This is a genomic window from Amycolatopsis sp. NPDC057786 (assembly GCF_042797905.1).
Taxonomy (GTDB): Bacteria; Actinomycetota; Actinomycetes; order Mycobacteriales; family Pseudonocardiaceae; genus Amycolatopsis.
Window position 1 is genome coordinate 113436 of the sequence record NZ_JBHVKW010000002.1, and the last position, 112281, is coordinate 225716.

The 112281-nt window shown below is 68.7% G+C and carries 107 protein-coding genes and 2 tRNA genes; 45 read left to right on the forward strand and 64 right to left on the reverse strand.

The window, feature by feature from the left end; all coding sequences use genetic code 11:
• Positions 1 to 99: 99 nt before the first annotated feature.
• Entirely contained in the window at positions 100 to 1215 is a 1116-nt protein-coding gene (locus ACFVM3_RS02220; protein WP_378434775.1) for a serine hydrolase domain-containing protein, read from the forward strand.
• A 4-nt stretch (positions 1216 to 1219) separates the two neighbouring features.
• On the opposite strand, the gene ACFVM3_RS02225 is transcribed toward ACFVM3_RS02220, so the two are convergent.
• The 3 genes from ACFVM3_RS02225 to ACFVM3_RS02235 all read right to left on the reverse strand — a co-directional run bounded on the left by ACFVM3_RS02225 (position 1220) and on the right by ACFVM3_RS02235 (position 4224).
• A complete protein-coding gene (locus ACFVM3_RS02225; RefSeq protein ID WP_378434776.1) occupies positions 1220 to 2083 on the reverse strand; it encodes an Fpg/Nei family DNA glycosylase in 864 nt (287 codons plus the stop codon).
• Between the two features lie 32 nt (positions 2084 to 2115).
• A complete protein-coding gene (locus ACFVM3_RS02230; RefSeq protein WP_378434778.1) occupies positions 2116 to 2556 on the reverse strand; it encodes a DUF983 domain-containing protein in 441 nt (146 codons plus the stop codon).
• 105 nt (positions 2557 to 2661) lie between these two features.
• A complete protein-coding gene (locus ACFVM3_RS02235) occupies positions 2662 to 4224 on the reverse strand; it encodes a sigma-70 family RNA polymerase sigma factor (protein ID WP_378434779.1) in 1563 nt (520 codons plus the stop codon).
• Between the two features lie 197 nt (positions 4225 to 4421).
• On the opposite strand from ACFVM3_RS02235, the gene ACFVM3_RS02240 reads away from it, so the two are divergent.
• A tRNA-Gly gene (locus ACFVM3_RS02240) sits at positions 4422 to 4494 on the forward strand.
• A 313-nt stretch (positions 4495 to 4807) separates the two neighbouring features.
• Positions 4808 to 6505, forward strand: a complete 1698-nt coding sequence (locus ACFVM3_RS02245; protein ID WP_378434781.1) for a hypothetical protein — start codon at positions 4808 to 4810, stop codon at positions 6503 to 6505.
• Positions 6506 to 6516: 11 nt separating this feature from the next.
• Here ACFVM3_RS02245 and ACFVM3_RS02250 read toward each other — a convergent pair whose 3' ends face one another.
• From ACFVM3_RS02250 to ACFVM3_RS02270, 5 genes are all read right to left on the reverse strand, one after another.
• Positions 6517 to 6810 (reverse strand): YiaA/YiaB family inner membrane protein, encoded by a 294-nt coding sequence (locus tag ACFVM3_RS02250; protein ID WP_034309553.1) that lies wholly within the window; start codon positions 6808 to 6810, stop codon positions 6517 to 6519.
• Positions 6811 to 6876: 66 nt separating this feature from the next.
• A complete protein-coding gene (locus ACFVM3_RS02255; protein ID WP_378434783.1) occupies positions 6877 to 7278 on the reverse strand; it encodes an Imm7 family immunity protein in 402 nt (133 codons plus the stop codon).
• Positions 7279 to 7288: 10 nt separating this feature from the next.
• Positions 7289 to 7837 carry a DUF2716 domain-containing protein gene (locus tag ACFVM3_RS02260; protein ID WP_378434784.1) on the reverse strand — a complete coding sequence of 183 codons (549 nt, stop codon included), beginning with the start codon at positions 7835 to 7837 and terminating at the stop codon, positions 7289 to 7291.
• Positions 7838 to 8024: 187 nt separating this feature from the next.
• Complete coding sequence (locus tag ACFVM3_RS02265; protein ID WP_378434786.1) at positions 8025 to 8633, reverse strand: hypothetical protein; 609 nt, start codon at positions 8631 to 8633, stop codon at positions 8025 to 8027.
• A 75-nt stretch (positions 8634 to 8708) separates the two neighbouring features.
• Positions 8709 to 9215, reverse strand: coding sequence for a hypothetical protein (locus ACFVM3_RS02270; RefSeq protein ID WP_126732531.1), 507 nt, complete (start codon positions 9213 to 9215; stop codon positions 8709 to 8711).
• A gap of 210 nt (positions 9216 to 9425) precedes the next feature.
• On the opposite strand from ACFVM3_RS02270, the gene ACFVM3_RS02275 reads away from it, so the two are divergent.
• The 6 genes from ACFVM3_RS02275 to ACFVM3_RS02300 all read left to right on the forward strand — a co-directional run bounded on the left by ACFVM3_RS02275 (position 9426) and on the right by ACFVM3_RS02300 (position 17580).
• Positions 9426 to 10535: a hypothetical protein gene (locus ACFVM3_RS02275; RefSeq protein ID WP_378434788.1), complete on the forward strand. Its 1110-nt coding sequence runs from the start codon at positions 9426 to 9428 to the stop codon at positions 10533 to 10535.
• 149 nt (positions 10536 to 10684) lie between these two features.
• Positions 10685 to 11956 carry a flagellar basal body-associated protein FliL gene (locus tag ACFVM3_RS02280; RefSeq protein WP_378434790.1) on the forward strand — a complete coding sequence of 424 codons (1272 nt, stop codon included), beginning with the start codon at positions 10685 to 10687 and terminating at the stop codon, positions 11954 to 11956.
• A 9-nt stretch (positions 11957 to 11965) separates the two neighbouring features.
• The gene (locus tag ACFVM3_RS02285) at positions 11966 to 13303 is read left to right on the forward strand and encodes an rRNA adenine N-6-methyltransferase family protein (RefSeq protein ID WP_378434792.1); all 1338 of its coding nucleotides are present in this window, start codon (positions 11966 to 11968) and stop codon (positions 13301 to 13303) included.
• Entirely contained in the window at positions 13300 to 15222 is a 1923-nt protein-coding gene (locus ACFVM3_RS02290) for a glycosyltransferase family 4 protein (protein WP_378434794.1), read from the forward strand. Before ACFVM3_RS02285 ends, ACFVM3_RS02290 begins: the two co-directional genes overlap by 4 nt.
• The gene (locus tag ACFVM3_RS02295; RefSeq protein WP_378434796.1) at positions 15215 to 15802 is read left to right on the forward strand and encodes a hypothetical protein; all 588 of its coding nucleotides are present in this window, start codon (positions 15215 to 15217) and stop codon (positions 15800 to 15802) included. Before ACFVM3_RS02290 ends, ACFVM3_RS02295 begins: the two co-directional genes overlap by 8 nt.
• Positions 15799 to 17580: a glycosyltransferase gene (locus ACFVM3_RS02300; RefSeq protein WP_378434797.1), complete on the forward strand. Its 1782-nt coding sequence runs from the start codon at positions 15799 to 15801 to the stop codon at positions 17578 to 17580. Before ACFVM3_RS02295 ends, ACFVM3_RS02300 begins: the two co-directional genes overlap by 4 nt.
• 223 nt (positions 17581 to 17803) lie before the next feature.
• Here the strand turns inward: ACFVM3_RS02300 and ACFVM3_RS02305 are convergent, their stop codons facing one another.
• The 6 genes from ACFVM3_RS02305 to ACFVM3_RS02330 all read right to left on the reverse strand — a co-directional run bounded on the left by ACFVM3_RS02305 (position 17804) and on the right by ACFVM3_RS02330 (position 22846).
• Entirely contained in the window at positions 17804 to 18526 is a 723-nt protein-coding gene (locus tag ACFVM3_RS02305) for a Crp/Fnr family transcriptional regulator (protein ID WP_378434799.1), read from the reverse strand.
• Positions 18526 to 18726, reverse strand: coding sequence for a hypothetical protein (locus tag ACFVM3_RS02310; RefSeq protein WP_378434801.1), 201 nt, complete (start codon positions 18724 to 18726; stop codon positions 18526 to 18528). Before ACFVM3_RS02310 ends, ACFVM3_RS02305 begins: the two co-directional genes overlap by 1 nt.
• Before the next feature lie 525 nt (positions 18727 to 19251).
• Entirely contained in the window at positions 19252 to 19920 is a 669-nt protein-coding gene (locus ACFVM3_RS02315) for a response regulator transcription factor (protein WP_257483619.1), read from the reverse strand.
• On the reverse strand, positions 19917 to 21041 hold the full coding sequence (locus tag ACFVM3_RS02320) for a sensor histidine kinase (RefSeq protein ID WP_378434803.1): 1125 nt from the start codon (positions 21039 to 21041) through the stop codon (positions 19917 to 19919). Before ACFVM3_RS02320 ends, ACFVM3_RS02315 begins: the two co-directional genes overlap by 4 nt.
• Before the next feature lie 58 nt (positions 21042 to 21099).
• Entirely contained in the window at positions 21100 to 21948 is an 849-nt protein-coding gene (locus ACFVM3_RS02325; protein WP_378434805.1) for a hypothetical protein, read from the reverse strand.
• A 64-nt stretch (positions 21949 to 22012) separates the two neighbouring features.
• A complete protein-coding gene (locus ACFVM3_RS02330) occupies positions 22013 to 22846 on the reverse strand; it encodes a helix-turn-helix transcriptional regulator (protein ID WP_378434807.1) in 834 nt (277 codons plus the stop codon).
• Between the two features lie 108 nt (positions 22847 to 22954).
• Between ACFVM3_RS02330 and ACFVM3_RS02335 the strand changes: the two genes are divergently transcribed.
• From ACFVM3_RS02335 to ACFVM3_RS02345, 3 genes are read left to right on the forward strand one after another with little or no spacing between them, the layout of a single operon-like run.
• Positions 22955 to 24385 carry an MFS transporter gene (locus ACFVM3_RS02335; RefSeq protein ID WP_378434809.1) on the forward strand — a complete coding sequence of 477 codons (1431 nt, stop codon included), beginning with the start codon at positions 22955 to 22957 and terminating at the stop codon, positions 24383 to 24385.
• Positions 24386 to 24438: 53 nt separating this feature from the next.
• On the forward strand, positions 24439 to 24957 hold the full coding sequence (locus ACFVM3_RS02340; RefSeq protein ID WP_125679217.1) for an RNA polymerase sigma factor: 519 nt from the start codon (positions 24439 to 24441) through the stop codon (positions 24955 to 24957).
• Positions 24950 to 25822, forward strand: a complete 873-nt coding sequence (locus ACFVM3_RS02345; protein ID WP_378434811.1) for a VOC family protein — start codon at positions 24950 to 24952, stop codon at positions 25820 to 25822. The genes ACFVM3_RS02340 and ACFVM3_RS02345 overlap by 8 nt, the downstream gene beginning before the upstream one ends.
• Positions 25823 to 25833: 11 nt before the next feature.
• Here the strand turns inward: ACFVM3_RS02345 and ACFVM3_RS02350 are convergent, their stop codons facing one another.
• From ACFVM3_RS02350 to ACFVM3_RS02360, 3 genes are read right to left on the reverse strand one after another with little or no spacing between them, the layout of a single operon-like run.
• Positions 25834 to 27597, reverse strand: coding sequence for a gamma-glutamyltransferase family protein (locus tag ACFVM3_RS02350; protein WP_378434813.1), 1764 nt, complete (start codon positions 27595 to 27597; stop codon positions 25834 to 25836).
• Between the two features lie 32 nt (positions 27598 to 27629).
• A complete protein-coding gene (locus tag ACFVM3_RS02355) occupies positions 27630 to 28034 on the reverse strand; it encodes a hypothetical protein (protein ID WP_378434976.1) in 405 nt (134 codons plus the stop codon).
• Between the two features lie 12 nt (positions 28035 to 28046).
• Complete coding sequence (locus ACFVM3_RS02360) at positions 28047 to 29240, reverse strand: FAD-dependent monooxygenase (RefSeq protein WP_378434815.1); 1194 nt, start codon at positions 29238 to 29240, stop codon at positions 28047 to 28049.
• Positions 29241 to 29354: 114 nt separating this feature from the next.
• On the opposite strand from ACFVM3_RS02360, the gene ACFVM3_RS02365 reads away from it, so the two are divergent.
• Positions 29355 to 29933 (forward strand): TetR/AcrR family transcriptional regulator, encoded by a 579-nt coding sequence (locus tag ACFVM3_RS02365; RefSeq protein ID WP_378434817.1) that lies wholly within the window; start codon positions 29355 to 29357, stop codon positions 29931 to 29933.
• 66 nt (positions 29934 to 29999) lie between these two features.
• On the opposite strand, the gene ACFVM3_RS02370 is transcribed toward ACFVM3_RS02365, so the two are convergent.
• The gene (locus ACFVM3_RS02370; protein WP_378434819.1) at positions 30000 to 31310 is read right to left on the reverse strand and encodes a UDP-glucose dehydrogenase family protein; all 1311 of its coding nucleotides are present in this window, start codon (positions 31308 to 31310) and stop codon (positions 30000 to 30002) included.
• A 158-nt stretch (positions 31311 to 31468) separates the two neighbouring features.
• Here ACFVM3_RS02370 and ACFVM3_RS02375 point away from each other — a divergent pair, with 158 nt between their 5' ends.
• A complete protein-coding gene (locus ACFVM3_RS02375; protein WP_126732550.1) occupies positions 31469 to 32227 on the forward strand; it encodes an SDR family NAD(P)-dependent oxidoreductase in 759 nt (252 codons plus the stop codon).
• 69 nt (positions 32228 to 32296) lie between these two features.
• On the opposite strand, the gene ACFVM3_RS02380 is transcribed toward ACFVM3_RS02375, so the two are convergent.
• The 3 genes from ACFVM3_RS02380 to ACFVM3_RS02390 form a co-directional block, all read right to left on the reverse strand.
• Entirely contained in the window at positions 32297 to 32971 is a 675-nt protein-coding gene (locus ACFVM3_RS02380) for a class I SAM-dependent methyltransferase (protein WP_378434821.1), read from the reverse strand.
• Positions 32972 to 33094: 123 nt separating this feature from the next.
• Complete coding sequence (locus ACFVM3_RS02385; RefSeq protein WP_378434822.1) at positions 33095 to 33700, reverse strand: PadR family transcriptional regulator; 606 nt, start codon at positions 33698 to 33700, stop codon at positions 33095 to 33097.
• 81 nt (positions 33701 to 33781) lie between these two features.
• On the reverse strand, positions 33782 to 35428 hold the full coding sequence (locus ACFVM3_RS02390; RefSeq protein WP_378434824.1) for a TM0106 family RecB-like putative nuclease: 1647 nt from the start codon (positions 35426 to 35428) through the stop codon (positions 33782 to 33784).
• Between the two features lie 90 nt (positions 35429 to 35518).
• Here ACFVM3_RS02390 and ACFVM3_RS02395 point away from each other — a divergent pair, with 90 nt between their 5' ends.
• Positions 35519 to 35983 carry a DUF6474 family protein gene (locus ACFVM3_RS02395; RefSeq protein WP_125679227.1) on the forward strand — a complete coding sequence of 155 codons (465 nt, stop codon included), beginning with the start codon at positions 35519 to 35521 and terminating at the stop codon, positions 35981 to 35983.
• 52 nt (positions 35984 to 36035) lie between these two features.
• On the opposite strand, the gene ACFVM3_RS02400 is transcribed toward ACFVM3_RS02395, so the two are convergent.
• The 4 genes from ACFVM3_RS02400 to ACFVM3_RS02415 are packed head-to-tail and all read right to left on the reverse strand — an operon-like array spanning position 36036 to position 39594.
• Positions 36036 to 36998: a glycine betaine ABC transporter substrate-binding protein gene (locus ACFVM3_RS02400; RefSeq protein ID WP_126732554.1), complete on the reverse strand. Its 963-nt coding sequence runs from the start codon at positions 36996 to 36998 to the stop codon at positions 36036 to 36038.
• Position 36999: 1 nt separating this feature from the next.
• Positions 37000 to 37779: an ABC transporter permease gene (locus tag ACFVM3_RS02405; RefSeq protein ID WP_378434826.1), complete on the reverse strand. Its 780-nt coding sequence runs from the start codon at positions 37777 to 37779 to the stop codon at positions 37000 to 37002.
• A complete protein-coding gene (locus ACFVM3_RS02410; RefSeq protein WP_378434827.1) occupies positions 37776 to 38960 on the reverse strand; it encodes an ABC transporter ATP-binding protein in 1185 nt (394 codons plus the stop codon). The genes ACFVM3_RS02405 and ACFVM3_RS02410 overlap by 4 nt, the downstream gene beginning before the upstream one ends.
• Positions 38947 to 39594: an ABC transporter permease gene (locus ACFVM3_RS02415; RefSeq protein WP_007030477.1), complete on the reverse strand. Its 648-nt coding sequence runs from the start codon at positions 39592 to 39594 to the stop codon at positions 38947 to 38949. Before ACFVM3_RS02415 ends, ACFVM3_RS02410 begins: the two co-directional genes overlap by 14 nt.
• Positions 39595 to 39884: 290 nt before the next feature.
• Here ACFVM3_RS02415 and ACFVM3_RS02420 point away from each other — a divergent pair, with 290 nt between their 5' ends.
• The 4 genes from ACFVM3_RS02420 to ACFVM3_RS02435 all read left to right on the forward strand — a co-directional run bounded on the left by ACFVM3_RS02420 (position 39885) and on the right by ACFVM3_RS02435 (position 42811).
• Positions 39885 to 40376 carry a hypothetical protein gene (locus tag ACFVM3_RS02420; protein ID WP_378434829.1) on the forward strand — a complete coding sequence of 164 codons (492 nt, stop codon included), beginning with the start codon at positions 39885 to 39887 and terminating at the stop codon, positions 40374 to 40376.
• A gap of 69 nt (positions 40377 to 40445) precedes the next feature.
• Positions 40446 to 41219, forward strand: a complete 774-nt coding sequence (locus ACFVM3_RS02425) for a YcnI family protein (RefSeq protein WP_378434831.1) — start codon at positions 40446 to 40448, stop codon at positions 41217 to 41219.
• Complete coding sequence (locus tag ACFVM3_RS02430; protein WP_378434833.1) at positions 41220 to 41783, forward strand: copper resistance protein CopC; 564 nt, start codon at positions 41220 to 41222, stop codon at positions 41781 to 41783.
• On the forward strand, positions 41780 to 42811 hold the full coding sequence (locus tag ACFVM3_RS02435) for a copper resistance D family protein (RefSeq protein ID WP_378434835.1): 1032 nt from the start codon (positions 41780 to 41782) through the stop codon (positions 42809 to 42811). Before ACFVM3_RS02430 ends, ACFVM3_RS02435 begins: the two co-directional genes overlap by 4 nt.
• A 106-nt stretch (positions 42812 to 42917) precedes the next feature.
• Here the strand turns inward: ACFVM3_RS02435 and ACFVM3_RS02440 are convergent, their stop codons facing one another.
• Positions 42918 to 43484: a dihydrofolate reductase family protein gene (locus tag ACFVM3_RS02440; protein WP_378434837.1), complete on the reverse strand. Its 567-nt coding sequence runs from the start codon at positions 43482 to 43484 to the stop codon at positions 42918 to 42920.
• 278 nt (positions 43485 to 43762) lie between these two features.
• Here ACFVM3_RS02440 and ACFVM3_RS02445 point away from each other — a divergent pair, with 278 nt between their 5' ends.
• Positions 43763 to 45772, forward strand: a complete 2010-nt coding sequence (locus ACFVM3_RS02445) for a tetratricopeptide repeat protein (protein ID WP_378434839.1) — start codon at positions 43763 to 43765, stop codon at positions 45770 to 45772.
• 211 nt (positions 45773 to 45983) lie between these two features.
• On the opposite strand, the gene ACFVM3_RS02450 is transcribed toward ACFVM3_RS02445, so the two are convergent.
• Both ACFVM3_RS02450 and ACFVM3_RS02455 read right to left on the reverse strand, forming a co-directional pair.
• Complete coding sequence (locus tag ACFVM3_RS02450) at positions 45984 to 46922, reverse strand: phosphotransferase family protein (protein WP_378434840.1); 939 nt, start codon at positions 46920 to 46922, stop codon at positions 45984 to 45986.
• Entirely contained in the window at positions 46882 to 48294 is a 1413-nt protein-coding gene (locus ACFVM3_RS02455; RefSeq protein WP_378434842.1) for a helix-turn-helix domain-containing protein, read from the reverse strand. The genes ACFVM3_RS02450 and ACFVM3_RS02455 overlap by 41 nt, the downstream gene beginning before the upstream one ends.
• Positions 48295 to 48613: 319 nt before the next feature.
• Here ACFVM3_RS02455 and ACFVM3_RS02460 point away from each other — a divergent pair, with 319 nt between their 5' ends.
• Positions 48614 to 48988, forward strand: a complete 375-nt coding sequence (locus ACFVM3_RS02460; protein ID WP_016330535.1) for a hypothetical protein — start codon at positions 48614 to 48616, stop codon at positions 48986 to 48988.
• Between the two features lie 13 nt (positions 48989 to 49001).
• Positions 49002 to 49412, forward strand: a complete 411-nt coding sequence (locus ACFVM3_RS02465; protein ID WP_378434844.1) for a hypothetical protein — start codon at positions 49002 to 49004, stop codon at positions 49410 to 49412.
• 311 nt (positions 49413 to 49723) lie between these two features.
• Here ACFVM3_RS02465 and ACFVM3_RS02470 read toward each other — a convergent pair whose 3' ends face one another.
• Together ACFVM3_RS02470 and ACFVM3_RS02475 are read right to left on the reverse strand one after the other, a co-directional pair.
• A complete protein-coding gene (locus ACFVM3_RS02470; protein WP_378434845.1) occupies positions 49724 to 50980 on the reverse strand; it encodes an MFS transporter in 1257 nt (418 codons plus the stop codon).
• A complete protein-coding gene (locus tag ACFVM3_RS02475) occupies positions 50977 to 52296 on the reverse strand; it encodes a GH1 family beta-glucosidase (protein ID WP_378434847.1) in 1320 nt (439 codons plus the stop codon). Before ACFVM3_RS02475 ends, ACFVM3_RS02470 begins: the two co-directional genes overlap by 4 nt.
• A gap of 126 nt (positions 52297 to 52422) precedes the next feature.
• Here ACFVM3_RS02475 and ACFVM3_RS02480 point away from each other — a divergent pair, with 126 nt between their 5' ends.
• The gene (locus tag ACFVM3_RS02480) at positions 52423 to 53067 is read left to right on the forward strand and encodes a TetR/AcrR family transcriptional regulator (RefSeq protein ID WP_063276750.1); all 645 of its coding nucleotides are present in this window, start codon (positions 52423 to 52425) and stop codon (positions 53065 to 53067) included.
• Between the two features lie 579 nt (positions 53068 to 53646).
• On the opposite strand, the gene ACFVM3_RS02485 is transcribed toward ACFVM3_RS02480, so the two are convergent.
• Positions 53647 to 54831, reverse strand: a complete 1185-nt coding sequence (locus ACFVM3_RS02485) for an amino acid deaminase/aldolase (protein ID WP_378434849.1) — start codon at positions 54829 to 54831, stop codon at positions 53647 to 53649.
• 87 nt (positions 54832 to 54918) lie between these two features.
• Here ACFVM3_RS02485 and ACFVM3_RS02490 point away from each other — a divergent pair, with 87 nt between their 5' ends.
• Positions 54919 to 56223, forward strand: a complete 1305-nt coding sequence (locus ACFVM3_RS02490) for a D-arabinono-1,4-lactone oxidase (RefSeq protein WP_378434851.1) — start codon at positions 54919 to 54921, stop codon at positions 56221 to 56223.
• On the opposite strand, the gene ACFVM3_RS02495 is transcribed toward ACFVM3_RS02490, so the two are convergent.
• The 5 genes from ACFVM3_RS02495 to ACFVM3_RS02515 form a co-directional block, all read right to left on the reverse strand.
• Positions 56220 to 57167, reverse strand: coding sequence for a ribose-phosphate diphosphokinase (locus tag ACFVM3_RS02495; RefSeq protein WP_378434853.1), 948 nt, complete (start codon positions 57165 to 57167; stop codon positions 56220 to 56222). The two genes, ACFVM3_RS02490 and ACFVM3_RS02495, sit on opposite strands and share 4 nt — an antisense overlap.
• Before the next feature lie 51 nt (positions 57168 to 57218).
• Positions 57219 to 57869 carry an NAD(P)H-binding protein gene (locus ACFVM3_RS02500; protein ID WP_378434855.1) on the reverse strand — a complete coding sequence of 217 codons (651 nt, stop codon included), beginning with the start codon at positions 57867 to 57869 and terminating at the stop codon, positions 57219 to 57221.
• A gap of 19 nt (positions 57870 to 57888) precedes the next feature.
• Positions 57889 to 58539: a hypothetical protein gene (locus ACFVM3_RS02505; RefSeq protein WP_219146742.1), complete on the reverse strand. Its 651-nt coding sequence runs from the start codon at positions 58537 to 58539 to the stop codon at positions 57889 to 57891.
• A gap of 350 nt (positions 58540 to 58889) precedes the next feature.
• Complete coding sequence (locus tag ACFVM3_RS02510) at positions 58890 to 61157, reverse strand: serine/threonine-protein kinase (protein ID WP_378434857.1); 2268 nt, start codon at positions 61155 to 61157, stop codon at positions 58890 to 58892.
• On the reverse strand, positions 61148 to 63367 hold the full coding sequence (locus ACFVM3_RS02515; RefSeq protein ID WP_378434858.1) for a serine/threonine-protein kinase: 2220 nt from the start codon (positions 63365 to 63367) through the stop codon (positions 61148 to 61150). Before ACFVM3_RS02515 ends, ACFVM3_RS02510 begins: the two co-directional genes overlap by 10 nt.
• 118 nt (positions 63368 to 63485) lie before the next feature.
• On the opposite strand from ACFVM3_RS02515, the gene ACFVM3_RS02520 reads away from it, so the two are divergent.
• Together ACFVM3_RS02520 and ACFVM3_RS02525 are read left to right on the forward strand one after the other, a co-directional pair.
• Positions 63486 to 64556, forward strand: a complete 1071-nt coding sequence (locus tag ACFVM3_RS02520) for an HpcH/HpaI aldolase/citrate lyase family protein (protein WP_378434860.1) — start codon at positions 63486 to 63488, stop codon at positions 64554 to 64556.
• On the forward strand, positions 64553 to 65413 hold the full coding sequence (locus ACFVM3_RS02525; RefSeq protein WP_378434862.1) for an HpcH/HpaI aldolase/citrate lyase family protein: 861 nt from the start codon (positions 64553 to 64555) through the stop codon (positions 65411 to 65413). Before ACFVM3_RS02520 ends, ACFVM3_RS02525 begins: the two co-directional genes overlap by 4 nt.
• 175 nt (positions 65414 to 65588) lie before the next feature.
• Here the strand turns inward: ACFVM3_RS02525 and ACFVM3_RS02530 are convergent, their stop codons facing one another.
• Genes ACFVM3_RS02530 through ACFVM3_RS02565 form a run of 8 tightly spaced genes read right to left on the reverse strand, consistent with a single transcriptional unit; the run spans position 65589 to position 73902 of the window.
• Positions 65589 to 66968 carry an amidase gene (locus tag ACFVM3_RS02530; RefSeq protein ID WP_378434864.1) on the reverse strand — a complete coding sequence of 460 codons (1380 nt, stop codon included), beginning with the start codon at positions 66966 to 66968 and terminating at the stop codon, positions 65589 to 65591.
• 11 nt (positions 66969 to 66979) lie between these two features.
• Positions 66980 to 67738 carry an SDR family NAD(P)-dependent oxidoreductase gene (locus tag ACFVM3_RS02535; protein ID WP_378434865.1) on the reverse strand — a complete coding sequence of 253 codons (759 nt, stop codon included), beginning with the start codon at positions 67736 to 67738 and terminating at the stop codon, positions 66980 to 66982.
• Positions 67735 to 69156: an aldehyde dehydrogenase family protein gene (locus tag ACFVM3_RS02540; protein WP_378434867.1), complete on the reverse strand. Its 1422-nt coding sequence runs from the start codon at positions 69154 to 69156 to the stop codon at positions 67735 to 67737. The genes ACFVM3_RS02535 and ACFVM3_RS02540 overlap by 4 nt, the downstream gene beginning before the upstream one ends.
• Positions 69149 to 69919, reverse strand: a complete 771-nt coding sequence (locus ACFVM3_RS02545; protein ID WP_378434869.1) for an ABC transporter ATP-binding protein — start codon at positions 69917 to 69919, stop codon at positions 69149 to 69151. Before ACFVM3_RS02545 ends, ACFVM3_RS02540 begins: the two co-directional genes overlap by 8 nt.
• Positions 69916 to 70662, reverse strand: a complete 747-nt coding sequence (locus ACFVM3_RS02550) for an ABC transporter ATP-binding protein (protein ID WP_378434871.1) — start codon at positions 70660 to 70662, stop codon at positions 69916 to 69918. The genes ACFVM3_RS02545 and ACFVM3_RS02550 overlap by 4 nt, the downstream gene beginning before the upstream one ends.
• Complete coding sequence (locus ACFVM3_RS02555; protein WP_378434873.1) at positions 70659 to 71471, reverse strand: ABC transporter permease; 813 nt, start codon at positions 71469 to 71471, stop codon at positions 70659 to 70661. The genes ACFVM3_RS02550 and ACFVM3_RS02555 overlap by 4 nt, the downstream gene beginning before the upstream one ends.
• Complete coding sequence (locus tag ACFVM3_RS02560) at positions 71471 to 72415, reverse strand: ABC transporter permease (protein ID WP_378434875.1); 945 nt, start codon at positions 72413 to 72415, stop codon at positions 71471 to 71473. The genes ACFVM3_RS02555 and ACFVM3_RS02560 overlap by 1 nt, the downstream gene beginning before the upstream one ends.
• The gene (locus tag ACFVM3_RS02565; RefSeq protein ID WP_378434877.1) at positions 72412 to 73902 is read right to left on the reverse strand and encodes an ABC transporter substrate-binding protein; all 1491 of its coding nucleotides are present in this window, start codon (positions 73900 to 73902) and stop codon (positions 72412 to 72414) included. The genes ACFVM3_RS02560 and ACFVM3_RS02565 overlap by 4 nt, the downstream gene beginning before the upstream one ends.
• Before the next feature lie 60 nt (positions 73903 to 73962).
• Between ACFVM3_RS02565 and ACFVM3_RS02570 the strand changes: the two genes are divergently transcribed.
• Positions 73963 to 74706: a FadR/GntR family transcriptional regulator gene (locus tag ACFVM3_RS02570; RefSeq protein ID WP_378434879.1), complete on the forward strand. Its 744-nt coding sequence runs from the start codon at positions 73963 to 73965 to the stop codon at positions 74704 to 74706.
• A 30-nt stretch (positions 74707 to 74736) separates the two neighbouring features.
• Positions 74737 to 75783, forward strand: a complete 1047-nt coding sequence (locus tag ACFVM3_RS02575) for a patatin-like phospholipase family protein (RefSeq protein ID WP_378434881.1) — start codon at positions 74737 to 74739, stop codon at positions 75781 to 75783.
• Positions 75784 to 75856: 73 nt separating this feature from the next.
• Here ACFVM3_RS02575 and ACFVM3_RS02580 read toward each other — a convergent pair whose 3' ends face one another.
• The 5 genes from ACFVM3_RS02580 to ACFVM3_RS02600 all read right to left on the reverse strand — a co-directional run bounded on the left by ACFVM3_RS02580 (position 75857) and on the right by ACFVM3_RS02600 (position 82221).
• Entirely contained in the window at positions 75857 to 76459 is a 603-nt protein-coding gene (locus tag ACFVM3_RS02580; protein WP_378434882.1) for a class F sortase, read from the reverse strand.
• Between the two features lie 3 nt (positions 76460 to 76462).
• Entirely contained in the window at positions 76463 to 77131 is a 669-nt protein-coding gene (locus ACFVM3_RS02585; protein ID WP_378434884.1) for a hypothetical protein, read from the reverse strand.
• Between the two features lie 450 nt (positions 77132 to 77581).
• Positions 77582 to 77914 carry a hypothetical protein gene (locus ACFVM3_RS02590; RefSeq protein ID WP_378434885.1) on the reverse strand — a complete coding sequence of 111 codons (333 nt, stop codon included), beginning with the start codon at positions 77912 to 77914 and terminating at the stop codon, positions 77582 to 77584.
• Between the two features lie 9 nt (positions 77915 to 77923).
• Positions 77924 to 78964, reverse strand: coding sequence for a trans-sulfuration enzyme family protein (locus tag ACFVM3_RS02595; RefSeq protein ID WP_378434886.1), 1041 nt, complete (start codon positions 78962 to 78964; stop codon positions 77924 to 77926).
• A gap of 23 nt (positions 78965 to 78987) precedes the next feature.
• Entirely contained in the window at positions 78988 to 82221 is a 3234-nt protein-coding gene (locus ACFVM3_RS02600) for a penicillin acylase family protein (RefSeq protein WP_378434888.1), read from the reverse strand.
• Positions 82222 to 82362: 141 nt separating this feature from the next.
• Here ACFVM3_RS02600 and ACFVM3_RS02605 point away from each other — a divergent pair, with 141 nt between their 5' ends.
• The 3 genes from ACFVM3_RS02605 (at position 82363) to ACFVM3_RS02615 (ending at position 84509) form a co-directional block, all read left to right on the forward strand.
• Positions 82363 to 82737, forward strand: a complete 375-nt coding sequence (locus ACFVM3_RS02605) for an FKBP-type peptidyl-prolyl cis-trans isomerase (protein ID WP_378434890.1) — start codon at positions 82363 to 82365, stop codon at positions 82735 to 82737.
• 114 nt (positions 82738 to 82851) lie between these two features.
• Complete coding sequence (locus tag ACFVM3_RS02610; RefSeq protein WP_378434891.1) at positions 82852 to 83292, forward strand: hypothetical protein; 441 nt, start codon at positions 82852 to 82854, stop codon at positions 83290 to 83292.
• A gap of 128 nt (positions 83293 to 83420) precedes the next feature.
• Positions 83421 to 84509, forward strand: coding sequence for a hypothetical protein (locus tag ACFVM3_RS02615; protein ID WP_378434893.1), 1089 nt, complete (start codon positions 83421 to 83423; stop codon positions 84507 to 84509).
• Here ACFVM3_RS02615 and ACFVM3_RS02620 read toward each other — a convergent pair.
• Both ACFVM3_RS02620 and ACFVM3_RS02625 read right to left on the reverse strand, forming a co-directional pair.
• Entirely contained in the window at positions 84487 to 86379 is a 1893-nt protein-coding gene (locus tag ACFVM3_RS02620) for an AAA family ATPase (RefSeq protein WP_378434895.1), read from the reverse strand. The two genes, ACFVM3_RS02615 and ACFVM3_RS02620, sit on opposite strands and share 23 nt — an antisense overlap.
• 419 nt (positions 86380 to 86798) lie before the next feature.
• Positions 86799 to 86881 (reverse strand) — tRNA-Leu (locus ACFVM3_RS02625).
• A 129-nt stretch (positions 86882 to 87010) separates the two neighbouring features.
• Here ACFVM3_RS02625 and ACFVM3_RS02630 point away from each other — a divergent pair.
• From ACFVM3_RS02630 to pknB, 7 genes are all read left to right on the forward strand, one after another.
• Positions 87011 to 88261: a DUF3662 and FHA domain-containing protein gene (locus ACFVM3_RS02630; protein WP_378434897.1), complete on the forward strand. Its 1251-nt coding sequence runs from the start codon at positions 87011 to 87013 to the stop codon at positions 88259 to 88261.
• Between the two features lie 160 nt (positions 88262 to 88421).
• Positions 88422 to 88889: an FHA domain-containing protein gene (locus ACFVM3_RS02635; protein ID WP_007030429.1), complete on the forward strand. Its 468-nt coding sequence runs from the start codon at positions 88422 to 88424 to the stop codon at positions 88887 to 88889.
• The gene (locus ACFVM3_RS02640; RefSeq protein WP_378434899.1) at positions 88886 to 90280 is read left to right on the forward strand and encodes a protein phosphatase 2C domain-containing protein; all 1395 of its coding nucleotides are present in this window, start codon (positions 88886 to 88888) and stop codon (positions 90278 to 90280) included. The genes ACFVM3_RS02635 and ACFVM3_RS02640 overlap by 4 nt, the downstream gene beginning before the upstream one ends.
• Positions 90280 to 91758, forward strand: a complete 1479-nt coding sequence (locus ACFVM3_RS02645) for an FtsW/RodA/SpoVE family cell cycle protein (RefSeq protein ID WP_378434901.1) — start codon at positions 90280 to 90282, stop codon at positions 91756 to 91758. Before ACFVM3_RS02640 ends, ACFVM3_RS02645 begins: the two co-directional genes overlap by 1 nt.
• Positions 91755 to 93218, forward strand: a complete 1464-nt coding sequence (locus ACFVM3_RS02650) for a peptidoglycan D,D-transpeptidase FtsI family protein (RefSeq protein ID WP_378434903.1) — start codon at positions 91755 to 91757, stop codon at positions 93216 to 93218. Before ACFVM3_RS02645 ends, ACFVM3_RS02650 begins: the two co-directional genes overlap by 4 nt.
• A gap of 3 nt (positions 93219 to 93221) precedes the next feature.
• Positions 93222 to 94517, forward strand: coding sequence for a protein kinase (locus ACFVM3_RS02655; RefSeq protein ID WP_378434904.1), 1296 nt, complete (start codon positions 93222 to 93224; stop codon positions 94515 to 94517).
• Positions 94514 to 96478 (forward strand): Stk1 family PASTA domain-containing Ser/Thr kinase, encoded by a 1965-nt coding sequence (pknB, locus tag ACFVM3_RS02660; protein ID WP_378434978.1) that lies wholly within the window; start codon positions 94514 to 94516, stop codon positions 96476 to 96478. The genes ACFVM3_RS02655 and pknB overlap by 4 nt, the downstream gene beginning before the upstream one ends.
• A 756-nt stretch (positions 96479 to 97234) precedes the next feature.
• Here pknB and ACFVM3_RS02665 read toward each other — a convergent pair.
• The 3 genes from ACFVM3_RS02665 to ACFVM3_RS02675 are packed head-to-tail and all read right to left on the reverse strand — an operon-like array spanning position 97235 to position 99314.
• The gene (locus ACFVM3_RS02665) at positions 97235 to 97879 is read right to left on the reverse strand and encodes a hypothetical protein (protein ID WP_378434906.1); all 645 of its coding nucleotides are present in this window, start codon (positions 97877 to 97879) and stop codon (positions 97235 to 97237) included.
• Positions 97867 to 98673, reverse strand: a complete 807-nt coding sequence (locus ACFVM3_RS02670) for an ATP-binding cassette domain-containing protein (protein ID WP_378434908.1) — start codon at positions 98671 to 98673, stop codon at positions 97867 to 97869. Before ACFVM3_RS02670 ends, ACFVM3_RS02665 begins: the two co-directional genes overlap by 13 nt.
• Complete coding sequence (locus ACFVM3_RS02675; protein ID WP_378434910.1) at positions 98670 to 99314, reverse strand: aminodeoxychorismate/anthranilate synthase component II; 645 nt, start codon at positions 99312 to 99314, stop codon at positions 98670 to 98672. Before ACFVM3_RS02675 ends, ACFVM3_RS02670 begins: the two co-directional genes overlap by 4 nt.
• Before the next feature lie 111 nt (positions 99315 to 99425).
• Between ACFVM3_RS02675 and ACFVM3_RS02680 the strand changes: the two genes are divergently transcribed.
• Positions 99426 to 100745: an FAD-dependent oxidoreductase gene (locus ACFVM3_RS02680; protein ID WP_378434980.1), complete on the forward strand. Its 1320-nt coding sequence runs from the start codon at positions 99426 to 99428 to the stop codon at positions 100743 to 100745.
• 52 nt (positions 100746 to 100797) lie between these two features.
• On the opposite strand, the gene ACFVM3_RS02685 is transcribed toward ACFVM3_RS02680, so the two are convergent.
• Positions 100798 to 101454, reverse strand: coding sequence for a response regulator (locus ACFVM3_RS02685; RefSeq protein WP_378434911.1), 657 nt, complete (start codon positions 101452 to 101454; stop codon positions 100798 to 100800).
• The gene (locus ACFVM3_RS02690; RefSeq protein WP_378434913.1) at positions 101394 to 103169 is read right to left on the reverse strand and encodes a sensor domain-containing protein; all 1776 of its coding nucleotides are present in this window, start codon (positions 103167 to 103169) and stop codon (positions 101394 to 101396) included. The genes ACFVM3_RS02685 and ACFVM3_RS02690 overlap by 61 nt, the downstream gene beginning before the upstream one ends.
• Before the next feature lie 133 nt (positions 103170 to 103302).
• Here ACFVM3_RS02690 and ACFVM3_RS02695 point away from each other — a divergent pair, with 133 nt between their 5' ends.
• From ACFVM3_RS02695 to ACFVM3_RS02705, 3 genes are all read left to right on the forward strand, one after another.
• Positions 103303 to 104031, forward strand: a complete 729-nt coding sequence (locus tag ACFVM3_RS02695; protein ID WP_378434915.1) for an ABC transporter ATP-binding protein — start codon at positions 103303 to 103305, stop codon at positions 104029 to 104031.
• The gene (locus ACFVM3_RS02700; protein WP_378434917.1) at positions 104028 to 104762 is read left to right on the forward strand and encodes an ABC transporter permease; all 735 of its coding nucleotides are present in this window, start codon (positions 104028 to 104030) and stop codon (positions 104760 to 104762) included. Before ACFVM3_RS02695 ends, ACFVM3_RS02700 begins: the two co-directional genes overlap by 4 nt.
• 111 nt (positions 104763 to 104873) lie before the next feature.
• The gene (locus ACFVM3_RS02705; RefSeq protein ID WP_005161845.1) at positions 104874 to 105266 is read left to right on the forward strand and encodes an SCO5389 family protein; all 393 of its coding nucleotides are present in this window, start codon (positions 104874 to 104876) and stop codon (positions 105264 to 105266) included.
• Positions 105267 to 105307: 41 nt separating this feature from the next.
• Here the strand turns inward: ACFVM3_RS02705 and ACFVM3_RS02710 are convergent, their stop codons facing one another.
• The 3 genes from ACFVM3_RS02710 to ACFVM3_RS02720 are packed head-to-tail and all read right to left on the reverse strand — an operon-like array spanning position 105308 to position 107300.
• Positions 105308 to 106309 carry an LLM class flavin-dependent oxidoreductase gene (locus tag ACFVM3_RS02710; protein ID WP_378434982.1) on the reverse strand — a complete coding sequence of 334 codons (1002 nt, stop codon included), beginning with the start codon at positions 106307 to 106309 and terminating at the stop codon, positions 105308 to 105310.
• The gene (locus ACFVM3_RS02715; protein WP_125781595.1) at positions 106282 to 106437 is read right to left on the reverse strand and encodes a hypothetical protein; all 156 of its coding nucleotides are present in this window, start codon (positions 106435 to 106437) and stop codon (positions 106282 to 106284) included. Before ACFVM3_RS02715 ends, ACFVM3_RS02710 begins: the two co-directional genes overlap by 28 nt.
• The gene (locus tag ACFVM3_RS02720; RefSeq protein ID WP_378434984.1) at positions 106437 to 107300 is read right to left on the reverse strand and encodes a class E sortase; all 864 of its coding nucleotides are present in this window, start codon (positions 107298 to 107300) and stop codon (positions 106437 to 106439) included. The genes ACFVM3_RS02715 and ACFVM3_RS02720 overlap by 1 nt, the downstream gene beginning before the upstream one ends.
• A gap of 468 nt (positions 107301 to 107768) precedes the next feature.
• Between ACFVM3_RS02720 and crgA the strand changes: the two genes are divergently transcribed.
• Entirely contained in the window at positions 107769 to 108035 is a 267-nt protein-coding gene (gene crgA / locus ACFVM3_RS02725; RefSeq protein ID WP_034322048.1) for a cell division protein CrgA, read from the forward strand.
• Between the two features lie 118 nt (positions 108036 to 108153).
• Positions 108154 to 108531 carry a PH domain-containing protein gene (locus tag ACFVM3_RS02730; RefSeq protein ID WP_378434986.1) on the forward strand — a complete coding sequence of 126 codons (378 nt, stop codon included), beginning with the start codon at positions 108154 to 108156 and terminating at the stop codon, positions 108529 to 108531.
• 51 nt (positions 108532 to 108582) lie between these two features.
• Here the strand turns inward: ACFVM3_RS02730 and ACFVM3_RS02735 are convergent, their stop codons facing one another.
• Both ACFVM3_RS02735 and ACFVM3_RS02740 read right to left on the reverse strand, forming a co-directional pair.
• Positions 108583 to 109545: a rhomboid family intramembrane serine protease gene (locus ACFVM3_RS02735; RefSeq protein WP_378434919.1), complete on the reverse strand. Its 963-nt coding sequence runs from the start codon at positions 109543 to 109545 to the stop codon at positions 108583 to 108585.
• 43 nt (positions 109546 to 109588) lie between these two features.
• Positions 109589 to 110149, reverse strand: coding sequence for a peptidylprolyl isomerase (locus ACFVM3_RS02740; protein WP_034321953.1), 561 nt, complete (start codon positions 110147 to 110149; stop codon positions 109589 to 109591).
• A gap of 89 nt (positions 110150 to 110238) precedes the next feature.
• On the opposite strand from ACFVM3_RS02740, the gene ACFVM3_RS02745 reads away from it, so the two are divergent.
• Positions 110239 to 110946 (forward strand): hypothetical protein, encoded by a 708-nt coding sequence (locus ACFVM3_RS02745; RefSeq protein WP_378434921.1) that lies wholly within the window; start codon positions 110239 to 110241, stop codon positions 110944 to 110946.
• Positions 110947 to 111013: 67 nt separating this feature from the next.
• Here the strand turns inward: ACFVM3_RS02745 and ACFVM3_RS02750 are convergent, their stop codons facing one another.
• The 3 genes from ACFVM3_RS02750 to ACFVM3_RS02760 form a co-directional block, all read right to left on the reverse strand.
• Positions 111014 to 111226, reverse strand: a complete 213-nt coding sequence (locus ACFVM3_RS02750) for a heavy-metal-associated domain-containing protein (protein WP_378434923.1) — start codon at positions 111224 to 111226, stop codon at positions 111014 to 111016.
• Positions 111223 to 111612 carry a nuclear transport factor 2 family protein gene (locus tag ACFVM3_RS02755; RefSeq protein ID WP_378434925.1) on the reverse strand — a complete coding sequence of 130 codons (390 nt, stop codon included), beginning with the start codon at positions 111610 to 111612 and terminating at the stop codon, positions 111223 to 111225. The genes ACFVM3_RS02750 and ACFVM3_RS02755 overlap by 4 nt, the downstream gene beginning before the upstream one ends.
• 167 nt (positions 111613 to 111779) lie before the next feature.
• The gene (locus ACFVM3_RS02760; protein WP_378434926.1) at positions 111780 to 112232 is read right to left on the reverse strand and encodes a DUF6918 family protein; all 453 of its coding nucleotides are present in this window, start codon (positions 112230 to 112232) and stop codon (positions 111780 to 111782) included.
• Between the last annotated feature and the right edge of the window lie 49 nt (positions 112233 to 112281).

Genomic DNA, 112281 nt, shown 5'->3' on the forward strand with positions numbered 1-112281 from the left:
GGGCCGACCCTACCCAAGACCGGGGCGTCGCCCCCATGGTCACTCCTCGTCGCACCGAGAAGACTGTGCGCAGGCAATCGCTTCCGGGGGAGGAACACAATGCGCGGATCGGGGAAACTCGCGGCGGGGGTGCTGGCGGGGGTACTGCTGGCGAGCGGGACGGCGACCGCGGCCGGGGATCCGGTGCGCGCGGCCGTCGGCGATCTGGTCGGCGAAGGGGGTTTCCCGGGAGCGGTCGTCCAGGTCCGGACCGGTGAGGCGGTCTCGCGCTTCGGCGCCGGATACGCGAACCAGGCCACGCGCGAACCCGCGGGGCCGCAACACCGGTTCCGGATCGCCAGCAACACCAAGGCGTTCGTCGCCACGGTGGTGCTGCAGCTCGCGGGTGAAGGCTCGCTGTCCCTCGACGATCCGGTGGAGCGATGGCTGCCCGGTGTCGTACGCGGACCGGGCTACGAGCCGGAGAAGATCACGCTGCGCATGCTGCTGAACCACACTTCCGGCGTGCACGATCCGCTGGATCCGCATTTCTTCGACCCGTACCTCGTCCAGGGGAACCGGGCGCACGTCATCACGCCGTCGGAGGTGATCCGGCGGTCGCTCGTCGACCGGCCCTCGTTCGCGCCGGGCACCGGCGTGGAGTACTCGAACACCGGATATCTGGTGCTGGGCAAGGTGATCGAGCAGGTCACCCGCGACGACGTCCGCGAGGAGATCCAGCGGCGGATCCTCGGTCCGCTCGGCCTCGGGCGGACGTACTTCCCGCTGTGGTCGCCGTTCCTGCGCGGTCCGCATCTGCACGGATACGACCTGCGCGGCGAGGACATGACGGTGTTCAGCCCGTCGTACGACTGGACCGCGGGTGCGATGGTGTCGACCGTCGACGACGTCGCGACGTTCCACCGCGCGTTGCTGGCGGGACGGCTCTTGGCACCCGCGCAGCAGGCCGAACTCAAGCGGCTCGTGCCGTACAGCGGCTTGGGCGCGTACGGCGCCGGCGTCGAGACACTCAACCTGCCGTGTGACGGCGGTACGAAGACGGTTTGGGGCAACACCGGTGCCGGGCCGGGATTCTACAGCGTTTCGCTGAGCACCGCGGACGGCTCGAAGCAGATCGTGCTGGCGCTGAACGTGTACGACCTCGCCGCGGACGTGCACGGCGGGAAGCGGGTACCGAAGCCGCCGATGCCCGCGGTGATGGCCGCCCTCTGCTGACCGGTCACTTGAGCAGACGCGACATCCGCCGGTCCGCCAAGGGTTTCCCGCCGGTCTGGCAGGTCGGGCAGTACTGGAAGGACTTGTCCGCGAACGAGATCTCGCGGATCGTGTCACCGCAGACCGGACACGGCAACCCGGTGCGCGCATGCACCCGCAACCCGGACCGTTTCTCGCCCTTGAGCCGGGCCGCGGACTGGCCGACCGACCGCGTCACCGCGCTGGTCAGCACTTCGCTGATGGCTTCGAAGAGCCCGTCGAGCGCCCCTTCGGACAGCTTTCCGGTCGTGGCGTAGGGAGAAAGCTTCGCCATGTGCATGATCTCGTCGGAGTAGGCGTTACCGATCCCGGCGATCAGCGACTGATCGGTGAGCGCCGTCTTCAACCGTTCGGTGCGCCCGGCGAACAACTTCTCGAGCCCTGCGCGGTCCAGCGAAAGCGCGTCCGGCCCGAGCCGCGCGATACTCGCGACCTCCTTCTCCGGATCACGCACGATCCAGACCGCCAGGCCCTTCTTCGTCCCGGCCTCCGTGAGATCGAAGCCCGGACCGGCGGCCGCGTCGAGATGGACGCGCAGCGAGATCGGCCCCTTACCGGGTTTGAGCGGTGCCGGCGCCAACGCGTCGGACCAGCGCAGCCAGCCCGCCCGCGCCAGATGGACGACCAGGTGGAGATCACCGGCGACGAGATCCAGATGTTTGCCGAACCGGCCCGCACCGGTGACCTCGCGGCCGTGCAGCTCCGTCCACGGCGGGGTCGCCGTCTTCAGCACGCTGAGGGACGCCACGTCGACACGGAAGACCGTCTTGCCCACCGCGTGTTCACGCAGGTGGTGGGCGAGCGCTTCGACCTCGGGTAACTCGGGCATGACCCCAGTCTCGCGCGTTCAGGCCGCCGCGACTACTCCACCGGGTGCAACGGGCCGTCGAAATCCGGCAGCGAGTGCTTCTGGATGGTCTTCGTGATCTTCGAGACCTCGCCGCGCACGGTGAACATGCCGCGGATGGTGCCCACCCAGCGCTCCGACGGCCTGTCACCTGCCAGGTCGCCCTCGGTTTCGGCGACCACGGTCCAGGGGCGGCGCAGGATCCACCGCAACGGGAAGAACAACGCGATCAGCAGGAGCGCCAGCGGAACCCACGACGGGATTCTCACGTCGGCGGGGGTCCACATGATGAGCACGATCGCGAGCAGCGCCGTCACGGCGATCATCGCGATACCCGGGCCGTAGCTGCCTGCCACATCGTGCTCGAAATCGTCCGCTGTCGCGGGAGCACGCCATTCCATCTGGGCTCGGACCACCCAGTCACGGCCGTCCTCGCCGTGCACCAGCCGGTTCATTCAGTCGCCTCCCGCGCGGCCGCTCGCTCGTCGTGAGCGAACTCCACCGTACCGTGACGGGAGCCGGATTCGCGAGCGTTCGAGGGCGATATGCCCGCTCGGGCGTTATGGGCACGTCGGGTAGTCGACACCCGGTTCCGGATAGTGGGAAGTCGGTTTGACCGGGCTCGGCTCGTCTTCCGACGGATCGCCGGAGGGAGTCCCGGTCTCGCTCTCGGGCGTGCCCGTCTCCGGCGAAGTGGACCCTTCCGGGTCAGTCGTCGACTCCGGCGTGTTCGACGGATCCGTCTCGTCACGAGGAGTCGTCGTGGACGTCGGGCTCAGCGACTCCCCTGGTGGGATGTCGTCCCGTTTCGAGGTGGTCTGGTTCGTACCGGTACCCGGTTCCGGGACCTCGTTCCGCGGCGCGGTCGTCTCTTCCTGCGCCGGATTCCGCTCGTCCGGTGGCGGTACGGCGCCACCGCCGTCACCGGCGGCACCGTTGTCACCGCCGCCGAGGTCGTTCCGCGACGTGCCCACCCCCGGCAGGCTCGGCATGTCGGACACCCCGAGTTCCGCGCCCTGGCCCCGCCCGGTCACGGCGGGCCGATCGCCCTTGCCGTGCATCCGGTCCTCGGCGATCCGCTGCGGTGGAAGCTCCACCTGCTGGCCTTGGGCGGGCGGAGTGACCTGCGCCGGCAGCAACGCCAGCTCCGGCTGACCGCCTCCGGGCAGGCCGACGGTATGCGTCACGTCGGTGCCGAACACGGCCGGACCGGCGACGATCCCGACCGCGCCCGCGGCGGCCGTCGACGCGACCGCCAGGCCGACCTTCACCTTCGACCCGAGCAGAAGCCCCTTGACCGACGCGGCGAGCCCGGACAGCGCCCCGCTCGCGTGGGCACCGGCGGCCGCCGGCACCAGCAAGGCGACGACACCGGCGTGCGCCCGCAGCGAAGAACAGACGTCACGCAGCTCGTCGTGCGTCGCGCGGCAGGACTGGCACGCGATCAGGTGGGTCTTGATCCGGCGCGCCTCGGCCCCGGTGACGCTGCCCGCGGTGAACCCGCCCAGCTTCTCCACGACGGCCCGGCACGAATCCGGCCCGCGGTTCACCGACAGATGCGCTTGGAGGTACGCCGCCCGCAGACCCTGCCGCGCCCGCCGGGCCAGCGCCGCCGTCGCGTTCGCGCTCAACCCGAAATGCGGCGCGACCATCGACGGCTGCTCGCCTTCGACCTCGGTCTGCCACAACACGGAACGCCACCGCTCCGGCAGACTCGTGAACGCCGTCGTGATCAGCGAATGTTCGGCCGTGCGGGCATGCGTGTCCGCACCGGCCCCGGCCCGGAAGGTCAGCTCGTCGTCGCTCACCGGCACGTCACGGCGCGCGCCGTGCCACTCCCACGAGACCCGGCGGGCCACCGTCAGCAGATACGCCCGGACGTAGTCCCGCGGACCGGCGCCCCGGCGCAACGCCTGAAGCACCCGGAAGAAGGTCTCGGCCGTGATGTCCTCCGCCTCCGACCGATCGGCGGCCAGACTGCGGGCCAGCCGCCGCACCGCGGCGGCGTGAAGTTCGAAAAGCTCCCCGAAGGCGGCGTCCTCCCCATCGCGGAGACGCTGGAGCAATGCCTGCTCGTCGGATTCCGAGGCCGCCTGAAGCGGCACCGTGCCCTGCTCGGTCATCCGGCCAGGCACCTCCTCCCCGAAGGACTCACCATTCGGTCGAATGGGGACACCATACGGAGGTATGCAGCCGTCGTCACCCCTTGTACGCCAGGTGTGACACCGAAGCACCTGCAGGGGTGGGTCGAAACCGCTACAGAGGGTCGGTGTATGGTTGTTCCACTGCTTCAAACGAGTACCGGAGCAGGGCAGGACATGCGGATGTAGCGCAGCTGGTAGCGCATCACCTTGCCAAGGTGAGGGTCGCGGGTTCGAATCCCGTCATCCGCTCGCAGGTGGGTCGTCGTGTCCAGGGAACGCCTGGACCAGGACCTGATCACCATAATTCCCGGGGGCCCGAGCCCCCGGACCCCCGCGTTCCTTGTCGCTCGCGTTGGCGAGTCGGTTGTCGGGCGCGTCGATCTTCCCTCTTCCTCGTCTCTGGGGCGTGGAGATTTTCGGTTACTAAGTGCTACAGGTTCGGTGAGTGGAGTCACACGACTGTAGTAATTCGGATTTGGCATGGATCGCCCCTGCTGACGGACGCCGTCACCTGGGGGTTCGGTACTTTGTGGACCGGATCTTCGAGTATGGGGGCACGAGCATGAGCGAGAGCGCGCCGAGAGGCGACATCGCCACCGTCGAGCCCACCCCGGACCGTCCCCGAGCCGCTCGGTCGCCCCACCCCGGCGCCGTGGCGCTGTGGCTCCTCCTGCTCACCCCGATCGTGCTCGCGCTCGCCGAGGCCGTCAGGTCACCCCGGATGAACTACTGGGACTTCTGGCGTGTCATCGGCATCACCACCGACGCGAACGGCTCGCTCGACCCGGCGACCTTCACCGAGCTGTACAACGAGCACCCGGTCGTCCTCGTCGCGATGCTCTTCTGGGCCGACGCGAAACTCTTCGCCGGTTCCAACGCGGCCCTCGGCATCGCCACGTTCGTGCTGGCACTGGCCACCTACCTCGCGCTCTGGCGCATGCTCCCCGAGAAGCCCACCGGCCTTCCCCGGCTCGCCGTCCTGACCGCGCTTTCGCTGCTGGTCTTCTCCTCCGCCGGGACCGACTACTACGGCGCGGGCTGGATGGGCATCCAGTGGTTCGCCGGAATCGCCCCTGCCGTCGTGGCCATCGCGTTCGCCCATCGCGGTCACACCGTCCCCGCCACGATCCTCGCCGTCGTCGCCAGCCTCGGCCACGGCGCCGCCTTCCCGGTCTGGATCGCGCTCGCCCTGATCGCGTGGCTTCGCCGGGACAGGCCGTGGAAGGTGCTCCTTCCCCTGGTTCTCGGCCTCGGCGTCCTGATCCTGTGGCGCCTCGCGACCAGTAACGAGCCAGGCTCACCACCCGCCATCCTGGGCGCGGACACCTACTTCGGCTCGGTCGTGACCGTCCTCGGCCGCACCTGGGCGGCCTCCACGGCCGACACCGCCATGGTCTGCGGTGTCGCCATGCTCGTGGCCATCGGGCTGGCCGTCACCGACGCGGTCAAACGACGTGGGACGGCGCCCGAACAGACCGATCAGGTGAACGATGCGGGCTGGGTCGGGCTCGGCCTCCACATGGCGCTGGCGGCCGTGCTGATCGGGCTCGGGCGCGGGCGGTACAGCAACATCGAGGGCCTCTCGGCCCGCTACGCGATCATCGGCCTGCTCGCCGTCGGCGCGCTCCTCGTCCTGCTGGCCGTCCGGGCACAAGGCCGCGTCCAGCGCTACCTCGTCCCGATCGCGCTCGTCGTCGGGCTCGGCACCTATGCCGTCGGATCTTCGAGCGCGTACCTCCTCCGCAAGGACTATCCGACTCAACCCGTCCTCGCGGTCGCCATGCAGACCGGCGCCGCGTCGGTCGTCAAGAAGATGAACGCCTACCCGGAGTTCCTCCCCAAGTACCGGCTGCTGGGCGTCTACCCCTTCACTCCCGACTTCACCCTCGGCTGCGGTGCGGGCGGGCCGGAACTCGGATCGCGGATCGACGTGGCCGCGACGCCGGTGATCACCGCCGCGCCGAACGCCGAGCGGACCGCCGGATTCATCGAGAGCCCCGCGGTCACCGGCGACACCACGCTCACCGGCTGGGCCTTCCTCGGCGGCGAACAGCCCGACTGTGTACTGGTCACCGACGCGGCGGGCACGGTCGTCGGTGGCGGTGCGGTGGGGTTGCCGCGTCGCGACGTCGCGACGGAGTTCGGCACCATCACCGGCCGCGCCGGCTGGGAGGCGGTGGCACGGCCGGGTCTCAAGGACGGTCTCGTGTTCGCGAGCCGGGAAGGCCGCCTCTATCGGCTGTCCCCAGCCGCGCCCTGACCCCAGCCGGCTCAGAGCGCGGGGGTTTTGAAGGGGTCGTGCTCGGCGAGGAGCTTGTCGACGCGGGCCTGGTCGACTCTGCTGACGACGGTGTTCTCGTCCTGCCGGTCACGGATGCATTTGGCGAGGGTGAACGCCGAGGTCGTCAGGAAGAGCATGCCGAGAGCGAGGAAGCCGCGGACCCAGCCGTCGACCGGCAGGTACCAGATGCCGATGACGACCGCGATCAGCGCCAGCCCGAAGGACAGGGCGGCCTGGACGAAGAACGCGACGGTGGTGGGCGGCGCTGCGGAGGTTTTCGTCATACGTACCAAGGTCGCGCCGAGCACCCCGCGATGTCTTGAGTACGGCTACTCAAGAAGGGTTGCGATTCAGATCTCGTAGCCGTCCACCACGGTCGGCGCGACCGGCGACAGGTGGTCGTCGCCGTGTTCGGTGACCAGGCCGCGGGCCATCCGGTACACCTTGAAGTCGTTGTCGTGGTCGGGGTCCTGGTCGTCCCAGACGTGGAGGAGACCGTAGGAACCGGGCGCGAGATCGCCGACGCGAGTGAACAGGTCCACCAGCTCGGGCGCGATCGCGGTGCCGTGTTTGTCCATCCCGCCCAGGTGCAGCACCGGCGCTCCGGCGGCCCAGCGGAGGTCGAGCAGGTCGGCGTCGCCGAAGTCGCGGACGGCTCGGTGCACCCGTTCGACGATGCGCTCGAGCAGCGCGGCGTCGTCGTCACCGGAAGGGCTCGCTTGGATGGTCACCCACCCGTGGTATTCGAACACCCGCCTGAGTTTAGGCAGGTCCGCCCGCCATCACGGCCGGCGCCCCGTCGCGACGCAGCGCGTTCTTGAAAATCTGCTCGCCGTACTTCTCGAAGGCGGGCACGAGCTTCTCGCCGTACACGCACAACGTCCGTTCCCACGGGTGCCCGAGCGTGCCGAAGCGGAAGTCGTTCGCCAGGAACATGTGGTAGTCCGTGCGCGGGAACACCGGCACCGGCCACGGGTCGAGCGCGGCGTGCCGATGCGGGTAGAAGCGGTACGACTGGTGCTGCCAGTGCAGCACCCAGACCCACTCGTCCTCGGCGACGCAGTCCTTCAACGCCGCGAGCGCGACGCGGGCGACGTCGTTCTGCTCGACGGCGTACGGGCCGAGCCGGAATTCCGGTGACGAACGGTCGAGTCCTCCCGGCGCGAGATCCCACGCGACGGACGGTGCGGGTTCACGGAAACCGGGCCAGGCGTGCGCGTAGGTACTCGGCCAGAACGCGAGCTTGTCGTAGACCCAGTACCAGGCGGGCTCATCTGCGACCCTGGAGATGGCTTCCCAAGCGTTGTTCACGAGCGACCCTCGGTGGTTCGGCCGATTAAGACTGGGAAAGCTTCGTGTTCAGGGCCCAAGTTGTCCAGCTCGTGGGCATTCTCCGCGAAACTGTCACCTGATCAGGTGTCTTGCGTCGTCGCCGGAACCGTGAGAATGACGGTGCGTGAACGGCGAGCCCACCGAACGCGGGCTCGCCGTCGTTCGGTCACGCGGCCGCCTCCCAAAGACTCATGAAGGCCGAGGCCTCACTCCGCACCCAGGGCCGCACCTTGTCGCGATCGCGCGGCGACAACGCGAACTCCTTCGAGCGCCGGACGTCGATCACCAGCGGCCGCCCTCCCGGCCGCAACTCGTCCATGGTCTGTTCGAGCAGCCACAGCACCATCTGCGCGGCGTCCCGGCTCAACGGCTCCTCCTTGAAGTAGAGCCAGGTCACGTACACCGGCCCGTCGCCCTTGCGCAGGCCGAGATGGGGGTTGATCCCCACTTCGAGCGAGCCGAGCCGCCATCGCGACCGGCCGACCTCCGCCGGCCGCAGGTCACGCCGCCCGACGTAACGCAGCCAGCCGTTGGCGATCTCGGTGTAGTGCGGCCGCGTGCGCTCGTCCGCGTTCTCGACCAGCGCCCGCAGTACCTCGCGATCCCGTCCGGAGATCCGTCCGGCACGGATCGCGTTCGCGGCGCGGAGGTAGAAGTTGAACCCGCCCCGGGACGGGTCCTCGTACTGACGGCGCCAGCGCCGGACGAACGAGGAACGCGAAGGACCCGAGCTCGTGCTGTACCCCACGAACGTGGGCAGGGTGATGTAGGCCATCCGTGTCTGCCTTTCGCCGCTGTTCCTGCTGGACAACGACCATTTTAGAACACATGTACGACAGAAAACGGGGCTTTACGGGTGACGCGGCGAAGGAGGCCAAGGCCCTTCGAGCAGCTCGGCCGACTCCTCGAGGATCGGCACCTCGCAGACGTCCCTCGGGGTGAGGTCGGTCGGGATCCAGCCGTCGAGCATCGCCGACCACCGCGCGATCCCGCGCAACGACGGCGGCGACCCGAGCAGCTCGCCGACCTCGCTGACCAGTGCGCCGCCCGCCGCGGGCGAGAGACGGCCTTCGACCATCGCGGTGAGCCAGCCGTGGATCAGCAGCCAGCGGGCGGCCGTCGGATCAGCGGGCAGTTCGAGGCCGAGTTCGTCGACGACCTGGCCGAACGCCTTGTCGACGGCGGCTTCTGCGGAGGATTCGAGCCCGGCTAGCAAGGCGAGGGACGGGGTGTCGAGTCCGGCGACGATCGCGTCCAGACCGGCCTCGACCAGATGGGAGGTGCGGACGTCGCGTCCGGCGAGCCTGCCGATGGCCAGCTCGCGCAGCGCGCCGCGACACGCGTCGATTTCCGTCACCCGGCACTTCCCACGTCCGCCACCGTACCGGCGGGACCGTCCGATCGCCGCTGACCAGCCGAAAGAGCATCACCCCGGTGGGTCCGCGCCGTCGCCTCCGGACCGTGCTGGACCTGCGCCGAAACGGACGCAAGAATGGGAATGACCAATATCAACCACCCGTCCGGGTCATGCGACACTGGCTGCCCACACCCGGCGGCAGGGGGCTATATGAGCTGGCAGGACGAGCTTCGGCAGCTGGATGTCGAGCTGGCCTCAGGCCGTATCGGGCACACCGAACACCGCAAGCGCCGGGACGAGCTTCTCGCGGAGGCGTCGGGTGGCGCGATGCCGTCGCCGGTCGCCTCGCCGTTGCGTCATCCGGCCGGACCGTGGCACAGCACCAACCCCGCCGCCCGCCCGGCGGAACCGCGGACCGTCCCCGCCGCCTTTCCGGAACCGGCGGCCGAGCCGCCGTCTCCCCCGAAACGGGAAATCCCCCAGATCGCGCACCACAAGACCACGGCCCCTTCGCCCGCCGACATCAACCCGACGGTTTACCTCCGCGCGGAGCCGCGGCCGCGGCTCCGGCGCGGCCCCGCCACCGTCGAGCAGGGCCTGCCGCTCCCGCCGCTGGCGCCCGAGCCAGGCCCCCGCCACAACGCTCCCACCGACGATTACGCCGTCGTCGGCAAGAAGAAGCCGACGTGGCTTTTCCTCGGCGCGGGCGTGCTCCTCGTGCTGGCACTGATCATCGGCGGGACCCTGTGGCTCGGCTCCTCGTCGTCGGACACCGCCGCGTCACCGCCCGAAACCGCCCAGCCGCCGGGCGGGCTGTCGGGGCTCACCCCGAGTGAACGGCCGGACAGCGCGCAGACACCGCTGGAGGACCGGCTCCCCGCGTTGCCGGGGACGCCGTCGAAGGACAACTCCACGATGTCGGTCGCCAAGGGTGCCGAGCTGAAGCTCTATTCCCAGGCGGCGGCCGAATTCCTGCAGACCAAAGGGGTCACCTCGGTGACCTACAAGGGGTCGTCCGAAGGCGTGAACGGCTATCTCGTCCTGGTGATCCCCGCGAACGACGCGAAGGACGCGGACGCGATCGTCAAGTACTTCCGGCAGAACTCGCTCAACGCCGGAATGCGCGAACAGCAGGTCGGTGCTCAGCTCGCGCTCGTCGGCGCCAACAAGAACGGCCAGCTCAGCGGCCTCGGGTACGCGTCCGGGACGATGGCCGTGACGGCATGGGTGTCCCAGCCGCTCGGCGGCGATTCGAAGGCGCTCGACGAGCGTCTGGCGAAGACGGCCACCGCGCTGGGCGACGTGCTCCCGGCGGGCTGAACCGCCCAGATCGCGGGCAGATCACGATTCGACCCGCGAGAACACCATGGTGCCCGGCAGTGCAGAATGTGCGAGGTCACCGCTGTGGTGACAACGCGACGACCGGGCGCTATCCGCGAGCCCGGCCATCAACGAAAAGGGGGCTGGTGGTGTCCTGGCAGGAAGAGCTGCGGAATCTGGACGAGGAGCTCGCATCCGGCCGCCTTTCGGCGGACGACTACCGCATCCGCCGCGACCAGGTGCTGTCCTCGGCCGTGGCCTATGGCGACGCGCCGCAGCAGCCCGGCCAGCAGCCCGGCACCCCGCAGCCGCCCGCCGCGCCGCAGGGTCAGCCTCAGCAGCCCGGCCAGCCCTCGGCCGATTCGACGCAGATCATCGCGCCGGTGAACCAGCCGCAGGGTGACGGCGCCGAGCGCACGCAGGTCGTCCCGGCCTGGCAGCAACAGCAGGCCCAGCAGCCCGCCGACCCGAACCGCACCCAGGTGGTCCCGCCGGTGGCTTCACCCCCCGGTGGCTTCCCCCAGCAGGGTCAGCAGTCGCCCGCGGGTGGCTTCCCCCAGCAGCACGGTTACCAGCAGCAGCCGCAGCAGGGCTGGAACGCGCCCGAAGCGGACGCCGCACCGCCTTGGGGCGGCTCGGACTTCCCGCCGATCTCGCCGGTCGGCAGCACGGAATGGGTCAAGCAGGGCCCCGAACTCTTCGACGACAAGCCCCGCGGCAAGGGCGGGAAGATCGCCGTCATCGCGATCGTCGCCGTGCTCGTGCTCGGCGGTCTCGGCGTCGGCGGGTACTTCCTCTTCTCCGGCGGTGGCGACCCGCAGGCGACCGACCCGACCACGCCTCCCCAGAGCCAGTCGCAGGCTCCGCCGCCTTCCTCCACGAAGGTGCTCACTCCCCAGGAGAAGCTGCTGGAGCGGATTCCCGAGCAGTCGGGGACGCCGGACCCCAAGAGCGGCGTGATCAAGGTCGGCGAAGCCTCGTCGATCACCGGGATGGAGCAGGGCGAGATCGACCTCGTCACGGCCGAAGGGGTCAAGGAGGTCATCTACCGGGGCTCGGAGAAGCAGCCGGACGAGACCGGGCCGCAGAAGGCCAAGATCTCCATCACGATCATCCCGATGAACAACCCCGGCGGCGCGCAAGACCTGGTGAGCAAGCTCCGGCAGTACCAGACCAGCCACGGGTTCGTGCACATCACCGACACCGTGCTGCCCGGCATCCCGACCAAGGTGAACTTCCACAAGAAGGTCGAGGGTGACAGCGGCACCTACCGCGGTACCTGGGTCTCCGGCAACAACATCATCCGGGTGGACGTCGTCCAGAACCCGCTCGGCGGCGGCCAGGGCGAGGCTGCCCTGAGCGGCACTTACCAGCGTGCGGTGAAGCAGGGCCTGCTGGAAAACTTCCCCGCCACGAACTGAGTGGGGCAGATGGGGGACGGCAGGCTGCTCTCGACGGTCCTTTCGCTCGCCGAGGACCTGGATTCCCTCAGCGACGAGCTGCACTTCGCCGGCCTGGGCCTCGACGGCCACGCGCCGCTCGACCATGGGGCGGCGAACGTGCTCCGGGCACTCACCCTGCCCGGGAACGCCAAGGTGCTCGAAATCGGCGCCGGTCTCGGGGCGCTGACGAGGTACCTCGGCGAGCGGGCCGACGTCGTGCACGCGATCGAACCGGACGAAGGCTGCGCCGAAGCGGTCCGGTCGCGGACCGGTGAACTGGGCACGGTCGAGGTCTTCACCGTCGATCCGGCGAGTTTTTCAAGCGATGTCGCCTACGACGTGGTGCTCGTCGCCCAGCCGTATGCGACCAGGGGCCTGCTGGATTCCGTCCGGCGACGACTGACGCCGCACGGCGCCGTGATGGTGACGACGCGTTCGCGCGCGGTCGCGGGCACGCTCGCGGCGGCCGGGCTGGACGTCGTCCATGAGCTCCTCTGCTCGCCAGGACACGAGATCGCCCGGTCGGTGCGGTCGGCGCGACTCGACGCCGAAACGCCACGGCTGGCCGCGGCGATCGTGGAGGAGCCCGCCAGTGGCCTGCTGCTTCTCGCCGGCCCCGGCGCGGGCGCGCTGTGGCCGCCGGACCGGCTCGCGACCTACTTCAACACCACCGACCGCGCCGCCTTCGCCTGCACCAGGGCCGACGTCGTCCGGACGGCGGACGGAGCCGAGGTACGGCGGGTGCCGCTGCGTCCGCCGACGACCGTCGCCGGGATCTCCGTCGGCCCGTGGACGGATCCGGTGTACGACGCCGCCACGATCCTCGAAGTCCTGCTGACCGCCCCGGAACGAGCGGGTGACCTCCTGCCTGCCTGGCGCGAACTGCTGCGGACCGAGGCGGAACGGGGCGTGCGGGCGCTGTGGGATCTCGTACCGCACAACGTCGTCGTCGACGGTGAAGACCTCCGCCCGATCGACCTCGAATGGCGGCACACCGGCGCGGGCGTCGCCGAGGTGACCGAACGCGGAGTGCTGGTGCTGGCCGACAAACTCGCCCTGGCTGGCTGGCGCGGAGCGGCCGACGGGGGGACCACGCGTGAGCTGGCGGGCTGGCTCGGCGTCCTCGTGGGACTTGATCCCTCCTTTGTGGACAGTGCGGTCGAGCGCGAGATCGATTTCGCCACGATCGGGTCGTGCGGCGCCGCGCACGGCACCGCCGAGATCCGCGCGGCGATCTCGGAGATCTGGCACGCGCGGCTGGAGAGAACGGTCCATGCCGCCGGGTACGGTCGCCTCAGCGACGAGAACAAGGAAGCGAAGCCATGACGAGCCTCTACACCGCCGGCATCGTGACCCCGGGCCGTCCGGTCGGGCATCGGTACGAGCTCCGCGGCTGGACCACCGGCGTCGCCGACGCCGGCGAGATGTCCGTGACCTTCGGCGGGGTGTCCACGACCGTCGTCCCGGACGACTGCCCGGACGCCCCCGAAGGCGCGTTCGGCTGGCGGGCGGTGCCGCACGGATGGCTTCCCGTCGGGCGGCACGAGGTGGTCGTCTACGGCCCCGGCCAGCGCGTCCTGTCCACGGCGACCGTCCACATCGGAACGCTGCCCGGCGAGGAACCGCTGTGGCTCGGCGAGATCACCACCCCCCTCGCGGGTCAGGTCACCGAGGCCCAAGTCGCGTACGTGTCCGGCTGGGCGCTCCTGCAGGGACAGGCGCCGAGCCTGATCGAAGTACAGGTCGAAGGCGGCGGCACCGTGCGCGCCCGCACCCGCCTTCCCCGCGAGGACGCGCACGCGGCGCTGCCCGGTTTCGCGGACGCCGGGGTGAGCGGGTTCGAGGCGTGGGTCCCGGTCGACCTGCCCGAGGGCACCGAGCGGACGCTGTCGCTCCGGGTCCGGTTCCGCACCGAAGGGGTCGGCGAACACGTCTCCCCTCGCCACACCTTCACCCTTCGGCACGCCGAAGCGGACCCGGACGAAGCCGCGCTCGCCGACGAGCTGACCGCGGAAACCGCTCGGGTGCTGGCCAGGACCACGGTGCCGACGGATCCGCGGCACGCACTGATCTTCACGCACAGCCTGGCCGTCGGCGGTGGGCAGCTGTGGCTGCAGGAACTGCTCGGCAGGCTCGTCCGCGATCATGGCTGGCGGGTCGACCTGGTGACCGCGGTGGACGGCCCGCTGCGGGCGGAATGCCGCCAACTCGGTGTGCCGGTGCACGTCACGACGCACTACCGCACGTCTTCGGTCCCCGAGTACGAAGGACACGTCGCCGAGCTGGCCAGGTTCGCCAAGCTGTCCGGGGCGGGCGTCGCGCTGGTCAACACCCTCGGCGGTTTTCCGGCCGCGGACGCGGCCAAGCGGGCAGGGCTCCCGACGGCGTGGGTGATCCACGAGAGTTTCTCCTTGCCCACCTTCGCATATCACAACTGGGGTCCGGCCAAACCGCCGTCCGCGGTGTGGCGGCGCTGGGAGTCCACGCTCGCCGAAACCGACATGCTGCTGTTCGTCGCCGACTCGACGCGGGAGATGTTCCTTCCCCACAGCAAACCGGAACGGTGCCGGACGGTCCGCTACGGGACTCCGATGTGGACACTGGGCGGCCGGACTCCGGCCGAGACCCGCCGCCGGGCGCGCTCGGACCTCGGCTATTCGCCGGACGACGTGGTGCTGGTGAACGTCGGGATCACGGAATCGCGCAAGGGCCAGGCCCCGCTGCTCTCCGCGATGCGCCGGATCCGCCGTGTCCATCCCGAGGTGAAGCTCAGCATCATCGGCCTGCACCCGACCCCGTACGGGCAGGCCATGCGGCGGACGGTCGAGCGCGCCGGACTCGGGAAGACCGTCGATCTGGTGCCGATCCAGCCGGATCCGATGCGCTGGCTTCACGCGGCCGACCTCTTCGTCAACAATTCGGACGTCGAATCGCTGCCGCGGTCGATCCTCGAAGCCGTCAGCTGCGGGGTCCCGGTGGCGGCGACCGACGTGTTCGGCGCCAGGGAAATGCTCGTGGACGGGGAATCCGGCTGGCTGTTCGAAACCAACGACGTCGACGCCTTGACGGCGACGCTGCTCCGGGCTCTCGGCACACCTCCGGCCCGGCGACGCGAAATGGCGGAAGCCGCGTACGAGAGGCTCCTGCCGTGGCTCGATCCGGCGGGCTACGCACGCGAATACTCCGAAATCCTGACCGATCTCGCCCTCAGCGGGCGCCACAGTGCGGGGGGCGACCGTGCCTGACGACAACTCCGAGTTCACCGGTCTGCCCGGCCGTGTGCAGGCCGAACTGACCCGGCTGCGCGCCGAACGGCAGATGTTCACCGCCGAACAGGACAGATTGAAGGCGAAGCTGACCGACACGGAGGAGGAACTGCGCGCGGTGACCGTCGATGTCACGGCGATGAGTTCGCTGCGCGCGGAGCTCGCCGAGGCGACGGAGCGAGCGGCCGCGGTGGAGGAGCGAGCGGCCGCGCTGCGGGAAGAGCTCGACGTCGCGAACGCCAGGGCGACGGCGTTGGAGGGCGACGTACTGTTCGCCAGGCAGCAGCGTGATTCGATGCGCGCCGAGCTCCTGTCGGCCCGCGAAGAGCGCGACAGCCTCCGGCTCGCCTTGCTTGACGCCGAACTCGTGCTGTCCGCGGGGGTCGTCGAGGCGGACATCCTGCCCGGTGGCGAACCGTCCGCGGACCGGCAGCGCATGCTGACCGCGGAACGGGTGGCCGCCGAAATGGCGAACGAGCTGGACGCGACGCGGCGGACGCTCAGCTGGCGGGTCACCGCGCCACTGCGGCTGGTGCGCAGGAGGATGAACCGGCCGTGACCGATCTCTGTTTCGTGTCCGCCGAGGGTGGCTCGGCCTTCATGGAGGAGCTGCTCGAAGTGGTCGCCGACGCGGTGCGTTCGGCGGGCGGGCAGGCTCGGACCGCCGTCGGCAAGTACCCCGAAGCCGGGCCGGACACCGTCTACGTGGTCGTCCCGCACGAGTACTTCGTCATCTGCCCGGACACCGACTATCCCGACGCCGACCAGGTCCGGCGGACCATCGGGTTCTGTGTGGAGCATCCCGGGACCTCGACGTTCGAACGCACCGTGTCGCTCGTCCGCGCGCTGGGCGCCGCGGTCGACATCCACGTCGACGCCACCGCCGAACTGCGACGGCGCGGGGTGCGGGTCGAGCATTTCCAGCTCGGCTACACCCCGCTGTGGGATCTGTGGGGCGGCGACCTCGACAGCCCTCGCGAACTCGACGTGACGTACCTGGGCACGGCCGAACGACGCCGGTCGGCGCTGCTCGGCTCGTACGCGCGCGACCTCGAAGGCCTGCGGACACGGCTGCTGACCCCGCCGCACGAGCCGATGACCGCCGCCCGCGTCGACTTCCTGCCCGGCAAGGCGAAATTCGAGCATCTCGCGCGGTCGCGGTTCCTGCTGAATCTGCACCGGGAGCGGAAGCAGACGCTGGAATGGGTCCGCACCCTCGAAGCGATGACCAACGGCTGTGTGGTGATCAGCGAGACCTCGGCCGACATCGAGCCGCTGGTTCCCGGCGAACACCTGGTGATGGCGCGTGCAGAGTCGCTGGGCACCGTCGCGGCGGCGCTCGCCGCCGAACCCGGGCGCGAACGGCGTCTGCGGGCCGCTGCGTACGAATTCGTGCGATCGCTCGACATGGGTCCGTCGGCCAGGATGCTGATCGACGTGGCTTCGTCACTCGTCCGCGGGGTCACCTCGGCACCGGCGACGGACCTCGCCACGATGCGGCGGTTCGCGTCGACGCTGCGCAGCCCGGCGAACGCGCTCGCGGTCGACACCGCGTCGTTCGACGCGCGCTTCGCCGGGGACCGTTCGGTGCAGGCCGCCGTCTCACCCGAAGGCGTGGTCGCCTCGGCGCGGATCATCCGGCAGGTCGAGGGTGCGCGACGGGTCGCCACGCGACGCTGGGAACCCGCGGTGGCCTCCTCACCGGGCACCGCCGACGTCGACGTGCTGATCGTGCGCCGGACCGGAGAGGCCGACCCGGACGAACTCGCGAACGACCTGCTCACCGGCAGCGTGACACCGAAGCGGGTACTCGTCGGCGAGGACGGCGTGCACCCGTGGCCGCGTCCGCGCCCGTACGACGTCCTGCTGCACGACGCTCCGCTCGGCCGCGGTCTCACCCGGAACGGCCTGCTGGAGCGTTCGACGGCGTCGTGGCTGCTGGTGCTCGACGGCGGGACGCGTGCTTCGGAGTTCCTGCTGGAGCGGCTGCTGGCCGCTTCGGAGGGCGCCGACGTCGTGCACTGCCCGATCGCGGATCCAGGGGAAGGCCTGGTCGGCGCGCTGCCGCCGGAGGAGCGGCGCCTGCGGACGCTGCCGTACCTCGGCAGCGGCTATCTGGTGCGGCGGTCGCTCGTCGACGAGTTCGGCGGGTGGACCACCGAGGTGCTGTTCGAGGGCCTGGAGGATCACCTGTTCTGGCGGCGGGTGGCCGCGGCGGACCGGCGGGCGACGTTGGTGCAGCAGGTGCTGTTGCGGCGGCAACGGCCCGATCCGGGCTCGCGGCCGATGGACCTCGACCCGCATCGGGTGTGGGCGGCGGTCGAGAACGCTCTTTAGGTACTTCGTGTGCGCGCGGCGTTAGCCCGGAAGTGTGAGTTGGGCCGTGTCGATGAACGTCCTCCCCCGCTGATGCGCCTTATGGGCAGAGCATCGGTGAGTCCGGACGCTGGACGAGGAGGAGCCGCCATGGCCTGGGAGATCGCCCTGGTCGCCGCGCTGGCCGTCGTGTTCGTCATACGGCTCGCGCTTCAGCTCAAGCGCGGTTGACCCCGGATTTCGTTCACCCCATCGCAATCCGCCTCATCCGCATCTGCGGGATCCGCCGCCGCGCGGCCGGGACCGGAGTGAGCGGCGGGCCGTCCTCACGCAAACGTTTCTTAACGTGGATCGTCCTGTAGCCGGTGCTGAGATAACCCTCGTTCTTCAGTTTCGCCATCTCGGCGTTGACCGACGCGGGCGAGGCGCCGATCGCGGAGGCGATGTCCGTGTGGTTCAGGCCGACGTCGATGACGACGCCGTCTTCGCCGGGAACCCCGTACAACGCCTGCAATCTGGTCAGGAAAGCGGTCAACCGGCTCCGGACCTTGGCCGTCGCGAACCCCAGCGCGACGTTCCGCAGTCGCAACCGGACGGCCAGGTCGACGGTGATCAGCGTCAGCGCCTGGTGGTCGTCGTCGAGAAAGCCGTGGAAGGCGCTCTGCGGGATCTCCAGCACGCGGACCGGTTTCGTGGCGATGTACGAGAGATGGCTCGGCCGTCTGGCCAGGCAGTCCTCGACGCCGAGCACGTCACCGGCGCCGAGGAGGTCCACGATCGTCGGCGGTGTGCCGCCCTGGGCCGCGCGCAGCGCCTTCACGTAGCCGGACCGCGGGATCAGCACCGGCGGCGCCGGATCGCCCTGGTTGAGCAGTGTCGTGCCCGCCGCGTGGTCGACGTGTTTGCCGAGGTCGAGCAGCCGCTGCCGTTGCCGCTCGGTGACCGCGGCCAGGAAGTCCCCGCCCATCAGCCGACCACCGCCGCGAACGCGTAGAGGATCGCCGGGAGTCCCGCCACGAGCGCCGCGACCGACCCGATGACCTTCGCCGGCTGGGCGACCCTCTTCGTCAGCAGGAGCCGGGTGAGGATCGCGGCGAAAACGATGTAAGCGAGAACGACGACGCCCGCGGTGACCACCAGAAGCGGGTCAGGTGTCTGTGCCGTCAATGGTGACTCCCAGTGAGAGAAAAAAGTGAATCGAATTCTGGACCCGGCCGAGTGAGAATCACGTCGGGTAGGTGACATCCCCCTTGCCGTTCAGCCGGAGACTAATGCTCAGCGCCATTGCGACAAAGCAACACCGGGCGAGGAGAACCCGTCCAGGGAGCGATTTCGCGACGGAAAGTGACCATCATTCCACGCGGCGACCGGAGAAAAGATCACCCACCGTATATGGCGACGAGAGTGGATTCCGCGCGATGGTTCTGCGTTCGCCAGGAAATCAGGGTTAGCCGTACAACCGTCCGATTTCGAATCGTCGACCGGAACGCGTCGGCCGTTCCATCGGACTCCAGGTGGAGACGAAGATCCGCCGGCGACGACGGCACTGCCCGCGCTTCACCGGAGCCCTCCCGGGACGTGCATCTGCACGTGCACTTTGGCGAATTAACGGAGCGTCAGCGTTGGACCGGTGTTGACGACTCCGGGTGATCGGCGGAGATTTTTCCGCAATCTCAGCATTTTGGGGGAACCTCAACCCCGGCGAGGACTGACCAGTCCGGATTCATAGGCGAGCACCACCAGCTGCGCCCGGTCGCGCGCCCCGATCTTGGTCATGATGCGGCTGACGTGCGTGCGCGCGGTCGCCGTCGAGATCACCAGATGCGCGGCGATCTCGTCGTTCGACATACCGCCGGCGACCAGGCCGAGGACCTCGCGTTCGCGGTCGGTGATCTCGCGGACGGCGCTCACGTCGATGCGGCGGTTCTCCGGCCGGTCGACGAACTCCGCGATCAGCCGTCTGGTCACGGTCGGGGCCAGCAGGGCTTCGCCCGCGGCGACCACCTTCAGCGCCCGCAGCAACTCCACCGGATCGGTGTCCTTCAGCAGGAACCCGCTCGCGCCGGCGCGCAACGCCTCGTAGACGTACTCGTCCACGTCGAACGTGGTCAGGACCAGGACCTTCACCCCGGCCAGCTCGGGATTCGCGGTGATCCGCCGCGTCGCTTCGAGCCCGTCGACGCCGGGCATGCGGACGTCCATCACGACGATGTCCGGCCGGTGTTCGACGGCGGCCGCGACGGCCTGCTCGCCGTCACCCGCCTCGGCGCAGACCTCGAATCCGTCCTCGGTCTCCAGCAGAACCCGGAAACCGGCGCGCACCAGCACCTGGTCGTCGGCGAGAACCACCCGGATCGTCATTCTTCCCCCTTGATGGGCAGGTCCGCGCGGACCTGGAAGCCGCCGTCCACCACGGACGTCGTGAGCACTCCGCCCAGCGCGGCCGCCCGTTCGGACATGCCGCGCAGGCCGTGCCCGGGCGCGGGATCGACGGCGCCACGGCCATCGTCGCGGACGAGCAGCGTCAGCGCACCGGTTTTCCGCTCGAAGCTGACGTCGACGCCCCGTGCCTGATGCGCGTGGCGGACCACGTTCGTCAGCGATTCCTGCAGGATCCGGTACGCGGCGCCGTCGACGGGCGCGGGCAGCTCCCCCGGCTCGCCGTCGACGCGGACCTCCAGCCCGGCGGCGCGAGCGTGCTCGAACAGCTCGTCGGCCTGGGCGAGGCTCGGCGCGGGCGCCTTGTCCTCACCGGAACGCAGCACGGCCAGCGTGGCGCGAAGGTCCTTCAGCGCCGAAGCGCTCGCGTCCTTGATGTTCAGCAGCGCCTCTTTCGCCTGCTCAGGCCGCCGGTCGGCGACGTGCGCGGCGACCCCGGCCTGGACGTTGATCATCGCGAGACTGTGCGCGACGACGTCGTGCACCTCGCGGGCGATGGTGAGCCGCTCCTGCTCGGCCATCCGGTGCCGGTGCTCGTCGGCCTGCTCGCGGCGAGCACGCGCGGCCGCCATCCCGTTGCGCACCGCCGTCCCGATCCCGACGACCGCGATCACCCAGACCAAGCCCAGCCCGGCCCGCAGATCGAAGCCCGGCAGCCCGTGCCGGGCGAACAACGCGATCCCCGCCGCCGCCAGGAGCGCTCCGCCGGCGCCGCCGGCGACGATGGGCCCGCGGATCCTGGTGAGCAGGAACAGCGCGATGGTCGGCAAGACGATCGCCGGACCGCCCGGATTGCCGGACGTGTAGTAGCCGAGCGTCAACGCGGAGGTGAGCAGGAAGATCGTCAACGGGAAGCGGTGGACGACCAGCAGCGGCACCGCGATGGCGACCAGCCACAACACCGCGGACGTGGTCATCTGCGGCGCGTCCGGCTGCCAGCGCGAGGCACCGCTCGTGGCACCGAGGACGAACCCCAGCGGCAGCACCACGCGCAGCACGCGGCCCACCCAGAGGGTCCACGGAAACCGTTCTTTCAGCAGCACAGGACGAAAGCTACCCGCGGCGGGGGCGGATCGCGTCCGTTGAAAAGCGGCTTCCCCGCTACGCCGCCTGCGGTAGTCGCCGCAGGACCGAGATCATCATCAGCACCCCGCCGATCACCTGGACGGCCAGCACCGCCACCCGTCCGGTGGATCCCATGGTGAGCGCGCTGAACAGAGCCCACGTCCCCGTGCCCGCCATCGCCCCGGCACCGGTCCACACCAGCACCAGCCGCGGCCAGAACCGTCCGCGCGACACGTTCGCCAGCGCGATCGCGGCGAGCACGACGAGTACCGCGATCACGAAGTCCTGACCTCGGGCCGCCATACCGCCGGTCCCGAACGCCCAGATCGTGTGGCCGACCGCCGTGACGAGCGCGGCGACGATGCCGAGCAGGCCCGCCACACCGATCGTGCCCGGCTTCACGGTGCCGGTGACGACGAACCACCAGCGATCGCGGGCGTAGAGCACGAACGCGGTCAGCAGCAGGATGCCCTGCCAGGCGAAGCCGCCGTAGACGACGGCCCAGACCCAGTTCTCCAGCGGCATTTCGGCCAGTTGCGCCGTGGACAGGTCGGCGACGATCACCGGGAGGTCCAGCACGATCGGCGCGAGCAGCCCGGTGCCGATCCAGATCGGGAACAGGACCAGCGGCGCGGGGATCCGGCGGCCCCAGGAGTAGGTGAACGCCAGCGCGAGGATCACCGCGACGACGTCCATCCCGCCGGTGGCCAGATTCGCGAACATCATCAGGTCGGAGTCCACAAAGGACGGATCGCGCAGGCCGAGGCTGCCGCCGGTGACCCAGGACGCCTTGAGGGTCAGGTACGGGAGCGTGCCCAGGATCGCCGCGTAGCAGACGATCAGGCGAGCGTTGGAGATCTTGGGTGGAGCCATCGCTACGGTCATGCACTCCAGCGTCGGCGTTCACGCCGCCGAAAGGCTCCCTCGCGAGCTTGGTCCGTCTCCCCCGTCAGAAGGAGCTGGGCAGCTTCGCGGCGGTTTCCTCGTCCGCCGGAGTCAGCGTCGCCAAGGAGATCTCGGAACGCCGCCCGAGGTAGAGGTACGAGAATTCGAAGCGCAGCAGGCCGACGTCCGGGTGCAGGTAGCGTTTGAGGACGATCCGCTCGCCGGAGACGTCGTGCTGCTTCCACATCCGCTCGAACAGCTCGGACTCCTGCCGCAGCCGTTTGACCAGGTTCTTCCACGCCGGTTCGGCGAGATGCTCGGCCATCGCCGCGCGGAATCCGGCGACCACGCGGGGCAGGTTGACCTCCCAGTCCGGGAGCCTGCGGCGCCACTCGGGATTGGTCAGGCACTGGATCAGGGTGTTGCGGTCCTCGAACGGAATCGCGTCGAGGCCGCCCAACAACCAGTCGTAGGCCCGGTTGTAGGCGAGGATGTCGCACCGCGCGTTGCGCACGCAGACCGGGAACGGCTCCAGTTTGTTCATCATCCGGTAGACGTTCTGGCTGAGGAGTTTGCAGTCCTTCTCCAGCGGTGGCTCTGGCGCGCCGGCGAGGGTGAACAGGTGTGTGTGCTCGTGCGGGTCGAGCCGCAGGGTCCGCGAGATCGCGTCCAGCACCTGCTCGGACGCGTTGATGTCGCGGCCTTGTTCGAGCCACGTGTACCAGGTGACCCCGACCCCGGCCAGCAGCGCGACCTCCTCGCGGCGCAGTCCCGGCGTGCGGCGCCTGCCGCTGATCGGCAGGCCGACCTGGTCCGGGGTGATGCGCTCGCGGCGGCTGCGCAGGAAGGCGGCCAGTTCGTGCCGTCGCACCTCGGCCACTCGCGAATCGACGGTCATGGTCACCTCATCAGGTTCGCAAAGCTCTAAGCCGGTTACCAGGTAGTGGCGGTACCAGGATAAACACACTCCTGGTACCAGGTTCCTGCTCGGCTGATCGTGGTACTCATGACATCCACGCAAGTTTCGGCGACGCCCGCCCGCGTCGCCGTCGACCCGGCCCTGACCTCGGCGGGTCTGGTCACCGTGCTGCTGGGGGCGGCACTTCCGCTCGTCGATTTCTTCATCGTCAACATCGCCCTGCCCGCGATCGGGTCGGATCTCCGCACCTCGTCCGCCACCTTGGAGCTGGTGGTCGCGGCCTACGGGATCGCGTACGCCGTCCTGCTCGTCGTCGGCGGACGGCTCGGTGACGCCTTCGGCCGCCGCAAGCTGTTCCTGATCGGGCTGGCGTCGTTCACCTTCACTTCCCTGCTCTGCGGGATCGCGCCGACGGCGTTGACCTTGGTGCTGGCACGGGCCGCACAGGGGGCGGCCGCCGCGCTGATGCTGCCGCAGGTGCTGTCGATCATCCAGGCGACCACGACCGGCGAGCGCCGGTCCAGGGCGCTCGGTCTTTACGGCGCGACGGCGGGGCTTTCGATGGTGCTGGGCCAGTTCCTCGGCGGAGCACTGGTCGCCGCGGATCTGTGGGGTACCGGGTGGCGGCCGATCTTCCTGGTCAACGTGCCCGTCGGGATCGCCGGTCTGCTGGTCGCGCGGCGGCTGATCCCGGAGAGCCGCTCGCGGAACCCGCTCGGCGTCGACCGTCCCGGCACGGTCCTCCTGGCGATCGCGTTGGTGTCGCTGCTGCTCCCGCTGGCGGAAGGGCCGGTGCTGGGCTGGCCACTGTGGACGATCGCGCTGCTCGTCGTCTTCCCGTTCGCCGCGGCCGGATTCGTCCACGTCGAGCGCCGGATGGAACGCCGGGGCGGTGTCCCGCTACTGCCGCCATCGGTGATGCGGCTGCCGAGCGTGCGGCAAGGGCTGCTGGTCGGGGTGCCGTTCTTCGTCGGGTTCAGCGCGTTCATGTTCGTGTTCGCGGTGACACTGCAGGACGGCCTGCACCTCGGCCCGCTGGGGTCCGGCCTGGTGACGGCGCCGCTTTCGCTCGCGTTCTTCGCGATGTGCCTGGTCAGCAGCCGTCTGGTGACGCGGTTCGGGCAGCGGGTGGTGGCCGCCGGTCTCTCGGTGCAGCTGCTCGGGCTGCTGACGCTGATCGGCACCGTGCTGCTGGAGTGGCCGGATCTGGGGGTGCTCGATTTCGTGCCGGGGATGCTGCTGTGCGGTCTCGGCCAGGGGCTGGCGATGACGACGGTGTTCCGGATCGTCCTGTCGAAGGTGCCGCCGGAGATCGCCGGGGTCGGCAGCGGGATGCTGACGACTTCGCAGCAGGCAGCGATGGCGTTGGGCGTGGCGACCCTGGGGACGTTGTTCGCCTCCGCCGGCGCCGGGCCGCTCGGGATGAAGGGTGCGTTCGTGCTGGTCATCGGGATCCAGGCGGTGCTGACGGTCGGGGTGATCACGGTGGCCCGGCGGCTGCCGGATCCACGGAACTGAGAAAGTTCGGTTTCACCCGTCGGAGTTGTGGCTTCCCGAGCGACGATGGGGATGTGACGGAACCACGGGTGCATCGGGACCCGGCCTTCGCGCTGCTCTCGCTCTACGAGACGGCGTTGCCGGAGGTCTACGGGTACCTGCTGTCCCGGTGCGGTGATCGCACCCTCGCCGAGGAGCTGACGTCCGAGACGTTCCTCGGCGCGGTGAGGGCCTGTCGCAAGGAGTTCGCACCTCCAGTGAGCACCGGGTGGCTGATCGGCGTCGCCCGGCACAAGCTCGCCGATCACTGGCGGCGCAAAGCACGTGAGGAACGCGGGCTGCGGCTCGTCCACGAGGAGGACTACACCGATCCGTGGGACGAACAGCTGGATGCCCTTCTGGCGCGCGAAGTGCTCGCGTCGCTCGGGGCGCATCACCAGGCCGCGTTGACGCTTCGCTACGTCGACGGCCTCCCGGTACCGGAGGTCGCCGGCCATCTCGAGCGCACGGTGCACGCCACGGAGGCGTTGCTCGTGCGGGCCCGTGCCGCGTTCCGGCGTGCTTACCAGGAGAAGGAGGGTCGCGATGCCTGATCCGTTCGACGCGCTTCGCGCGCCCTCGCAGCCTGTCGAGCCTGACCCGCTCTTCGCCGCCGAACTGCGCGACAACCTTCGTCGCGCCGTCCTGAACGGAGCCGATATGACGGAAACAGCCGAAGTACGTTCCCTGACGCCCTATCTCGTGGTCACCGACGCCCGTGCCGCGCTCGATTTCTATGTCGAGGTGTTCGGGGCGCGGCGACGGTCCGATCCGATCGTGATGGAGGACGGCCGGGTCGGGCACGCGGAACTGGCCATCGGGGACAGCGTGCTGATGTTCGCGGAGGAATTCCCCGAGCTGGGCATCGTCGTGGCACCCGCCGGTGGCCCGCTGATCCGGGTCGAGGTCGCGGACGTGCACGTGTCGGCCGCACGGGCCGTGGAGCTGGGCGCGGAGCTGCGGCGTCCCGTCGCGGACGAAGGCCACGGGCTGAGCGGAGAGATCAAGGACCCGTACGGCCAGCGGTGGCTTCTCGCGCAGGCGGCGCCTCGGCCCGCTTCGGCCGCTACGCCGATCCGGCACGGCGAAGCGGGCTACTTCACCTTCCAGGTCCCCGACGACGAACGCGCGAAGGCGTTCTACGGCGCTGTTCTGGGCTGGCAGTTCTCGCCCGGGCGGGTCGAAGGGGGCTGGGGCGTCGAAGGTTCCGGCCTGCAGGGCGGACTCTGGGGCGGCCCGGGGCGGCAGGTGGGCTGGAAACTCATGTACGCCGTCGACGATCTCGCCGCCGCCCTCGACCGTGTCCGCGCCCAAGGCGGCCAGGCAGGCGAAACCGAACAGCAGCCCTACGGCCTGAGCGCCGACTGCGTGGACAACCAGGGCATCGAGTTCTGGCTCTGGGAACAGCCGCGCTCTTGACCTCGTCAGCGTCAGCGGCCGGCGGCGTAGCCCTGCATTCCGCGCGCGTTCGCGGCGGCGCGCAGGACACCGCCGGACCGCGACACGGCCGAAAGCCGCCCGAGCGCCCAAGGTCCTGCGTCGACGACAGCGTGGCCGCGCGCCGCGAGAGCGTCCATTGTGGACTGACCGAGCCGCGATTCGACCACCAGTTCCCGCGGCGTCCACGAACGCGGATAGAACGAACTCGGGAACGCGGTCGTATGCCAAGCGGGCGAGTCGATCGACTCCTGCAGGTTCAGCCCACCGAGCGTGTGCGCCAGCCAGAAACACAGCTGCCACTGGTCCTGCTGGTCGCCGCCGGGCGTCCCGAACGCGAGCACCGGCTCGCCGTCACGCAGGCCCATCGACGGCGAAAGCGTGATCCGCGGCCGCTTCCGAGGCGCCAGCGAGTTCGGCAAACCCTGTTCCAGCCAGAACATCTGCCCACGCGAGTCGAGACAGAAACCGAGCTCCGGGATCGTCGGGCTCGATTGCAACCAGCCGCCCGACGGCGTCACCGAGATCATGTTCCCTGCCGCGTCGACGACGTCGATGTGCACGGTGTCCCCACGAGTCTCGCCCAGCGGCCCGACCGTCGGCTCCCCCGTCGCACCGGAACCGGATTCCAGCCCGCGCAGCTTTTCGAGAATCGCGGGCAGCCGCGGCGAAGGCCCTCCTGGCCGGAGTTCGGCGGACGCTTCTTCGGTGATCAACGCGCGGCGGGCGTCCGCGTACTCGCGGGAGAGCAGCAACTCGATCGGCACGTCGGGCGAGTCCCCGTACCAAGCCTCACGATCCGCGAACGCCAGCTTCGTCGCCTCGACGGCCAAGTGCACCGTGCGTTCCGTCGGGATACCGTCCACATAGGACAGTTCATCGCGCAGGCCGTCCAGCAACCGCGCCTGCTGCAGCAACGCCGGGCCCTGCGTCCAGGCGCCCATCTTCACCAGGCCCCAGTCGCCGAAGTCGACCTGCAGCGCGTCCTCGTACGTCGCTTCCCAGCCCGCGATGTCTTCGCCGGTCAGGAGCCCGGCGTGGTCGCGCCCGGAATCGTCACGGAAGGCCTTGCGGCTGAACGCTTCGATCGCTTCGGCGACGAAACCTTGCGACCACGCGCGGCGTCCGGCGTCGATCTGCGCCTCTCGGCCACTGACCGACTCGGCCTCGGCGACCAACCGCTCCCAGGTGTCCGCGAGGGCCGGGTTGCGGTGCAGCCCTTCGGCGGGCTTGCCGTCCGGTAACCAGAGCGCCGCCGACGTCGGCCAATGCCCGGTGAAGAGGTCCTGCACCGCGCGGATCGTGTCACCAACCCGGCTGACCAGCGGAATCCCGTTGCGCGCGTACGAGATCGCGTAGCCGAGCACGTCGCGCAACGACTTCGTGCCGTGATCCCGCAGGAGCAGCAGCCAGCCGTCCCAGGCGCCCGGGACGGTCGCGGGGAGCAAGCCGCTGCCGGGAATCAGGTCGAGTCCGAGATCCGCGAAGTACTCCGGCGTCGCGGCCGCCGGCGAGACCCCCTGACCTGCGAGGGCTCGCGGAGTCCGATCCGCGGCGGTGACGAAGATGCCGGGGACCTGCCCCGCCGGGCCGCACAGATGCGGCTCGGCGACCTGCAGGACGAACCCGGCCGCCACCGCCGCGTCGAAGGCGTTGCCGCCGTTTTCGAGCACCGCCATCCCGGTGGCCGAGGCCAGCCAGTGCGTCGATGCCACCATGCCGTGGGTGCCGGCCAGTTCCGGCCTGGTCGTGAACACGAGGCCGATACTACGCTTTGCTAACTACTTTTTCAGTCCCAGTAGTTGAAGAGGGCTTCGCCGAGGTTGTCGGGTCGCCAATACCTGGCTTCGCGATCGTTCACCCATGGCGGCACCGTGAGGTCGATCGGCGCTTCAAGCTCTGCCCGCGTGTACAACCGGTACTCGGGAAGTAGTTCTCTCAGAACGGCCAGCAGGCCCGGCTCGTCGACGAAGGTGATCGATCCGTAACTGACGGGCGCTTCGGCGATTCCGAAGATCTCGCACCTTCGGCCATCCCACTCTTGCGCCCACAACACCGCGGCGGTCCGGTGTGGATAGGCGATCTCAGCCTGCTTGAAGTTCCCCGGCTCCGGGTACGACGAGAACTGGGTGATCCGGCCGCGCGTTCGTCGAGCCGCCTCGTAACAGACCTTCCGGAACTCCTTCTCCTCCATCACCCACCGAAACTATCCCCGCGCGGCCACCGGAGCGTCATAGTTTTCCAGCGTCGCCGCGTTCGCCGCCCGCGAGGTGATCCACGTGAACACCTTCGTCATCGGCCGCGAACCCAGCACCCGGTACAGGAAGTTGCGGTAGCCGAGCATGAACCGGGTCTTCGGCGCGAGGAACGTGCCGATCCCGGCCGCCTGCTTCTGCGAGACCTTCACCGGACCGCGCAGCTTCTCTTCGTAACGCGCGAAAGCGGCTTCGTGGTCACCCTGCGCGGCGGCGAGTTCACCCGCCAGGACGTACGCGCCCATCATCGCGAGGCCGGTGCCCGAACCGCCCGGACCCGCGCACCAGGCCGCGTCTCCGAGCAGCACGACCCGGCCCTGCGACCACTTGTCGAGGTGGATCTGGCTGAGCGAATCGAAGTACAGCGCGTCGACGTCGGCGAGGCCTTCCAGCAGCGTCGGGGCTTCCCAGCCGAAGTCGGCGTAGCGCTCGACAAGGGCCTCCTTCTGCGCTTCGACGTCGCGGCGACGCACCTCCAGCGAGTCCGACGCGAAGACAAAACTGACGTTGAGTGCCGAGCGGTCACGACCGCTGGCGACCATGACCGTGCGGCCGGGGACGCTGCAGATCTGGCCGAGGTGGTCGAGGCCGAGGTGGTTCGGCACGGTGAAGCCGGCGGTGTGGAAGCCGAGGTCGGTACGGAATCGCTCTTCGTCGCCGAACGTCAGCCGCCGCACGCCCGAGTGCAGCCCGTCCGCGCCGACGACCAGGTCGAATCTGCGCGGTTCACCGTGGGCGAAGCTGACGTCGACGCCGTCCGCGACCTCGTCCAACCCGGTGATCCAGTCACCGAAGACGTACTCGACGTCGTCTTTCGTGTGGTCGTAGAGGATGCGCGTCAGATCACCGCGCTCGATCTCGACTTCGCCGCTGAAGAAGACCGACGGCATCTGGGCGACCTTCTTGCCTCGCGTGTCGACGATGACCTGCGCGCCCATCGCGGTCTCCTTCGCACGGATGTCGTCGAGGATTCCCATGCGTTCCAGCAGGGCCATCTGCTCACCGCGGAAGTCGACCGCGCTCCCGCCTTCGCGCAGCGCCGGGGCGCGCTCGACGACGGTCGGCGTGAAGCCGCGCTTCCGCAGCCAGAAGGCGAGGGCCGGGCCCGCGATGCCGGCGCCGGAGATCAGAACGGTGGTGGTCATGGCTGCTCCTCGAGGTTTCGGTGTGCCGAGACCGACCGTACGGCAGATTTGCACGCTTGGTCAATCCATCTGGTTAAACCGCTTGGATAAACCGCGTGGTCTAGGATCCCGGACATGGGTAATCGCGAGGACCTGATGGCGGGCGCCATCCAGTGCTTGAAGGAAAAGGGCTGGTCACGCACCACGGTGCGGGATATCGCGGCCGCCGCCGGGGTCAGTCACGCGGCGATCGGCTACCACTTCGGGTCGCGCGAAGCCCTGCTGCTGACGGCGTTCTCCCAGGCGATGGACGAGTGGGGCCGGGAAGTCCAGCGGGAGATGATGAGCGCCGTCGATCCCCACGCCTCAGCGGACGAGCAGTACCGGGCGTCCTGGCACGCGATGATCGACTCCTACGGGCGCAACCGGCAGCTGTGGCTTGCCTCGATCGAGGCGTTCGTGCAGTCCGAACATCACCCTGAGCTGCGGAAACAACTCGCCGCCGCGCAGCGCGAGGGCCGCCGGGGGATAGCGGCGGGCATCCTCGGGATCGACGAGGACACCCTCACCGAGGCGGACGAGCGGCGGATCGGCGCGGTGGCCACGGCCCTGAACTCGGGCATCATGCTTCAGCACATGCTCGATCCGGAGAACGCGCCGTCGGCCGAGGAGGTCGTGGATGGGCTGATGAAGCTTGTCTCCCTGGTGCAATGAAAGGTCCTTTCCTTGCAAATTTCGCAAGGAAAGGACCTTTCATAGCACCCGCGGGAGGCAGGCAGGTCAGGAGACGGCGACCTTCCGCCGCAGCGCCGCCCGCGGCCGCCCGACGCCCTGCCACGACAGGCCGGCGTCCAGGATCCGTTGCGGGTCAAGGAGATTGCGCGTGTCGACGACCGCGTCGCCGTCCATCTGCTCGGCCATGTAGGTCCAGTCGAGCCGCTTGAACTCGTCCCATTCCGTCAGCACGACGACGGCGTCGGCCGCCTTCGCGACCTGGTACGGGTCGTCGACCACGGTCATGCCGTCGATGTGGCCGCCGACGGCGGGGTCGTAGGCGGTCAGTTCCGCGCCGAGCGCGCCCAGCACCGAAGCGACCGCGAGAGCGGGTGAGTCGCGCAGGTCGTTCGTCCCGGCCTTGAACGCCAGCCCAAGGATGCCGATCCGCGAACCGGCCAGCGTGCCGCCGACCGCGCCGGCGATCTTCGCGACGATCCGGTCCCGCTGCGCGATGTTCTCCTCGATGGCCGAGGTGAGCAGCGTGAAGTCGTACTGCACTGACTCGGCGACGCGGACCAGCGCGCTGGTGTCCTTCGGCAGGCACGAGCCACCCCAGCCGGGGCCGGGTTTGAGGAACGAGCGGCCGATGCGCCGGTCGTAGCCCATGCCTTCGGTGACCAGGTCGATGTCCGCGCCGAGGCGTTCGCACAGTTCGGCGATCGAGTTCACATAGGACAGTTTCATCGCGAGGAAGCAGTTCGCCGCGTACTTCACCAGTTCCGCGCTGGCGGCGTCGGCGACGACGACCGGCGCGGCGAGGTCGGCGTAGAGATCGCCGACCCAGCGGGCGGCCGCGACGTCGTCCGAACCGACGACGATCCGGTCGGGGCCGAGGAAGTCCTCCACGGCGGTGCCCTCACGCAGGAACTCCGGATTCGACACGACCGGCACGTCCGTGCGGCCGAGCATCGCCTGGATACGCTTCGACGTCCCCACCGGGACGGTCGATTTGGTGACCAGCGCGCACCCCGGCGGGATGACGTCGCCGATCTCGTTGGTGACAGCCTCGACGGCCCGCAGGTCCGCCGAGCCGCCCGCGCCCATCGGCGTTGGTACACAAAGGAAAACGGCCTCCGCGTCGCGAACGGCGTCGCGCGCGCCGACCACGAACTCGAGTCTCCCGCTGGTCAGCCCCCTCGACACCAGCTCGGACAATCCCGGCTCCAGGATGTCCACTCGTCCGGCGGAGAGCCTTGCGACCTTCGCCTGGTCGACATCGACGCAAGTGACTCGATGCCCCAGGCCTGCCAGGCAGGCTCCCGTGGTCAATCCGACGTAACCGGTCCCCACCACCACGATCCGAGCAGCGCTCATGCTGCTGAAGGTGACAGCCGGAGTTGACCTCCAAACGAACGGAATGCTTCAGGTCCGAATACTCCTCACGACATGCTGCGCACCCGAGTGAGCCATCCCACCCGGGCCCGATGCGAACGAGCGTTAACCTATGAACGGTTGTCGACGAAAGGGAGAACATGCAGATCACCGATACCGCGGCGCTGGTCACGGGTGGCGCGTCCGGGCTCGGCGGCGCGACCGCGAAGGCGCTCGCCGCGAAGGGCGCGCGGGTCTTCGCGCTGGACCTCGCCGGTGCCATCGCGAACGCCGAGCAGATCGAGAACGTCACCTACGTCGAGGCCGATGTCACCGACCCGGAGCAGGTGCGGGCCGCGGTCGCGACCGCCGCCGAATCCGGGGTGCCGCTGCGGACCGTGGTGAACTGCGCCGGGATCGGGCCGTCCGCGCGGATCCTTTCGAAGAAGGGCCCGCACGACCTCGCCCTGTACGCGAAGGTCGTCCAGATCAACCTGATCGGTTCCTTCAACGTGCTGACGCTGGCCGCCGAGGCCATCGCCAAGACCGAGCCGCTGGCCGACAACGCGCGCGGCGTCATCATCAACACCGCGTCGGTCGCCGCCTTCGACGGCCAGATCGGGCAGGTCGCGTACTCGTCGTCCAAGGGCGGCATCGTCGGGATGACCCTGCCCGCCGCGCGCGACCTCGCGTCGCACGGCATCCGCGTGCTGACCATCGCGCCGGGCATCGTCGACACTCCGATGCTGGCGACGGTGAGCGAGGAATTCCGCGCTTCGCTGGCCGAGGGCGTTCCGTTCCCGAAGCGGCTCGCGCGGCCGGACGAGTACGCGCAGCTCGCGCTGTCGCTGATCGACCACGACTACCTGAACGGCGAGGTCATCCGGATGGACGGCTCGCTGCGCATGGCCCCTCGCTGAGCCTCTCCCGCGTGCCATGAAAGGTCCTTTCCTTGCAAAATTTGCAAGGAAAGGACCTTTCATGGCGCGTCAGGGACGGGTGAGGCGGACGTCCACGCCGATCCCGGCGGTGGTGACCTCGCACGTCCGGAACGTGGTTTCCGCGACCAACCCACGGAAATCGACCGGCGTGTACGCGCGCCGCCGCAGTTGGCCGAGGGTCTGACGGGTCGCCAGCGCGGCCAGCTTGCCGAGCTTCATGCTCTCGACCTCACGCACGATGTCGCCGTCGGTCGCGTCCCGGTTCATGTCCTGCACCACGGCCGTGCCACCCGGACGCAGCACGCGGTACATCTCGTCGAGCGACTTCACCGGCCACACGAAGTTCTTGAACGCGGCCTGACAGACGACGAAATCGAACGTCTCGTCGCCGAACGGCATCGCCGCGACGTCGCCCTCGCGGAACGAAACGTCGACGCCTTCGGTCCGCGCGTACTCGCTCGCGATCTCCACGAACGTCGGCGCGACGTCCAGTCCGGTGACGGAGAACCCGAGCCGCGCCAGCTCGACGGCGAAGTAGCCGGGGCCGAAGGCGACCTCGAGGATCTTCGCGCCTTCCGGCAGGTCGGCCGTGAGTTCGCGGGCCTGCGTCCGCCAGAGTTCGATCTGCGGTTCGGTGCCGCGTTGCCGGGCGTAGTTCCGCGCCAGCGCGCCGCCCATCTCCGGGATGAGCTTGAACCGCTTCCTGTCCTTGATGTTCGTCATGGTTACTCCAGGTCGGTTTCCCGGAGCCCGGTTATCCTCAAGGTGCCGTTTCGTGGCCGGGTTCCGGTTGCGGGATCGTCCACCCCGGCGGGGTGCTGCAACACCTCGCCGGGGCTCTTTCGACTAGCCGGTGTTCCCCCTTTCTGCCAACAGGGCCCGCCATTCGGCGAGGCCGGGCATCGAGCCGGAAGTCAGTTCCCCGAGGACCGAGCGGACCCATTCGGCTTCCGCCACTCGGATCGCCAGGTGGTATTCGAGTTCGAGCAGCACCAGCCGCGGGATCTCCTCGATGAGCCGCGCCAGTTCGGCCCGGGTCGCGGCGATGTCTTCGTCCAGCGCGGCCAGCCGGGTGCGGAACAGGGCGATGACCTCGTCCGGCCCGAGCCAGCCCAGTACCGACAGCCCTGCGACGAACTTCGGCACCTCCGGCGCGAGTTCGGCCAGCAGTTCACGCAGCCAGTCGAGCATTTCGTCACGGCCGTCGTCGGTGATCCGGTACACCGTTCGCTCAGGACGGGCGCCGTCGCGACCGCTCTCGACGGCCTCGATGAACCCGTGTTTCCGCAGGTTGCCGACGACCGTGTAGAACGAACCCCATTTGATCCCCATGTCGCGGTCCTTGCCGCGGCTCTTCAGGATCGAGGCCATTTCGTACGGATGCATCGGCCGCTCGTTCAGCGTGGACAGGATCGCCAGCGCCAGCAGATTCCCGACCTTCCGCCGCTTCACGCCGCCTCCTCGTTTACGAGTACTCGTCTACGAGTATCCGCAGGGACGCGCGTGATGGCAAGCTTCCCGGCGATCGGGTGATCAGAGGTCGTTCATGTACGGCACGGACGTCTGCGCGTGGTCGGTCATCCAGTTCCGCAGCGCGTACGTCGCGAGGACGTCGTCCTCGTTGTAGCGCAGCAGGCGCTCCCGCTGGGCGGCATCCGGGATTCCGCCGTCCATGCCGACCGCGTCGCGGTACCACCGCATCGACGCCTCGCCGCCTGCTTCCGGGTCGCGCCAGGCGAATCCGGCGACCGGCGCGATCACCTTGAGCCCCTTGCCCTGCGAGCAGAGGAACTGGTCGGTGACGCTGCGGAAGAGATCGATCCACTCCTCGGAGTCCACAAAGGACGCGATCTCGGCCTTCTTCGGCACACCGGGGTACTCGCCGAACCGGTCGGCGGAGCCGAAGAGCCAGCGGTTCTCGGCGAGCGCGTTGTAGCAGTAGGCGCGGAAGGTCAGGCCCGCGGCGAGCGTGCGCTCGCGGACTTCGGTGAACCAGGCCCAGAACTCGGCGAACGACCGGGCCTCGTCCGCGGTCGGCAGCGGCTCCCACGTCGCGAACGCGCGATAGCCCTGCTCCATCCCGATGTCGGCGCCCGTCAGCAGCGAACCCCACAGGTACGCGCCGGAATCGCCGAAGCTCTCCATGTCGACGTCGATCTCGACGTCACCGCGCGGAACCTCGACGCGGTCGACCTTGCGCACCATCGTGAGATCGGCGAGCCAGGCGCGCGCGAGGATGATCGCGTCGGCGAACGTGCCGCCGGTCCAGTTCATCGGCGGCGGTTCGTCGGCCGGATCGAGCGCGGCCAGCTTGTCCACTGTGGACACCCCGGCACGGCGGAGCTCCATCGCGTCCTCGCCCCGGACGACCAGGCTGACGTCGCGGGTTTCGGTGAGCACGACCTCGCACGTCGGCCACCACGGGCAGCGGCGGCATTCGAGGACGCGGGACGGCTCGGCGAGCGGCTCCTCGCCTTCGGCGGCGGCGCTCGCGATGGCGAGCCTGTCCACGAAGCGGCTCTGGTACTCCGTCAGCGCGCTCCGGCCGCCCGGCCAGGTGGCCGCGGACAGGTCGTGCCAAACGACGACGTCCGCGTCGAGCCCGATGACGCCGCCGACGGCGCGGTGCCCTTCGTGCTTTCCGAGCGCTTCGAGCATCCGGTAGAGGTGCGCGAGCCGCATCTGGTCCCGCGGCTGCGAGCGGACCTTTCGCGCCGGATCGGGCACCCGGTTCGCCGGGTCGAGGTCGGTCATCACCGTGGTCGGCGCGCCCGCGCCGCGATCGGTGATGCGGTGCCGCACGACCAGCACAGGCACGTATCCGTCGCCGGTGTGAACCAGGAGCTCGGAACCGCCACGCCGGTGCCCGGCGCGATCCACCGGGAGCAGCGCGCCCCAGATGTAGCGCGCTTCGGCGGCGAAGGCCTCTTCGGTGAGCTGCACGCGCTCGGCGGCCGGGAGGTCTCGGGGGATCTTGACCCAGGTCGCGTCGGGTCCCGTCGCCTCCATGAGGCGCTGCGCGATCGCCTCGCGATGCGCTGAAGCGTCGGCGATCCGCTGCTGCGCGGCGGGGTCGGGCGGGGCGAGCGGGACCTCGCGCATCGCCGGATCGTGTTCCAGGTGCACGCGACGCCGGCAGCGGCTCACCGCTCCCGCGTCCAGTAGCACCTCGTTACTCACAGGCAACACTCTAGAAGGCGTCCGGCAAGCCGACATGCCCGCCACATCGGGGACCAGTAAGTTCGTCTGTGACACAGCGTGGGAGGTGCCATGGCGCGCAAGGCCAAAGCCGTCGAGGGCGAAGGCAGGTTTACCCCGAAGAAGGCGAAGAACGCCGTCGCGGTGGCCAAAGTGCTCGGACCGGCCGTACTGCCGGTGATCGCGCCGTACGCCGTTCGAGCGGCGGGTGCCGCGCGAGAGCTGTACGACCGTTATCAAGCGAAGAAGCTCGGTGTCGCCGTCGACCAGCTCGGCGAGTACAGCGGACGCGGTGCCGCGCTGCACGCGCGGATCGCGGGGCTGACGCAGGGGCTCGCGGAGCTGAAGAGGTCCGCGAAGGCGACCGACGCCGACGCGGCCTTCGCGAAGGACACGCAGGGGACACTGGAGCAGCTTTCGGCGACCGTCCGCGCTTCGGAGCGGATGCCGGCCGCGCGGCGGAAGGCGGCGCACCGGGCCGTGGCCGGGGAGCTGGACCAGCTGGAGGGGAAGCTGCTGCACCGGCTGGGGATCTGACCTGCTCGTGAGTGGCTAGGACGGTTAGAACCGTCCTAGCCACTCACGAGGCCTACTTGATGAAACCCTTTTTCTTCATCCACTCGTAGGCGACCTCGCCCTGGTCACGGCCGTCGACGTCGACCTGCTTGCACAGCTCGATCATCTGCTCATTGTCGATGGCCGCGGCGACGGCTTCGAGCGGACCCCGCAGTTCCGGATGCTGCTTCAGGAATTCCGTCCGCAGCGTCGGCACGGCGTTGTACTGCGGGAACGCCTTCTTGTCGTCTTCGAGGACGCGAAGGTTGAGCCCGGCGATCCGGCCGTCGGTCGTGAAGATCTCGCCGATCGGGCAGGTCCCGCTCGCCACGGCCGAGTAGATCGTGCCGATGCCGAAGTTCTTGATCACCGGGTTCTGGAACCCGTACGCCCGCACGGCGGCGGGGAAACCGTCCTGGCGGCTGGTGAATTCGGTCTCCAGGCAGAACACGTTCTGGTCCGGCTTCCGCTTGAGGAACGCCGCCAGATCCGACGTCGTCTTCAGGTTGTTCGCCGCGCCGTAGGCCTCGGTGACCGCGAAGGCGTACTGGTCGTTGAGCGGCGAGTAGTTCAGCCAGGTGACCCCGAACTTCGCCTCGTCCGCCGCCTTCGTGGCCTCGTACTGGGCTTGTTCCCCGCCGGGGACGGGGAGTTCGTTGCCCTGGTAGTTGATCCAGCCGGTGCCGGTGTACTCCCACGTGACGTCGGTCTGGCCGGCGAGCAGCGCCTGCCGCGACGAGTTCGAGCCCTTGATGTCGGTCAGGTCGACGACGTCCGCGCCCGCCGCGGAAAGCGCCATCTCGGCCATGTAGCCCAGGATGATGTTCTCGGTGAAGTCCTTCGACCCCACCGTCACCTTGACGCCTTTGAGCGATTCGATGGGCTGGATCGAACCGGGTTCGATCTTGTACGGGAGCGCGGTGTTGACCTCCAGCCCGCACGCGGAAAGCGTGCCGCACAACAAGACCGCGCCGAACAGTGCTTTCAGACGTCGCATGTCAGCGCAGTCCCTTCGGTCCGAAGAACTGTTCCGCCACCGCACCGAGCCAGTCGACCAGCAGCGCCAGTGCGACGGCGAGCACCGAGCCGGTGATCAGCACCTTCGTCAGGTTGAGCTTGTAGCCGGTGTCGATGAGCAGGCCGAAACCGCCGGCGTTCACGAACATGCCGAAGGTCGCCGTGCCGACGGCCAGCACCAGCGAGGTCCGCAGACCGGCCAGGATCAGCGGGACGGCCAGCGGGAGCTCCACCCGCCACAGCACGCCGGAGGCCGACATGCCGATCCCGCGGCCGGCGTCGATCAGCGAGGGCTCGACCTGCTGCAGGCCGACCATCGTGTTCCGCAGCACCGGAAGCAGCGAGTAGAACGCCAGCGGCAGCGCCGCGACCCACAGCCCGCCGGTGGCGCCGGTGACGATGAACCACAGCACCAGCACACCGAGCGCGGGCGCGGCCTGGCCGATGTTCGCGACCGCCAGGAAGACCGGCGCCGCCCATTTCGCCCACGGCCGCGTGACGAGCACGCCGAGCGGCACCGCCACGGCGACCACGATCGCGGTGACCACGACGGTCATCGCCAGGTGGTCGCGCAGCGCGGCCAGCAGCCCGGCGACGTTGAGGGTTTCCTTCTCGGTCGCGGTGAGGTCGCTGGCGAAGACCCAGATCAGCACCCCGGCGACGATCAGCAGCACCGCGGCGGGCTGGGCGAACAGCCGGACCCGTTCGGCGCTTCTCGACGAGGATTCGGTGGAGAAGCCGGTATCGACGGTGGCCGTCATGCGGTCACACCTTCCGCCGGGCTGTCGTCGGAGTGCTCCTCGCGCAGCTGCTGGATCGTCGAGATGACGGTGTCGAGCTCGATCGTCCCGGCGTACTCGCCGCGCGCGCCGGTCACCGGGACGCTGCCGCCCTCGGCGAGCATGGCTTCGAGCGCGTCCTGCAGGGTCGACTGGAGGCTGACGTAGTCGCGCAGCGGTTTGCCCGCGGTCGACAACGAAGTCGCCTTCGTCAGCTCGCGGACGTGCACCCACCGCATCGGACGGCGGCGCTGGTCGAGCACCAGCACGAAATGCTTCCGCTGCTGAGTCAGCTTCTCGCGCACCGAAGACGGCGACTCGCTCACCGTCGCCGTCAGCGCGTCCTGCTTCAGCTCGACGTCGCGGACCCGCAGTAGCGTCAGCTGCTTCAGCGAGGCGCCGGCGCCGACGAAACCGGCGACGGTGTCGTCGGCCGGGTTCGCGAGGATCGCGTCGGGGGTGTCGTACTGGAGGATCTTCGACTGGTTGCCGAGCACCGCGATCTTGTCGCCGAGCTTCACGGCCTCGTCGAAGTCGTGGGTGACGAAGACGATCGTCTTCTTCAGCTCGCTCTGGAGCCGCAGCAGTTCGTCCTGCAGGTTGCCTCGGGTGATCGGGTCGACCGCGCCGAACGGTTCGTCCATCAGCAGCACCGGCGGATCCGCCGCGAGCGCCCGCGCGACGCCGACGCGCTGCTGCTGTCCACCGGACAGCTGACGCGGGAACCGGTCGCGGAAATCGGCCGGGTCCAGCCCGACCAGGTCCATCATCTCCTCGACCCGGTCGTCGACCTTCTTCTTGTCCCAGCCGAGCAGCCCCGGCACCACGGCGATGTTCTGCGCGACGGTGAAATGCGGGAACAGCCCGGCCTGCTGGATCGCGTAGCCGATGCGACGGCGCAGGGTGTCGACGTCGAGCTTCAGCGCGTCGTCGCCGCCGATGGTGATACGGCCCGACGTCGGCTCGATCAGCCGGTTGATCATCCGCATGGTCGTGGTCTTGCCGCAGCCGGACGGGCCGACGAAGACCACGATCTTGCCGGCGGGCACGACCATCGAGAAGTCGTCGACCGCGGGTTCACGGGTGCCGGGGTAGCGCTTCGTGACGTTTTCCAGCTCGATCTCGACGCCGGATACGGTTTCAGGAGACTCAGCCACGGACACCCCTAGAGACGGTCAAACGGTTGATCAGGACGTAAACGGCGTCGAGGACCAGCGCCAGGACGACCACGCCGAGCGTCCCGGTCAGTGCCTGGTTGAGGGAGTTCGTGCTCCCCGCGTTGGTGAGTCCGGAGAAGACCTCCGAGCCGAGGCCCGGTCCCTTCGCGTAGGCCGCGATGACCGCGATGCCCATGAGCATCTGCGTCGCGACCCGCATCCCGGCGAGGATCGCGGGCCAGGCGAGCCGCAGCTCCACCCTGGTCAGCACGCCGAACCGGCTCATGCCGATCCCGCGCGCCGCGTCGCTGACAGCCGGATCCACACCGCTCAGCCCGACGATCGTGTTCCGCACGATCGGCAGCAGCGCGTAGAGCACGAGGGCGATGACGGTGGTGTTCGCGCCGAGGCCGAACACGGGGATGAGAAGCCCCAGGAGGGCGAAGGAGGGGACGGTGAGGATCGTGCTCGCCAACGCCGTGGCCACGGCCGACCCGATCGGGCTGCGGTAGACGGCGACGCCGATCACCACGCCGAGGACGGCGGCCAGGATCGTGCACTGCACGACCGCGCTGACATGGAGGAGCCCTTGGAGGGCGAGTCTGTCCCACCGATCCGAGATGTACTCGAAGAGATTCATCGCGTGCTGGTTCTCCCGCCGCCTCTGGGTGAGACTCCTCACCCATTCGGAGTAGCTGTATCGGGAGCCTGACTACCCAAAAGCCGCGCGGTCAAACCCCTGTTTACCGCTTCTTTGCAGCAACAGTTCCCCATTCGGCCTAGATGGGCAAACGCACACGCCGTCTTTCCCGCTGCTCACCAGCCGGGAGGAGATCGACCACCCGGACGTACGTCGAATACCCTTCACCCGTGAGTAAAGGCAGCCATCACCGAAGCGCGTTACGCGCTGTGCGTGGTGGCTTGCTCGGCGTGAGCTCCGCGGCGCTGGCCGTGACCGCCCACCTGATCGGGGACGGCGATCTCCCCGATACGGCGATGACGCTGTTGCTCACCGTGCTGATCGGCTGGAACGCCGCCGCGCTCGCCGCGAAGGCGCGCGGGCCGCTGGCCACCATCGTCGACCTCGGCGCCGGTCAGGTCGTGATGCACCTCGTGCTCAGTTCGCTGAGCACGCACGAGCTCGCGCATGACCGACCGGCCCCGATCTCGGGCGGCCTCGCGATGACCGTCGCGCACGTCGTCGCCACGCTGATCACCGCGGTGCTGCTGGCCAAGGCCGACGGGCTGCTGCTCGGCGTCCTCTCCTGCCTGCGCGCGCTGGTCCCGTTCATCCTCAACGCGCTCCCGGTGCCCGCCGCGGTGGCGGCCCCGGTGCTCGCCCGTCCGGCCGGACCCGGGCACCTCGTCCGGGTGGACCTCCGCCGCGTCCACGGCAGGCGCGGCCCGCCGCTGTACTCCTGAACCCCAGCTCATCCCCGTAATCGGCGCGGTCCCCGAACCCGCCGTCTCAATCACGTTCAGGAGTTCTTCGTGTCCAAGCACGTCTTCAAGCGCGCCGGTTTCCTGGCCGCCACCGTCGGGATCACCGGCCTGCTCTCGGCCGGGGTCGCCTCGGCCCACGTCAGCGCCAACGTCTACGGCCCTCAGCCCGAAAAGGGCGGCTACGGGTCGATCTTCTTCCGCGTCCCCAACGAGGAGAAAGACGCAGGCACGGTCAAGGTCGAGATCACCATCAAGCCCGAATACGCCCTCGGTTCGGTGCGCACCCGGCCGATGCCCGGCTGGAAGGCCGAGGTCGTCAAGTCCAAGCTGCCCAGCCCGGTGACCACCGCGTCCGGTACGCAGATCACCGAAGCCGTCACCAAGGTCTCCTGGACCGCGGAACCCGGCACCAAGATCGCCGCCGGTTCGACCGAGTTCCAGGAGTTCCAGATCAGCGCGGGCCAGTTCCCGGCCACCGTCGACAAGCTGGAGTTCCCGGCCGCCCAGACGTACGAGAACGGCAAGGTCGTCAACTGGGACCAGCCGACCCCGGCCTCCGGCGAGGAGCCGGAGCACCCCGCGCCGGTCGTGAAGCTCGCCGAGAAGAGCGGTGACGGGCACGGTGGCGGCCACGGCACCGACGCGAAGGCCTCCGAGGAATCCCACGCTTCGTCCTCCTCTTCCGACAACACCGCCCGCTGGCTCGGCGGCGCCGGCCTGGTCGTCGGCGCGCTCGGCCTCGGCGTCGGCGCCGGTGCCACCCTGCGCGCCCGCCGCGCCACCGCCGTGTCCGGCAAGAGCAACACCGAGGGAACCAAGTAGATGCGTAAAGCGATCGTCGCGCTGGCGATCACCGGGGTGGCGTGGCTCGCCACCGCCACCCCGGCGCTGGCGCACAACGTCCTGATCTCCTCGGACCCGGCGAAGGGCGCTTCGATCGCCGCCGGGCCCGCGAAGATCACGCTCACGTTCGACCAGTACGTGCAGAACGCGAACGTCAACCAGATCGCGGTCATCGGACCGGGCGGCGGCCAGTGGGCCGAAGGCCAGGTCGAGGTCCGCGACAGCGTCGTGACCGTGCCGCTGCGGCCGCTCGGCCCGGCGGGCGAGTACAAGATCGGCTACCGGATCCTGTCCGCGGACGGGCACGCCGTGACCGGTGAGGTGCCGTTCACGCTCACCGCCGCGGGCACCGGGACCCCGGCGAGCGCCGACGCCGCGCGCAGCAACGCGGGCCAGGCCGAGACCACCCCGGCGACCGGCGGCGAAGGCACGTCCGGCGTGCCGATCTGGGTGTGGATCGCGGGCGCCGTCGTGCTGCTCGCCGTCGGACTGACCGTCGCGCTGCGCACCGGCGCGGGTGACAAGGAGAAGAGCGGCTCATGACCCAGGCCGAGACCACCTCGCGTGCCCGCCTCGCCGTCCTGTTCTGCGTGGTGACGGCGGGCATCGTCGGCGCCCTGATCGGTGTCGCGCTGACGGCCACCGCCCCGGTCCCCGGGGTCGCGCAGGTCAGCGAGGTGGTCTCGGTCTCGATCCCGATCGTGCGGGTGCTGCTGGACATCTCGGCGGTCGCCACGATCGGGCTGGCGCTGCTTTCGGTGCTGGTCGGCTACGACCGGCCGAAGCTCTCCGAGCCGATCATGCGGATCGCGCGGCCCGCGAGCGTCGCGGCCGCGCTGGTCTGGGCGACCACCGCGCTCGTCGCGCTGATCCTGCAGACCGCCGAATACCGCCCTGGTTCCAGCACGCTGTCGATGTCGGACGTCGGCAGTTACATCGCCGACGTCGGCGCCGGGAAGGCACTGCTGATCGTGGCGGTGCTGGCCCTGCTGCACGCGGGGCTAGGCGTCCTCGCCCTGAAACACGGTGAGAAGGTGCCCGCCGAGGTCCGCGTCGGGCTCGGCCTGTTCGCGCTGCTGCCGCTGCCGGTCACCGGGCACGCCTCGAACTGGAACTACCACGACTACACGATGATCTCGATGGAACTGCACGTGATGAGCGCCGTCGCCTGGACCGGCGGGCTCGGCGCGATGGCGGTGCTGCTCGTCGGGAACCGGACCCTGCTGGCGCACGCCCTGCCGCGGTTCTCCAAACTCGCGACGCTGTGCCTGATCCTCGGCGCGGCGACCGGGCTGTTCAACGGGCTGATCGAGATCTCACTGAACCCCTCGCTCGGTTTCTGGGAAGGCGTCTTCACCACGCCGTACGGGCAATTGGTGCTGCTGAAGCTGTTGTGCACCGGCGTGATCGCGGGCCTCGGCGCGTACACGCGGTGGAAGCTGATGCCGCGGATCGTGCGGCACAACCGGACGGCGCTGGCCGCGTGGGCGACGCTGGAACTGACCGTGATGGGGCTCGCGTTCGGCTTCGCCGTCGTCCTCACGCGAGCCCCGGTCGTGCCGACGACCTAGGCGTAGTGACCTGAGCTGTGGCGTGTCGCGAAAGCCACTTTCGGGACGTCTGGTGTCCCGAAAGTGGCTTTCGCGACATGAACACCGGGGCGCGCGCTCCAACCCCTCAGTTCTCCACCGCGTACCGCAGGAGCACGACGCCGTTCTGGAACGCGGTGGCCTCGATCGGCTTCAGGTCCCGCCGATCCTCGAACACCCGCGTCCCCTTGCCGAGCGCCACCGGGCAGACCATCATCCGGACCTCGTCGACGAGGCCCGCGTCCAGCAGCGACCGCATCAGGGTCAAACTCCCCCACAGCCACAGGTCCTTGCCGCTCTGGTCCTTGAGCTCGCGGACGGTGGCGGCCGGGTCGCGCGTCACGGTCGCGGCGGGGAAGCCGCCCCACGGGGCGTCCTCCAGTTTGGACGAGGCGACGAACTTGGTGAGGTTGTTGAGTTTCTCGCCGTACTCGCCCTGTTCTTCGGCGTGGGGCCAGTAGTCCTTGGACATGGCGTAGGTGTTCGCGCCGAGGATCATCGTGTCGACCGAATCGACGAGCCCCATCACGCTCGCCTTGAACGCGGGCTCGGTCTTCTCGGAGAAGGGCTCTCCCGACACGAAGCTCAGGCCGCCGTCCTCCTCCGCGGCGAAGTTGTCGACGGTGACCCACTGCTGGACGATGAGTTTGCGCATGTCCGTCCCTCCGGTTCGCGCGGCCACTCCGGCCGCGTCCGCCCCGGGGACGAAGCCGTCGAGCCGGTCTCGACATCACCGGCGCGACTTTTCGCGAGCTGTTACACCCCTTGCTCCATCCGGCCGCATTTGACCGATTTCGCTGTCCTCGCCGGACCCGCGCCGGGATGCTCTACGCGTTCGCTGGGGTTAACCCGAAGAGGGGAAGGTAGATGGGCGGCCCGTTGCCGGGTGAAAGTGAAGTCAGCACGCCACAGGTACCGCGCCAGCGATCGGCGGTGAAGCTCACCAGACAGGTGAGTTCGGGGCCGCGTCAGCTCCCGCCCGCACCCGCGCATTTCACCAATCGCGCGGCCGAGCTCGCGTTGCTCGAAAACCTCCTCGCCGAGGACGACATCGACGGACCGGCGGTGCACCTGATCAGCGGTCAAGGCGGGATCGGGAAGACGGCGCTGGCCACCGCGTGGGCCCGGCACCTGGGCGATCGGTTCCCGGACGGGCACCTCTGGGCGGATCTCGGCGGCTTCAGCGCCAATGGCCCGCTCTCCGCGAGCGAAGCGCTCGGCCGGTTCCTCCGCGCTTTGGGCGTTCCGCCGGAAGGGCTGCCGGCGGACGTCGAGGAACTCATCGCCCTCTACCGCACGACGACCGCCGAGCGGCCGTTGCTCGTGCTGCTCGACAACGCGGGATCGACCGAACAGGTGCTGCCGCTGTTGCCCGCCGGCGGCGGAAGCCTCGTGATCGTGACGTCGAGGCGCCGTCTGGGCAGGCTCCAGACCGAACATCGCGCGCGGCTGATCGAGCTGGCCCCTTTCGGTTCCGCGCACAGTGCCGAGCTGCTTGGCCGCGCGGTCGGCGCGGATCGGGTCGGCGCCGAAGCCGCGCAGGCGCGGGCCATCGCCGAGCTGTGCGGCGGTCTCCCGATCGCCCTCACCACGGTCAGCGCCAAACTCGCCGGACGGCCGAAGATGTCGCTGGAGAAGATCGCCACCGAGCTGGGGAAGGAATATCGTCGACTGGCCACGCTCTCGACGAAAGAGGCGCAATCGGTGGAAGCCAGCTTCAACCTCTCCTACGACGAACTCCCCTCGGACGCGGCCGCGCTGTACGCGGCACTCGGCCTGCATCCCGGACCCGACTTCGGCGTCGGCGTGGCCGCGGCGTCGATCGCAGTCCGCGAGGAGGTCGCCGAAGACCTGCTGGACCAGCTCGTCGACGTCGGCCTGCTGATCGACCGCGGCGACGACCGCTACACCTTCCACGACCTCGCGCGGCTGCACGCCAAGGAGAAGACGGCGGGCAACGAATACGACCGCGACATCGCGGTGCGCCGCATGCTCGAGTGGTACCTGCACACGGCTTCCAAGACCACCGCGATGACGGTCCCCGACCAGGACCCGATCCCGTACCGGTACGAATACCGGCCGCCGTCGCCGGTCTCGTTCGAGTCCGCCGACGAGGAACTCGCCTGGCTCGAACGGGAACGCGAGAACCTCATCGCCGCCGTCGAGACCGCCGAAACGTGGCAGCTGCCGGAACTCGGCTGGCAGCTCGCCGCCGCGATGTGGCCGCTCTTCCTGCTACGCAAGCACTATCCGGACTTCCTGAAGGTGAGCCAGGCGGGCGTGCGGTGCGCGCGGGCGTGGGGCAACGCCTCCGCCGAGGCCCTGATGCACAACCGCAGTGGCGCCGCCTGCCGCGGTAGCGGCCGGTACGACGAGGCCGTCGCGCATTACGAGGCCGGCCGCGAAGCCGCGCGGAAGGCCGGGGACGAGGTCGTCGAGATCCGGTCGGTGGAAGGGCTCGGCCTGGTCGCGCTGGCGCGGGGCAGGCTCGAAGACGCGGTGAAGTGGTTCACCGAGGACCATCGGCTGAGCGAACGCCAGTCCCGCACGCACGACGTCGGGCTCGCGCTGATCAACCTCGGCTCGACCCAGCTCAAGGCCGGGCGGCCGGAGCCCGCGATCGAGCACCTCACCCGCGCCCGCGAGGTACTGGCCGCCGATCCGTACAACGTGGCCCGCGCCCGGACCGAACTCGGCCGTGCCCTCACCGCGGCCGGGGATCTCGCGGCCGCGCGGACCGAACTCGAAGCGTCGCTCGCCACCATGGAGGCCAGCGGGTCGCGGTTCGAGGTCGCCAGGGCGCTGGCCGCCTTCGGCGAGGTCGCCGAGGCGGAAGGGAACCCCGAGGAAGCGAGGCGGTTCTACGACCGTGCGTTGCCCATCCTCGTGGGCCTCGGACGCCCGGAGGCTGACGCTCTGCGCACGCGGCTGGAGCAACTCTGACCCGGCGGCCCGATCGGTACCCGGCGACCGGGTGAACTCACCGTTCCGAATGACGCAGCGTAGTTGCAAGTTGCACATTCGGGGGAGCATTGGGCCGGGAGAAGTGATTAGCCCTGCCGAATTCGTCACCGATTGATCGACGAATTCGGACAAGCGACGAACGGTCATTCGCCGTCGGCGAATGCACGTGCAGATGCCTTTCCAGGGTGAGTCACCGATACCGGTTCCAGCGCGCCCCGGTGCGTCCGTTCCGAAGATCGTTCAACCGTTTCCGCAGTTCATCCCGCACGCTGGGATGACTGCGGAGAATCGGGAGAACACTCGTCGTGAGCTTCAGTTCACGGATGGCGCGCAGTACCGAGAACCCGGACCAGGTGGTCACGTCGAATCCGTATCGCCGGGCGAACACGCGATAGCGGGCGGGTGGATCACCGAACCGTTCACGGCCGACGGCGAGCGGCGTCAGATCCCATTCCGGCGGCCCGACACAGGACGAATCGAAATCGCACAGCACGGGCCCGTCCGGCCCGGGGATCACGTTCCCGGTGTGCGCGTCCCCGTGGACGAGGCCACGGGGCAGGGGGAAGTCGAGGTCCGCGAGCGCGGCTTCGAGCTCGGCACAGCGTTCGAGCAGGAACCGCCGGTCGCCGTCGGCCAGCTCCTCCGCATCCGAAACCCTGGCGCGGACCGCGGCGAACGGCGCCCATTCGGCGAGCCCCTCCGGCGGTTCGAGCGCGTGGACCCGGCGCAGCAGCGCGGCGAGGTCGGCCGCCTTCGCCTTCCGGCCGGTCACCGGCACCTTCCACCAGACGGTCACGAGATGACCGCCGACCGGCAAGGGCTGGTCGATGCCGGGAACGAGGCGGATGGCAGGCACGTCGTGCCGTTCGAAATGCCGCGCGACCCGCACGACCGTGCCGACGCGGTGCCGCAGCCGGGTGGACCCGACGATCCGGACGACGAACGGCGCGCTCGCCAGCTCGTAGACGGCGTTGTTGGTGAATCTCAGCAGGCGGGCGCCTTCGGGGTCCACACCCAGCAGATCGCACGTCCGCCCGAGGGCGTCGCGCAGGATGGCGGGCGTGAACCGGCCGCCCGGGCCGGTCGGCTCAGGCGGCGTAGAACGAGTTGAGGCGGTCGGCGAGGTCACGGGCGTCGGCGTTGTTCCGGCGGCGTTCCGCCTCGACCTGCAGTGGTCGCATCCGGTCCTTCACCCGCTCCGATTTGATGCCCTCGGCGCAGTCGATGGCCTTCGAACCCACCTTCGCGCCGTGGTCGAGATCGCCTTCGAGCAGGTGGTTCGTCGCCAAGGCGCTGAGCATGAACGTCTTGCTGCGGGCCATGTCGTCGGTGTAGGCCTCGACGGCCTTGGTCAGCGCCGGGATCGCGTACTTGGTGTGCTCGGCGTTCTTCTCGGCGAGCACGGTGTGCACGGTGCCGATCATGGCGTAGACGTCGGTCTCGGTGAAGAACTTGACCCAGGACTCCGCCTCCGCCAGATCGGCGCGGGCGAACTCGTCCTTGCTCCGGCCGAGCAGCTTCGTGGCCTGCTCCTCGTTGCCCATCATCGCGTAGGCCCACGCCTCGTTGGCGCAGAGCACGGCGACCGCCAGCTCGGAGCCCGATTCCTGGGCGGCGATCTGGCCGAGCTGGAACAGTTTCAGCGCGTCGTTCGGAGCGTCGTTGTGCAGGTAGACCCGGCCCATCCGGTACAGCACGTTGGCCACCAGAGGATGACTGTCGCCCTGTTTGGCGAGGTCCAGCGCGTTCGCGAAATGGCCACGCGCGGAATCCATGAGGCCGGTGTCGAAGGAGGTCCAGCCGGCCAGGCTGTGCAGGTCGGCGAGGGCGACGTACAGCCGGTTCTTGACCGGCTCGGTGCCGGTGGACTCGAGCATCTGCTGCCCCCAGGACAGCTGGGCGACCACGGCGTCGCGGCAGAAACCGCCGCCGTACTGGTAGTCGAGGGACCGGAGGGCTCTGGTCGCGGCTTCCACCTGGCGGACGTCCGTCATGCCGATCCGCCCGGGGGCAGGCGTCTTCGCGGGTCCCGCCGACCACGTACCCGATTCCGGACCGAACACCGCCGCACCCATCGTGACCTGGGCGGCGTGCGCGAGGAACCTCCGTCGCTTCACGGACTCGTCCTCCTCCGCCTGCTGGCCGTCGGCAGCACCGACGACCTTTATCGCTGTCGCCTCGTCATAGGCGAGACCCATGTATCCCCTGGGGACACCAAGGCCGTCAGCGATGCGGGTGAGCACGTCGTACGCCATCACCTGGCGACCCTTGAGGATCTCGGACACCTCGGACTGCGACTGGCCGGTCATCGCGGCGATCTGACGCTGCGAAACACCGTGCTTGCGCAACAGCCGGTACACGGAGGAGATCTCCCGTGTGGCCAGTGCGGCTCGCATCTCCGGCTGCTCCCAGGCATCCGGCGGCACGGGGTGACTCTGGCGACCCGAACCGCCCGAAGCGTCCGAGCCGGCGACAGCGCCGCCACCGATACTGGCGTCCATTGCGCCCCCTCACAGTTCCGTTGGGGTCGAGAAACAGCGTAGGCACACCTATTCAACCGTGCGAAACACCGGATCGCCCGTCGTGATCGGCCCGGCAGAAGTCGTTTGACCGCTTACCGTGAAACCTCGTCCGGTCACCGCTATGACGGCGGTTCGACCTTCTATCGCACTCGGTTTCACATCACTGTAGTTGTCAGATCTCCGTGACCGACCGGCCACCGGCAGCGATCACAGAGAGCTACCAAGTCTCCGAACCCCCGCAAGGGTGCGGACACGCGGATACGAAGACGACGTGGAACGAGAGAGCGGAGAAGAGCCAGTGGAGTTCGTGGACTCGATCGCAACAGGCTCCATCACCGCGGGACGGCCCGGTATGGCCACGCGCCACCTGCGTGCGGCCGGCCCCGCCGGTCAGCAGACGGTCGCCGTCGCCCCCGGCGCCAACCGTCCGGTCTCCCCTTCCGCCCCGGTCGACCCTCGTACCGCGAGTGTGCGCCGTTACGAAGGCGGACAGCTGGTCTGGCGGGTGCAGTGCGGCGATCTCATCAGCCGTGAACGCGCCGTCACCGTGTTCGTCGAAGACAACCAGGTGGTTCTCGTCTCGCCGCCGGGAGAGACCGCGCGCCTGACGTCCGGCCAGCTCGGCCAGCTCAGGGCAGCGCTCAACGAAGCCGCCAAGATGGCGGAAAGGTAACGGTGAGTTCTCCGTGGATCAGGTCCTAGGGCAAGTTCTCCGCAACGCGGTTTGGGAACGCCTCGACATGCTCTCCGATCTCGCGAACCGGGCCGACGCGCAATCGCTCGTCTCGGTCGCCCGCTCGGAGCTCCCCCGCCTGACCGAAGGCTGGCGCGCGATGCTCCTGGCGCACGAGCCCGACGAGCGCGGGGACTGCCCCACCTGCTCGACCCGGTGGCACAAGTGCAAGGCCCCCTGCTCGGTATGGCAGGTCGCGCACGAGCACCTGGTCGCCGGGGGTCTCGCCCCCCAGCAGACCGCGGCCACCCAGGACCGCCGGCGCGAAAGCCGCCGCCGCGTCCCGGGGCAGAGCAGGGTGAGCGCGGCCGAAACCACCGGCAGGCACGCACTGGTCAACCCGCGTCGTCCCATCACAGCTTGAAAGACCGGCGAGTGAACGGCGGTCCGAGCGCCCCCTCGGCAACCACGCCACGATCTCGCCTTCGCCGGCGGCGGTTCGCGCGTACCCCCGAACGTGACGAGCCGCTCTCGGTAATCACTCCGGTCCCCACCGCGATTAATCGAAAATTATCGGCAGAACACCTAGCGAAGGCAGTAATCGGTCGCTAGGTTGATGATCACAAACGCAGCGCGATACCTGCCCCGGAGCGCGCTGCCATCCCCCGAACCCCGCGGGCCGGTGCCGTTGCACTCCCCTCCCCCGACCGGCACCGGTCCGCGGTCTCCAATTTCCTAGCGGACGCCCTTCACCCGCGTGACCAGCACCGCGGCGATGATGGTGGACAGCGCCGAAGCCGCGAAGAGGCTCGGATATCCGCCCAGATAGGCCAAAATCGGCGCGGTCAGCATCGGTGCCACCACCTGCGGCAGTGAGTTCGCGATGTTGATGACCCCGAGGTCCTTCGCCCGGTCCTGCGCGGCGGGGAGCACCTGGGTGAGCATCGCCAGCGCGACGGCCATGTACGCGCCGAAACCGATACCCAGCAACGGCGACGCCGCCAGTGCGGCCGTCCAGTTCTGCCAGACGACGAGCAGCGACGCCGCGATCGCCATCACCGCGGCCGCCGCGAGGACGTACGGCTTGCGGCGTCCCGATTTGTCGGAGAAATGCCCGGCGACGAGCGCGCCGACGACGAGCGCGGCGCCGTACAGCCCCATCATGATCAGCAGGCCGGTGTCCGGATCTTCGTGGTGCACCGCGTCCTTCAGGAAGAACAGCAGATAGAGCGTCCCGAAGGCGTTGCCGAGCCCGATCATGAAGTGACAGCCCCACGCCCAGGCGAAGTCCGGATGCCTGCGCGGGGAGATCCACAGGTTCGCCAGCACGTCGCGCGTCCGGGCGGACGGCCGGTACGCGACCGGCAGCCGCGCGTCCGGCGTACGCAGGACGAACGCCGCCGCGCCCGCCAGCACGATGGCCGCGCACGCCGCGTATCCCAGCGGGAGACCGGCGAGGTCGAGCAGCACCACGACCACCACCGCGCCGAGCACGGTCCCGAGCATCTGGGCGATGCCGACGAGCCCGCCGACCTGCGCGCGCTGGGGCACGGGCACCCGGTCGGCAATGGCCGAGACCAGCATCGCGAGCATCCCGTTCAGCCCCGCCTGGACCAGGCACCAGCCGAGCACCATGACCGGGACGTTCGGCGCGAACGCGAGGACGAGCAGCCCCACCGCGGCGACCGCCGCCCCGGCAGCCGTCCACGGATGACGGCGGCCGCGGGCCGAGCAGGTGCGGTCCGAGAGCAGGCCGACGGCCGGGTTGGCGATCAGCGCGACGACCGCGCCGATCCCGGTGACCAGACTGAACACCGCTTCCTTGTTGGCCGCGTCCAGCAGCTCGGCCTGTTTCGGCAGCAGGACCTGGATGGGCGCGTAAACGCCGAGCCAGAGCGCGATGTTCGCGAAGAACAGCAGGCTCATCCAGCCCGCGCGGACCCTGGCGACCGGTTCCGCGAGCGCCTCGGGCAGGTCCCGGACCTCACTCATGGCCGGATCAGATCTCGGTACCAGCCGAAGGAGTCCTTCGGCGTGCGCTTCTGCGTCTCGTAGTCGATGTGCACCAGGCCGAAGCGCGGCTGGTAGCCCTTCGACCATTCGAAGTTGTCCATCAGCGACCAGACGAAGTACCCGCGGATGTCGACACCGGCGTCCATCGCCTCGCGCACCGCGACGAGGTGGCTGTCGAGGAAGTCGATGCGCTCCTGGTCGTGGACGCGCCCGTCTTCGCCGACGACGTCGTCGAAACTGCACCCGTTCTCGGTGATGTAGACCGGCGGGAGGTGCTCGCGGTAGCGGTCGTGGAAACCGACGAGAAGATCGCGCAGCCCGTGCGGGACGATCGGCGAATCGTTGGTGGTCATGGGATATCCCTCGATCGCGCGAAGCTCGAAGGGCAGTGGGTTTCCTTCGCCGGGCGCGGCGACGCCCTGCGGCTCGTAGTAATTCACTCCGTAGAAGTCGAGCGGCTGCGCGATGGTGGGCAGATCGTCGGCGAAGCCCGCCGGGAGATGTTCGACGATTTGTTCGGGATATCGACCGAGGAGCACCGGATCCGCGTAGGTGCGGTTGATGAGAGCGTCGATCCATTCGCCCGCGGCCTTGTCCTCCGGCGATTCGGAGGCGGGCCAGATCGGCGAATGATTGTTGGCCGTGCCGACATTGCGGGCGCCGGCGGCGCGGAGGGCCTGAACGGCGAGACCGTGCGCGAGATTCTGGTAGTGCGCGGTGGGCAAGGCGTCGAGCAGAAGCGTTTTGCCTGGCGCGTACTCGCCGATCGCGTAGCCGAAGATCGACATGACCATGGGCTCGTTGAGCGGGATCCACATTTTCACCCGATCGGAGAACCGTTCGCCCACGATGGCGGCGTACTCCGCGAAGCGCTCGGCGGTATCACGGGAGAGCCAGCCGCCTTTGTCTTCGAGTGCCTGCGGGAGGTCCCAGTGGAACAGCGTCCCGACGGGCGCGATGCCGGCGACACAGACTTCGTCGAGCAATTCGTCATAGAAGGCAAGGCCTTCGGCGTTGGGTTTGCCGCTGCCGTCGGGCTGGATCCTGGGCCAGGCGAAGGACATCCGGTAGGCACCGACGCCGAGTTCGGCCATCAGCGCGATGTCCTCGGAGTAGCGGTGGAAGTGATCGGCGGCTACTTTGGCGTGCTCAGCCCGTGCGATCTTTCCCTCCGTTTCGGTGAAAGTGTCCCAAATGGACTGTCCTCGGCCGCCTTCCCCGGTCGCCCCCTCGATCTGGAAGGCGGAGGTCGAAACACCCCACAGGAATTCGGACGGGAAGGTCGGATTCTCCACCGGCGGCACACCTTTCCTCTTCAGACACGGCCGAACATGAAAAGTTCTCAGATACTATGCCTTCACTCGACCGGGGGGAACCCTGTCGGCACGATAAAGTCGCAGATCAGCGAAGGAGGAGCCCGAGTGTCCGACATCCAGGCCGCGAAACCGCAAGCGGAGACGACTCCGCTCCGGCGGCAGCCCGTTCAGCAGCGCAGCGCCAAGCGGGTGGAGCAGATGCTCGACGCCAGCGCCCAGCTGATCGACGAACTCGGTTACGACGCGTTGACGACCACGCTGATCGCCAAGCGCGCCGGCGTGGCCGTCGGTTCGCTGTACCAGTTCTTCCCCGACAAGCGGGCCGTGGTGCAGGCGCTGACGCAGCGGAACCTCGAACGGTTCGTCGCCTCGGTATCGGAAACGCTGAACGAACTCGCGCCCGAACACTGGTGGGACGTCGTGGACTCGATCCTCGACATCTACCTCGCGATGCACCGCGAAGTTCCCGGCTTCTCGAAGGTCCACTTCGGTGACGTCGTGGACCGGCAGCTCCTGGACGAGACCCGCGACAACAACGCCGTCATCGTCGACGCGCTCACCGACGTGCTCGCCGCGCGGATCCAGTCGCCGCCGGACGACATCCGGTTCGCGCTGACGATCGCGAACGAGACGGCCGACGCTTTGCTGAAGCTGGCCTTCCGGCGGGACCCGCGGGGTGACGAGCGGATCGTGGCGGAGGCGAAGTCGGTGGTGAAGGGGTACTTGGCGAGCAAGTTCGGCGAGGCCTGAGGGTTCCTTCGGTTCGCCCGGCTCGCCCGCCGGCTCACTCGCCCGGCTCGCCCGCCCGGCCCACTCGCCCGGCTCGCCCGCCCGGCCCACTCGCCCGGCTCGCCCGCCCGGCTCGCCCGCCCGGCCCACTCGCCCGGCTCGCCCGCCCGGCTCGCTCGGTTCCGCCGCCTGGCGCTGAAGGACGCTTTCGCCGCGTCCGATGCGGCGAAGGGCGCCTTCAGCCCACGTCAGTCCACTGTAGACACTTCGCGGCGCTGCCCGGACGTCGCGAAGGTGCCCTTTGAGACGCTCAACGTCCCAAAGGGCACCTTCGCGTCACCGGTGGATCCCTCTTTGCTCCATTCGTGTCCACCGATGCCCGGATCCCCAGTCCCACCAGTCACACACCCCCCAGGAACCCCGCCGACAGGGCCACTGACCTGGCCTTATCCAGTTATCCACACAACCTGTCCACACCCACCCACAGTTGTGGACAACCTCGCCCCTCACCCCTCGGAACCGCCGCCCCCGACACCCCCTCCCGATACGCTGGTGCGGGGCGCGCCCCCCAGGGATGGGTGGGGGGTGGGGTCGCGCGGATCAGCCGAAGTTTTGGGCTTCGCCTCGGTAGGTGGGGACGGTTCGGTCGACGCGGTCGCCGACGACGACGTGGTAGTGCGTGAAGCGTTCGGCGAGTTCGCCCGCCTTCGCGTGGCGCAGCCAGACGCGGTCGCCCAGCCGCAGGTGCCGGGCGGCCTCACCGGAAACGGGAGTCTGGACTTCGCCGGCGCCTTCGAATCCGAGCAGCGAGAGCCCTTCGGGTAGGTAAGGCGTCGGGAGCCGCGAAGACTCGGCGGGGCCCGAAGCGATGTAGCCGCCGGAGAACAGTGTCGCGACCTTCGGTGCCGGGCGTCGGACGACGGGCAGCGCGAACATCGCGGCCGGGCGCGGCGAGAAGTGCGCATAGCCGTCGAAGAGGGTCGGCCCGATCAGGCCCGAGCCCGCGGCGATCTCGGTGACGGCAGCTTCGGCGCCGGTCGATTCGACGCTGCCGCTCCCACCCCCGTTGACGAACTCCAGATCCGCCAGGGCCCGCACCGCGCGAACCGCGGCCGCGCGGCGTTTCGCGATTTCCACAATGGACTTTCGCTGCATCCAGCCGATGAGCGAGTTCTTGACGCCGCCGCCCGCCGCATCGCCGAGCCCGGCGATCTGACCTTCGTACGCCATCATCCCGACGAGCCGGAAACCCTTGCGGGACAAGATGGTCCGCGCCAGATCCGCGGCCTGTCTCGGGCTGAACACCGGCGAGCGCCGGGTGCCGACGTGCACCCCGGGCAGCGGCCGCCAGGAAGCGTCGAGCTCCAGGCAGACGCGGATTTCGGGATGCCCCTGCCCCAGCGCCGCGTCGACCAGATCGAGATGTTCGGGCGAGTCGACCATGATCGAGATCGCCGCCCGCGCCCGGTCGTTCGCCGCCAGCCGCCGGAGCGCGCCGTGGTCGGCGGTCGGGTACGCCACCACGATGTCCTCGGACGTCCCCTGCTCGACATGCCAGACGGCTTCGGCGAGCGAGTAGCACATGAGACCTTCGAAACCGGGCCGCGCGAGGACCCGTTCGAGCAGATAGCGGCAGCGCACGGATTTGCTGACCACGCGGATCGGTTTGCCGTTCGCCCGCCGCAGCAGGTCGGCGCCGTTCGCGTCGAACGCATCCAAGTCGACAACCGCGAACGGAGGATCCAGGTCCTTCGTCGCCAAGTCGTACACCGTCGCACTGGTCACCCGAACTAAGGTACGACAGAAGGGCTTGAAACGCGAATACTATTCACTTACTGTTTCGGCACTCACAGACGAGAGTTAGGTGGGCGCATGACACGGTGGAGCAACTGGGCCGGCACCGCGACGGCGTCGCCGCTGCGGGTGCATCGGCCGCGGGACACGGCCGCGATCGCCGACGCGATCACCCGGTCCGCCGCGGATGGAAGGCGCCTGCGCCCGCTGGGCAGCGGCCACTCCTTCACCGCGATCGCCGCCGCGAACTCGGACGCCATGGATCTGACGGGCTGGACCGGCATCGCGTCGGCCGACGTCGCGAAAGGCCTGGTCACGGTCCGTTCGGGCACCACGCTCAAGCAGCTCAACGCCGAACTCGACGCGCTGGGCCTTGCCATGACCAACCTCGGCGACATCGACGCGCAGACCGTCGCGGGCGCGATCTCCACCGGTACCCACGGCACCGGCGCCCGGCTCGGCGGCATCGCCACCCAGATCGCCGCACTCGAACTCGTGCTCGCCGACGGCACCGTGGTCACCTGTTCGGCGGACGAGCGCCCCGATCTCTTCGCCGCGGCGAGGGTCGGGCTCGGCGCGCTCGGCGTCATCAGCACCGTCACCCTGCAGTGTGAACCTTCGTTCCTGCTCTCCGCTCAGGAGCGGCCGGAACCACTCGAACAGGTCCTCGAAGGTTTCGACCGGTTCGCCGACGAGAACGACCACTTCGAGTTCTACTGGTTCCCCTACGGCAAGAACGCCCTGGTCAAGCGCAACAACCGGCTTCCGGCGGGCAGCGAACGCCGTCCGCTGACCAAGCTGAAGGAATTCGTCGACTACGAGGTCACGGAGAACATCGCGTTCGGCGGCCTGTGCCGTCTCGGCCGCGCGGTGCCGAAACTCGTGCGGCCACTCGGCCGGTTCGCCTCGAACATCCTCTCCGCCCGCGAGTACAGCGACACTTCGCATCGCGTCTTCGTGACCCATCGCGGCGTGCGGTTCGTCGAGTCGGAGTTCGCGATCCCCCGCGAAGCGCTGCACGACGTCTTCTCCGAGCTCCGCAGGTTCGTCCCGAAGCTGGAGAACCCGGTCGCGTTCCCGGTCGAGGTGCGCGTCGCCGCCGCGGACGACATCTGGCTTTCGACCGCGAACGGCCGCGACTCCGCCTACATCGCGATCCACCAGTTCGTCGGCATGCCCTACCGCGAGTACTTCGCCGGATTCGCGTCGATCGCCGGCGAGGTCGGCGGCCGCCCGCATTGGGGCAAGATGCACGACCTCGACGCCGCCACACTGCGCTCGCGGTACCCGCGCTTCGACGACTTCCTGCGCGTCCGCAAGGAGGTGGACCCGGCCGGGGTCTTCACGAACACCTACCTCGACCGGGTACTCGGCACCGCTTAAGCCGTTTCGAACAGCGCGCTGACCGACTCGCCGTTGTGGATCCGGCGCATCGCCTCCGCCAGCGCGGGCGCGATCGACAGGACCCGCAGCTTCGGGCTCTGCTCCTCCGGCGGGATCGGCACCGTGTTCGTGCAGACGACCTCCAGCACGTCGGGCTGACTGCCGATCCGGTCGAGCGCGCCGCTGGAGAACAGACCGTGCGTGCAGGCGACGCGGATCGAGCGCGGTTTCAGCTCGCGCAGTTTGGAGAGCAGCTCGATCACCGTGCTGCCCTTGGCGATCTCGTCGTCGAGGACGATCACGTCGCGGCCGGCGACCTCACCGATCACCGAGCTGATCTCGACCCTGTCGTCAGCGAAGCGCTGCTTCGCGCCGGCGGCGACCTGGACGCCGAGCAGCCGGGCGAAATGCGCGGCTTCCTTGGCGTTGCCGAGATCCGGCGAAACGACGGTGGTCGCGGAGAGGTCGTACTGGCGGAAGTACTTCGCCAGCTCCTGCAACGCGTGCAGGTGATCGACCGGGACGCTGAAGAAGCCGTGCACCTGCGGCGAATGCAGCGTCATCGCGAGCACCCGGTCGGCGCCGGCGGTCGCCATCAGGTCGGCGACGAGACGGCCGCCGATCGAGATCCGCGGGGCGTCCTTCTTGTCCGAGCGGGCGTACGAGTAGTGCGGCATGACGACGGTGATCCGCTTGGCCGACGCGCCCCGCGCGGCGTCCAGCATCAGCAGCAGCTCGACGAGATGTTCCTGCACCGGCCGCACCAGCGGCTGGATCAGGAAGACGTCACGCTCACGGCAGTTCGCTTCGAGCTGGACTTCGAGACAGTCGTTGGCGAACCGCTGCACCTTCACGGGATGCAGGGGAACGCCGAGATGGGCGCAGATCTCTTCGGCGAGCTCGGGATGTGCGCTGCCGCTGAAGACCGCGATGTCCTCGCGCAAGGGACCTACTCCGTTCAGTCAAAAGACGGATTACGTCCACACACTAGAGTTTCACAGAGCGGAAAAGGCCTGAGAGATAGCAGTATCACCCGAGATCGCTTCGAGGACGCGGCCCGCCGTCGACGGGGTGTCGAGCAGCGCGACGAGGATCGCGGCGACGTCCTGGCGGGGAATGGGCCCGCGTCCGGTGGCTTCGGCGATCAGGATCTTGCCGGTGCCCTCGTCGTTGGTGAGCTGTCCCGGCCGGACGATCGTCCAGTCGAGATCGCGGGCGCGCAGATCGTCTTCGGCCGCTTTCTTGGCCTTGAGATAGATCCGGAAATCGTCCGGTACGTCCGCGGTCTCCCATTTGTCGGCGCCCATGGAGCCGACCTGGATGTGCCGCCGCACGCCCGCGCGCTCGGAGGCCGCCGCGAAGAGTTCCGCGGCGGCTCTGTCCACAGTGTCCTTGCGAGCGGTGCCGCTGCCCGGCCCGGCGCCCGCCGCGAAAACGGCGGCGTCGGCACCGTCGAGCACCTTGGCGACGGCGTCCACATCGGACTTTTCCAGGTCGAGGACGACGGCTTCGGCGCCAGCCGCTTCCAGGTCGGCGACGTGATCGGGATTGCGCACGATCCCCACCGCTTGATCACCGCGCTCGGCCAGGAGTTTCTCCAGCTTCAGCGCGATCTGTCCGTGTCCACCCGCAATGACGACTCGCATACGCCCGACGGTAGCGCGTTCAGTCCACTTCGGCAGGGAGCTCGGTTTCGCGCAGCAGCTGGTCGTAGACGATCTCGTTGACCAGGCGCGAGACGGGGTCCTCGTCGAGGATCATGCGCTCGCCGTGGCCCTCGAGGTCGAGGTCGGCGACCGCGTTGGGGTCGGCGGTGACGATGCCGAGCCCGTAGGCGCGGGCACGCGGCAGGCAATTGCCGACGTAGTCTTCCGTCAGTACGGCAGGCGATGGGAGAACCATCGCGGCCTCGCCGTAACGTGCGAACGGAACCGCGGAGGCCATCGCGGTGCGCCAGTGCCGGGCGACCGCGAGGACGCCGATGATCTCGGCGGCCGGCGCGGGTGCGGTCGCGGCCAGCTCTGGCCATGTCCAGGTGTCGACGGTGGCGCGATCGACGACGGGACCCATGCCCATCGCGATGCGCTCGGCGTGCACGTCGGTACGGAGCCGGGCGACCACGCAGATCTTGCGGCCGAGCACGGTGGTCTCCGGCAAGACGATGCCGTTCCAGCCGAGCAGGGCCGCCGCCTTGCGCGAAAGCTCCCCGACGCTCGCGGGCAGTTCGATCGGCGGCACCACCCGGCTCGGCAGTGACCGGCTGCGCTTCGCGCCACCGGCGACCGTCGAGCTCTCCATGTTCGGTGTAGCCGCCACGTTCCGCCTCCTTCGAACCTGGTTTCCCTAGGGCTCTTCATCCCGTGCCACCTCGGTGGAAGCGGCACCTCACCTGTCTAACAGGGCGGGGAGGCGACGGCGCCGGACAACGGGAGTGGCTGCGATCGGCGGCGCCTTGTCATCGGTGACCGGTCGGTAGGCGGTCATCGGACTTCAGTCCGACGTGCCGCCAACCGAGTGAGGGAGAGGTGAGTGGTGTCACCCGGCGTCTCCGAACGGTCACGAGTACGGACTGATCGCCACCGAACACCGGCGCGGCAAGGGAAGTAAAACGTTAGGCCATTCGGCCCAGTGAATACTCATTCCACTTTGGACCTTCGCAGGTCAGGTCACGAGATCGTCGCGGTGCGCAGGAGTTCTTCGACGCCCGGGGTCCGCCACTCGTCCATCACCACGATTTGCCTGTCCGCAACGAACCAGATCCGCTGGGTCACTTGCGTCTCGCCGCTTCCCCCCGTCTGTCCACGAGGAACACACTGGATCGTCCACTCCTCGTAGGTCGCCGACGTCCCGCCCACCGGTGCGGTGGTGGAAACCGTCCGCACGGCGTCACCCTCTTGGCGCAGGTCCTTTCGCCCGGCGGCGTTGCAGGCCCGGCCGCCCGCGCTGCGCCGATAGGCCTCGCCGGGCCGGTACGGCGGCTGTTCGGCCGACTGCTGAGTGTTGTCCGTGAGCAGGACGTACTTGCAGTTGAAGTACTTCTTGGGGTCCGGGCAGCCCGGGTCGACGAGCACCTTCTCCAGCCCCTGCGAGACCACGGACCAGCCCTGCGGCAGATGCAGCGTCAGCGCGCCCGCCGAGACGTCGGTGACGCCCTGCGCGGGCGGGGCGGACGAAGTCCCCTTAAGCGGCTTTCCGCCGGTCACGCCGGCGATGAGCTCCGGGTTCAGGAGACCGCCCAGCTTGTCGTACGGCAGCGTGTAGTCCTGGACGCCGCAGGCGGTGGCGAAGCCGAGCAAGTTGAGGTCGACGGTCACCTCGACGACCTCCGGGGTGAACGCGAGCCACATCTTCGGCTCTTCGGCGAGGTCGGCCGTCTTGAGGGGCTGGTACGGGAAGGTGCTGGTGACCGCACCGCACTGCTGCTTGTCTGGCCAGAGGAGTTCGGCGAGGGTCCGCAGGCCGTCGTCGGTGAACTTTCCGGGGGCGAACAGCTCGGCGGGAGTGAGCGCCTTGCCCTCTTTCAGGTCGATGGTCACCGCGGCACGACCGTTTCCCCAGGTCGAATGCGGTTTGTTCTCGAGGTCGTGCGTGTAGCGCACCGAGAGGTACCGCTCGTTCTGCGAGCGCACTTCGGCCTTCGTGAGGAGCTTGTATGGGCCGCGTTCCGGCTCCAGTTTGGCGGCGCCCGGGCCGGTTTTGCGGTTCCACTCGTCAATCGGCGCCGTCAGTGCGTCGTTGACGCGCTTCAGCCAGGCCTGGTCGGTCGACCCCGTCACCTCGGGGTGATCTCCGCTGTAGGCGATGTTCGTCCCGGGCACGGTCCCGGACCGGGTCTTCATGGCGACCTTGAGCGCGACGGCCTGCTGCGTGGTCGGCGGGGACTCCGGCGGCGTGCTCGCGTCGGAGAAGACGACCACCGAGCCGACCACGGCGGCCGTCGCCGCGACGACGCCGATGGCGATCTTCAGTCCGGCCGCGATCCCGCCGGTCGACGCGGCCGCCGCGCCCGTCCCGGCGGCGGCGACCCCTGGCGCGGCCGCCGTACCGGCGCTGAGCAGGACCAACGGCGTCGCCGCGGCGAACACACCCGCCGCCTTCGCCAGCCGTGACCAGCCCTTGCGCTCCCATTCGTCGCCGTAGCCCGCGCGGGCGACGCGTTCCAGTTCGCTGACGAACATGAGCGCGTCGACCGGTCGTTTCGACGGGTCCTTCGCCATCCCCAGCGCGACGATCTCGTGCACCGGCTGGGGGACTTCGCCGAACGGGATGGGCGCGTGTTCGTGCAGCGTGCGGAGTACTTCGGTGTCGTCGGCCTGATACGGCCGGTGCCCGGCGACGCACTGGAAGAACACGCAGGTCGCGGCGTAGACGTCGGTCGCGGGCGTGGCCTGCCCGCCCGACCACTGCTCGGGCGCCATGTACGCGGGTGTGCCGACGGACGGGCCGCGTTCCCCCGCCAGGACGGCCGTGCCGAAGTCGACCAGCTTGCTTTCACCGGTGTCGGCGACGAGGACGTTGGCCGGTTTGTAGTCCCGGTGGACGACGTGGGCGGAATGCGCCGCGGCCAGGCCGAGCAGCGAACCCTTCAGTACCGCGAGGGCGGCCTCGGGTTCGAGAGCGCCTTCGGCCTGGAGCACCGACCGCAGGGAGACGCCGTTGATCGCCTCCATGACGATCGCCGCGCCCTGCGGCGTCTCGAAGAACTCGTGCAGTTTCACGACGTGCGGGCTCGACACCCGGTGTAGCGCCAGCGCTTCCTGCCGGAACGCGGCCATGTGCGCGGGATCCGCGGCGAAGCGGGAGAAGAGGTACTTGATCGCGACGAGGTGGCCGGTGGTGTCCTGGCGTGCGAGCACCACGCGGCCGAAGGTGCCCGTGCCCAGCTGCTCCAGCTCGGTGAAGCCGGGCAGTCTCCACTCGTCAGTCAGTTCCACTGTGCCTCTTCCAGAATCTTGTCGAGGCCTGGAGTGTTCCATTCGTCGACGATGACGAGCTGCGTTTTCGGCAGGAACCAGACCCGTTGGGTGACCGTGCCAGTGTGCCCGGAACACGTGAGCCGCCACTCTTCGTAGGCGGCCCTCTTCGTCCCGACCGGGCGAAGTTCCTGCCGCTGGAGGACGGGTGCCCCCTGGGTCTCCCCGGGTACGCCGATGGAATGACACGGACGCGGGCCGGTCGAGCGGTTGTACGGCTTGCCCGGTTCATACGGCGGGGTGGCCGGGGCGGCCCGCGAGTTGTCGCTGAAGACGACGCTCGCGCACTGGGCGGGCTGCGTCCCGCCGCCCGCGCACTGATCGGCGGTCACCAGGTACCGCTCGATGGGGGCGCCGGAGAGCAGTGACCACTTTTCCGGCGTGGTGAGGGTGAAGGCGCCGACGTCGTGCACTTTGGTGCCCTGTCCCTGCGTGCCGCCGAGCAGGTTCACGACCTCCGGGCTCAGCAGGTGGCGGAGGTGGCGGTATTCGACGGTGACCTGGGTCGGGTCGCAGACACGGGGGTAGCCGAGCACGGATCCGTAGACGTAGAACGTCATCCCGTTCGCGGTCGGTGCCGCCTGCAGCACGGCGTCGCCGGTGACGGACCACGGATCCGACATCGCGCCGACCGGCAGGTGCTCGGGTTCGCTCGGCGCGGCGGCGAGGCAGTCACCGGGCCTGGCGGCGTCGAAGAGCAGGTCTTCGAGCATGCGCATCCGGTCGGCGGCGCCGTCGACGTTGTCGAAGAGCCGCGCGGTGGGGATCGGCTCGCCCTTCGTCAGGTCGATGACGATGGGGCGGATGCTGAACCCGCCGTGGTTGCCGAACTGGACGGAGTCGATCGAGCGTTTGTAGACGACCGAGAGCAGCTTGTCGTCCTGGCGCAGGATCTCGGCTTCGGACTTCATATGCGGGATGTCGCCGTCGGGTTCCCGCTGGGGCGGGTAGCCGTCGGGCCAAAAGCCCGCGAGCCAGCCGTCGATCGGCGCCATCAGTGCCTTGTTGACCCGTTCTTCGGCGGCCTTGTCCTTCAACCCGCTGATCCGGACGTACTTGCCGTTGTAGTCGAAGCCGTCGAGTTTCTCGGTGCGGGTGAGGAGGTCGACCTTCATCGCGGCGACGGTCGTCGTCTGAGGCGGCGCTTCGTCACCGTCGGCGTTGACCACGACGACCGTGCCGACGGCGGCCGCGGTGACGGCCGCGATCGCCGCGGTCACCTTGAGACCGATCGCGATCCCGCCGCCCGTGGCCGCCGCTCCGCCCGCGACGACCGGTGCCGCGGCCGTCCCGGCGCCGAGCAGGGCCAGCGGGGAGAGGGCGACCAGGACCCCGGCGCCCTTGGCGAGCCAGTGCCGGCCGTTGCGCTCCCAGTCCTCGCCGTACGCCTTCCTGGCGGACGCCTCCAGTTCGGTGACGAACTCGGCCGCGCCCGACGGCCGCTGGGTGACGTCCTTCGCCATGCCGCGCGCGATGAGGTCGCGGACCGGTTCGGGCACCTCGCCGAACGGGATCGGGGCGTATTCGTGCAGCGTGCGGAGCACTTCGACCTGCTCGGCCTCGTACGGCCGGTGCCCGGCGACGCACTGGAAGAACACGCAGGTCGCGGCGTAGACGTCCGTCGCGGGCGTCGCGATGGCGCCCGCCCACTGCTCGGGCGCCATGTACGCGGGCGTGCCCGCGGCGGCCCCGGTCTGTCCGGCGAGCACGGCGATACCGAAGTCGACGAGCTTGCTCTGCCCCTCCGGGGTGACCAGGACGTTGGCCGGTTTGTAGTCGCGGTGGACGGTGCCCGCGGCGTGCGCGCCGGCGAGACCGAGCAGCGAGCCCTTGAGGATGGCCAGCGCGGCTTCGGGTTCGAGCTTCTCCTGGCGGCCGAGGATCTCTTTCAGGGAAATTCCGTGAACGGCTTCCATGATGATCGCGGCCCCTTGCGGGGTCTCGACGAACTGGTGCAGACGGGCGATGTGGGGCCCCGAAACGCGACTCAGGATCTGTGCCTCATGGCGGAACTCGGCCAGGCGTTTCGGGTCTGCCGCGAACCGTGCGTACAGGTATTTGATGGCCACGACCTGCGCGGATTCGTCGTGACGAGCCAGCACGACCCGGCCGAATCCGCCTTCGCCCAGCGACCCCAGCTCGGTGAAACCCGGCAAGGCCCAGTCGTCCACAGATTCCTCCGCGATTCCCGATCGTGTCCCCTTGGAGGTGAGCTGCGCCGCAGCGGTTCCCCGCCTTCCGGGTTTAGGGTTACTCGTCGGTCACTTAGCCCGTTGCGATGGAGGAACGATGCGTTCGCCGAAGGATTTCTTCGCCCCGCTCGCGGTGGGGGCGCCGGAACCGCTCCGCCAGATCCCCGTACCTCCTTCGCGGATGATCCACTTCTTCGATCCCGGCAACGAGAAGATGGCCGCCAAGGTCCCGGATATCGCCAAGAAGGTCGACGTCCTGCTCGGGAACCTCGAAGACGCCGTGCGCGCCGACCGCAAGGAGGCCGCGCGGAACGGGCTCGTCTCCATCGCGAAGTCGACCGACTTCGGCAAGGCGCAGCTGTGGACCCGCGTCAACAGCCTCGACTCGCCGTGGGTGCTCGACGACCTGATCACGCTGGTCACCGAGATCGGCGACAAACTCGACGTGATCATGGTGCCGAAGGTCGAAGGCGCGCAGGACATCCATTACGTCGACAGGCTGCTCGCGCAGCTCGAGGCGCGGGCAGGCCTGACGAAACCGCTGCTGGTGCACGCGATCCTGGAGACCGCCAGCGGCGTCGCGAACGTCGAGGAGATCGCGGGCGCGAGCCCCCGGATGCAGGGCATCTCGCTCGGCCCGGCCGACCTCGCCGCGAGCCGCCGGATGAAGACCACCCGGGTGGGTGGCGGGCACCCCGGTTACCTGGTGCGCACGGACCCGACCGGTGAAGACCTGAACGCGGGACGCACGACGTACCAGCAGGACCTGTGGCACTACACCGTCGCGCGGATGGTCGACGCCTGCGCGGCGAACGGGATCCTGCCGTACTACGGGCCGTTCGGCGACATCCGCGACGTCGTGGCCTGCGAGGACCAATTCCGCAACGCGTTCCTGCTCGGTTGCGTGGGCGCCTGGAGCCTGCACCCGGTGCAGATCGACATCGCCAAGAGGGTGTTCTCGCCCTCGCCCGAGGACGTCGCCTGGGCACGCCGCGTGATCGCCGCGATGGGTGATGGCACCGGTGCGGTGATGATCGACGGGAAGATGCAGGACGACGCTTCGGTGAAGCAGTGCCGGGTGGTCGCCGAACTCGCGGACGCGCTCGCCGCGGACGATCCTGAACTCGCCGCCGCGTACGACGCGGCCACGAAGGAGGCTTCCGAATGAACCCCCGGCGTTCCGTCCTCTACATGCCCGGCGCGAACGAAAGAGCGCTGGAAAAGGCCAAGACGCTGGACGCGGACGGGCTGATCCTCGACCTCGAAGACGCCGTCGCGCCCGACGCGAAGGAAGCCGCGCGTGAACGCGTTTGCGCGGCCGCGTCGTCGAAGGAGTACGGCTCGCGCGAGGTGACCATCCGCGTGAACGGCCTCGACACCGAATGGCACGACGCCGACCTCCGCGCCGCCGCGCAGGCGGGTCCGGCCGCGATCGTGGTGCCGAAGGTGAACTCCGCCGCCGAGGTGCACAACATCGAGCGCGCACTGGAACTCGGCGGCGCGCCGGACCACACGAAGATCTGGGCGATGGTGGAGACGCCGGTCGCGATGCTGCACGCGGAGGAGATCGCGTCGGCGTCCGAACGGCTGACCGTGCTGGTCATGGGCACGAACGACCTGGCGAAGGAACTGCACGCCGAGTTCGTCCCCGGCCGCGCGCCGCTGCTGGGCGGGCTTTCGCTCGCGCTGCTGGCCGCGCGGGCGACCGGCAAGGCGATCCTCGACGGCGTCTACAACGACGTGAAGGACCTCGAAGGCTTCGAGGCGGAATGCGTTCAGGGACGTCAGTTCGGCTTCGACGGCAAGACGCTGATCCACCCGGCGCAACTGGAGCCGTGCAACCGGATCTTCGCGCCGTCGGAGGAGGAGATCACGCGCTCGCGCAAGATCATCGCGGCGTTCGAAGAGGCACAGGCGGCCGGGCAGGGCGTCGTGACCGTGGACGGGCGGATGATCGAGAACCTGCACGTGGACAACGCGCGGCGGATCCTGGCGCTGGCCGAAGCGATCGGCGGCGGGAGCTGAAGGACGCCATACCCGCATAAGACGCGGTGAAGGGCGCTTTACCCACGTCGTATGCGGGGAAAGCGTCCTTCAGCTCACGCTTTCTGTTGCCGGTCGGCAAAGCAACTGACGCGTTTAGTCCGCTGGATGCGGTAGTTGCACACGCAAGGACCGCATTCAGAGGACTAAACGCGGGTCAGGGCCAGGGGCGCGGAGTGGGGCGAAGGGTTTCGTAGGCGGCAGCGGCGCGAAGGACGTCGAGGTCGGCGAAGCGGCGGCCGCTGATCTGGAGGCCGATGGGCTGGTCGTCGCTCGTGTAGCCGCAGTTGATCGACACCGCGGGCTGGCCGGACATGTTGTACGGCACGGTGAACGCGATGTGTTCGAACGGGCGGCGCGGGTCGTTGGTCGGCGACGGCCACTCGGCGGGCGGGGCCGAGACCGGGCAGGTCGGTGACAGGACGACGTCGAAGCGTTCGGTCGCGCGCAGGGTCGCGACGGCGATGGCGTCGATCTGCGCGAAACCGCGGTAGGCGTCGACACCGCTGACGTCGGCGCCGCCGGCGGCCCAGTCGGCGATGTACGGCAGGACCTTCGCGCGGCGGTCTTCGGGCAGCGCGGACATGTCCGACCAGGCCCGGACGCGCCAGAACGTGTCGAGGCCGTCGAGCATTTCGCGGCGCAGGAACGGGGAAACCGGCTCGACCACGGCACCCGCGGCCTCGAAGGCACGGGCGGCTTCGGTGACGGCGGCGATCGTCTCAGGCAGCACCGGAAGCCCGACGCCGGGGTCGAGGTGCAGCCCGATCCGCAGCCCCTTGACCTCGCAGGACAGCGACGCCCAGTCCACAGAGGACGCAGGCAGCGAGAGGTGGTCGCGATCGTCCACACCGGACAGAACGCTCATCAGCAGCGCGGTGTCGGCCACGGTCCGCGTCATCGGCCCGGCGACGCGGCCGAGGAACGGCGGATCCACCGGCACCCGGCCGAAACTCGGCTTCAGCCCGACCAGGCCGCACCAGCCGGCGGGCAGCCGGATCGAGCCGCCGATATCGGTGCCGACGTGCAGCGGGCCGTAACCCGCGGCGGCCGCCGAACCGGCACCGGCGCTGGAGCCGCCGGGCGTGCGCGTGGTGTCCCACGGATTCCGCGACGCGGTGTGGAAACTCGACAGCCCGGACGTCAGCATCCCGTAGTCCGGCATGGTCGTCTTGCCCAGCAGGACTCCGCCGGACTCGCGCACGCGAGCGCCCGCCGGGGCGTCTTCGGGCGCCGGCGCCAGCGAGGTGGCAGCCGTGCCGAGCGGGACCGGGGTACCGCGGGTCGCGATGTTCTCCTTGAGCGTCAAGGGAACGCCGTCGATCGGGCCGAGCGGTTCCCCGGCGTGCCAACGGCTTTCGGACGCCTTCGCGTCTTCGCGCGCGCCGCTCGGGTCGTACGCGTAGAGCGCGTGCAGTTCGGGTTCGCGTACCTCGACGCGGGCGAGGACGGCTTCGGTGACCTCGACCGGCGACAGCGTCCCGGCACGGTACTGCGCGACCAGTTCGACAGCGGTCAGATCAGGCAACTCCGGCACGGACAGGCTCCTCACGTCGCGGGTGGTTCGAAGCGGCCATCGACTGCGGTCCAGCCGCCGTCCACCGCCAGCACGGAGCCGGTGACGAACGACGACGCGTCCGACGCCAGGTAGACGACGGCGCCCGCGAGTTCGTCCGGACGCGCCCATCGGCCGAGCGCGCCCTTGGTCGCGTACGCGTCGTACCAGGCCGGATTCGCTTTGATCTGGGCGGTCAGCGGAGTCTCGACGACGCCGGGCGCGATCGCGTTGACCCGTACCCCGGCCGGGCCGAACTCCGCCGCGGCCGTGCGGAACAGCTGCACCAGTCCGGCTTTCGTCGCCGCGTACGGGCCTTGACCAGGCTCGACGGTGGTGCCGCGGATCGAGGAGAACCCGATGATGCTCCCCCGCCCGCGGTCGACCATTCCGGCGCCGAACGCGCGGACGACCTCGAAGGTGGCGCCGAGGTTCAGCGCGATCACCCGATCGAATTCCTCGCGTGTGTACTCCAGCAGCCGTTTGCGCACGTTGGTCGCGGCGGTCAGCACGACGACGTCGATCTCGCCGAGTTCGGCCGCCGCCCGCGCGGCCGCACCGTCCGAGAGCAGGTCGATCTCGTACGCCTCGCCAACGCCGGTTTCCTTGGCGGCGGCGACATCGCGGTCCGCGACGATCACCTCAGCGCCGTGCGCGGCCAGCGCCTTCGCGGATTCGCGGCCGATCCCGCTGCCACCGCCGAGGACGACGGCTCGCTTTCCGTCCAGCCGGAACAGGTTCTCGTAGCTCACGGGCGCAGCACCGCCATCCTCGTCACGGTCAGTTCTTCGACCGCGAACCGCGGCCCTTCCCGCCCGATGCCGGAATCCTTCACGCCGCCGTACGGCATGGTGTCGGACCGGAACCCGGGTACCTCGTTGACCACCACGCCGCCGACTTCGAGTTCGTCGAGCGCGCGGAACGCGGTCTTCAAGGACGTGCTGAACACCGAGGCGTGCAGCCCGTAGCGCGACGCGTTGACCGCGTCGAACGCTTCGTCCACAGAGGACACCCGACGAATACAGACGACCGGGCCGAAGATCTCCTCGTCCCAGCATTCGAGGCCGTCGGGCACGTCGAGCAGCACGGCCGGCCGGATCACCGTGCCCTCCACACCGCCGCCGACCAGCCGCGCACCGGCCGAAGTCGCTTTGTCGACCCACTCCTGGACGCGCCTCGTGGACCCCGGGTCGATCAGCGCCGAGACCCGCGTCTTCTCGTCTCTCGGGTCACCGATGACGACCTCGCCGAGCCTGGCCAGCACCCGTTCGGTGAACTCCTCGGCGACCGCGTCGACGACCAGGACCCGCTGCACCGAGATGCAGGCCTGCCCGGACGCGTAGAACCCGCCGCGCAGCACGGCGTCCGCGGCCGCGTCGAGATCCGCGTCCTCGGCGACCACCAGAGCGGCGTTGGAACCCAGCTCCAGCAACGTCTTCGTGGGCGCGGCGTCGCGCGCGATCCGGTGCCCGACCAGCGCGGATCCGGTGAACGACACCGCGCCGACCCGCCGGTCCGTGACCAGCGCCGAGCCGACGGCGGCGTCGCCGGTGACCAGCTGGACCATCGCGGGCAGATCGGTCAGCGAGCGCACCAGATGCACGAGCCACAACGTCGCCAACGGCGTCTGCGGCGCCGGTTTCACCACCACCGGGCAGCCCGCGGCGATGGCGGGCGCGATCTTGTGCGACGCCAGCAACAGCGGATAGTTGAACCCGGCGATACCGACCACGACACCGATCGGCTTGCGTTTCCAGAACCCGACCAGCCCGTCGCCGGACGGCAGCAGGTCGAGCGGCACGGTCTCGCCGTGCAGCCGCGAGACCTCCTCGGCGGCGGCCTGCCAGGTGACGATCGTGCGCGCGACCTCGACCCGGCAGTCGACCAGCGGCTTGCCGGTTTCGAGAACCAGAAGCTGCTCGAATTCGGAGCGTCGTGCTTCCAGAGCCGCGGCGACGTCGTTCAGGAGCGACCGCCGGGTCCGCGACGGCAGGGCCGCGACCTGCTTGAACACCGCGACGGCCTCGTCGATCGCGCGCGTGGCCAGCTCCGGCGTCCCGACCGGCGCCCGGCCGATCTCGCTCCCGTCGTACGGGAACTCCACCGGCAATGTGTCCATAGTGGACACCCAGCCGTCGCCGATCGGCAGCCCTTCCGGATACTCAGCCATCGTCCCCTCCCCGCAGCCTTGCCAGCTCGGCCCGCAGATTCGGCGCGGCCGCCAGCAGTTCCCTGGTGTATTCGTGTTCCGGCGCGTCGTAGACCTGGTCGACGTCGCCGATCTCGACGATCTCGCCGCGCCGCATCACCGCGACCCGGTCGCAGACGTGCCGCACCACGCCGAGATCGTGCGAGACGAAGATCAGCGTCAGCGAGTACAGCTCGACCAGCGACGCGAGCAGGTCGAGGATCTGCTTCCGCACCGAGACGTCGAGCGCGCTCACCGGTTCGTCCGCGATGAGGACGCTCGGATTCGGCGCGAGCGCCCTCGCGATCGAAATGCGTTGCCGTTGCCCGCCGGAGAACTGGTGCGGGTAGCGGCCGGCGGCGTCTTCGGGCAGCCCGACCGCCTTCAGCAGCTCCGAAACCCGTGCGGGATCCCGCCGCCCCAAGGGTTCGGAGATGATGTCGCGCACCCGCATCCGCGGATCGAGCGAACCCATCGGATCCTGGAAGACGATCTGCAGTTCCGACCGCAGGAAGCCGAGTTTGCGTTCGGGCAGGGTGTCGATGCGCCGGCCTTGGAACGAGACACTGCCCGCCGTCGGCTTGTCGAGCGCGGCCAGCAATCTGACCAAAGTGGACTTTCCCGAACCCGACTCGCCGACGATACCGAACCGCTGACCTGCCGCGACGTCGAACGAGACTCCGCGCAGCGCATGGACGTCGCGTCGCGTGTAGCGGCGTTCCAGGCCCCTGACCGAAATCATCATCGGCTCGCCTCCAGATCCGAAGCGGCCAAAAGCTTCTTCGTGTACTCGTGCTTCGGTGAGGTCAGCACCTCGCGGGTGGTGCCCGCTTCGACGATCTCGCCGTCCAGCATCACCAGCACCCGCTCGCAGACCGACGCCACGACGGCGAGGTCGTGCGTGATGAACAGCAGCGCGCTCTCCCGCTCCCGGACGCCGTCGAGGATCAGCTCCAGGATCTGCGCCTGCACCGTGACGTCGAGCGCCGTCGTCGGCTCGTCGCAGATCAGCAGCTTCGGATCGTTGGCCAGCGCGATCGCGAGGACGACACGCTGCCGCTGCCCGCCCGAGAGCTGATGTGGATACGCTCGAGCGACGCCGGGCAGCCCCACGGACTCCAGCAACGCCTCGGCCGCCTCGCGATGTTTCCCCCCGTTGCGGTGGATCCGCATCGGTTCGGCCACCTGCGCGCCGACCCGCATCGCCGGGTTCAGCGCGGTCATCGGTTCCTGGAACACCATCGACATCTCGTTGCCGCGCAGCCGCGACAGTTCCTTCTCCGGCGCGCCCAGCAGTTCGCGTCCGTCGAGTTCCACCGAGCCGGACGCGGCGAGTTCTTCGGGCAGCAGGCCCATGATCGACAGCGCTGTCAACGACTTCCCGGAACCCGACTCGCCGATCAGGCCGACCCGCTCACCGCGCGCGATGCCGAACGAGACGTCGCGGACCAGCCCGGAGATGCCGAGACCGTGCACTTCGAGGGTCATAGCCGCGCCGCCAATCGGGGGTCGAGACGATCGCGGAGGCCGTCACCGAGCAGGTTGAAGCCGAGGACGGCGATGGCGATCGCGACGCCGGGCACGAGTGCGAGCCGTGGGTGCAGGGTCAGGAACATCTGCGATTCCTGGAGCATCCGCCCCCACGACGGCGTCGGCGGCCGCGTGCCGAACCCGAGGAACGACAGCGCCGCCTCCGCGAGCACGGCGATCGCGAACGACACCGACGCCTGCACGATCAGCAGCCCGGAGATGTTCGGCAGCACGTGCCGCGCCGCGATGTTCAGCCGCGAGCGCCCGGCCGACCGCGCGGCCAGCACGAACTCGCTGCTCATCACCTGCAGCGTCCCCGACCGCGCGATCCGCGCGAACGACGGGATGGTCGCGATGCCGATCGCCACCATCGCGGTCAGCGTGTCCGCCCCGAACACCGCGCCGAACATGATCGCCAACAGCAACGCGGGGAACGCGAGCACGAGATCGTTGACCCGCATGACGAACTCGCCGAGCCAGCGCGACGACATCCCCGCGAGGATGCCCAGCGGCGTCCCGATCAGCGCGGCGATGCCGACCGCGACCACACCGACGTACAGCGTGGTCCGCGCGCCGACCATGAGCTGGCTCAGCACGTCACGGCCGAAGCTGTCGGTGCCCAGCGGATTGGCGCCGCTGAAGTCGTGCAGGCGGTTGGCCGCGTCGACCTTCACCGGGTCGAACGGCGTCCACACGAACGAAAGCAGCGCGGCGACCACGATCAGCGCGACGAGCACGCCACCGACGACGAGAGTGCGGCTACGCATCAGGAACCCCGCAATCTCGGGTCGAGCACCGTGTAGAGGACGTCGACCACGAAGTTCACCAGCAGCACGCCGACCACCAGGACCAGCACGATCCCCTGCACGGACAACAGATCCCGCGACGCCACCGAGTCGAGCAGCATGCTGCCCAGCCCCGGCAGGACGAACACGCGCTCGACGACGACCGCGCCGATCAGCAGGGTCGACAGTTGCAGGCCGAGCACCGTCACCACCGGCACGGCGGCGTTGCGCAGACCATGGCGGAACAGCGCCGGGAACGGCCGCAGTCCCTTGGACCGTGCCGTGCGCAGATAGTCCTGGCCCAGCGTGTCGAGCACCGCGGACCGGACGTAGCGCGTGAGCACCGCGCCCTGGACGAGCCCCAGCGACAGCGCGGGCAGGACCAGGCCGCGGAGGAATTCGCCAGGGTCCTGCACGGGCGGTGTCCAGCCGCCGGAGGGCAGCCAGCGCAACTGCACCGCGAAGATCTGCACCAGGATGATGCCGGCGAGGAACGCGGGGATCGCGACGCCGATCTGCGACAGCCCGGAAAGCGCGGTGCCGTCGGCCTTCCGGTGCCGCACCGCGGCGAACGTCCCGGCCGGGACGGCGATCAGCAGCGCCACCAGCATCCCGGCCCCGACCAGCCACAACGTCACGCCGAGGCGGTCGGTCAGCGCGGGCCCGATCTCCTCGCGCGTGACGTACGAGCGGCCGAAGTCGCCTTGCAGGACACCGCCGATCCAGTCGAAGTACTGCGTCACCAACGGCCTGTCGATGCCGAACTCGGCGCGCGTCTTCGCGACCAGCTCCGGCGTCGCGTTGACGCCGAGCGCGACCTGCGCCGGATCGCCCGGCAGTACGGCCATGAACAGGAACACCACGATGGACGCGACCAGCACGCTGGCCACGAGGATCCCGAGTCGGCGGAGCACCTTGACCGTCATCGCGGCGCCAATCCCGTGAGATCGAAGGACTCGCTGACCTGGTTGCGGACGAACCCGGTCACCTTGTTCTTCGCCACGATCACGTTGGGGAACAGGAAGAGCCAGTCCGCGGCGGCGTCTTCGGACAGCCGCCGCGCGACCTGGCGCATCGCGTCGACCTGCTCCTGGGGCGTTCCGGCGTCGGCCTTCGCCAGGTTCTGCTGGACGGGCTTGCTGTCGTAACCCCAGTAGTACTTCGGCCTGCCGAAGGTCACGATGTCGCGCGCCTCGACGTGCTGGATGATCGACAGGTCGTAGTCGCGGTCGGTGAAGACCTGCTTGAGCCACACCGCCGGGAAATCCAGCGGCTCGATCGTCACCGTGACCCCGACGTCAGCCAGCTGCGACGCCACCACCTGCGCGGACGAGACGGCGTACGGCAGGTTGGGAATCCTCAGCCGCAGTGTCGGATTCGGCTGGCCCGCTTCCGCGAGCAGCGCTTTCGCCTTCGCGGGATCGAACGGGTACGCGTTCGCAAGGTCCTCGTACCAGGGGTCCGTCGGCGGGACCATACTGCCGATGAGCGTGCCGCGGCCGCCCCAAGCCGTGTCCAGCAAGGCCTTCCGGTCGATGGCGTACGACAGCGCTCGCCGCACGCGGACGTCGTTCAGCGGTGGGCGCGCGTTGTTGAACGCGAGCGTGACCTCGCTGTTGGTCGTGCCTTCGACGACGGTGAACCGGTCGTCGCTCTGGAACTGCGGGATCGAATCCGGCACGGTGATCGCGGAGATGACGTCGATCCCGTTGCTGAGCAAGGCGTTGTTGAGCGCCGTCGGATCCTTGATGTACTTGAGGACCACCGTCGAGTACGCCGGTTTCCTGCCCCAGTACGCGGGATTCTGCTTGAGCACGATGGAATCGCCGCGCCTGCGCGAGGACACCGTGTACGGCCCGGTGCCGATCGGTTTGTTCGCCAGATCCGCGACACCGGTGCGGCTGAACATCGCGCCGAGGCGGCTGGTGAGGCTGAACAGCCAGCCGTTGCTGGGTTTCGTGAGCACGACACGCGCGTGATCCGGCGCCACGACGTCGACCCGGTCGACCACGTCCATTGTGGACTTGATCGACACGGTCCAGTCGGTCTTCACGCGCATCAGCGAGAACTTGACGTCCTCGGCGGTGAACGGTGCCCCGTCGCTGAACTTCGCGTTCTTCCGGAGCTTGAAGTCGTAGGTTCTGCGGTCTTCCGAGATCGTCCACGATTCGGCCAGCAGCGGCACGATCTTCGCGTCCGCGTCGAGTTTCACCAGGCCCTCGTAGACGTTGTAGAGCAAGGCCTGCGGAATGGCGGCGCCGTCCGTGCGGGTGAAGTCGAAGTTCGCGGGTTCGGCGGTGTAGCCGATGGCGAGGGTGCCGGGATCCTTGGCCACCGTGGCACTCGATCCCGCGCTGCAGCCGGACACCACCAGCAGGAACGCTGCCACCGCCGCGTGAATCCGGGCTTTCATCCTGCCCCCTGACCGGTAGACTGGTCTGACCAGTAAACCAGACGAGACGGCAGGGTCAAGATGGAATTCGAGCCGATCGCCCCTGTCCGCGCGTACCAGCGTGTCGTCGAGCAGATCGAGGAAGCCGTGTTCAGCGGCCGGATCAAACCGGGCGACCGGCTGCCGAGCGAACGCGAACTGATGGTGCAGTTCGACGTCGGCCGCTCGACCGTGCGCGAGGCGCTGCGTGTGCTGCAGGCGGCGGAGATGATCCGCTCGCGCCCCGGCGACCCGCGCGGGCCCGAAGTCCTGGCCGCCTCCCCCGCCGCGTTGCACCGGTCGATGCACCGGCTCGCGCGCGCCGACCACATCGGCCTGTCCGAGCTGTTGCAGTTCCGCATGGTCCTCGACGGTTCCGCACATCTGCTCGCCGCGCAGCTCAGGACCGAAGACCATCTCGCCGAGCTGGACACCGCGCTGGAGGCGATGCGCGAGGGCGTCTCGAAGGGTTTCGCGGAGTTCTCCCACGCGGACGTCGCGTTCCACGAGGCCATCGCCCGCGCGACCGGGAATCCGCTGCTGGTGATCAGCGGCGAGGTCGTCCGCGGGGTCGTCCTGGAGCTCATCGAGGACAAGCTGGAGCACGCCGACGACCGGACTGCGCTGATGCGCAACTGGCTGGCACACCACGAAGAGGTACTGGGCGCGATCCGCGACTCCGACGGCGAGCGTGCGTCGAGGCTGGCGAAGCAAGCCCTGTACGACAACTACGCCGAATACGTCCCCGAGGAGCAACGTCGCCTCTTGCGGCCCCTGCTTGCTTGACCCGCCTCTACACTCGCTCAGGTGGGGGATATGAAGAAGCCTTCGACAGCGCGCCAAGGTGTCGGTCTCGCGCTGTCCGGCGGCGGTTACCGCGCGATGTTGTTCCACACCGGGGCACTGTGGCGGCTCAACGAACTCGGCTGGCTGTCGAAGATCTCGACGTTCTCGAGCGTCTCGGGCGGCTCGATCGCCGCGGGCGTGCTCGCGTACGCGTGGTCGGACCTGAAGTTCGAAAACGGTGTCGCGGACAACTTCCACGACAAGGTCGTCGCACCGGTGCGAAATCTCGCGCGCACCCGGCTCGACATCCCGGTGACCTTGCTGGCCATGGCGATTCCCTGGCGGAGCGCCGGCGAGGAACTCGCGCGGGTGTACGCGAAGCACCTGTTCGGCGACTGCTGTCTCAAGGACATCGACCCCGGCGGCCCGCAGTTCGTCTTCACCGCGACGAACCTCCAGGACGGCGCGCTGTGGTGGTTCTTCCGGCAGAACGGGCCGCACGGGAACATCCCGCTCGCGACCGCGGTGGCCGCGTCTTCGGCGTTCCCGCCGATGCTTTCGCCCGTCGTGATCCAAGACCCGCATTCGGAGGACCGGAAACGCAAGATCGTGCTGAGCGACGCCGGCGTCTACGACAACCTCGGCCTGGACCCGGTCGAGGGCCACGCGACGGTGCTGGTCAGCGACGCGGGCAAGCGGATGAAGGTCAGGCGGAAGATCCCTCGCGACTGGGGGCGGCAACTGCTGCGCGTCCTCGACGTGATCGACAACCAGGTGCGCGAGCTGCGGCGGGGCGCGCTGCTGAAGTCCTATGTGGAGAAGGATTTCAGTGGCGCCTACTGGGGTTCCTATGTCGATCTCGAGAACTTCGAGCTCAAGGATTCACTGAAGGCGCCCGTAGATCTCACGCACAAGCTGGCGGAGACCCGGACGCGTCTGACGAAGCTGCCGGAAGTGCTGCAGGAGCGGTTGATCAACTGGGGTTACGCGGCGTGCGACGCGGGGATGCGGAAGTGGGTCGACACCGAGGCGGTGGCTCCCGACGGGTTCCCGTTCCCGGCCGCGGGCCTGGGCTGAGCGGGTCCTCCCGATGCTATGAAAGGACCTTTCCTTGCCAAATTTGCAAGGAAAGGTCCTTTCATAGCACTCGTCAGGCGACCAGGTTCGCGTAGACGATCACGTTGTCCTTGTAGCTGTGCTCTTCCTGATCGAAGACACCACCACAGGTGATCAGCCGCAGCTGCGGTTTGTCCGTGTTGCCGTAGACCGCTTCCTCGGGGAACTGGTCCTTGGGAACCTGGTCCTTCTTCTCGACCACGAACTTCAGGCTCTTGCCGTCGCTGCGGTCGACGAGCACCTCGTCACCCGGGTTGACGTCCTTGAGCTTGTGGAAGATGCCCGGCTGTTTGTTGCCGTCGACGTGGCCGAGCAGGATCGCCGGGCCGACGTCGCCGGGCACCGGGGAAAGCTGGTACCAGGCGGCCTGCATCGGCTTCTTCGCCGAAGGGACGGCCATCTTGCCGTCCTTGTTGACCGCGACGGCGATCAGGTTCGACTCCGCGCCGATCTTGGGGATCTTCACGTTCGTCGGCCTGGTGCCGCTGAAGGGCTTCGTGACCGGGACGGTCGATTCCGCCGGTGCCTGCTGCGCCGCGGGCGCCGGATCTTCGGAACCGCACCCGGTCAGTGCGAGGGAAAGGACCAGGGTGGCCGCGACCGCGCGGCCACCCCGCCTCAGGAAATTCATCGACATCGATCAGGCCGCGGTGGCGCCGAAACCGGTCTCGATGCCGCCCTTGGGGGCGTACTTGACCTGCTTCTCCGGCTTGCCCGGGGTGGCCGCGCCGCCGCCGATGGCCGTCTCGAACTCGATGTCGGCCTTGCCCGGCTTGCCGTCGCAGGTCCAGGTGAAGGTGCTGGAGTTGCCCTTGAAGGACTTCTTGACCTTCACGATGTAGACCCAGTACCGGCCGTCGTCCTCGGCCTGGTTGCCGTACACGGTGTCGAAGTCCGGCGCCGAAACGTTCGACGGCTCGCCCGACTCGCAGGCGATGACCAGCGCGCCGTAACCGTTCTCACCGATGTACCCGGCGCCGACGTTGTCGACGTAGGGCTCCTCCGGCGGGGCGGTGGTGGTGGTCGGCTTCTCCGAGGTGGAGGTCGGCGACGGCTTGCCGGAAGTCGGCTTGCCGCTGCTGGTCGGCGTCGGCTCCTGCGAGGACGACGAGGCCGGGGCGCTCGTCTCCGTCGTCACCTTGCCGCCCGAGTAGGACGGCGCGGCCGGAGTCGAGGACGAAGTCTCGCTCGACGGAGCCGGAGGCGTGGTCGTCGTCTCGGTCTGCGCCATCGCGACCGGCGTCACGGCCAGCGAGATGACCGCGCCGGCCAGGACCGCGCCCGCGAGGCGGCCCAACGTCTTCTTCAAAATGATCTCCCAGTGGAAAACATCGCAACACAGGGTGACCCCCACCCTGAGACCACCCGAAAGGAATCCCACGTTCGGGTGACAGCGTGATCCTGCCGGAAAAGCACGGCGGGGCCGTAGCCGAAAAGTCGTGACAAGAACCACTGAGGAAACCGGTAACGCCGGTATTTCCTTGCTCGATACAAGGACCCAAGTCGCTCAGCAGAAGGAGAATCTCGCGGCGACGAAGGGAATGTTAACACCCGGAGGGCCGGATCGGTTGCGGTGCGGAAGTATTTTTTTCCCGGCCGTGAAACCGCCGGGAATCACCCGTCTCCCTGGCCGGATCCCCCTTTTTCGAAGACTCTCCGCACCCTTGTCACCGACCGGTTCACACGTTCGGGCTACCTTTCGGTGAAGTACTGACCATTTACGGCCGGAAGCCGGTGCCCGGCAACCCGAAGGTCACGATCAGAACACCAGGAACAGGGCCACGGCGAGGGAGAGCACACCGAGGAGGCCCGCGCCGAACAGCCAGGGCGTCGGCGACGTCCGGTTCCGCACCGCCCGGCCTCCGCCTGCCACCGCGACCAGGAGGCCGAGGCCGAACCCGATCGCGGGCAGGAAGGTGGCGAAGGTCCGGTTTTCGGCGGCGCAGGCCCAGATCGTGTCACTCGGGCAGGGCGACGCCGCGAGCTCGGCCAGCAGGCCCGCCGCGACCATCGCGAGGAAGCCGAGCACCAGGAGCCAGAACAGGCCCCACAGCAACTGACCGAGCCGCCGGGGCGGTTTCGTCTCGTCCACGTGCTCAAGCTAACCGAGCGCCGAGGCCAGATCCGTCCAGAGATCTTCCGGATCTTCGAGCCCGACGCTGAACCGGACGAGCCCGGCGGGCACGTGGGCGTCGCCTGCCAGCCAGGCCCGGCGCTCGACCAGGCTCTCCACGCCGCCGAGGCTGGTGGCGGCGCGGATCAGCCGCAGCGAACCGATGACCTTGTCCGCGGTCTCCGCGTCCGGGAGTTCGAACGCGATCATCGTGCCGGAGCCGGGATAACGCACCCGGGTGATGGCCGGGTGGTCGACCAGGCGCGCCGCCAGCAGTGCGGCCGTGCGCGTCTGCTCGGCGAGGCGGACCGGGAGCGTCCGCAGCCCGCGCAGCGCGAGCCACGCTTCGAGCGCTCCCGGCGTCGCGCCCAACCTGGTGCGCGCGTCGCGCAGGTCCTTCGCGACGCCTTCGTCGGCCGCGATGGTCAGGCCGAGCAGCAGATCACTGTGGCCGCCGATGAGTTTCGTCGCGCTGTGCACGACGATGTCGGCGCCGAGGTCCAGCGGCCGCTGCCCGAGCGGGGTGGCGAACGTGTTGTCCACGGCGACCAGGCCGTTCGCGGCGGCGGCGATCGTCTCGATGTCGATGACGTCGAGTGTCGGGTTGGTCGGCGATTCGAGCCAGAGCAGGTCGGCGTCCGCGGCGGCGACCCACGCGTCCGTGTCGTCCGGCGCGATCTCGGTCACCACCAGGCGTCCGGTGCGCTGCGCGTGCGCGAGCAGACCCCGCGATCCCGCGTAGGAGAACGTCGGGACGCAGACCTTCGCGCCGACCGGCAGGGTGTCGACGACGGCGCTGAGCGTCGCGATCCCCGAGGCGAACGCGGTGGCGTGCCCGCCTTCGAGCGCGCCGATCGCGGCTTCGAGGGCTTCCCAGGTCGGGGTGCCGTCCTCCCGCGAATACGCGCGGTCGGCGCCGGCGTCGAAGGTGCTCGCCGCGACGATCGGCACGTTCAGCGGTTCGCCGGGGCCCTCCGGGCGTCCGGCGGCGACGGCGAGGGTGCGGGGTGACCAGTCGTTCGTGTCCACCCCGCCACCGTAACCTTCCGCCGCTAGTGGGCGTACACCTCGAACTCGTAAAGGGAATAGCCGTACTTCGTCCCGCGCTGGACACCGGCCATCCGGACATGACGGGCGTCCACGGCTTCGAAGGCGACGTTGTCCTGCCCGCCGTCTCCGTCCACTATGGACGCCACGTTCCGCCAGTTCGTCCCGTCGGACGAGACCTGCACCTTGTACGCCTTGCCGTACGCCGATTCCCACCGCAGGACCACGCGGGAAACGCGCTGCACCGAGCCGAGGTCCACGGTGATCGACTGGTTGTCGCTCCAATCGCTCGCCCAGCGTGTCGACAAGTCGACGTCGATGGCCTTGGACGGCGGCGAGTTGTACCAGCCCGTTTCGTGGCTGGTCGCGCTCACCGAGCGGCCGGTGGCGAGGTTCGCGATGTTGTCACCGCGTTTCGCCGGGAACTCCACGACCTGCTGGAAGGTCGGCCGGTTCTGCGTGCTCATCTTGTCCTGCGTGATGCCGCCGAGCGCGCGGTGGATGATCGTGTCGGCGCACCACTGGTCGCCAGCGGCGCAGTCGCCGTCACCGGGATACACGGTGTTGGCCGGCTGCGCGGCCGCCTGAGTCAGCGAGTCGAGCAGCACCTGGCGGCAGGCGTTGAGGTCGCCGCCACCGCAGTACTTCACGGCGAGCGGACCGGCGACGTTCTGCCCGAGCACCGAACGGATGTCCTTGTGCACGTAGCCCCACCAGCCCGCCTGGTACGACGAGCCCGCGTGCGACTGGCCGACGTGCTTGCCGGGAACCTCGTTCTGCCAGCCCGACGGTGACTCGTTGATCTTCAGCACCCCGACCATGGGGCCGTAGGCGTCACCCATACCGGGTTTGAACTGGGCGTTCACCAGCAGGGGCCACCAGGCGTCCATGATGCGGATCGCGTCGGCGTTGGCGTAGGTCTTGCTGCCCGGTGAGGTCTCCGAACGCAGACCGCCCGCGGCGAGCCAGGTCCTCAACTTCGCCACCGCGTCCGCGGCCGGACCGGTCACCGGCGCCTTGTCGATCACCTTGAACAGTTCCGGCAGCACCTTCTCCGCGCGGAGGTCGGCGAGCGCGGCCTCCTCCATGGCCTGTGTGAGGTTCACGCGCGTTACCTTGGTGCCGCTGGAGATCAGCTTCTTGACCCGCGCGTCGATCAGATCACCGCGGTGCACGGAACTCTTGTCCGCGCCGCTGGCCGCGTAGCCGTTGGCCTGCGCGTTGTTCCAGCTGATGTAGTAGTCCTGGTTGATCGACTGCGGATGCTGCGACGACGGCGTGTAGTTCGCGAGGTTGCCGTCGGGGTTCCAGCCCTGCCAGTCGAATCCGGCGTCGCCCTTCACCGGCATGGCCGGGTCGACGTTCGGGTTGCGGACCGGGTTCGAGCCGGAGTTGAAGTACGCGACGTCACGCGAGTCGGCGTAGAACCAGTTGTAGGTCTGGTTGACGTCGGCCGCCGCGGCCTGGAAGTCCCGCGCGGATTTGATCGCGTCCGGGTCGTTGAACTTCTGGAAGCCGATGATCGTGTCGATCTCGTGCTGGAACGTCGACCGCAGCGACGCGTACGCCACCGGTTTGCCGCCGACCAGCGCCCGGCTCGTCACCGGACCGTACTTGGTGCGGAAGCTGCGCAGGGTGTACGAGCCTTCGGCCGTGCCGTCGGCGACGGTGGGCTTCCAGGCGTTCTTGCGTTCGACGATCTCGAACGGCAGGCACTGGCCGCGGAACCGGTAGAAGTTGGAGTTCTTCGTCGGCGCGGAACCGTTCTGCTCGCACAGTTCGACGGCGTAGGTGTCGACGATGTCCTGCGACGCCGACGTCGCGCTCCACGAGTAGTCCTTGCCGCGGCCGAGCAGCACGTACATGCTGATCCCCGCGAACGAGGCGCCGCGGGCGCTGATGCCCGGACCCTGGATTTCTTGCAGCATCAGCAATTGCGGCGCGAAGTAGCCGGCCTGCGGGCCGAAGACGGCGATCGGGTGACCGCTCGCGGTCTTCGCGCCGGAGACCACCAGCGCGTTGGACATGCCGTGCTTCTCCGACAGCATGTTGCCCGGCAGGACACCGTCGTCGAAGATGCCGCGGACGGCCTTCTGCTCCTCGGGTGCGGGAACGTCCACCTTGGCGGGGGTCGCCGTCCCGGCGGAACCGGTCGGATCGAAGACCAGCTGCTGCCCGGTGACCGAACCCTTGTCCGGCATCGCGGCGCCCTGCGGATTCGACGGCGCCCTGCCGTAGTCGAAGGTCTGTCCATTGTGGAGCGTCTTGACGGTCTCGGGATCGTCCTCGGAGCGGAGGCTCCGCCAGACCTTGTCGCCCTGTTCGAGACCGTATTTCTCCTGCATCGCCAGCTTCGCGATGGCGTTCTGCACCTCCCCGCCACCGCCGGCACCGAACTGCGCTCCGACGACCGCGGCGAGGACGACGAGGTCGGTGAGCTTGAACGGCTCGATGGTCCCGGCGTTCGTGATCGCGTCGACGTGCCCGGTGAGCACGTACTCGCCGGGGAAGTAGCGGCCGCCGTGCGCGTCGGCGATGTACTTGTTGACGCCTTGAACGTAGGCCTCGGCGTCGGCCTTGCCCTGTGCGCCGCGCGGGCCGCTGGCCGCGGCGTTGTCGATCTGCTTCTGCAGTTCCTGTTCGGTGTACGGCGCCGAGGAGAAGAAGCTCTGCTCGAGTTCGCGGTTGCCCTGGGCACCACCGGCGAACGAGGTCAGCTGGCCGCGGCCGACGCGGCGCATGATGTCCATCAGCCACAGGCGGTCCTGCGCGGCGGCGTATCCGGCGCCGTACATCGTGCCCGGCCGCGTCGTGCCGACGATCCGGGGCACGCCGGTCGCCTTGTCGCGGGTGATCGTCACGTCCGACCGCGGTTTGATCGTGCTCTCGACCTGGCCGGACGGCACCCCGAACGAGGCGTCGTTGAAGAACTGGTTGATCTTGTCCGTGGTCAGCGTCTTGTAGCCGTCCGCGAGCGAGGCGTACTTGCCGAGCTGATCGGCCGAATGCGCGGGCCGGGTGCCGAACGCCTTGTGCGCCAGTATCTCCGCGAGGGTGGCGTTCCCCTTGGTGCCGGGCGGGAGGATGTCACCGCACTGGCCGCCGCAGTAGTCGTCGAGCGCGGCCGCCACCACCGAGTCCGGTGGTGTTTCCGCGGCGTTCGCCTGAAGTGCCGGGACGGTGCCCGCCACCAGCGTCAGCCCCGCCAGCGTCGTCAAGACCCGTATGCCTCGTCGCATGAAAGACCTCCGTCGTCGGAGAGTGACGAGGCGCACACTACCCACGGGTATGCAAATTTGTGAAGACTATTCGCGTTCTTGCCACCGTTCGGCGGAACACTCGCCCTGCGAACCCAGGACCAGCGGATGTAGCTTGTGGGCATGCCTTTGGAGAAGCCCCAGATCGACCGCCCGGAGGGCCCCGCGCCGTCCGACCTGGAGAAGTCCGACATCACCGTCGGCGAGGGCCAGGAGGCGAAGGCCGGCGACACCGTTTCGGTGCACTACGTCGGCGTCTCGCACTCGACCGGCGACCAGTTCGACGCGTCGTGGGACCGCGGTGAGCCGCTCCGCTTCGGCCTCGGCGCCGGTCAGGTCATCCCCGGCTGGGACCAGGGTGTCGCCGGGATGAAGGTCGGCGGCCGTCGCAAGCTGGTCATCCCGCCACACCTGGCCTACGGCGAACGCGGCGCCGGCGGCGTCATCAAGCCGAACGAGACCCTGATCTTCGTCGTCGACCTCGTCGGCGTGAACTGACCTGTTTCATCAAGACCCGGCCCCGGCGGACCGCTCCGCCGGGGAGCCGGGGTGACCTACACGGCACCACGAGCTTCTGAACTCGACCTTCGCCGATGGGTAGCATCGCCCTTCGTGCCCACTGTCCCCCTCTCTCCACAGTGGAGGACGGTCGCCACCGAGCGGACAGTCCTCGCTGTCGTGCACAACGTCACCGCCGCCACCCGGCTGTTCGACGTCCTCGAACTCTTCGCGGGTGACCCTCGCGTCCAGGTCGTCTTCACCTGCCCTGGTTCCAGCGCCTTCACCGACGGCACCTCCGAGTACCTCGCGGCGCGCGGCGTGACCACCTTGCCGTGGAGCCGCGCGATCCGGACCCGTTTCGACTCGGCGATTTCGGCGAGCTACGGGGGCGACCTGCACGAAATCAACGCGCCGCTCATCGTCATTCCACACGGAATGGGTTATAATAAATTCTTGGAAACCGGAAACCGGAAACCGGAAACCGGAAACCGGAAACCGGAAACCGGAAACCGGAAACCGGAAACGTATTCGGACTTTCCGCCCCCTGGCTGATGCACGACGGCGAGGTGGTCGCCACCCATATCGTTCTTTCCCACGAGGAACAACTGGACCGACTGCGCGTCGCCTGCCCCGAGGCCGCTGAACGCGCTGTCGTCGCCGGCGACCCTTGCCTCGACAGAATGCGAGCGAGCACACCACTTCGCGAGACGTACCGGCAGGCGTTCGGCCTCGAAAAGCACCAAAGGTTGGTGGTCGTTTCGTCGACATGGGGCGCGTCATCGCTGCTCGGCGCGAACACGTCCTTGGTTCTGAAACTCGCTCACGAGCTCGCGCACGATTCGTACCGGCTTGCCGTCGCCCTGCATCCCAATATCGTCCGGGGCCATTCGCCATGGCAGACGAAAATGTGGCTCGACGACTGCGCACGGGCAGGTGTCCTGATCCTCGAGGACGAGGATCTCTGGCGTCCGGCTCTCGTCGCCGCCGATCTGACGATCGGCGACCATGGTTCCGTCACCTTCTATTCCGCCTGCCTCGATACGCCGATCATTCTGGGTTCCGCTCCGGAAGAGACCGTCCACCCTGATTCCCCGATCGCGCTCCTCCTGCGGACGGCGCCCAGACTGGATTCGCGGACACAGCTCGACGACGTCATCGACTCGCATCGACCGGGGAAGTACGCGGACATCACCGAACTCGCGACCTCCGTGCCCGGCAAGGCCGCGGATCTGCTTCGCGACCTTTGGTACTCGGCGATCGGCCTGACACCGCCGCCCAGCCCACCGACGCTGAAGGCCCTTCCCGTCCCGGACATCGCTCCCCCGAATCCGAGGGCGTGGGCGGCCGAAGTGTCGTTCGCCGCCGACGGGACGGCCACCTTGTCGCGTTTCCCGGTCTGCGGACGGTCGAAACGAACGCTCGGCAGGGCGGACAGCCATCTCGTCGTCGGCACTGACGAGCCGGACATCGCGCTGCTGCGGCTGGCGGAAGTCGTGATACGGCCCGACATCGCCCACGACCCGGACACCTGGACCGCCGCGACACTGCGAGCGCTACCCGGCTGCCGGGCCGCGGCCATCCGGGCGAGCGAAGACGAATGGCGGGTCGAAACCCGCGACGGTCTCCTGCTCCGGATCGACAACGCCGACCCCGCGTTCGTCTCCGTCCTCTATGTCCTGCTCGACGCCGGGGCCGCGCCGACAGAACTCCGTTTGCGTCGCGGCTCGACGACTTACTCGGCGAAGGTCACTGTGCGAGCTTCGCGCTGACCCGATCGCGGTCCGGGGTGAAGCCGTAGAAGTAGTAGATCTCCTTCGCCGATTCCCAGTAGGCACGTGCGTCGGCGGGTCGATCGGTCGCGAACGCCGAGTCGCCCAACGCTTCGTTGACTTCGGCCCGTTCGCGGTTGAAGGATCGTTCGGTCGCCAAAGCGAGTGTCTCGGTCAGAACAGCGTCCGCGTCCGCATAGGCCCCGTCCTCCACCAGCTTCTTGCCTCGCCACAAGGCGATCTTGACCTGGTTGAGGTGCTCAGCACCCAAGATCGCCTCGGCGGCGTCGAGCAGTTCGAGCGCCTCCGACGGCGGACGGACCTTCGCCAGATGAAAACAGGCGACCGCCTCCCGGCGCCCGTTCCCGATCTGCTTCGCCAATTCGAGAGCTCGCCGAAAGAGTGCCTCCGCCTCGACAGGCTCACCGAGGTCGAGTTTCGCCAGCCCCAGTGACTCGATGGCCGTCGCCAGCGCGGCGGAGGAACCGGCTTTGCTCGCGAAGTCGATCGACTCCTGGAACCGGGCAACGGCGAATCCCGCTTGATAAGCCTGCCGATAGGCGAAGCCCAGCTGGAACGTCATCACGGCGGCAGCGAGATCATTGCCCCACGCGCGGGCGGCTTCGATCCCGCGATCGTTCACGCGGACCATCTCACCGGAGTGTTCACCCTTGAGATGCACAGACCACAGCACCAGGCAGAACTGACAGACCCACTGGTGCTTTCCCAGCCGGTAAGTCAACTCGACCACGGCTTCCAGGTTTTCGCGCTCGACGTCGAGCCATTCCCTCGCAGCCTTGCCGTCCGACGGCTCGACCGCGAGCTGTGGCCATATCTCCGCCATCCAGCCACGGTTGGGCAACGCTGCCTCCGCCGCGAGCCCCGCACCGCGATAGGCGGAAACGATCCTCAGTGGTAGTTCGTCGTCGGCCTTCGTCGCCGCATGATCCCGGACGAGGCTGCCCGCGATCAGGTACCGGTTGTCCGCGACCTCCTGAGCGAGATGCCGTCTCGTCAGTTCCTTAAGCGCGTCGGAGACCTCGAACTCGCCCTCGCCGACGACGGCCGCGACGGTGCGCACAGCGACCGCGCCGTCTCCCGGATGGGCCCCGAGCACCTGGTAGCAGGCTTGGCAAAGCGGCGAAAGCAAGTCGTACGCGGCATCGAAAACCGGAGCGAACTCGAGAGCGTCGAGCATGCTTCCCTTGCGCTCGATCCGACGAAGAGTTTCTGCGGCGGGTTCCTCTTCGAGCAGGCCCCCGAGCACGGTGAGCGGGCCCGCCAATCGGGCGCCGAGTCCGATCAGCTCATCGATCTGGCCGGATTCGGCCTCGAGCCGGTCCGTTCCGATCATCCGGCCGAGCAACAGCCGGGCGGCTTCCTTGGTCAACGGATCGATCCGCACACGTTCGCCCGGGTACCCGGTCCGGAGCTTGCGGGTCTCGCCACTGGCGACGACGAGGACCACGGCGGGCCCCACACCGGGGATCAGCGGCGCGATCTCGGCCGGCAGCAGGGCGTTGTCGATGATGAGCGCGATCTTCTTTCCGTAGCTCCAGCTGCGCCACATCGCCGACCGCGCCTCCAGGCCAGACGGGATTTCGTCCGGCCGGTACCCGACCGCGCGCAACAGATCTTCGAGAGCGTCCGACGCCCGCTCAGCCGCCAGCGCGAGTGCGATATAGAAGGTTCCGTCAGGGAAGGTGCCCTTCCCCTGGTCGTTCACCCACTTGCGGCAAAGGGTGCTGCGGCCGCTGCCGGGCGGTCCGGTCACGTAGGCGATGACCGGCCCTTCGGCGCGATTCTCCGGACAGAAGACCTCGTCGAGCCGGCGGAGCTGGTCCTCGTAGTTGGTGTAGTACTTGGTCACCGCCCTGACCTGGCGTGGAACATCCCTCGAACTGTGGCCTTGCCCACCGAAATGTGGCTCGTTCACGCTCACCCCTCCCCACGGTGAGCCGCCGACCTTACCGGAAGTGACCGCCCCGCCACGCGAATCCATCCCACGCGAGCGGAAGTCAGACCGCTTGCAACCGTCGTGTCGGTCGCGCGAACGGGTTGTCCGGGGAGTCCTCCGAGAACCCGCCGGCTCGGCGACCGGCGAGCTGCGCACCCGTAACCAGCTGCACAAACGCGTTCAACCAGGCACGAGAGGCAGAGAAAGCCGAGAGCCGACCCACTCACCAACCGCACCGTGGGGTTCGGGGCCTCGGCCGCCGGGTACTGACGAGCGACGACCAACGCGAAAGAAGGCCCCGTCGCACTAGCGACGGGGCCTTCTTTCAAGAGTGGGCGAGGAGGGAGTTGAACCCTCACGTCCTTTCGGACACACGGACCTGAACCGTGCGCGTCTGCCATTCCGCCACTCGCCCGAGTGCTTCGTTCTCTGACAGCTCGCAAAGCGTAGCAGGCGGATTTCACGGGTTTCACCGGGGGCCGTGTCCGACTGGCCGTACCCGGATAGGATCGACGGGGAAGCACACGTGTGAGGAGGTTGCCCGGTGGGCCGCGTCGAACGCTTTGACAGACGGCTCGAGAACCTCGTGGGCAACACCTTCGCGCGCATGTTCGGTGGCAACGTCGTCACGCAGGAAGTGGCGGTGGCGCTTGAGCGCGAGAGCGAGGAGAACGTTCGTGAGCTGGCCGGTGGTCGACAGCTCGCCCCCAATCACTACATCGTGTCGCTGGGGCAGGCTGATCACGAGCGCATGGCCGGAGACGAGCGTCGGGTCACCACGGTGTTGGCGGAGGCGGTCAAGGAACACCTCGCCGAGCACGGATGGGACACCTATGGTGACGTCGTAGTTTCGCTCGAGCGCAACGAGGCGCTGCATACTGGACAGTTCAAGACCCGTTCGTCCGTCGATCCCGACGTCAAGCCCCACGGCGCCGAAGGTTCGCCACGGTCGGCACGACCCAGCAACGCAGGAGACCCAGCAATGAGCCAGCCCCCCGGCTACGGCCAATACGACCAGGGTGACCCGTACGGCCAGCAGGGCCAGTACGGCTACGGACAGCAGGCTGGCCAGCAGCAGCCCGGGTACGACCAGGGTTATGGCGGCCAGCAGCAGGGCGGCTACGACCAGGGTTACGGCGGTGGCGCACAGCAGCCCGGCTACGACCAGTACGGCGGCCAGCAGCAAGGTGGTTACGACCAGGGCTACGGCGGCGCGCAGCAGCCGGGCTACGACCAGTACGGCGGTGCCCAGCAACCCGGGTACGACCAGGGCTACGGCGGCGCGCAGCAGCCGGGTTACGACCAGTACGGCGGTGCCCAGCAGCCCGGGTACGACCAGGGTTACGGCGGTGCCGCGCAGCAGCCCGGCTACGACCAGTACGGCGCCCAGCCGCAGCAGGGCGGGTACGACCAGTACGGCGGCGGTCAGCAGCAGTACGGCCAGCCGGCCGCGGACCCGTACGCGCAGGGCGGCGGTTACGGCGGCCAGCCGGCGGCCGGTCGTCAGCTCACCGCGAGCCTCCAGCTCGACGACGGCTCGAACCGCTCGTACTCGCTGAAGCAGGGCGGGAACGTCGTGGGCCGCGGCCAGGACGCCGACTTCCGGCTCCCGGACACCGGCGTCTCGCGCCGTCACCTGGAGATCACCTGGGACGGCCAGAGCGCGACGCTCGCGGACATCGGTTCGACCAACGGCACGACGGTCAACGGCACCCCGGTGCAGACCTGGCAGCTGGCCGACGGCGACGTGATCCGCGTCGGCCACTCGTCTCTCGTGTTCCGTACGCAGGGCTGACCGGCGGCGTCCGGAGGGGGTATCGCAGAATTGCGGTGCGGGACCTGTGGTGGATCGGCACCTCGGGTCGTACGCGGAGAGCAGCGCTGTCCGGAGCCGACCATCCCGGACGGCACGGGCTCTCCGCGGCGTACAGGAGAAACGGGAGCGGACACAACAAGTGCCAGAGCTGGTCGTTCAACTCACCAGGGTGGGCTTTCTCGTGCTGCTCTGGCTCTTCGTGTTCGCCGCATTGCGTGTCGTCCGTTCGGATCTGTACGCGGCCTCCGGGCTGCGAGTCGCCGTCCCGACGTTCGGTCGCAAGAAGAAGGAAAACAAGAAGCCGCGCGGCGGGAAATCGCCGCAGCAGCTGCTCGTGACCCATGGTGCGCTGGCAGGAACCAGGATCGCCTTGGACGGCAGGCCGATCCTGATCGGCCGCGCCGACGACTCGACCCTGGTGCTGGACGACGACTACGCGTCGACCCGCCACGCCCGGATCGCCCTGCGCGGGGAGGATTGGTACGTGGAAGATCTGGGCTCGACGAACGGGACGTACCTCGACCGGGCTAAGGTCACGGCACCCCTCCGGGTCCCGCTCGGAGTCCCCATCCGGATCGGCAAAACGGTGATCGAGCTTCGCCCATGACTCTCGTCCTCCGCTACGCGGCTCGCAGCGACCGGGGCCTGGTGCGTTCCAGCAACCAGGACTCCGTGTACGCCGGTCCCCGCCTGCTCGCCCTCGCCGACGGCATGGGCGGTCACGCCGCGGGTGAGGTGGCCAGCAAGGTCGTCATCGCCTCCCTCGCCCCACTCGACGACGACGATCCGAGCGACGATCTTCTCGCTCAGCTGCGTGAGGCCGTCCAGAACGGCAACGCCGCCATCGCCGAACTCGTCCAGCAGGACCCGGACCTCGACGGGATGGGCACGACCCTGACCGCCGTGCTGTTCGCCGGTTCGCGGATGGGTGTCGTGCACGTCGGCGACTCGCGGGCGTATCTGATGCGTGGCGGTCAGTTCTCGCAGATCACGCGGGACGACAGCTTCGTCAACGAACTTCTCGAACAGGGCCGGATCACGCCGGAAGAGGCCGCGGTGCACCCGCAGCGCTCGCTGCTGTTGAAGGCGCTCACCGGCCATGAGGTCGAGCCGAGCCTGACCGTGCGCGAAGCCCGCGCCGGTGACCGGTACCTGATCTGTTCGGACGGTCTGTCCGGCATGGTCAGCGACGAGACGCTGTCCGAGGCGATCCAGATCCCGGATCCGCAGGCCTGCGCCGACCGGATGATCGAGCTGGCGCTCAAGGGCGGCGGCACGGACAACGTCACGGTGATCATCGCCGACGTCGTCGACGTCGACTTCGGTGAGGACGCGCCCATCGTGGGCGGCGCCGCCGGGGACGGCAGTGACGAGTTCCACCAGGGCGACTCCCCCGCCGCCCGCGCCCGCGCGCTGACCCAGCCCGCGCCGCAGCCGCGGCCGGAGGTCCAGCCCCAACAGGAGGACCCGAAGGTCAAGCGCCGGAGGCGATTTCGCTGGCTGGCGGGAGCGGTGGTCGTCCTGATCGTGCTGGCCGCGGCGGCGATCGCCACGCGGTATTTCGTGCTGAGCCAGTACTACGTCGGCGAGGGTCCCGGCGAGGAGGTCGTGATCTACCGCGGCGTCCCCGGCAGCGTCCTCGGCATCGACCTGCACGCCTTCGAACAGGGCTCGTGCCCGCCGGGCGGGCTGTGCACCGACAAGCTCTTGGTGCCGGCACTGCAGGAGGACGCGCGGATCGCGGTGAAGAACGGCGTCAAGAAGGACAACCTCGACGACGCCCGCAAGTACATCGACGACTTCCTGCGGCCGCACAAGCAGCTGGCCGACTGCAAACCGAACTCCAGCTCGACTTCCACGCCGCCCACCGACCCGGCACCGCCGGTGTCGTCGTCGGCCGCCGCCCCTTCGACCCCCGCCTCGCCGAGTTCGGCGAATCAGCCAGCGGGGAGGGACTGCTCGACGCCGACAACGGCAGCACCAGGGGGCGGTAACTGATGAGCACGCCGCTCGCCGATCCGGCTTCGGCCCAGTTCGCCACGAACCCTCCGCGCGAGCTTCCCAAGCGGCGCGGCACCGAACTCGTCCTACTGGCGTTCGCGACCTTCATCGTCACCGTCGCGCTCGTGCTGGTGGAGGCGAACCAGGAGCAGGAACTCACCAGCTCGATCATCTGGCTGGGTCTGTCGTACCTCGCGGTGCTGACGGCGGCGCATCTGGCGGTCCGCCGCTGGGCGCCGTACGCGGACCCGGTGATCCTGCCGTGCGTCGCGCTGCTGAACGGGCTCGGCCTGGTGATGATCCATCGGATCGACCTGGCGCTCGCGGAACGCGCGATCCAGCAGGGCAAGGAGTACACGCCGGACGTCACCAAGCAGGTGCTGTTCACGGCGGTCTCGCTGGTGCTGTTCGTGGTGGTGCTGGTCGTGATCAGCGATCACCGCACGCTGACCCGCTACGGCTACACGTGCGGCCTGGTCGGCATCGTGGCGCTCGCGCTGCCCGCGGTGCTGCCGTCGAGCCTGTCCGAGGTCAACGGCGCGAAGGTCTGGATCAAGCTGCCGTTCTTCTCGATCCAGCCGGGCGAGTTCGCGAAGATCCTGCTGATGATCTTCTTCGCCTCGTTCCTGGTGACGAAACGCGACCTGTTCATGGTCGCGGGCAAGCGGATCGTCGGCGTCGAACTGCCGCGCGCCCGTGACCTCGGCCCGATCCTCATCGCGGCGGCCGCCTGCCTCGGCGTGCTGGTGTTCGAGAAGGACCTCGGCACGTCGCTGCTGTTCTTCGGTGTGACGCTGGTGATGCTGTACGTCGCCACCGAGCGGGTCATCTGGGTCGTGCTGGGTGTCGGCTTCTTCGCCGCCGGCGCGATCATCGCCTACAACCTGTTCACGCACGTCCAGCAGCGCGTCCGGAACTGGATCGACCCGCTGGCCACCTACGACGACCCCGGCGGCGGCTACCAGGTCGCGCAGGGGCTGTTCGGGCTCGGCACCGGCGGGGTCGGCGGGACCGGCCTCGGCGCCGGGCGGCCGGATATGGTCCCCGAGGCCAAGACGGACTTCATCACCACCGCGATCGGCGAGGAACTCGGCCTGATCGGGCTCACGGCGATGCTGATGCTGTACCTGATCCTGGCTATGCGCGGGATGCGCAGCGCCCTCGCCGTCCGCGACACCTTCGGCAAACTCCTCGGCGGCGGTCTGTCGTTCGCCCTGGTCATGCAGATCTTCGTCGTCGTCGGCGGCGTCACGAACCTGATCCCGAACACCGGGATCACCGCCCCGTTCCTCTCCCGCGGTGGTTCTTCACTGCTCGCGAACTACATCCTGGTGGCCCTCCTGCTCCGAATCTCCGACGCCGCCCGCAAACCCGCCGTGCGGCCGAAGCCGCAGCAGCCGCAGGCGCCGCTCGCCGAAGCGCACACGGTGATGGTCCAGCGGCCGCCCGCGACCGGTGAGGGGAGCCCCGCGTGAACACCCCGCTCCGCAAGGTGGGTGTCGCCATGCTCGTCATGGTGGTGCTCCTGATGGCCAACGCCACCTACATCCAGGTGGTCAAGGCCGACGACTACCGCACCGACTCGCGCAACGTGCGCGTGCTCTACGACGAGTACTCCCGCCAGCGAGGGCTGATCGTGACGCCCGACGGCGCCGCGCTCGCGAAGGTCGACCCGTCGAACGACAAGTACAAGTTCATCCGGACCTACGCCGACGGCCCGATGTACGCGCCGGTCACCGGTTACTACTCGATCAACTACGGCTCCGGCGGGCTGGAGCGGTCGGAGGACGACGTCCTCAACGGTTCCGACCCTCGCCTGTTCGTGCGGCGCCTTTCGGACATGGTCACCGGCCGCGACCCGCGTGGCGGGAACGTGCGGCTGACGATCAACCCGGCCGTGCAGAAGGCCGCGTACGACCTGATGACGCGGAAGGGCTACACCGGCGCGGTGGTGGCGCTGGAGCCCAAGACCGGACGCATCCTCGCGATGGTGTCGACGCCGTCGTTCGACCCGAACAAGCTGGCCTCGCACACCACGAAGGAGCAGGTCGCAGCCTGGTCGCAGTGGCGCGACGATCCGAAGAAGCCGATGCTGAACCGCGCGATCTCGGAGACGTACCCGCCGGGTTCGACGGCCAAGCTGCTGGTGACCGCGGCCGCGCTCGAAGACGGCAAGACCGCGGACATGCCGGTCAACACCGCGCCCAACGTGAAACTCCCCGGCACGCAGACGACGCTGGAGAACTACGGCGGCGCTGCCTGCAAGGGCAGCACGCTGAAGGAAGCGCTGCGGTACTCGTGCAACGTGCCCTTCGCCGAGATCGCGGGCGAGCTCGGCAAGGACAAGCTGAACGCGACGGCCAAGAACTTCGGCGTCGGCGAGGACCTGACCGTGCCGATGCGGGTCGCCGGGTCCTCCCTCGGCCCGCTGGAATCGAAGGCGGCTCTGTACCAGAGCGCCATCGGCCAGCGCGACGTGCGGCTGACGCCCCTGCAGGACGCCCTGCTTTCGGCGACCATCGCGAACAACGGGATGGCGATGAAGCCGCAGCTCGTGCAGTCGCTGCTGGCGCCGAACCTGTCGACCATCGAGGACTACACCCCGACCGAACTGACCGGTGACGCCGCGATGTCGAGCGCGAACGCCGCGATCCTGCGCGACATGATGCTGGCGTCGGAAGAGAACACGAAGGGCGCCGGCAAACGCGGCGACATCCAGATCGCCTCCAAGACCGGCACCGCCGAGCACGGCAACGACCCGAAGAACACCCCGCCGCACGCCTGGTACACCGGGTTCGCGCCGGCGATGGACCCGAAGATCGCCGTCTCGGTGATCGTCGAATCCGGGGGTAACCGCGGGCTCGAAGCGACCGGTGGCACCGTGGCCGCGGAGATCGGCCGCGCCGCCGTCAACGCCATGCTCGGGGGTGGATAGCGGATGCTGTCCTCGGGTCAGCTGCTGGCCGACCGGTACAAGCTGACGAACCGGATCGCCGTCGGCGGGATGGGCGAGGTCTGGCAGGCCAGTGACACGCGGCTGGACCGGACGGTCGCGGTCAAGATCCTGAAAGCGGAGCTGTCCGGCGACGCGGAGTTCCTGCACCGGTTCCGGACCGAGGCGCGGATGACGGCGTCACTGAACCACCCCGGCATCGCCGCGGTGCACGACTACGGCGAGACCGTCGCGGACGAGCTGTCGATCGCGTATCTGGTGATGGAGCTGGTCGAAGGCGATCCGCTGGCCGCGATCATCACCCGCGAAGGACGGCTGACCGCCGAGCGCACCCTGGACATCCTCGAGCAGGCCGGTAACGCGCTGCAGGCCGCGCACGAAACGGGTCTTGTGCACCGCGATGTCAAACCGGGCAACATCATGGTGACCCCGGCCGGGCAGGTGAAGATCACGGACTTCGGTGTCGCGAAGGCCGCCGACGCCGCCCCCGTGACCAGGTCCGGCATGGTGATGGGCACCGCCCACTACATCGCGCCCGAGCAGGCGCTCGGGCACAACGCCGAACCGGCGAGCGACGTCTACTCGCTGGCCGTGTGCGGCTACGAATGCCTCACCGGGCACCGGCCGTTCCTTTCGGAGAACGCGGTGACCGTCGCGATGATGCACATCCGCGACCTCCCGCCGCCGCTGCCGCCGGACGTGCCACCGGGCGCCCGCGCGGTCATCGAAGCGACGCTGATCAAGGATCCGAGACAGCGGTACAACAGCGGTGGCGAGTTCGCCGCCGCGGTGGCCGCGGTCCGCGCCGGGCTTCCCCTGCCGACGCCGTCGGGGCTGGTCAACGTGGCGTACTCGGCGGGGCAGCCCGTGATGCAGCCCGGCCCGCATTCGCCGCCGAACCCGATGGTGGCCGTCGGGCCCGCGTCGCATCCGGCGATGCACCCGGTCAGCGGCCCGCCGCCGATGGCGGTCCGCCGTCTGCCGGGCAGACGGCCACAATGGGGCTGGTGGGTGCTGCTCGCGGTGATCCTGATCGCAGTACTGGTGGCAGGAGCCTTCCTCATCGTGAGACTGGTGGGTTCGGGCAACGGACCACAGTCGGGCGGCGTGGAAACTAGTGAACACGCGCCGGCTCCGGGTAAGGAGTCTGAAGGTCCTTCGCCGACATCCGCATACCCAGCGGTGCCGACGGAGGGCGGCACCGAGGAGCCGGCCGGACAGGCGAATCCGGGAATGATGAGCAGCAAACCTTGGACGGAATGGAACGGCACGCAGAGATGAGCACACCAAGACTGCTCAGCAACCGCTACGAGCTGGGCGATACGCTCGGCTACGGAGGCATGTCGGAGGTCCACCACGGCCACGACGTGCGCCTGGGCCGGGAGGTGGCGATCAAGATCCTGCGTGCCGACCTGGCACGGGATCCCCAGTTCCAAGAACGTTTCCGTCGCGAGGCACAGAACGCGGCGGCACTGAACCACCCGGCGATCGTCGCCGTCTACGACACCGGCGAGACGAACACCGAGTTCGGCCCGCTGCCCTACATCGTCATGGAGTACGTCGAAGGACGGACTCTGCGGGACATCGTGAAGACCGAAGGGCCGATGTCGCAGAAGCGGGCGATGGAGGTCATGGCCGACGTCTGCGCGGCACTGGACTTCTCGCACCGGCACGGCATCGTGCACCGCGACGTCAAACCGGCGAACGTGATGATCACGAAGAACGGCGCCGTCAAGGTGATGGACTTCGGCATCGCGCGCGCCATGCACGACGGGCAGTCCGCGATGACGCAGACCGCCGCGGTGATCGGCACGGCGCAGTACCTCTCGCCGGAGCAGGCGCGCGGTGAGTCCGTCGACGCGCGTTCCGACGTCTACGCCGCCGGTTGCGTGCTGTACGAACTCATCACCGGCGAGCCGCCCTTCACCGGTGACTCGCCCGTGGCGGTGGCGTACCAGCACGTCCGGGAAGACCCGAACCCGCCGTCGTCGGTGAACCCCGCCGTGGCGCCCGAGCTTGACGCCGTCGTGCTCAAGGCGCTCGCGAAGGGCCCGGCGAACCGCTACCAGTCGTCGGCGGAGATGCGTTCGGACCTGGTCCGCACGCTGTCCGGCCAGCGTCCGGCCGCGCCGATGGTGATGTCGGAGGACGAGCGCACCCAGGTCATGGACTCCGACCGCCGGGTGCCGCCGCGCTACGACCAGTACGAGGACGAAGACGAAGACCCGGCCGCGAAGAAGAAGCGGCGTGCCTGGCTCATCGCCGGTCTCGTGGTCTCGCTGGCGGCGGTGGTGCTGCTGATCATGTGGCTGTCCAACGCGTTCAACAGCACCGGCGCGGAGAGCAAGGCGATCCCGAGGGTCATGGGCCAGTCCGAGGCCTCGGCGAAGGACACGCTCCGGGGCGCGGGGTTCAACTCGTTCGAGCCGACCAAGAAGGTGCCCTGCACCGGTGAGGCCGTCAACGGCCTGCCCGCCTGCGACGAGAACCAGATCGACAAGGTCATCGCGATCACCCCGGCCGAGGGCCAGGTGACGCCGACCTCGGACAAGATCACGCTGACCGTCGGCGCGAAGCCGGAGAAGGTCAAGACGCCGGACCTCAAGGGCAAGACTGCGGCCGAGGCCCTCGCAGCACTGACCGAAGCCGGTCTGAAGCTCGGGGCGACCACCGAGGAAGAGAGCAACGACCCGAACGAAGCGGGCAAGGTCACCTCCCAAAATCCGGCCGCGCAGGCTGAGGTCGACCAAGGTTCGAAGGTCGACATCACGATCGCCAAGTCCCAGGAACTGAAGACGGTCCCGAACTACAAGGGCAAGACTCAGGCCGAGGCCGAAGCCGGGTTGAGGGCGGCCGGGTTCACCCCGCAGGTCACCAACGTGGACTCCGACCAGCCCAAGGGCACGGTGATCGAGCAGACCCCGAACGGCGGCAAGGTGGCCGTCGGCACTGTCGTCAAGCTGTCCGTGTCGAACGGCAACCAGGAGACCTTCGAAATGCCGATCCTGAAGGGCATGACGGAGGAGCAGGCGACGCGGCAGCTCCAGCAGCTGGGCTGGAACGGTCAGCTGGACACGCAGGCCGACAAGAACGGCGACCGGGATCAGGCGGGCAAGGTCAGCAAGACCAACCCGCAGGCCGGTGCGAAGATCGCCAAGAACGCGCCGATCACGCTGTTCATCGTCGAAGGCGATGAGTCCTCGACGACGTCGCCGACCAGGTCGGGGATCTTCCCGCCGTGATCCACCGCTGTTGAGAAGGGCCCCGCACGCTTTCGTGCGGGGCCCTTTCTGTATGTACCAACGCAGACCAGCAGAAAAGGACAGATAAGACATACGGACGCATTCGAGCTATATGCGGCGTGTCATACACGTTCGCCACATGGTTCGCTGCCAGCTAGCAATGAACGATATGGCGAACGTAGTTGTAGAATCCCCATTCGTCGAGATTCACAGGACTGACATAGACTCCGCGATGCCCCGTGTCATCGTCCGTCTTCAGCCAACGGTTACTGTGTCGACCATTGGCGCTGTAACCGACACCTTCGGTCCAGCAATACATGTAGTTCCGGCCCGCGTTCAACGTACCTGCATGGGTACTCGAGAACGGGTCGGGAGTCCAGTGTGTCCACTGGGTCACGATGGTGGTGAAGGTGTAACTCGAAGCCATCTCAGTCGCCCCTGCCGGCGCAGCCTGAATCAGCGGAGCCGACGCGAGGATGGCAGCAAGAATCCCTAATTTAGCTGTGCGCAAAAGTCCCCCTCGAACCTTTGTTCGTTAAACTGCAACCAGCAAGATCAGACTAGAACGCAGAGTTCAATGCGAGCAATACTCCAAACAGATAGACCGCCTCCCTCTAGCGAGGGAAGCCGTGCACACCATCGAGTACCTGACTTCATCTTTAACGGCCCCGTAATCCGCCGCCCTGGCCACACCCTCAGGACAGTCAGACAGATCTATGAAGGTACCTGCATGATTCGATCATCTCGAACCAGCGGTCAGGCGTTGCGCCGCAGCAGGTGTCCGACGGCCGTCGCGCTCAGCAGCAGGGCGGCGACCGCCGCCACCGCGGCCACCGTGAACGGGACGGCAAGCGGTTGCTGCGAGGTCAGGGCGCGCAGCAAGGGGTTGGCCAGCGGTAGCCATTTGACCAGGAGCACGGCCGCGAGCGCGAAGACCGCCGCCAGGACGGACCAGCCGACGCGCGGGACCAGCAGCCGCGAACAGGGCAGCCCGATCGCGATCCCGAACAGCGCGCACAGCGCGTGCGCCGCCGCCCCTAGAGCGAGGGCGCCGATCGGGAAGCCGCCCGAGCGGAGGCCCGACCAGGCCAGCGTCACGACGATCAGCACCGCGGCGCAGCCGAAGACGGCCAGCGTGGCGCCGGCGAGGACCGATCGCCAGCGTCGTGCGTGGCTGAAGGTCACCAGTCGCTGGACCGGGTCCTCGACGTCGAGCATCGCGATCGTCAGCCAGCACGAGACCACCAGGAGCGAACCGGCGCTGATCCCGTACTGCGGCAGCAGCGGCGACTTCGGATCCGTGTAGAGCACGGTGTTCACCGCGAGGTAGGCGAGGATCGCGGGAAGGTAGCGCTGGGAATGGCCGAGCAGCGCGAGGTAGTAGCGGGTCATGGCGAGCACGGCGCCACCTCCCGGACCGAGAAGCCGCGGTTGAGCGCACGCAGCAGGACCGCGTCCGTGTGCCCGGCTTCGACCGTCAGGACTACTTTCCCGTCTTCGGCCACGGCTCGGCTGACGCCGGGTTCCGAAGACCAGTCGCCGTCGGACCCGTGAAGGACGATCCTCGTCGCGTTTTCGGCTCTCGTTTCGACGCGGGTCAGGAGGCCGCCGTCCATCCGGTAGACGTCGTCGGCGTGGGCGTGCACGGCGGCGGCGCGGTGATCGGTGAAGACCACGCTCGCGCCCCGATCCTTGGTCTCGGCGACGAGTTCGCCGAGCACCGTGTGCGCTTCGACGTCGAGGCCGGACCAAGGCTCGTCGAGGATCAGCAGGTCCGGCTCGGCGAGGACCGCCTGCGCGAGGCCGACTTTCTGGGCGTTGCCCTTCGACAGGGTCCGCAAGGGCGCGTCCGGTCCGCCGACCAGCGCCAGCCGGTCCAGCAGCGGATCGATTGCCGATAAATCGACATGGCCGTCTATGCGGGCCATATGCCGCAGGTACGCCCTGGCACTCATCCGCTGCCCCGCCGGGAAGCGGTCCGGCAGGTAGCCGACACGCGGGCTGCCCACGACGCTTCCCGAAGTCGCCCGGGAAAGTGCCGCGAGGATCCTGAGCAGCGTCGATTTCCCCGAGCCGTTCGAGCCCAGGACACCGATCACGCGCCCCGCCGGGACGTCGAGGTCGACGTCGGCGAGCACGGGTTCACCGCGGCCGTAGCGCTTACCGACTCCTTCGAGCCGGATCAGCGAGGTCACGCAGCAGCGGCCTTCTGCAGCGCGCGGGTCTCCTGCTCGAGTTCGTTGACCGTGGCGTCGGGGACCGGGTGCCCGGCCGAAGCCATCCAGTTCGCCAGCATCCGGTGCCCGCCCTGGGTGAGCACGGACTCGGGGTGGAACTGGACACCTTCGAGCGGCAGCTCGCGGTGACGCATGCCCATCACGACACCCGACTCGGTGCGGCCTGTGATTTCGAACACGGCGTCATCGATGGTTTCGGGCAAAACGGTCAGCGAGTGGTACCGCGTGGCGGTGAATTCCGAGGGGAGTCCGGCGAGCACTCCGTCGCCCGAATGGTGGACTTGACTGGTCTTGCCGTGCAGCAGTTCCGGGGCGCGGTCGACGGTGGCGCCGAAGACGACACCGAGGGCCTGGTGGCCGAGGCAGACGCCGAGCATCGGGATGCGTTTCTCGGCGCATTCACGGATGACGTCCATGCTCTGACCAGCGCGTTCCGGGGTTCCGGGGCCGGGAGAGACGAGCACCGCGTCGAACTCGCCGAGCTTGCCGACGTCCACCACGTCGTTACGCCAGACGGTGCAGTCGGCGCCGAGCTGGGCCAGGTACTGGACCAGGTTGTAGACAAAACTGTCGTAGTTGTCGACGACGAGCACGCGCATGAAGCCAGCTTAGCGGCTCCCACCAGGTGGACCGTACGCCAGATCACAATGATTGTTAGGGCTACCTAACTTACCGTGGTAGGAGTGAGCCGTTCTCTTCGTGTAGCCATCGTGGGTGCCGGTCCGGCCGGCATCTACGCCGCCGACATCCTCGACAAGTCCGACGCCGACGTGACGATCGACCTGTTCGAGCGCATGCCGGCGCCGTTCGGGCTGATCCGGTACGGCGTCGCGCCCGACCACCCCCGGATCAAGGGCATCGTCACCGCCCTGCACAAGGTCCTCGACAAGCCGAACATCCGGCTGCTGGGCAACGTCGACTACGGGACCGACCTGAAGCTCGACGACCTGCGCCAGTTCTACGACGCGGTGATCTTCTCGACCGGTGCCATGGCCGACCGCGCGCTCGACATCCCCGGGATCGACCTCGACGGCAGCTACGGCGCCGCCGACTTCGTCTCCTGGTACGACGGGCACCCGGACGTGCCGCGCACCTGGCCGCTGAACGCGACCTCGGTCGCGGTCCTCGGGGTCGGGAACGTGGCACTCGACGTGGCGCGGATTCTCGCGAAGACCGCCGACGAGCTGCTCAGCACCGACATCCCGGACAACGTCTACCAGGGGCTGAAGGCCAGCCCGGTCACCGACGTGCACGTCTTCGGCCGCCGCGGCCCGGCGCAGGCGAAGTTCACGCCGCTGGAGCTGCGGGAGCTGGACCACTCGCCGAACGTCGAGGTCATCGTCTACCCCGAGGACATCGAGTTCGACGAGGGCAGCATCGCCGCGCTGCGGGCGTCGAAGCAGATCGACATGGTCGTGAAGACGCTGCAGGAGTGGGCGATCCGCGACCAGGGCGACCGGCCGAAGCGGCTGCACCTGCACTTCCTGCACTCGCCCTGCGAGGTCGTCGGTGAGAACGGCAAGGTGACCGGTCTGCGGACCGAGCGCACCGAACTGACCGGTGACGGCAACGTGCACGGCACCGGCGAATTCCACGACTGGGACGTCCAGGCCGTCTACCGCGCGGTGGGTTACCTGTCGTCGCATCTGCCGGAGATCCCGTTCGACCACACCACCGGCACCGTGCCGAACCAGGCGGGCCGGGTGCTGGACATCGACGAGGAGCAGGTGCCCGGCGTCTACGTGACCGGCTGGATCAAACGAGGTCCGGTCGGCCTCATCGGCCACACCAAGGGCGACGCGGCCGAAACCATCGCGAGCCTCCTGGCCGACGCCGACGCCCTGACGGCCCCGGCCATCGACGACCCCGACGCGATCCTCGGTTTCCTGACCGAACGCGGCGTTCCCTTCACCACATGGGAAGGCTGGGGCAAGCTCGACGCCCACGAGAAGGCCCTCGGCGCTCCGCACGGCCGGGAACGCGTGAAGGTCGTCGAGCGCGACGAGATGACCCGCATCTCGCGTTCCTGAAGCCCTTCCGTGAAGGCCCCCTTCCCTCGGCTGAGTCGAGGGAAGGGGGCCTTCACGGCGTTCCCAGGTAGGCCAGGACCGCCAGGACCCGCCGGTTCGTGTCGTCCGAAGCGACGATGCCGAGCTTCGCGAAGATGTTCGCGGTGTGCTTCCCCACCGCCCCTTCGCTGAAGTGCAGCCGCCCGGCGATGGCGGCGTTGGAACAACCCTCCGCCATCAAGCCGAGCACCTCGCGTTCGCGTGGGGTCAGCGCGGAAAGGGGGTCGGAGGCGTTGCCCGCCACCAGTTTCGCGATCACTTCGGGATCCATCGCGGTCCCGCCGCCCGCCACGCGCCGCACGGCGTCGATGAACTGGTCGGCGTTGAAGACCCGGTCCTTCAGCAGGTAGCCGATCGCGCCCGCGCCGTCGGCGAGCAGCTCACGCGCGTAGAGCTGCTCGACATGTTGTGAGAGAACGAGAATCGGCAAGCCGGGGATGTCACGCCGCACCGCCAAGGCGACCTGGAGCCCCTCGTCGGTGAGCGTCGGCGGCATCCGGACGTCGACGACCGAAACGTCGGGCCGATGCGTGCGCAGCGCCCGTTCCAGTTCCGGCCCGGTGCCCACCGCCTCGACGACGTCGAAACCGTGCGCGGTCAGCAAATGCGTCAGGCCGTCTCGGAGGAGGTACTGGTCTTCGGCGACGACGCATCGGGGTCGAGCTGGCACGGGATCTCCATGATCGCCTTCGTCGGCCCGCCGAGCGGGCTGGTCAGGGCAAAACTACCGTCGAACGCGCCCAGCCTGCGTTCGATCCCGCGAATCCCGCTCCCCCGGGCCGCGTTCGCGCCACCCTTGCCGTCGTCGGTCACCTCGATCCGCAACAGACCGTCGTCGTAGTCCAGGTCGATCGACGCTCTCCGCGCCTCGCCGTGCTTCGCCGCGTTGCCCAGCAGCTCGCTGATCGCGAAGTACGCGCACGCCTCCGCGGGCTGCTCCAGCCGAGGCAGGACGCCGTTCACCGAGGCCCGCAGCGGACTGTCGAGTGCCATTGCCCGCACCGCGTCACCGAGCCCACGCTCGGACAACACCGGCGGATGAATCCCGCGCACCAGCAGCCGCAGCTCGGTCAGCGTTTCGGACGACGTCTGCCGGAGCTCGGCGGCCAGCCGTTTCGCCGCGGCCGGATCGCTGTCGATCAGCGCTTCTACCGCGCCCAGCTTCATCCCCATCGCGACCAGCCGCGACTGGACCCCGTCGTGCAGGTCCCGCTCGATACGCCGCAGCTCGGCGGCCTGCGCGACCGACGCGTCCGTCCGCGTCTGCTTCAGCCGTTCGACGCGCTGCGCCAGCCGCGAAGCCTCTGTCGGCCCCAGGAGCAGCTTCGCGAAGCGCGCTCCTTGGCGGGCGAGCCACGGCGCCACGAGGAGCCCCGCGACGACCGCGGCCACCGCGACCGGAGTCAGCGCGAGCGCTTGCCCGGCAGGCCGCCACACCCACAGCGCCACCACAGCCCAGAGACCGGAGAACACCAGCGTCGCGGTCGGCGCCACCATCAGCAGCAGCACCACGGAGTTGACCACCGCGGCCGCCATGTCGCGCCAGGTCGCGCGGTCGAACATCACCCAGCGGAAGCGCGCGAGCCGCGCCGGCCACCACGGTGTGTCGTACAGCTGCCGTCCGTGCCGGTACAGCCCGTCCGCGCGGGGGACGGGGAACGGCGGCTCCGGCAGGTACGGGCGGTCGATCCGCACGCCGGTCCAGTTCTTGGCCTCGCGGCGCAGGGTGTCGGTCACCGTGCGACCGGCGACGACCATCGCCGGGAACAGCGGAGACGGCCAGATCAGGCTGAGCAGCGTCGGGATCGCCATCCCGAGCTGCGCGACCGAAAGCGCGAACAGGCCCAGCTGGAAGCCCAGCGCCTTCGACCCGCTCCTCATCCAGCCGTCGCCGGTGCGAGCCGGGCGGGGCCCGAGCCACCAGCGCGTCCACTTCCCATACCGCCGGAGCGCACGCGGCCCGGCCAGCAGGACCGCGGGCACGAGCACCAGACCGGCCAACGGATTCCACAGCTGCCAACCGAGGTCGCGGCCGGTGGCCGGATCGTCGGAGATCCACTCGAACCGTTTGGTCCACCGGATGAACCAGGACCGCTTGAACAGGCTGTTTCCGTCGCGGTACCAGCCATCGCGCTCGCGTTCCGGCTCCGGCGGCGCCGGCCGATAGGGCGGTTCGACGTCGACACCGCACCAGCGTCCGGCCAGCCGCCGGGTGAGCGCGGCGCGCGGACGCGTCCCTTCGAGCGCCAGCGTGTAGGCGAAGACCAGGCCGACACAGAGCAGGCAGAAACCCACCAGCTCGAGCAGCAGGTCCAGCCAGCTCACCAGCGCCAGCCCCGCGAGCACGAAGCCCCGGCGCACTGAGGTGAGGTAGGTGCGGATCATGCGACGAAGTCTTCCCCACCGCTCCGGCCCGGCACAGTGACCGCAGGCCCCCGATCAGGGTGGGTCCAGCCCCACCCCAGCTGTGGGTTCAGCGCCATTCTGGCGAAGTCCCTTGCGCCATAACGTTTTTCGCATGCCACTCATCGAAGTCAGCAACCTCCGCAAGACGTACGGGGAGCACGTCGCGGTCGACGACGTTTCGTTCCACGTGGAACAGGGCGAGATCTTCGGGATCCTCGGGACCAACGGCGCCGGGAAGACCACCACCGTCGAATGCCTCCAGGGCCTGCGCACGCCGGACTCCGGCACCATGTCGGTCCTCGGCCTCGACCCCGGCAAGGACCACACCGCGCTGCGGCAGCGCCTCGGCTCGCAGCTCCAGGAGAGCCGCCTGCCGGACAAGATCAAGGTCCACGAGGCGCTCGACCTCTACGCGTCCTTCTACGCGAACCCCGCCGGCACCGGTGACCTGCTCGCGAAGCTGGGTCTCACCGAGCAGCGGAAAAAGTACTTCGGCAAGCTTTCCGGCGGGCAGAAGCAGCGCGTCTCGATCGCGCTCGCGCTGGTCGGCCGTCCCGAGGTCGCCGTCCTCGACGAGCTGACCACCGGACTGGACCCGCACGCCCGCCGCGACACCTGGAAGCTCGTCGAGACCGTGCGCGACACCGGCGTCACCGTCCTGCTCGTCACGCACTTCATGGACGAGGCCGAACGTCTCTGCGACCGCATCGCGATCTTCGACGCCGGCCGCGTGGTCGCCACCGGCACCCCCGGCGAGCTCCGCGACCGCGCCGGTAAATCCACTTTGGACGAAGCCTTCGTGACCCTGACCGGCCGCGACCGACAGCAGGAGACGCAATGAACACGCTCGCCAAGATCACCCTCACCGAAACGAAACTCGCCATCCGCGCGCCCGGCTTCGTCATCGGCGGGCTCGTGCTGCCGACGGCCATCACGGCCGTTCTCGGCGCCATTCCCGCCATTCGCGCGGACAGCGGGACGACGACGGGGACGCGCTTCCTCGATGCGTGGGTTCCGTCGATGATCGTGCTCACCATCGCCATGATGGGCCTGCAATCGGTCCCCGGGATCATCGCGACCTACCGCGAACAGGGCATCCTCCGCCGCTTCGCCACCACTCCGGTGCATCCGGCCCAGCTGCTGGTGGCGCAACTGATCATCAACGTCACCGTGACGATCGGCGGGGTCGGCCTCCTCCTCGTGTCGGCGGGCGTCGTCTTCGACGTCCCCAGCCCGCGTCACCCGCTCGGCTTCCTGGTGACGTTCGTCCTCGGCACGACCTCGATCTTCGGTCTCGGCCTGATCGCCGCGGCGGTCGCGAAGACCAGCCGCGCCGCCGGCGGGATCGCGATGATCGCCTACGTCCCGGTCATGTTCCTCGGCGGCGTCTGGCTGCCGCGCCCCTTGCTGCCGGAGGCCATCCGGGACATCGGCGCGTACGTCCCGCCGGGCGTCAAAGCCCTCGAAGACGCCTGGACCGGCACCGGTGCTCAGCCGCTGCAACTCGCCGTTCTGGCGGCTTTCGCGGTGGGCAGTTGTGTCCTGGCGGCGAAGCTCTTTCGCTGGGAGTGACGACGGCTTCCGCCAAAGTGGTGATGATGATCGTTTTCTCTTGTGGCCGGGGCCGAGGGTGAGTAGTCAGGGAGATGGCCCACCGTTCACTGTGTCTCCCTCGGAGGTTCGATGTCTCTGGATGTATCGCCCGCGCTGCTGGAGAAGGCCGAGCGCGGGGAGGTCTCCGACGCCGAATTCGTCGCCTGTGTCCGGGAGTCCCTGCCCTACGCCTGGACCGTGATCACCGGTGTCATCGCGGAGGCCGAGGGCGCGGCCGACGGGTTCGCCGACAACGAGACGCCGCCGCCGAGCGAGGCCGAACGCGGCCAGCTGCTGCGGGCGCTGGCCTCGGACGCCATTCGCGGCGGGCTGGAACGCCACTTCGGCGTGAAGCTGGCGTTCCAGAACTGCCACCGCGTCGCCGTGTTCAAGAAGTCCCAAGTGGACAGTGACCGCTACCGCGCGTTCGTCTCCGTTCGCGGCCAGCTGCTGAACCAGAGCCCGGAACTCCGCGACTGCTAACCCCTGCGTAGCCCGAAGCACGCTTTCCCGCTGAGGGCTCATCAACGCAGCGCGGGAAGGACCTCTTCCCCGATCCGCGCGATGTTCTCGAGCGTTCCCTCCGGCGTACCGGACGCTTCCACCATCATGATCACGTGGGAGACCCCGGTACGCCGGATGCTCGTTCCCAGCCGGTCGACGCAGTACTCCACTCCGCCGATCGGGTGCATCTCGCACAGCCGGTCGGTGTAGGCGACCGGATCCTTGTTCAGTCCCCGTTTGCCGTCGAGGTAGACGTGACCGGCGAATCCCTCCGTGAGGGAGCCCGGCAACGCGGACCGCACGACGTCCAGCGCGTCGTCCCCGACCTGGCACATCACCGTCGAGACATGCCCGGCGGCGGAATCCCCGTACGCGGCAAGGGTTTCGATCTTGCCGTCGTCGTCGGTGTGCAGCCCGAGCAGCATCGGCAGCCCGCGATCGGCGGCGAGCCGGACCGCGCGGGAGCGTGCGTCCCCGCAGGCCACGACCAGGCGCGGAGCCCGCTCCGGCCGCGGCACCATCGGCACCTCGCGGAACGCGAAGTGCTCACCCTCGGCGGAGACGGTCTTCGACGTCATCGCCGCGAGCAACAGGTCGAGGCTCTCCTCGAATCCCGTTTCGTAGCGGGCCGCGCCGGTGCCGAAGACCTCCAGGTCCTGCCACGGCCCGCCCCGGCCGACGCCGATCCGCAGCCGTCCGCCGGAAACCGCGTCGAGCAGTGACCACTGTTCGGCGAGCGCCACCGGATGCGCGACCGACAGCACGCTCACCGCGGTGCCGACGGCGATCCGCTCGGTGCGGCCCAGTACGTGCGCGGCGAGGGTGATCGCGGACGGGCAGACGCCGTACGGCATGAAGTGGTGCTCGGCGAACCACACGTCGTCGAACCCGGCCCGTTCCGCGGCGATGGCGGCGTCGACCGACCGGCGCAGGACATCGGCGTCCTCCTGCCCGGGAAACCGCCCGGAGACCAGGAAGACGCCGAACCGCGCGTCTACTGGACGCTCACTTCGTTGAACCAGAGCCGGGGTTCCAGCCACGGGAAGACGACGAACATCAGCAGCGCCACGACCCCGAGCGCCAGCACGACCGCCGTCGCGAGCTTCACCGCGAAGGGGCCCGGCAGCTTGCGCCAGATCCAGCCGTACATCAGCGCGCCTCCGAGATCTTGGGCAGGAGTTCGGCGTAGGAGCCGACCTGGTTCTTCGGCACCTGCTGAGCCAGCACCGCGTGGATGATGAGCCGCTCCTTCGCCGAGAACTTCGGGTGACAGGTCGTCAGCGTGAGCAGCGAGACCTGATCGGCCTTCGGCAGGATCGCCGGGTCCTTGTACGGCACCGGGTTCACCGTCTCGCCCTTGGACGGGAACACGATGCGGCGGCCGTTGGTCTCACCGTAGGGGCCGCCGTCGACGGCGTTCGGGTCGCGCAGCGTCCCGACGTTCTTGCACTTCGGCTGCGCGCCCTTGCCCGCGGCCCAGCCTTCGACCTCGTCCTTGTACGGCAGCACCTTGTAAATGTAGAAGTCGGTCTGCGTCTCGATGATGATCTGGTCGCACGAGCTGAGGTTGTCCAGATCGTTGAACGGCGCGCCCTTGCCGACACGGTGTCCCGCGATGGCGAAGTTGCCCGGCTCGCCCGGCAGTGCCGTGCCCTTGTAGTGGCCGGGGCCGACTTCGAGCGCCGCCTCGGTGGTGCCTTCCTGGATGGTGAAGTTGAAGTCGGCACCGAACACCGGGATGTGGATCCTGGCGAACGCCTTCCCGTCGACCAGGTCGGGGTGCAGCTGCCGGTCCTTGCCCCACTCGCCGTCCAGTTCCGAACTGGCCTCGGACTGTTTGTTCGCGGAGAACAGGTCGGTCACGTAGACCTCGTAGACCATGAACAGCAGCACCACGAGGCCGGCGGTGATGAGGAGCTCGCCGACGGTCCGGATGGCGGCGCCGCCCTTGCCCAGTTCGCGCGGCGGCGGACGTTCTTCGGTCGCGGTGCCACCGCCGACCGGTTCGAAGATGACGGTCTCTTCGGTCGACCCCGGCGGCGGCGCGGGACGACGGCGAGGCGGCGGCGCGTCCGTCCGGCGGCGCGGCGGGGGTCCGTCGTACGCCCTGCCGTCCGGCGGCCTCCGGCGAGGCGTCGGCGCCTCGCCAGGGGCCCGGCGCGGCGGAATTGCGTCCTCCGGCCTACGCCGGGGGGCCGGACGGCCTCCACCGGGTGGTCGTTCGGAGTACCGCCGCCGGTCCCCGCCCGGCTCTTCCCGCTCAGCCACCACGCAAAGCTCCTAATCTCGAACCAAGCCGCAGTATCGAACCGACACGATGTCGAACCGTGTGTGACACCATTGTCACAGTGCGGGAAATCGACCGGTCCCGGACGGTGCCCAGCGGCGCTCGTTTACGTTAACGTGTGCACGTGGCGCTGGTTGCGCACCCGAAAGCGGGTCATCGCCACCAGGGAAGCCGAACAGTACGCGAGGAACACGATGCCGAAGTCCAAGGTCCGCAAGAAGACGGCGTACACCCCGCCGACCGACCGCCGCACGCCGGTGAAGGTCAAGGCGGCGGGCCCGTCGAACCTGTTCTACAAGATCGTGATGTTCGGCCTCATGTTGATCGGCCTGATGTGGCTGGTCGTCAACTACATCGCGGGCGACAAGATCCCCTTCATGGCGGATCTGGGCAACACGAACTTCGCCATCGGTTTCGTGCTGATGATCGCCGGGTTGCTCATGACGATGCGGTGGCGGTGAGCATTACCCCGGATGGCGGCTTGACGCCTAATTACACCGGTGTGACTCATCCCCAGTGTGGATAACCCCTGTGGATAACTACCCCACCTCCTGGGCGCCGCAGCAGAACGTTGTGGTAGTGGCTTGGCTGATCACCCTGTTGTTGCTGGCAGGAGTGCTGTGGCTGGCCTTCGGCGGCGACGTCGGCGGCACCCTCCTGACCGGGGTCGCGATGTTGTCCGTGGGCGCTCTCGCGCTGCACGGCACCCTGCTCCGTCCCCGGCTGGCCGCCGGACCCGACGGAATCGTGGCCAGGACCGTCGGCGGCGCGCACCGCTACTCCTGGTCCGAAGCCCGGCTGCGGTTGCGCACGACGCGGCGGCTCGGCCGGGACAGCCTGACCCTCGAAGTCGAATCCGGCGACCACTTGCTGGTGTTCGGCCGGATCGACCTCGGTGAGGACCCCAGGGACGTCCTGGACGTCCTCACGGCCCTCAAGGGTCAGGCGTTGTCGTGACTTCTTGATCTCTCCACCGGGTACCGGATGCCCCACTCGGGGGAACCGGGACTACTTCGGGTAGCAGACGTAGGTGGGCGCACCCCGGCTGGTGGTGAGCTCGCAGGACGCGGAAATCGTCTGGGCGTCCTTCCAGACGACGAGCCCGATCATCGCCACCACGACGATCGCGATTCCGCCGATCTGCCACTTCAGCCGGTTCTTCTCCGGGGCGTACAGCAGCGCGAAGGTGGCCACCAGGCCGGCGACGAAACCACCGGCGTGGCCGAGAATCGAGATGCTGGGCACCTGGAAGGTGATGAAGACGTTCAGGCCGAGGATGACCAGCAACCAGGTCGGATTGAGCCTCAGCTTGATGACGATGACCGTGTACGCGCCGATGAGCCCGAAGATGGCGCCGGACGCGCCGACCACCGGGCCGGCGTCGAGATCGTTGAAGACCAGGTTCGCGGCCGAGCCGCCGATCATCGAAACGAAGTAGAGCACCGTGAACGGCACACGGCCGAGCGCGGTCTCCAGGGGGCGGCCGACGAACCACAGCGAGAACGCGTTGCTCGCGATGTGCAGCAGGCCGTACTGGAGGAAGCCCGAGGTGAAGATCCGCCACCACTCGTCGCCTGCCAGCGTCGCCGGATTCCACAGCTGGCCGAGTTGGAAGAGCTCGGAGAAGTTGTTGTTCACGATGCTGCCCGACTGGGCGACCGTGATGAAGAAGATGATGACGTTGAGCGCCAGGAGGACCGGCGTCACGACAGCCGTCTGAACGGGCTGGGCGCCCGCGAGGGTGCGCGCGCCGTAGCCCGCGTCGCGGTACTGCTTCTGCTGGACGCGGTCCTGTTGCCGTCCTGCCTGGATGCAGTCGGTGCAGTGGAAGCCGACGGCGGCTTCGCGCAGGCAATCCGGGCAGGCCGGACGCTCGCAGCGTGAACAGCTCAGCCCGGTCGGCCGGTTCGGGTGCCACCAGCAGCCGGGCATGGCGGCCTGCTGGTACTGGGGATTCGGTGGTTGGCTCACGATGCCACCAACCTACCGAAATCCCCAGTGACAGGCTCTGTGATCAGCCCTCGCGGCTGATGCTGACCTTCTCGATGACGATGTCCTGCAGCGGACGGTCGGCCGGACCGGTCGCCGTGCGGCCGATCGCGTCGACGACGTCGCGGGAAGCCTGGTCCGCGACCTCACCGAAGATGGTGTGTTTGAAGTTGAGGTGCGTCGTCGGCGCGACGGTGATGAAGAACTGCGAGCCGTTGGTGCCGGGTCCGGCGTTGGCCATGGCCAGCAGGTACGGCTTGGAGAACTGGAGCTCCGGGTGGAACTCGTCGCCGAACTTGTAGCCGGGGCCGCCGCGGCCGGTGCCGGTCGGGTCGCCGCCCTGCAGCATGAAACCGTCGATGACGCGGTGGAAGATCGACCCGTCGTAGAACGGGCCCGAGTTCGTACCCTGCGCGTTGGGCTGGGTGTACTCCTTGCTGCCCTCGGCGAGCCCGACGAAGTTCGCGACCGTCTTCGGCGCGTGGTCGGGGAACAGGTTCAGGTTGATGTCACCCTGGTTGGTGTGCAGAGTGGCCTTCAGCGCGCCACCAATGAGGGATCCCTTGCTTTCAGTCACGAGCTTCATCGTGCCATCTGCGGCAAGATCTGGGGAAAAGGGGCACGATAGGTTACAAGCAACGAAGCAGAATCAAAACGATTGATGAGGTGAAGGCCATGACCCGGGCCGCAGATTCGGTGAGCGAGTCGGCGAAGGCCGGCGCGCTCGGCCTGCGCAAACGTGCCGTCGAGGCGGGTAAGGAAGCCACCGCCCACGCCGTAGAGGTAGCCGAGCAGAAGCTCTCCGAGAGCGCCGGTGAGATCGCTAAGACCAGCCGTCGCGCGCGCAAGAAGCTCGCGAAGAAGACGGAACTGACCCGCAAGGAGCTCAAGCGCAGCTCCAAGGCGGCTCGCAAGGAGGCGTTGGCCAGGATTTCCGAGATGCGGAAGCCGGGCCGCAAGGCGCGCAAGGCGGCCATCCAGGCCGCGAAGTCCGCCGGCGAGTCCAAGCGCCGGGGCAAGAAGGACTTCAAGGCGGCGAAGAAGGACTTCAAGGCCGCGCTCGTCGAGGCGAAGTCGGCGGCCAAGGGGACGCGCAAGCGTCGTCGCTGGCCGTGGGTGATCGGTATCGCGGTGGTCGGCGCCGGTGCCGCCTACGCGCTGCGTTCCAAGCAGGAGCCGCCGGTCGCGCCCGCGCCGCCGAAGGCTCCGCCCGCTCCTCCGGCGAAGCCCGCCGCTCCGGCAGCGGCTGCTCCGAAACCCGCACCGGCGAAGCCGGCCACTCCCGCGAAGCCCGCTGCTTCCGGTCCGGCTCCGGCCAAGCCCGCGGCTCCGAAGAACGGGCACCAGGCTTCGAACGCCGGCTCCGCCGACAAGAAGAACTGACGCCTCACGCTTTTCTGCTTGTCGCGAAGGGTCGCCCAGGACCACTCTCCGGTCCTGGGCGGCCCTTTCACGTTCCGGGGACGAGTTCGTAGCCCGCTTCTTCGACGGCGGCGCGGACGACCGCGACGTCGAGGACCTCGTCACTGGTGACGGTCACCGTCCCGTTCTCGACGTCCACCGCCACGCCGGTGACCCCCGCGATGGTCTCGATCTCCTCGGTGACGAAGCCCGCGCAGTGCCCGCAGGCCATTCCGCTCACGGTGTAGGTGCTCGCGCTCATGCCGCCGGCACCGTCCGGGTGAGCGTGTGGCCGCGGCGCATCCGGCCCTCGGGAGTGAACTCCCCGAAGAAGTACACATCCAGCTTGAGGTCCCTCTTGCGATTCGTCACGTGGAGAGTGCTCCGCGCGGCGATCCGGTTCCCGTCCGCCACCGCGTCGTGCACTTCCATCCGCGCCGTGGGCCGGTTCTTGCGGACCGGACGGGTGTGCGCGATGAGCTTGTCCCGGTCCATCCGGTGCCCGTCGGCGATCTGCACGATGTCCGGCGTGTGATAGCGGTCGACGATCACGCCCGCGTCTTCGTCGCTGTTCACCAGTTCGTCGTGAAAGGACTCGTGGAAGTCCGCGATGAACTTCTTCGGATCGGTGCCGTGAAAGGGCGTCATCGTGCTCCCCAAGCCGCGCGAGTTATCTCTTACACGTTGTAAGATATCCGTGGAGCGCGAGCTTTGACAAGCTGTAAGAACTACGAAGGGGCGCCGCCACTCCCGACGTGATGTCGAGAGCGGACGGCGCCCCTTCGGGTGTTCGGCTCAGCGCGTGGCTGAACGGGTCACGCGTTCGCGGCGTGCTTGTCGATCAGCTGGCCGAGGCGGGGAAGGGCCTCCTCGACGTTCTTCTTGCCGTTCGGGCGCAGCTTCGAGTAGACCTTCTTGATGCTGTCGCGGCTGCTCTTCTCGGCGCGCGCGTCGGTGACCGACAGGAGCGCGTCCGAGGCCTCGTCGCTGCGGCCGACCAGGTAGGCACCGAAGTCGTTGCCGCCCTTGGCCTTGTAGTCGCCGTAGAACGGCTCGAGGGCCACGGTGAAGTCGTCGAGCAGGGTGTCGACGGCGGCGGGGATGATGCCCGGCTTGATCTTCTTGACGGCGGCGAAGCCGGTCTTCACGACGGCACCCGAAACGCCGCCCTTGTCCGAGACCTCGGCGTCGACGAGGCCTTCGAAGTCGCTCACGACCGCCGGGCGACGGCTGGAGTCGAGCAAGATTTCCTTGAGGGTGTCAGCCACGAAACCTGTCCTTTTGTCTTATGGGGAGAAAATGATCTTTTGTGCCGCC

What these genes read in the sequence shown, in the direction of transcription:
- ACFVM3_RS02250 (WP_034309553.1), bottom strand. Translation starts at nt 6,810, where the DNA reads ATGACGAAAACCTCCGCAGCGCCGCCCACCACCGTCGCGTTCTTCGTC.
- ACFVM3_RS02520 (WP_378434860.1), top strand. Translation starts at nt 63,486, where the DNA reads ATGCGTTCGCCGAAGGATTTCTTCGCCCCGCTCGCGGTGGGGGCGCCG.
- ACFVM3_RS02570 (WP_378434879.1), top strand. Translation starts at nt 73,963, where the DNA reads ATGGAATTCGAGCCGATCGCCCCTGTCCGCGCGTACCAGCGTGTCGTC.
- ACFVM3_RS02755 (WP_378434925.1), bottom strand. Translation starts at nt 111,612, where the DNA reads ATGACGCCCTTTCACGGCACCGATCCGAAGAAGTTCATCGCGGACTTC.
- ACFVM3_RS02550 (WP_378434871.1), bottom strand. Translation starts at nt 70,662, where the DNA reads ATGACCCTCGAAGTGCACGGTCTCGGCATCTCCGGGCTGGTCCGCGAC.
- ACFVM3_RS02230 (WP_378434778.1), bottom strand. Translation starts at nt 2,556, where the DNA reads ATGAACCGGCTGGTGCACGGCGAGGACGGCCGTGACTGGGTGGTCCGA.
- ACFVM3_RS02675 (WP_378434910.1), bottom strand. Translation starts at nt 99,314, where the DNA reads ATGCGCGTGCTCGTCGTCGACAACTACGACAGTTTTGTCTACAACCTG.
- ACFVM3_RS02605 (WP_378434890.1), top strand. Translation starts at nt 82,363, where the DNA reads ATGCCTTTGGAGAAGCCCCAGATCGACCGCCCGGAGGGCCCCGCGCCG.
- ACFVM3_RS02435 (WP_378434835.1), top strand. Translation starts at nt 41,780, where the DNA reads ATGACCCAGGCCGAGACCACCTCGCGTGCCCGCCTCGCCGTCCTGTTC.
- ACFVM3_RS02290 (WP_378434794.1), top strand. Translation starts at nt 13,300, where the DNA reads ATGACGAGCCTCTACACCGCCGGCATCGTGACCCCGGGCCGTCCGGTC.
- ACFVM3_RS02375 (WP_126732550.1), top strand. Translation starts at nt 31,469, where the DNA reads ATGCAGATCACCGATACCGCGGCGCTGGTCACGGGTGGCGCGTCCGGG.
- ACFVM3_RS02275 (WP_378434788.1), top strand. Translation starts at nt 9,426, where the DNA reads ATGAGCTGGCAGGACGAGCTTCGGCAGCTGGATGTCGAGCTGGCCTCA.
- ACFVM3_RS02740 (WP_034321953.1), bottom strand. Translation starts at nt 110,149, where the DNA reads ATGAAGCTCGTGACTGAAAGCAAGGGATCCCTCATTGGTGGCGCGCTG.
- ACFVM3_RS02490 (WP_378434851.1), top strand. Translation starts at nt 54,919, where the DNA reads ATGACACGGTGGAGCAACTGGGCCGGCACCGCGACGGCGTCGCCGCTG.
- ACFVM3_RS02695 (WP_378434915.1), top strand. Translation starts at nt 103,303, where the DNA reads ATGCCACTCATCGAAGTCAGCAACCTCCGCAAGACGTACGGGGAGCAC.
- ACFVM3_RS02330 (WP_378434807.1), bottom strand. Translation starts at nt 22,846, where the DNA reads ATGACCGTCGATTCGCGAGTGGCCGAGGTGCGACGGCACGAACTGGCC.
- pknB (WP_378434978.1), top strand. Translation starts at nt 94,514, where the DNA reads ATGAGCACACCAAGACTGCTCAGCAACCGCTACGAGCTGGGCGATACG.
- ACFVM3_RS02640 (WP_378434899.1), top strand. Translation starts at nt 88,886, where the DNA reads ATGACTCTCGTCCTCCGCTACGCGGCTCGCAGCGACCGGGGCCTGGTG.
- ACFVM3_RS02335 (WP_378434809.1), top strand. Translation starts at nt 22,955, where the DNA reads ATGACATCCACGCAAGTTTCGGCGACGCCCGCCCGCGTCGCCGTCGAC.
- ACFVM3_RS02370 (WP_378434819.1), bottom strand. Translation starts at nt 31,310, where the DNA reads ATGAGCGCTGCTCGGATCGTGGTGGTGGGGACCGGTTACGTCGGATTG.
- ACFVM3_RS02400 (WP_126732554.1), bottom strand. Translation starts at nt 36,998, where the DNA reads ATGCGACGTCTGAAAGCACTGTTCGGCGCGGTCTTGTTGTGCGGCACG.
- ACFVM3_RS02575 (WP_378434881.1), top strand. Translation starts at nt 74,737, where the DNA reads ATGAAGAAGCCTTCGACAGCGCGCCAAGGTGTCGGTCTCGCGCTGTCC.
- ACFVM3_RS02545 (WP_378434869.1), bottom strand. Translation starts at nt 69,919, where the DNA reads ATGATGATTTCGGTCAGGGGCCTGGAACGCCGCTACACGCGACGCGAC.
- ACFVM3_RS02415 (WP_007030477.1), bottom strand. Translation starts at nt 39,594, where the DNA reads ATGAATCTCTTCGAGTACATCTCGGATCGGTGGGACAGACTCGCCCTC.
- ACFVM3_RS02345 (WP_378434811.1), top strand. Translation starts at nt 24,950, where the DNA reads ATGCCTGATCCGTTCGACGCGCTTCGCGCGCCCTCGCAGCCTGTCGAG.
- ACFVM3_RS02365 (WP_378434817.1), top strand. Translation starts at nt 29,355, where the DNA reads ATGGGTAATCGCGAGGACCTGATGGCGGGCGCCATCCAGTGCTTGAAG.
- ACFVM3_RS02395 (WP_125679227.1), top strand. Translation starts at nt 35,519, where the DNA reads ATGGCGCGCAAGGCCAAAGCCGTCGAGGGCGAAGGCAGGTTTACCCCG.
- ACFVM3_RS02555 (WP_378434873.1), bottom strand. Translation starts at nt 71,471, where the DNA reads ATGCGTAGCCGCACTCTCGTCGTCGGTGGCGTGCTCGTCGCGCTGATC.
- ACFVM3_RS02285 (WP_378434792.1), top strand. Translation starts at nt 11,966, where the DNA reads ATGGGGGACGGCAGGCTGCTCTCGACGGTCCTTTCGCTCGCCGAGGAC.
- ACFVM3_RS02265 (WP_378434786.1), bottom strand. Translation starts at nt 8,633, where the DNA reads ATGGCCTACATCACCCTGCCCACGTTCGTGGGGTACAGCACGAGCTCG.
- ACFVM3_RS02715 (WP_125781595.1), bottom strand. Translation starts at nt 106,437, where the DNA reads ATGTACGGCTGGATCTGGCGCAAGCTGCCGGGCCCCTTCGCGGTGAAG.
- ACFVM3_RS02700 (WP_378434917.1), top strand. Translation starts at nt 104,028, where the DNA reads ATGAACACGCTCGCCAAGATCACCCTCACCGAAACGAAACTCGCCATC.
- ACFVM3_RS02455 (WP_378434842.1), bottom strand. Translation starts at nt 48,294, where the DNA reads ATGGACGCCAGTATCGGTGGCGGCGCTGTCGCCGGCTCGGACGCTTCG.
- ACFVM3_RS02615 (WP_378434893.1), top strand. Translation starts at nt 83,421, where the DNA reads ATGCGAGCGAGCACACCACTTCGCGAGACGTACCGGCAGGCGTTCGGC.
- ACFVM3_RS02560 (WP_378434875.1), bottom strand. Translation starts at nt 72,415, where the DNA reads ATGACGGTCAAGGTGCTCCGCCGACTCGGGATCCTCGTGGCCAGCGTG.
- ACFVM3_RS02565 (WP_378434877.1), bottom strand. Translation starts at nt 73,902, where the DNA reads ATGAAAGCCCGGATTCACGCGGCGGTGGCAGCGTTCCTGCTGGTGGTG.
- ACFVM3_RS02440 (WP_378434837.1), bottom strand. Translation starts at nt 43,484, where the DNA reads ATGCGCAAACTCATCGTCCAGCAGTGGGTCACCGTCGACAACTTCGCC.
- ACFVM3_RS02360 (WP_378434815.1), bottom strand. Translation starts at nt 29,240, where the DNA reads ATGACCACCACCGTTCTGATCTCCGGCGCCGGCATCGCGGGCCCGGCC.
- ACFVM3_RS02600 (WP_378434888.1), bottom strand. Translation starts at nt 82,221, where the DNA reads ATGCGACGAGGCATACGGGTCTTGACGACGCTGGCGGGGCTGACGCTG.
- ACFVM3_RS02540 (WP_378434867.1), bottom strand. Translation starts at nt 69,156, where the DNA reads ATGGCTGAGTATCCGGAAGGGCTGCCGATCGGCGACGGCTGGGTGTCC.
- ACFVM3_RS02380 (WP_378434821.1), bottom strand. Translation starts at nt 32,971, where the DNA reads ATGACGAACATCAAGGACAGGAAGCGGTTCAAGCTCATCCCGGAGATG.
- ACFVM3_RS02745 (WP_378434921.1), top strand. Translation starts at nt 110,239, where the DNA reads ATGACCCGGGCCGCAGATTCGGTGAGCGAGTCGGCGAAGGCCGGCGCG.
- ACFVM3_RS02705 (WP_005161845.1), top strand. Translation starts at nt 104,874, where the DNA reads ATGTCTCTGGATGTATCGCCCGCGCTGCTGGAGAAGGCCGAGCGCGGG.
- ACFVM3_RS02315 (WP_257483619.1), bottom strand. Translation starts at nt 19,920, where the DNA reads ATGACGATCCGGGTGGTTCTCGCCGACGACCAGGTGCTGGTGCGCGCC.
- ACFVM3_RS02430 (WP_378434833.1), top strand. Translation starts at nt 41,220, where the DNA reads ATGCGTAAAGCGATCGTCGCGCTGGCGATCACCGGGGTGGCGTGGCTC.
- ACFVM3_RS02355 (WP_378434976.1), bottom strand. Translation starts at nt 28,034, where the DNA reads ATGGAGGAGAAGGAGTTCCGGAAGGTCTGTTACGAGGCGGCTCGACGA.
- crgA (WP_034322048.1), top strand. Translation starts at nt 107,769, where the DNA reads ATGCCGAAGTCCAAGGTCCGCAAGAAGACGGCGTACACCCCGCCGACC.
- ACFVM3_RS02305 (WP_378434799.1), bottom strand. Translation starts at nt 18,526, where the DNA reads ATGGGCGGGGACTTCCTGGCCGCGGTCACCGAGCGGCAACGGCAGCGG.
- ACFVM3_RS02655 (WP_378434904.1), top strand. Translation starts at nt 93,222, where the DNA reads ATGCTGTCCTCGGGTCAGCTGCTGGCCGACCGGTACAAGCTGACGAAC.
- ACFVM3_RS02690 (WP_378434913.1), bottom strand. Translation starts at nt 103,169, where the DNA reads ATGATCCGCACCTACCTCACCTCAGTGCGCCGGGGCTTCGTGCTCGCG.
- ACFVM3_RS02580 (WP_378434882.1), bottom strand. Translation starts at nt 76,459, where the DNA reads ATGTCGATGAATTTCCTGAGGCGGGGTGGCCGCGCGGTCGCGGCCACC.
- ACFVM3_RS02245 (WP_378434781.1), top strand. Translation starts at nt 4,808, where the DNA reads ATGAGCGAGAGCGCGCCGAGAGGCGACATCGCCACCGTCGAGCCCACC.
- ACFVM3_RS02470 (WP_378434845.1), bottom strand. Translation starts at nt 50,980, where the DNA reads ATGAGTGAGGTCCGGGACCTGCCCGAGGCGCTCGCGGAACCGGTCGCC.
- ACFVM3_RS02225 (WP_378434776.1), bottom strand. Translation starts at nt 2,083, where the DNA reads ATGCCCGAGTTACCCGAGGTCGAAGCGCTCGCCCACCACCTGCGTGAA.
- ACFVM3_RS02405 (WP_378434826.1), bottom strand. Translation starts at nt 37,779, where the DNA reads ATGACGGCCACCGTCGATACCGGCTTCTCCACCGAATCCTCGTCGAGA.
- ACFVM3_RS02500 (WP_378434855.1), bottom strand. Translation starts at nt 57,869, where the DNA reads ATGCGAGTCGTCATTGCGGGTGGACACGGACAGATCGCGCTGAAGCTG.
- ACFVM3_RS02220 (WP_378434775.1), top strand. Translation starts at nt 100, where the DNA reads ATGCGCGGATCGGGGAAACTCGCGGCGGGGGTGCTGGCGGGGGTACTG.
- ACFVM3_RS02525 (WP_378434862.1), top strand. Translation starts at nt 64,553, where the DNA reads ATGAACCCCCGGCGTTCCGTCCTCTACATGCCCGGCGCGAACGAAAGA.
- ACFVM3_RS02325 (WP_378434805.1), bottom strand. Translation starts at nt 21,948, where the DNA reads ATGACCGTAGCGATGGCTCCACCCAAGATCTCCAACGCTCGCCTGATC.
- ACFVM3_RS02750 (WP_378434923.1), bottom strand. Translation starts at nt 111,226, where the DNA reads ATGAGCGCGAGCACCTACACCGTGAGCGGAATGGCCTGCGGGCACTGC.
- ACFVM3_RS02645 (WP_378434901.1), top strand. Translation starts at nt 90,280, where the DNA reads ATGAGCACGCCGCTCGCCGATCCGGCTTCGGCCCAGTTCGCCACGAAC.
- ACFVM3_RS02235 (WP_378434779.1), bottom strand. Translation starts at nt 4,224, where the DNA reads ATGACCGAGCAGGGCACGGTGCCGCTTCAGGCGGCCTCGGAATCCGAC.